Below are 114,366 nucleotides of genomic sequence, written 5' to 3'. Positions count from 1 at the left end.
GCCGCGCGGCGCCGCGATCAGGACCAGCAGCGGCAGCAGGGCCGGGTGGAGGATGGTGAGCACGCCGGCCGTGGAGATCAGGGAGATGACACCGTTCAGCGCGGCCACACAGGCGCTGATCATGCGGCGGGCGGACCCCGCGCCGTACTGGGCGACATCGATCAGCCGCCGGAACTCCGGGTCCTCGATGGCCTCAAGCTCGACCGACGCGGCGGCGGCCAGGTACTGGGTCGTGGCGATCCGCTCCACCAGCGGCTCCAGCCGGCCCGCCCGCGAGGTCGACCATCCGGCCAGGCCCGAGTTGACGACGGCGGCTCCGGCGGCGGCGAGCAGTCCGGGCAGGACGGCGTGCAGCCGCTGCTCGGGGGTGCCGGAGCCGAGCAGCGCGTGCATGACGGCGTTGACCGCGAGCAGCCCGACGGCCGCGGCGAGGCCCTGACCGATCTCGCTGACGGCGACCGTGAGCAGTGCGCGGCGGTCCGCCTGCCACGCCATCCGCAAGGTCGCCCCGACCAGCCGCGGCATGGAGCGCAGCGCCGACATCATCGTCAGATCGAGCCAGGCCCGCTCGTGTTCCGACCAGCCCGAGTCGTACCGCAGAGGACCGCCGAAAAGCTCCCGCTCGGCGTCGGAGACCTCCGGCTCCGCCATCCGCACGCGTCCGAAGAACCTCTTCACAGGGCGCCCCCCGGAGCGCCGGCGTGGGCAGCCACCGCGCCGGGACGACCGTGATCATCCGTATGTGCTGGTGCTTTGATCAAAATCAAGGTGTCCCCCTCGGCGAGTGCGTGGCTGCTCCTCGGGGTCAACGAACCTGCCGGGATTTCGAACACATGTGTTTCGGTCGTGTCGGCAACCCTGGGATTCAGGGCACGCCGAAGCGTGCGGGTTGCATCGACCCTTGCGGCCCCTGGGCCGGAACCTGGAACGTCGGTGGCCAAAACGCCGAGCCTGCCGCTGTGGGGGCGCCGGGCCCGGCGATCGCTTTCGCTCGGTCCCCGCTCTTACCGGGATTCCGGCCGGGGACCCCGGTGCGCGGTCACCCGGCGACGTGTCGCGCGCGCCGGGTGTGGCGGAGGCGGAGGCAGAGCGCGAGTACGGCCGCGGCGGCCGCTGCAACTGTGGCCGCAAGGAGAGCCGTTGAGCCGGTGGCAGTGGCAGTGGCGGCGCTGGTGGCAGCGTGGGTGCGGGGCGCGGGCGCGGACGTGCCGTCGTAGCCGCCGCCCTTGCCCGTGCGGTCGTAGGCGGAGCCGGGGAGCTTGTCGCCGTATTTCCGGTGGACCAGGTGCTGGTAGGCGGCGAGGGACACCCCGGCCTCGCCCACGGCGTGGCGCGCGTCGGGGTCGAGCGGGAGGACGCGGCCGTCGCGCACCACGTACCAGGCGTCGATCTGCGGCTCCTGGAAGACGGTTCCGCGGCCGTGCGCCTTGCCGGCGTAGTCGGTCTCGTCGCCGCCGGTCGCGATGTTGACGACCTTCCACCCCTTCGCCGTCCGCACGGTCCACAGGGAGGCGACCTGGCCGTCGGCGGAGACCGCCTTGCTCGCGACGAACCGCGGGGCGGCGACGGGAGCGCCGGGGTCCCCGGCGACGAAACCGGCGGTGAGGGAGTAGACGGTCACCGACGGCCCGGCCAGGCGCGGGCGGGCCGCGGCCGGCCTGACGGCGCCGCCGCGGGCGAAGAAGCGCGAGAGCGTCCGGAGGGTCGCGGGAGCCGTCGCCGCCGCGCGCGCCTCGGCGGTGGCCGTGGCCGTGAAGGGCGCCGGGAGGGCGGCCGGGCCGGAGGCCGCGTGGGCGGAGGCGGGGGTGAGTGCGCCGAAGGCCGCGGCGGCGGTGAGCAGGGCGGCGGCCGTGCGCGTGCGGGTCGAGGTCATCGGGGTCACGCTCCGATCCCGTAGAGCGAATGCGTCCACGTGAACGAGTCGTTGTCCACGTAGTAGTCGTAATCGGCCCAGTTGTAGCGGGAGTTGGAGGGCCACGGGTCGCCCCAGTAGACCTGGCCGGCGGTGGCGTCGTAGCCGTAGAGCACATGCATGTGACCGCCCCCGGAGCTCCACTCGATGCGTGTCTCGACCGGGCGGCCGGCGTCGATCTCCTTCTGCACGGTGGCGTAGCGCAGATAACCCCGCACGTACGTACCGGGGTTGATGCCCATCCAGTCGAGGGCGTCCTGCACATTGCCGAGCGACGCCTGCCAGTTGCCGCAGGGGCTGCCCTGGGGGCGGCCGAACGCGGCGTCGCAGAACTGGTTCTGGTTGTAGCCGCGCCCGAACCACGAGGCGATGGTGTTGCCGCTCGCCGCCCAGCACCAATTGCTGTTCTGCTGCGCCTGCATGGTGATGTTCAGGCGCTTGGCGGTGGCGAGCGCGGGGTGTGCGGCGGCCCGAGGCGCCGCCTGTCGCAGGGAGTCGGGTACGGCGTGCGCGGTGACCGCCGGCAGGAGTGCGGGCGTCAGGGCGGCGACGGCCGCAAGGGCCAGCGAAGCCAGCCGGATACGGCTCCGGTCGGTCAGCCGTATGCGGCCCCGGTTGGAAGTGGACATGGCAGTGCTCCCAGTCGGAGTGGGGGTGGCGGTGCGCGTCCGGACGCTGCCCCAGCAGTCTTGATGGCCCGTCAGGCCCCGGTCAACGGCCGTCTCCAGCGGATGGTGGTGAAGTAAACTCCGCGCGTACGGTTGTGAACGCCCCCGCGGTACCGGCAGGTGGCGGCCCACGGGCAGCACCCCGTGCCGGGACGGGGAAGTGAACGTTCACGGGAAGACGAGCACGGGGGCGGGAGAGGGAAGACCCCGATGGCAGCACGAGGCACCGACCCCCGCGTCACCCCGCGCCCGAGTGGCCCGTCCCGCCGCCCCGCCGCTCGCTCCGTCCCCGAGGCCGAACTCGCCGAAGCCCTGCGCACCGGCCCGTTCGCCGACGCCCTGCGGGCCGCTCTCGCCGCGCGCGGGCTGGCCCTGCACCGTGTGCAGCACCGGCTCGCGCAGCGGGGCATACGGGTCGGTGTGAGCAGTCTCAGCTACTGGCAGCGCGGTTTACGGCGGCCCGACCGGCCGGAATCGCTGCGCGCGGTCACCGTGCTGGAGGAGGTCCTGGAGCTGCCCCCGCACGCGCTCACCCGCCTGATCGGACCGCGTGCCAACGGCGAGCGTCCCCCGGCCCGCCCGTACCGCGCCCTCCTCGAACCCGCCGCCGCCCTCGAAGGGATGCTGGCGAGCCTCGCGGCGCCGCAGGACGGCGGGCTGCACACCGTGATCCACTACGAGCACGTGCACATCGGCGCCCGCAGGGAGCTGGCCGCGCGGGACTCGCACCATGTCGTACGGGCCCACCGCGACGGCGTCGACCGCTATCTCGCCATCCACCTCGGCGACGCGGGCTGCGACACCGAGCGGGTCCGGGTGCGTGGGCTCGTCAACTGCCGGGTCGGGCGGACCCGGCGGGACAGCGCCTCGGGCATGGTGGTGGTCGAGCTCCTCTTCGACGGACGGCTGCGGGCCGGGGAGACGGCCGTCCTCGGGTACCGCTTCGAGGACGGGACCGGCGCGCCCAGCGAGGAGTACGTGCGCGGCTTCACCTACGGCGGCGGCCAGTACGCGCTCCAGGTCGGCTTCGACCGCGCCGCCTTCCCCGTCCACTGCCGCCGCTTCACCCGCCCCTCCGCAACCGCCCCCCGCAAGGCGGGCACCAGCCTGACCCTCAACGCCCACGGCTCGGTCCACCTGGTGGAACAGCAGATACGGCCCGGCATCCTCGGCATCGCCTGGGAGTGGGACTGAGTCCCCTCGCCCGCGGACGTGCGGTGATCAGCGGTGACCGCGCACGCGACGTCCCCCGGTGTGTGACCGCCGTCATGTCCGGGAGATGTCACATCCGGGCCCCGCCGCCCTGTCCTCGCTACGGAAGCGAGAGAAGGGATCCTGAAGATGAAGTCCGTCATCGTGTGCGCCTCCGTGTCGCACGGCAATACGCGTCGCGTCGCCGACATCCTGGCCCCGGTGCTGGGCGCGAAGGTCGTCACTCCCGAGCAGGCCGACCCGGCGGAGCTGGCCGCCGCCGACCTCGCGGGGTTCGGCTCGGGCGTCTTCCACGGCAGGCTCCACCCCCGGCTGACCGACTTCGTCAGGGCGCTTCCCGCCGGGCGGGGCCGGGCGTTCGTGTTCGCCACCAGCGGGCTCCCCGAGTTCCCGCTGATGCCGTTCACCCGCCCCCTGGTCCGGCTCCTCGAAGGCAAGGGCTTCGAGGTGGACGGGTGCTTCTCCTGCCGGGCGTTCGACACATGGGCGCCCTTCAAGCTCCTCGGCGGCATCAACAAGCAGCGGCCGGACGCCGGGGACCTGGCCGCCGCGCGGGCGTTCGCCGGCCGGCTGCGGGACCGGCGAGGCCCGGCGTCCTGACAAGTCCCGCCGGGCCCGCCGGGGTTGGCGCCACCGAGCGGAACCGGTGGTCTCAGAGCCGTTTGAGCACGCGCAGGATGTACTCGTCCCGGTTCAGCGGGTCGGGTCCCTCGGGCCGCGGGCGCACGGGCGGTCGTCCGGCAGCGGGCCGGTAGCCCCGGTGCTCGGCGAGGAACACCCCCTCCCCCCGAGTCAGTGCGGGAACCTGCTGTCGCAAGCCCTGCACGAGGCGGGTCGGCATCGTGCCCTCCAGCCGGAAGACGTCACCCTCGGCCGCCGGTACGCCGGGAGTCGCGCCCAGCTCCGCGAGTTTCGCCAGCACCTGGCTGAGCCGGGCGGCGGGAACCTCCAGCTCGAAGGAGCTGACCGGTTCGTGCACCCGCGTACCGGCCTGCCGGAGGGCGTCCATCAGCACCAGCGGCGTGGCCCTGCGGAAGTCGTCGGCCGCGCTGACCGGGCTGGCGAACCCGGTGCGGGTCAGGGTGACCGCGCAGTCGGTGACCTGCCAGCCGTACAGACCGTGCCGCAGCGTGGTGTGCACCGCCTCCTCGATGGCCTTGTGGAAGGCGAGCGGGAGCGAGCCCAGGTCCACCGCCCGGCGGAAGGTGATGCCCGCGCCCGGTTCGGCGGGGCCGACACGCAGGCCCACGGTCGCCCAGAAGTAGACGTGTGCGCGCGGGTCCAGCTCGATCAGCGCCTCGCCCCGTCCCACGGGCTTCTCGACGCAGACCGTGCGCGTGGGGCCGAAGCGGACCCGTACGCCGAAGGACTGCGCGAGCGTGCTGCCGAGGATCTCCTTCTGCACCTCCCCGTACAGGCGCACCACCGCGCCGGCCGCGTTCTCCTCGTCCTGCCGCAGGTCGATCGAGGGGTCCTGCTCGTCCAGCATGCGCAGCGCGGCGTGCAGCCGCCCGGCGTCCGCCGGGCGTTCCGGCCTGACCACGGTCTCCAGGCTGGGCGGGGCGAAGAAGGCGCGCGGCGGGAGAGCGTCGGGGTGCCCGGCCCGGTCCCCGACCCGTACGTCCTTCAGCCCCCATGCCCGCGCGATGTCCCCGGCGCTCGCTCGGGTCTCGCGGGTGTCCGCGCCGTACTCGAAGACCCGTAGCGCGGTGATCCGCCCGGAGTGCTCGGTGACCCGGCCGGTGTGGTCGACGCGGCGCAGCGTGACCGAGTCGCGGGCGCCCAGCGTGCCGGAGACCAGCCGCAGATACGCCACGGCCTCCCCGCGCGCGCCGCGGTCCACCTTGAACACCGTGGCGTGCGGCGGTCCGTCCGCCGAATCCGGGGCGGGCGGCAGCAATTCCCGGATACCGGACACCAGTTGGTCAAGCCCCGCACCGGTCGTCGCAGAGCCGAAGAACACCGGGTGGACCAGCCCGCGCGCGGTCTGCGCGGCCAGTTCCGCCGCGTAGTCCTTCTCGGTCAGGACGCGTTCCTCGTCCAGGTAGGCGGCGAGGAACGCGTCGTCCTGGTCGGCGAGCAGTTCACCGACGCGAGCCGTGAACTCCGGGTCGGTGTCCGGTCCGAGCGGGGTCGCGCGGGCCTGCCGCGTGCCGGGGTCCGTCACGGCGGACAGCGCCACGGCGGCGGGGGACAGCCGGTCGCGGATCTCCCGCAGCACCCCGCCGGGGCGTGCGCCGCTCCGGTCGATCTTGTTGACGAAGACGAGCGTGGGGATGTCCAGCCTGCGCAGGGTCCGCATCAGGACGCGGGTCTGCGGCTGGACTCCCTCGACGGCGGACACCACCAGGACGGCGCCGTCGAGCACCCCGAGCGCCCGCTCGACCTCGGAGATGAAGTCGGAGTGTCCCGGTGTGTCGATGAGGTTGACCTTGAGATCGTCCAGGGTGAACGTGGCCACGGCGGACCGGATGGTGATGCCGCGCTGCCGCTCCAGCTCCAGCGAGTCGGTCTGCGTGGTGCCGGCGTCCACGCTGCCGGGCTCGTCGATCACCCCGGCGCGGTACAGCAGGCGCTCGGTGAGGCTGGTCTTGCCGGCGTCAACATGGGCCAGGATGCCCAGATTCAGCTTGTTCATGGGGAGAGTGCGGATTCCTGTGCGTCGTGATGCGGACCTTTCCTGCCGGATTCGTGGTCGCCTGCCGCATCGTTCCGCCCTCTCCGCGTCGCGTGGATCCGCCCGTGACGCACACCCACGGGCGTGATCACGGTAGCAAGGGCTGCCGCGCGGATCAGGACGTGACGGCGACTACCGGCCAGCCGCCGCCGGCCGGTCGACGGGAAGGCCGCCGACGCGCCGCCGCGTCGGCAGGACCCGCCACCACGGGAAAGGTGACAGGGGATGTCCGGTTTGCCGCCTAGTGTCGCGTTGCCCGCCAACGAAAGGACGCCAGGCCATGCGTATCGCGGTCACCACGCCCACCGGGAACGTCGGACGTCACGTCGTCGCCCAGCTGATCCGGGCCGGGCTCCGGCCCCTGGTCCTCGCCCGCGACCCCGGTCGGCTCGAACCCGCGGTGCGCCGCGAGGTCGACGCCGTCGCGGTCGACCAGCGGGACCCGGACGCGGTCGTCGCGGCCACCGCCGGGGCCGACGCCCTCTTCTGGGTCGACCCCCCGACGACGGGCCCGGACCCGCTCGCCGACTACGCGGCGGCCACGGAGAGCGTCGTGAGCGCCGTACGGGCCAACGGCATCGAGCGGACCGTCTTCCAGAGCAGCGTCGGCGCCGAACTGCGCCACGGAGCCGGTGAGATCGACGGCCTCGCCGGCACCGAGACCGCCCTCGACACGCTCGGCGCCACGGTCACCCACCTGCGCTGCGGCTACTTCTTCAGCAATCTGACGGCCTTCCGTGACGCCATCCGGGCCGGCACGATCCCGGTGATCCTGCCGCTGGACCAGCCCCTTGCCTGGGTCGCGCCGCGCGATATCGCCGAGGTCGCGGTGGCGCGCCTGCTGACGACCCACTGGTCCGGCCGCCATGTCCAGGCGGTCCACGGCCCGGCCGATCTCACCTGGCCGCAGGCCGCCGCCATCGTGTCCGCCGCCACCGGCCGCCCGCTGCGCGTCGAACGCGTCGACGACGACGCGATGCGGCACCTGCTGCGCGCCTCCGGCATGCCCGACGGCCAGGTCGAAGCGGTCATCGGCATGTCGACCGGGCTGCGCGACGGCTTCGTACCGGAACAGCCCCGCACGGTGCGCAGCACCACCCCCACCACCCTGGCGTCCTGGGCCTACGACGTGCTCCGGCCCCGGCTCTGACGCCCGCGGAGACCGCTTCGCGACGGCGCGTCCCGGCCGGGGGAGGGGCGGTGCGGCTTCCGCCTCAGGCGCCCTCGCGCCGGGCGTGCACCCGCCCCAGCCGCCGGCCCACCAGCAGGTAACCGATCAGCGCGCCGGAGGTGTTGAGGATGACGTCGTCCACGTCGAAGGCCCGCCCGGTGACCAGGGCGCCCTGCGCCAGTTCCACCAGCAGCATCACGGAGGCGGTCAGCACCAGCACCCGCCAGATGCCTCGGGCACCCGGCGCGAGCACCGGCACCAGGACGCCGAACGGAACGCCGAGCAGGATGTTGCCGCCGATCTGCTTGACGGCGTCCCGCAGTCCGGGCTCGTCCAGATAGGCCCTGATGGAGCGGCCGGGATGCAGGTTGCTGTGCGCGAGGGAGACCGAAGCCGGGGACGGCACCAGGGTGATCTTGGCCAGTACGACGGCGAAGGCCACCATGAGGACGAAGGCGACCAGCATCGCCAGGATCCGTACCGGCAGCGCAAGCACGTGCCGGCGGCGCACGGGGGCTGGCGTCGCCGCCCCGGCACGCTTCGCCATGGCGGCCCCACGGGCGTCGCCCCCGCGGGCCTTCGCTCCCGCTGTGCCCCGGCCGCGACGGGCGAACCGGGCGAGGGGACTCGTGCGGGGCGCGCGGCTGGAAGAGGCGGCGCGTGAGAACAGGGCGGTGCGGGCCATTCGGTCCTCCAGTCGTCGGCGTCCCCGAGGGGAAGAGGGGGTGGCGGTGCGGCAGGCGGGTGGCCGGGCGCGGGCCGGGGGCGGGTCAGGAGCCGTAGGAGACGTGCACCTCCTTGAACCCGAGGGAGTGCAGCAGACCCTCCAGCATGTCCGTGGTGTTGCTCTCGGCCCGTGCGGTCAGCCCGCTGGCCTTGGCGGCCTCGGCGATGTGGGATACGGCGAGCCTCTGCACGGCGTGCTCGCTGTCCGGGTTGTCCGAGAACAAGTCGCCCAGCCGGTCGAGCAGTCCGCGCTGCTTGGAGACGGCGTAGGAGTGGTCGGCGTCCAGGGCCGGCTTGCCCAGTCGTGCGTGCGGGAGCCGCAGCGTGGCCGACGTACGGTCCGCGTTCACCGTCACGTCCTTGTCGCCGAGCCCGCCGAGGTCCACGTAGGCGTCCACGGTGCCGGCGCCGACGTACAGGGTCCGGGTGCCGCGCAGGGCGGACGGCAGGTACTTGGTGTCCTTCTCCAGGTCGACGACGACCTGGAAGTCGCCCGAGGCGGCGTCGTAACGGCTCATGTCGTTGAGGGACTTGAGGAGCGCGGGACCGGAGCGGTCGTGGGTCCGTGTGCCGAACAGGTCCTTGACGCCCGGCAGTACGGCCAGTGCGATGCCGGCGAACAGCAGCGCGAGCACCAGCACGAAGGCGGTCACGGCCTTCGCCCAGCCGGGGACGCGGCTGGGCGGGGGCGCGGGGGGAGTCGTCATCCGGCAGCCCTCCTTTCTGCTGTCCGGATGCCCCCCGAACCCCGCTCCAGGCATGCGTGTTGGCGACGGGAGGCACGCTGCCGCCGTCCTCCGGCGGGCCCGCTGCCGCCGCCTCGCGGGAGATGGCTTACTCTCCCCTTTTCGGGATCACCGGGGGCATGATGCGGTTGAAGCGCGGGAGCAGACGGCTGGCGGCGGTCGTCCTGGCGGGCGTACTCGGTGCGGCCGCGGCGGGATGCGGACCCCGGCACCAGGCCGGCGGGGGCCGGCCCACCGGGAGCGGCACCGGGGGCGGAGGGCAGAGCCAGGCCGAGGCGGACTACTCCGGGCTGGCCGACGTGCCCGAGAAGGCGGAGGCGAACGGCGCGGACATCCTGGTGGGCGACCCCCGAGCACAGGTGACCGTGCACCTCTACGAGGACCCGCGCTGCCCGTACTGCGCACAGTTCGAGACCACGGGCGGCGGAACGGTCCTGACCGGATGGGTGCTGCGGCGCAAGGTCAAGGTCGAGTACACCATGGCGTCGTTCCTGGACCCGCGGCTGGGCGGGAGCGGGTCGAAGAAGGCGGTGAACGCGCTGCGCGCGGCGCTGGAGCAGGGGAAGTTCGCCGAGTACCACGCCGTCCTCTACCAGAACCAGCCCGCCGAGGAGGTGGACGGCTTCACCGACGCGCGGCTGCTGCAACTGGCGGGCAGGGTGCAGGGGTTGCGGGGGCCCGCCTTCGACACCGCGGTGCGCACCATGAAGTACCGGGGCTTCGTGAACTCCGCCGAGAAGGCGTTCGCCGCCGCCGGTCACTACAACGGGCACGTCGGGCCGGGCACACCGACCGCCGAGGTGAACGGGTACCGGATACCCGTCGAGTACGGCGAACTCCTCTACAAGCCGGACCTCTTCGACACCTATCTGACACGGGTGGCCGGAGAGACGGAGTAAGACGCCCGTCCGCCGGGCGCCTCGGAGTCGTGCGAGCCCGGCCCGGTCGCTACGGGACCGCTCCCGTCGATCCCGGCCCGGCCCGGTCGGCACCGGGCCGGGCCGGCCGTCACGGCACGGGCCTCACAGATCCGTCGCCTTCTTGACCGCGGTCTTGCCGGGGTTGGTGAGTCCCAGCCCCATCCGGTCGATCTGCACCAGCGGCTTGTTCCCCACATGCTCCTTCAGCGTCAGGAGGCCGAACGCCGCGTCGAACCGTTCTTCCGTCAGCCCCAGTTCCCTGAACCCCGCCGTGGCCCGCAGCGCCTCGATCACGTCCTGCTTCTGGCCCGGAATCCTGAACTTGGACTCGCTGGGGGCGGACTTGAGGGCCGCCATGACCGCCCGTGCGACCGGATCGGTCTTCCACGCCGGGCCCGCGTCCGCCATCGCCCGGCCGGACGGCTCACCCGCGGAGGCCGCTGGCCCGTTGACCGGACCGGGGACCGCGGGCGGCGCGAGCTTCAGCTCCTCGGTCTTCTTCCAGTACCGCGCCGACTCCTCCTCGTGGTTCTTGCGGAACCTGTCGAGCGTGTCGGCGATCAGCTGGGAGTAGTCCTGGCCCGTCGCCGGGTTGCGCGGCGCCTGGTGGGGGTCGTAGGCCACACCGAAGTTGGCCGCCATGTCCATCACGAAGTGGTAGCGGTGGATGTCGGTGAGATCGCGCCGGTAGTCCGTGTACCACAGGGCCAGCAGCGAGTAGGCGATGGCCTCCTTGACCGCCGGGTCCGCGCCGGTCGCGTCGGCCAGCTTCATCAGCTTCCCCGTGGTCCGCGACGGCCCGAGCGACACCGGGTAGCCGAGCCGGCCGGCGGTCCGCACCTGGTCGTTGAGCTGGTTCGGCGTCGCCATGGCCCCCCGGAACGTGGGGGCGACCGGGGTCCGCTCCAGATCGTCGATGCTCCCGCCCGCCTGGGCCGCCCCGCCGTCCAGCGCCCAGGCGGGCGAGTTCCGCGGGCCCGCGAGCTTCGCCTCGTCCTTGAACACGTAGCCCTTGAACTGTTCCGCGGACACCGTGACGTACTGTTCGAGCTCCTTGATGCCGTAAAGGATCTCGGCGATGTCATGGACGGCGCTGATGAGCGTGGCGAACCCCTGCGCCTCGGGGTTGCCGAGGATCGAGTCCAGGGTCTTCTCGCCGAAGTCGATGTACGGCAGGTAGAGCCGCCGTACCGACGCCAGCTCCGCGATGGTCTTGGAGAGCGCGTCGCCCAGTGCCGTCACCTGCGTGCGCTGCTCGGCGAGCCACGGCCGGAGGTTGTCCGCGACGTATCCGGCCAGCACCTCCTTGATCTTCGCGTCGACGGCCACGTCGTCGGAGATCGCCTTCTCCACCTCGGCGACGGGCAGGGCGTTGACCCGGTCCAGCACGGCGGAGGCGGCCTCGTCCATCGTGGCGTAGGAGCGCCCGAGAGCGTCCCGCGGCCCGCGCTTGCTTTTCGCGGTCGCCTGGGGCGTGGACTGCTTCGGAGCCTTGATCCACTCGTCGAGCACCTTCATGATCGCGGGCTTGAGCTTCGTGTCCTCCCAGGCGCTGATCAGGTCCGGGTCCGTCAGGCCCTCCCGGATGTCGGCGAACGCGGGCTCCGCCTCCTTCGCCTCGCCCTTGCCCCCGAGGACCAGCAGACGCTGGACCGCGGGCCGCCCGGACGGTGCCGCTCCGGACGATGCGGCCCCGGAGGCATCCGCCGGTACGCGTGCCCCCGTACCGGCCGGTGATCCGCGCATCACACGGCGTGCGGTCGCCTCCGCCTCCCGTTCGAAGCGGTCCGAGGGATCGGACACCTTCAGCCCGTCGCCCGTCTCCGTACCCGCGACCGGCCCCTGGCGCTGCTGGATGACATGCGTGAGTTCGTGCGCGAGGGTGTGGTCGTCCCCGCCGCCCGCGCCGATGACGATGTGGTTGCCCGAGGTGTAGGCACGCGCCCCCATGGCGGTCGCGGACGCTCTGGCCCTGGCGTCGCTGTGGACGCGCACGTCGGAGAAGTCCGCGCCGAGCCGCGCCTCCATGTCGGCCCGCACCCCCTCGGCGAGCGGCCGGCCCCCCGAGCGCAGGACCTCGTGGACGGCGGACCGCTGCACCGGCGACCGGTCGGCCCGGCGGAGCATGTGCACGACCGCCGCGTTGCCGACCGTGGTCTGGAGCCCGAGCAGTCCGCCGGGCTGGGCGGCGGGGGCGGGGTCGGTCCTGCGGGAAGAGACACGGTCCTTGCCGATCCCGGTGGCTTTGGCGTCCTGGTGATCGTGCAAGGGGTCTCCTCCGGAGCGGAAAATGATCAGCTTCTCCTGGATACGCGGCGGGGAGGCGCCCGCGCCAGGTACGCAGGGGCAGTGTCGGCGGCCCGGACGGGCAACGCGGCGGTGCCGCGGCGGCACATGCGGCCGGCCAGCGGCGGAGCGCCCGGCGTCCGGGGCCGGACCCCGGCGAGGCGTGGCGGACGCTTAGCACCGGGTCTGGTGGGAAGTCGGGGAGCACAGCTCGCCTCCGGGGGTAGGCCGGGGCGGGAGGGTTTCCGGGCGCGGCAGCCGGCGTTCGCCCGTCACCAAGGAGTGCGCGTGACCGTTCGTATCGGAGTGGAAGAAGAGTTCCACATCGTCGAAGTGGAGACGGGCCGGCTCGCGCCCCGAGCCGCCGCCGTGCTGGAGGGCCTCCCCGAGTACACCTTCACGACCGAGTTGCAGCAGGCAGCCGTCGAGACGAACAGTGGTGTGCATGAGTCCCTTGCCGACCTGTACGACGATGTGACCAGCGCGAGACGTCGGCTCGATGCCGCGGCGGGCGCGCACGGACTGGCCGTCGTGGCCGCCGGTACCGTGCCGCTGGCCCGCGCGGCGGACACCCGCCCCACCGCCGGGCGCCGCTACCGCCACATGGTCGACGAGTACCGCCTGGTCGCCGACGAGCAGCTGATCTGCGGGACCCATGTCCACGTCGACATCCCCGACCGGGACCTGGCCGTACGCGTCATGTGCGAGGTGGCGCCCTGGCTGCACACGCTGCTGGCCCTGTCCGCCAGTTCCCCCTTCTGGGCGGGCACCGACACCGGGTACGCGAGCTGGCGGACCATGGTGTGGCAGCGCTGGCCCACCGCCGGCCCGCCGGGCTGCTTCGCCGACGCCGCCCAGTACGACGCGGTCGTGCGCGCCCTGGTCGGCTCCGGCGTCATCAGCGACGCGGGAATGATCTACAACGACATCCGGCCCTCCGCCCACCAGCAGACCCTCGAACTGCGCATCTGCGACGCCTGTCCCCGCGCGGAGACGGTCGTACTGATCGCCGGCCTCTTCCGGGCCCTGGTGAACGACGCCCGCGCGCGGCTGGCGGAGACGGGCACACCGGGTTGCCAGGGCCGGCACGAGTGGCTGCGCGCCGCGTCGTGGCGGGCCGCGCGCTCGGGTCTGGAAGGCGCCCTGATCGACCCCGCCACCCGCCGCGAGGCGCCCGCGGCCCGCGTCGTGCGGGATCTGCTGCGCCGGGTGCGCCCGGCGCTGGAGGCGGCCGGGGACTGGGCCACCGTCCAGGACCTCGCCGAACGGGCACTCGCGAACGGCAGCGCCGCCCGCCGTCTGCGCCGTACCGCACACCAGGACGACCTGCTGGCCTGCACGGATCTGGCGATCGCGGAGACCCGCGGTGAGGAGCGCCCGCGCCCACGGCGGGCGGCTCCCGCGCACCGCGTCGCCTCCCCGCCGCAGGCCGCCGCGTAGCGAGAGGCGCGCGGGCGGAGCGAAGGGGCGCGGAGCAGCGAAAGAGGACAGCAGACGACGGCAGAGGACAGCAGGAGGAGGACACAGGCAAGAACGGCAGACGCAGGACCCCGATCCACCCGGACACCCTCTCGTCGCGAAGGAGAAGCATTCCCGTGTCGACCAGTCCCGGCCCGATGCCGGTGGGCGGCCTCCCGCACACCTCACCGCCGTACTCGCACTCGCCCCACTCGCCGCGCTCCCCGCGCGACCCGTACGCACGGCGGGGAGGTGGTTGCGCATGTGCGGCCTGAGCGGGGAGATGCGGTTCGACGGCACGCGGCCCGACCTCGCGGCCGTCGAGCGGATGGGCGACCGGCTCGCTCCCCGCGGCCCGGACGGGCGGGGGATCTGGACGCGCGGCGCCGTGGCCCTCGGGCACCGCCGACTGAAGATCATCGACCTCTCGGAGCGCGGGGCCCAGCCCCTGACCGACACCGGGGACGAGGTCACCGGCGTCTTCAACGGCTGCATCTACAACTACCGGGAGCTGCGGGCCGAGCTGGCCGCCCTCGGCCACCGGTTCCGGTCCACCTCCGACACCGAGGTCGTGCTCGCCGCCTACCGGCAGTGGGGCACCGCCTGCGTCGACCGCTTCCACGGCATGTTCGCGATCGCCATCGCCGAGCACCGGACCGGCCGGCTGATCCTGATCCGCGACCGGCTCGGCATCAAGCCCCTGTACCTGGCGCGGACCCCCGGCCGGCTGCGCTTCGCCTCCTCGCTGCCCGCCCTGCTCGCGGCCGGCGACGTCGACACCTCGCTGGACCCGGCCGCCCTGCACCAGTACCTCAGCTGGCACGCGACCGTCGCCGCACCCCGCACCGTGCTGAACGGGGTGCGCAAGCTCCCCCCGGCCACCGTGCGGGTCGTCGAGCCGGACGGCACCCACCGGGACCACCGCTACTGGCAGCCGTCGTACACGCGCCGCCCCGAGCACACCGGCATGGGCGCGGCCGAGTGGCGGGACGCGGTGCTGGACGCGCTGCGCACCGCCGTGCAGCGGCGCATGGTCGCCGATGTCCCGGTCGGCGTCCTGCTGTCCGGGGGACTGGACTCCAGCCTGATCGTGGCCCTGCTGGCCGACGAGGGGCAGCGGGACCTGGCGACGTTCAGTGTGGGGTTCGAGGCGGAGGCCGGTGACGAAGGGGACGAGTTCCGGTACTCCGACCTGGTCGCGCGGGAGTTCGCCACCGACCACCACCAGCTGGTGGTGCCCACGCGGGACGTGCCGTCGGCCCTGGACGCGGCGGTCGCGGCGATGAGCGAGCCCATGATGAGCCATGACGTGGTCGCCTTCCACCTGCTGTCCGAGCAGGTCTCCCGGCACGTCAAGGTCGTCCAGAGCGGGCAGGGCGCCGACGAGGTCTTCGCCGGCTACCACTGGTACCCGCGGCTCGCCTCCGCGCCCCGCGAGGAGGAGCCGCAGCGCTACGCCGAGACCTACTTCGACCGGCCGCACCAGGACCTCGCCGCCATACTGCGTCCGGACATGCTGCCGAAGGACGACGTCTCCGGCCGGTTCGTCCGGGAGCACATGGCGGCGCCGGGGGCCGAGACGGCGCTCGATGCCGCGCTGCGCCTGGACACGCATGTGATGCTGCCGGACGACCCGGTCAAGCGGGTCGACAACATGACCATGGACTGGGGCCTGGAGGCCCGCGTGCCGTTCCTCGACCACGAACTGGTGGAACTGGCGGCCGCGTGCCCGCCGGAGCTGAAGCTGGCCGACGGCGGCAAGGGCGTTCTGAAGGAGGCCGGCCGCAAACTCCTGCCGCCCGAGGTGGTGGACCGTCCCAAGGGCTACTTCCCGGTCCCGGCGATCACCCACATGGCCGGGCCCGTGCTGGAAAAGGTGCGCGACGCGCTGAGCGCCCCCGAGGCGAAACGGCGCGGCGTCTTCCAGGACTCCTACCTCGCCGCGCTCCTGGCGGCCCCCGACCGACACCGCACCAAGCGCGGGGCGAACGCGCTGTGGCAAGTGGCATTGCTGGAGATATGGCTGCAGACGCACGGAATCTGACCGCAGGGCACCGGACCGCACGGAACCCGGCCGCGGAGAGCGCGGCCGCGGGGAATCGGGTCGTGGAGGGCGCGGCCGCGGGGAATCCGGCCGCCGAGCCCGTCACGGAAGGCCCGTCCGGCGAGGCTACGGCCGGGGCCGGGCGGCCTTCCGCCCCGCGTCCGACCGCGCTGCCGGACGGGAACGCGCCCCCGGCCCGGCCGGAATCCGACGGCCGCACCGGCGCCTTCCCCGCGCCCGCCCGCATCCCGCTGCCGGACGCCTCCGGGCCCCGCGACGCGGCGACCCGGCTCATCGCGCACGGCTGCTGGTACCCCTCGGCCGATCCGGCCGGCACCCGGCTGGCCTTCATCTGCGACCGGGGCGGCGTACCGCAGCTGTGGACGGGTCCCGTCGACGGCGAGCCCGTACGACTGCTCGACGACGGTCCCGACCCCGTGCGGGAGGTCTCCTGGTCGCCCGACGGCCGCTGGATCGCCTACACCACGGCACCCGGCGGCGGCGAGCACACCCGCGTGCTGTGCGTCCGCCCCGACGGCAGCGACCGGCAGATCCTGGCCGGCGCCGAGCCCGGCAGCTCCGCCCACCTGGGCTGCTGGGCGCACGACGGCTCGGCGGTCACGGTCACCGTCGCGGTCCCCACCGCCCCCGCCGCCCCGCCTCCACCGGCCGCTCGGGACACCACGGGCGGCGCCGGTCCGCCCGGCCCCGGCTCCGTCCTCGGCCCTGCCGACGGCCGGCTGCCGGACCACTGGCAGGGCCGGGCGGGGGAGACCGGGCTGCTCGGCCCGGCCGCCCACACCGACCGCAGTCCGGCCCTGACCGCACCCGCCGTCACACTGGAGACCGCGACACCCGGCGCTCCGGGCGGCAGGGGCGGCCACCCCGCCACCGGCTTCGGCGACGGCCTCTCGGCCTACCTCGTGGACCCGGACGCGGTCGCCGCCCCCGTCCTGATCGCCGCCGTGCAGGACGCGGCGACGCTGCGCGTGTGCGACATCAGCCGGGACGGCAGGCTCGCGCTGCTGCGCCGGGGGCCCCGCGGCCGGCGCGAGGCGGTCGTCATGCGCACCGCCGACCATGTGACGACCTGCGTGATGCCGGTGGCCGACGGGGACCCCTGGATCGGCAGCTTCTCCCCCCGAGCGGACGTGCTGCGGCTGCGCAGCAACGCCTACCGGGAGTTCGCGGTCCTGCTGGTGGCCGACCTCGACCCGGACGGGCGGCCGCTGCGCTGGTCGACCGTCGCCGCGCGCGCGGGCAGCGACCTGGAACTGCTGCGCCACACCCGCGACGGCACCGCCGCCGTGCTGGCCTGGAACGTCCGGGGCATGAGCGACGTCGAGATCCTGGACACGGAGCGGGAGACGGACGCGGGGGCAGAGGACGACACGGGTACGGGCGGGAGCGCGGACCCGTCCGCCCGGCCGGAGACGAGGAGCAGCCCGCCGTCCCGGCACGTCCCGCTGCCCCACGAGGTGGTCACCCGCATCGCGGACGCCGGCCCGCGCCTCGCGCTGGCGCTGTCGGGGTCCCGCCGCCGCCCCGGCATCTGGTGGCTGCCCGACGGCGCGACACCGGTCCGCACCCTGTGGTCCTCCCGCGACGAGGACGCCGTACCACCGGGCCGCCCGCCCGTACGGCCCGTACCGCTGCGTCCCACCGCCCGCGACGGGCTGCCGCTGAACGGCTGGTACTACAGGGCGCCGGGGCGCGCGCCCGGCGAGCCCGCCCCCTGCGTCATCTACCTGCACGGCGGTCCCGAGGACCAGGAACGCCCCGTCCTCGATCCGCTCTACCACGAGATCCTCGGGCGGGGGCTGGACATCTTCGCACCCGATGTGCGCGGCTCCTCCGGCTACGGCAGGTCGTTCGTCGACGCGGACCTCGGCAGGGGCCGGTTCGCCGCCTTCGACGACGTGGCGGACTGCACCGCCCACGCGGTGCTGGCCGGCCCGGCCGATCCGGCCCGCCTCGCGGTGATGGGCCGCTCGTACGGCGGCTACCTCACGTTCGCCTCGCTGGTCTGGCATCCGGACCTCTTCCGCACCGGCGTGGCGGTGTGCGGCATGTCGGACCTCACGACGTTCTTCGAGGGCACCGAACCCTGGCTCGCCCAGTCCGCGGCCCACAAGTACGGCCACCCCGAACGCGACCGTGAACTGCTGCGGGAGCTGTCCCCGATGAGCCGTGTCGACGCGCTGCGGGCACCGGTGTTCGCGGTGCACGGGGAGCACGACACCAATGTGCCGCCCGCGGAGTCGGAGCAGTTCGTACGGGCGGCCCGCGAGCGGGGTGTGGCCGCCGAACTCCTCGTCCTGCGCGAGGAAGGACACGAGTTCCTGCGCGCCGACAACCGCCGGCTCTTTCGCCGCGCCGCCGCGGACTGGCTGCAACGGCACCTGGGCGGCTGACCCTTGGCCCCGGCCTCGGCCCCGGCCTCGTCCGCCACCGTGCTCAGCGTGCCGCGACTTCGCGCACCGACGGGTCTCGTGCTGTGACCGGAAGCGGTTCACCGTGAACGGAAGGCGGCTCGCGGGACGAGCGCACACGAAACGGCTGGTATTACTGGGGCATGCAGGAAGAGATTGCACGTTCCGCGATCGACACGTTCATCTCCGCGTTCAACGCCTCGGAGGACAGCTATGTGACCGCCCTGCTGTCCCAGGCTCTGACCTCGGACGTGGTCTTCTGGGGGCCGTTGGGCCGCAGCGAGGGAATCGCGGCGGTCGAGCGGTTCGTGCTGGACATCCGGCGCCACCCGGCGGGGACCGGCACGATGGTGCGCTGCTCGGGGGTGGACATGCCCGGCGAGTGGGCCCGGTACCAGTGGGTCTTCACCACGCCGGACGGAGGCCCCCACCTGGCGGGGACGGACGTCGTCCATCTGCGGCGGAGCCTCATCGACCAGATCATCGTCTTCGCGGGAGAGATCGAGCCGTCCGCGTCCTGAGTCGCCCTTTCCGGCGCTGTCCCTCTCCTGTCCGGACCCGTGCCGCTAGGCGGCCCTGTGCCGTCACGGCACTAACAGAGATCCCAGGGGCCCGGTCCGGTGCCCGCGCGCCATGCGTCGAGGTCGTGGCCGTCCATGCAGACGATCCCGCACTGCGCCGCGTATTCGAGGGCGGGAGTGGTGAACTCGCCGGTGGTGACGAGCGCCGCGACATCGGCCTCGTGGATGGTGAAGCAGGTGCCGCCGAAGCGCTGCATGTCCTGCGAGCCCACCTTGTGCGTGTCGCCGTACTGCTTGCACTGGATGACCACGCGCCGCCCCTCCGGCGTGACCGCGAGGACGTCCGCCCCCAGATCGCCGGCGCCGCCCACCACCTCCACCTCGCGGCAGCCCTCCCGGACGCACAGCTCGGCGATGGCCTGCTCGAAACCGTCCGGGTCCAACTCGGCATAGAGGTCGGGGGAGTCGAGGACGACCGTGGGCTCCTCGCCGTTCCCACCCGGCATGGCGATCGTGGTCCCCGGCAGGTCCGCGCGACTGAATTCCGCGTCGCCCCCGGCCGCCGGTACGACGGTTCCGTCCGCCGCCGGGGGGCCGAGGCTGCCGGACGCCGCCTCGGCTCCCACCTCCAGGGCGCGGGCGGCCCGCCGGGCGCCCCTGCGGGCGGACAGCCTCACCTGTCCCGGCCGGTACAGCAGGACCCCGGCGATGCCGAGCACGGCCAGGGCGGCGGCCCACAGCGGGCGGCGCTCCACGACATGGGCCGCGAGCCGCACCACGAGTGCCAGGAGGCAGAGGACGACCGCGAGCAGGACGAAGAACCAGGTGGTCGTCCGCAGATCGAACCGCCGCTCTCCGCGTATCGGCCGTCCGGGGCGCACCGGTATGGTCATCTGGCTCTCTTTCGGGCAGGGAACGAAGATCGGACACGTACGTGTGCCCTGGATCGCCGGGGGTCCTCCGCGGTATGTCAGGCGGCCAGGGCTCGCGACACCTCGGCGGCGCCGCGGTCCGCGCGGAACTGCTCCAGGAGCGCGTCGGCCGCCGCGAGCGCCTCATCCACCGTCCGGGTGCCGGTCATCACACACAGGGTGTAGGAGGTGTCCTCCAGCTCCCGGCTCGAATGTCCGGTCGGCTGGAGGTCATGGCGGAACCGGGCCTCGGCGAACCGGGCCAGCAGCGCACGCACTTCCTTCTCCGCGGGCAGCAACACAGCGACGTCCTCCCTGACATGACAGTCGGAAGGGGGCTCGACTCCCCCCCCCGGCATCCCGTCTGCCCCCGACGTGCCTGCGCATGCCTCACGCCTCGCGGTGGTCCGTACGTCACCGGTCCGTACGTCACCGGTCCGACCGGCCGGCGCCGGTGCGCACATCGCCGCCACGGGCCCGCAGCGGCACGCCCGCCTCACCGAGCAGGCGGTGCACGAAGCCGTACGAGCGGCCGTGCTCCTCGGCTATGGCACGGATCGACCGCCCCTGCCGGTACTCCCCGGCGAAGGCCTCGGCCAGCTTCTCGCGCGCGCCGCCTGTGATCCACTGTCCCTTGCGCACGGTGATCTCCTTCTCGCTCCGTCGAGACGTGATCACCGGTTGCCCGCGCCGCCGCCGCCCATGCATCCGGGGCCGTACGGCGACAAGGGGGGCAGGTGTGAGGGGGCAGGCGCAACGGGCAGGTCAGTCGGACGGGTTGAGTTCCGCGTACACCAACTCCACCAGTTCCTCAGCCTCCTGTCTGTGGGGATCGCGGGGGATCCGGTAATACCCGCCCAGCGTGGCGATCACGTCCCCCTGGGAATCGTCGTACTCGTGACCACCGTCCCCCCGCGCCCCGGCGCTCTCGGGCCCGGACGTCCGCCACCACCACAGCCGGCCGCGGATCTCCTCCTTCGACAGCCCTCCCTCCAGGGTGATGTCCCGGCCCTGGACCTTTCCCGTCATCCTCACGGAGTTCGCGTCGGCGGCCACTGTGTCTCCTCTCGCCACCGGGGGCGCCGACGGCGCCTTGTCCCGGTCGCGGCTGCGGATACCCACCGAAGCGCGTTTCCCACGGTTCGAGCCGGTGATTGGCGTCAACTGGGGGGATCGGCCGAGCGGGCTCGCTCAGCCGGCCAGTTCGCCGAGGAGGGCCCAGGTGCGGCGGCGGTCCGCCTCTCCCGCGAGCTCGGTGGTCGTGAACACCACCTCGGTGGCCCCGGCGTCACGGTAGCGCCGCACCTCGGCCGCGACGGTCTTCTCGTCACCGACCACGGCCACGTCGGCGGCCCGCCGGCCGCCGGAGAGCTCGATGATCCGTGCGTAGGACGGGATCTGCTCGTAGAAGGCGAGGCTGTCGGTCAGCTTCGCCCGCACCCCGGCCACGTCGTCGGTGACCACGCCGGGCACCAGGGCCACCACCCTGGGCGCCGGCCGGCCGGCGGCCTCGGCCGCGGCGGTCAGGGCGGGGACGATGTGCTCGGCCAGGGCGCGCGGCCCCGCCAGATACGGCAGGATCCCGTCCGCCAGCTCACCGCTGACCCGCAGCGCCTGCGGCCCCATCGCGGCGACCAGCAGGGGGACGCCGTCCTCCGCGCCCGCGACGCGGGCCGGGACCGGGGTGGTGGCGGTGAGCAGCTCACCGTGGAAGTCGGCCGTGCCGGTCTGTGTCAACTGCCGCAGTGCGGTGAGGAATTCGCGCAGCAGACCGATGGGGCGGGCGAAGGGCAGGCCGAAGCCGGTCTCCGTCAGCAGCTTGGTGCCGAGGGCCAGCCCCAGGTGGTAGCGGCCGTGCGTCGCGGCCTGGGCGGTCTGGGCCTGGCTGGAGACGACCAGGGGGTGCCGGCCGAAGACGGGGATCGCGGAGGTGCCCACCTGGAGTCCGGGCACCTCGCGCCCGACGATCGCGGCGAGCTGGGGCGAGTCCACGCCGAAGGTCTGGCCGAACCAGACGGACCGCAGCCCGGCGGCCGCGGCCTCCTGCGCCAGCCGCACGCCGGCGTCGACCTCGTTGTGCGCATCACGGGCGCTGAGTGCTACTCCGACAGTCATGCCCTCGCAACGGACACCGGCGGGGCGGGTATTCCGGTGCACGTGTGACGCGCCGCGGCGGCCCCGTGGCGAAGTGGCCGACGTCCAGCGTGGGTACGGCGTCGCCCCTCCTGCGCGGCGAGGCCGGGTGCGGCGGTTGCGGGCTGGGGTGGGTGCGCTGACGATGGAGCCGGGGAGTCGCATCAGGGGAGCCATCGCCACCGGCAGCGGCGGGTCCGTCCGGCCGGCGCGACCGGGGCGCTGCCGGTGCTGTTCTTCATCCATGGCGCCGGCTGGGTCTTCGGCGACGACAAGACCCACGACCGCCTCTTCCGTGAACTCACCGTCGGCGCGAACGCCGCGGGTGTCTTCCCCGCCTCGCGCGCCGCCGTCACCGGAGAGTCGGTCGGCGGCTGCATGTCGACGGTGTTCGCGCTGATGAACAAGGAGCACCGACCCCGCCCAGCGGGCCGAAGTGCACGCCTCTCCGCTCCAGGCACCTCTGGAACTGCTCCGGGGACCGCCCCCCACTCTCGTCATCACCGACGAGGTCGACGTGCTGCGTGACGAGGGCGAGCAGTACGCCAACAGGTTGCGCGAGGCCGGAGTCGACGTCACCTCGGTGCGCGTGGCCGGCATGGTCCACGACTTCCTCCTGCTGGACAGCCTGCGCGACACCCGCGCCGCCAACACCCGGCGACGGCGCCCGTCGCGCGGTTCTCGGCGCGATCGGGTACTCGGGAAAGGTGAACAAGGACGCGACCGACTCCTTCGTGCATGTCCGGGGCGCCGGTGAGAACAACCTGCGGAACGTCGACGTCGATGTCCCGCGGGACGCGATGGTCGCCTTCACCGGCGTCTCCGGTTCGGGCAAATCCTCACTCGCGTTCGGCACGCTCTACGCGGAGGCCCAGCGGCGCTACTTCGAGTCCGTGGCACCGTACGCCCGAAGACTGTTGCACCAGGTCGGCGCACCGCACGTGCAGGACATCACCGGACTGCCACCGGCCGTGGCCCTCCAGCAACGACGTGGGTCGCCCAGCTCGCGCTCGACGGTCGGCACCATCACCACGCTGTCGAATCTGCTGCGCATGCTGTACTCCCGCGCCGGAACCTATCCGCCCGGCACCGCACGGCTGGAAGCCGAGTCGTTCTCCCCCAACACCGCGGCCGGCGCCTGCCCGGAATGCCACGGACTGGGGGTCGTGCACGACGTCGCCGAGGACCTGCTCGTCCCCGATCCCTCGCTGAGTGTCCGCGAGGGGGCGATCGCCGCATGGCCCGGCGCCTGGCAGGGCGCCAACCTGCGCAGTGTCGTGAGCGGCCTGGGGATCGACATCGACCGACCCTGGCGCAGGCTCAGGAAGAAGGACCGGGACTGGCTGCTGTACACGGACGAGCAGCCCTCCGTGTACATCGAGCCGGAGGAGGGCCGCGTCGACTACGGCTACCAGGGCAAGTTCTGGAGCGCCCGCAAGCACGTCATGCACGTCCTCGCCGATTCCAAGAGCGAGAAGATGCGCGAACGGGCGCTCCGGTTCGTCAGGAGTGTGCCCTGCCCCGCCTGCCACGGCAGCGGACTGCGGCCCGAGGCGCTCGCCGTGACCTTCGCCGGACGTTCCATCGCCGAGATCAACGCGATGCCGCTCACCGAGGTCGTGGCGCTGCTGCGGCCCGTCGCGGGGCGTTCCGAGGCCGACGCCGCCACGGCGACCGCCCGATCCGGGGAGACGACCGAGGTCGCCGTCCGGATCTGCGGCGATCTGGTCGCGCGGATCGACGTGCTGCTCGATCTGGGCCTCGGCTATCTCAGCCTCGGACGCCGCTCGACGACCCTGTCGCCGGGCGAGGCGCAGCGCCTGCGGATCGCCACCCAACTGCGCTCGGGGCTGTTCGGCGTCGTCTACGTCCTGGACGAACCCTCCGCGGGCCTGCACCCGGCCGACGCGGAACCGCTGCTGGACGTGCTGGACCGCCTCAAGGCGGCGGGCAACTCACTGTTCGTCGTGGAGCACGACATGGACGTCGTACGGCGGGCCGACTGGGTGGTCGACATCGGTCCCGGTGCGGGCGAGGGCGGTGGACGCGTGCTGTACAGCGGCCCGGTCGCCGGTCTTGAGCGGGTGGGGGAGTCGGCCACCAGCCATTACCTGTTCGGGCGCGCCCGGCCGCTCGATCACGACCCGCGCACCCCGCACGGCTGGCTGCACCTTCGCGGCGTCTCCCGCCACAACCTGCACGACGTGTCCGTCGACGTACCGCTGTGCGTGCTGACGGCGGTGACGGGCGTGTCCGGTTCCGGAAAGTCGACGCTGGTGACGCAGGTGCTCGCCGAGGTCGTCCGCGGTCACCTCGGACTCGTACCCGAGGAACCCGACGAAGCGCGGCTGGAGGTCGACGTCCGGGACGCTTCGGGGGTCGAGTCGTTCGACCGGCTGGTCCGGGTCGACCAACGCCCCATCGGCCGGACCCCCCGGTCCAACCTGGCCACGTACACGGGCATGTTCGACGTGGTCCGCAAGCTGTACGCGGCGACGGACGAGGCCAGGGCGCGCGGCTACTCCGCTGGGCGGTTCTCCTTCAACGTGCCCGAAGGGCGGTGCGAGACCTGCCAGGGCGAAGGATTCGTCGCGGTGGAACTGCTGTTCCTGCCCGGCACCTACGCACCGTGCCCGACCTGCGAAGGCGCCCGGTACAACGCCGAGACCCTGGAAGTCACCCACCGCGGCAAGAACATCGCGGACGTACTGGCGCTGTCCGTCGACGCCGCCGCCGAGTTCCTGTCCGCCGTCCCGGCCGCATCCCGCAGCCTGGAGACGTTGCGCGAGGTGGGACTGGGGTACCTGCGGCTCGGCCAGCCCGCGACGGAACTCAGCGGCGGTGAGGCGCAGCGCATCAAACTGGCCACCGAACTGCAACGAGCCCGCCGCGGGCACGCGCTCTACCTGCTCGACGAGCCGACGGCCGGGCTGCACCCCTCGGACATCGCGCTGCTGCTGCGACAGCTGCACCGGCTCGTCGACGCCGGCAACACGGTCGTCCTCGTCGAGCACGACCTGGACACGATCGCCACCGCCGACTGGGTCGTCGACCTCGGTCCGGGCGGCGGCGACGCGGGCGGGCGGGTGGTCGCGGCGGGCACGCCGGCCAAGGTGGCGAGGGCCCGGCGCAGCGCCACCGCACCGTATCTCGCGGCACGGCTCGCGCGCCCCTGACGACAGAAGCGGGTTCGCGCGCCCCGAGCAGCTGCGGGCCGCGTCCGGCGGGTCAGGAATGTACCGGTCCAGTCCCCTCGCGAGCAGCGAGAGAAAGGGTCCGCACATCTCCGGTAGGCCGGCCCGTGAGCGGGTACGCGATATGCCGCTCGCTTCTCTGGAGGCTTCGAGGGACGGAGTGGTCCCATGGCCGGCCGTCGGGTGCACAGCCCGCACCACCGCTACTTCTGCCGACGCTCCTTCTACCGGAGGGGCGGCCTTGTGCGCGGCAGCGCCGGGCGGCACCCCACGGCCGCGCGCGGAGGGCCCCGCCCGCCCCCGCGCACCCCAGCCGACCATGCCCTCCACGAACTGTCCGCGCTCTGCCACGCTCTGTCCGGCACCACGGACGAAGCCGAGATCCTGCGCCTGGCCATGGACCACGTGGCCGCCGCGGGTCCGTACAGTGCCGAGGCCGGATACCTCAATGTGGGCGGCGACCTGGTCCCCAGTCCGAGGGACGGGCGGATGCCTGCCCTGGCCGTGAGCCGGAGGGTGCGGGAGCTGGCCGGGCGGGACGGCAACGTGACCGTACCCGGCAGGCCCTGGGGGCAGGCCCTGGGGCTGCGGGGATTCGAGGGACTCCACGGCTACCTCGTGGTGACGTCCCGCTCCCGGCCCACCGAGGCCGAGCGATCCCTGCTCGCCACGTTCGTCCGGCACACGGCCGCCGCACTGTCGCTCGCTTTCGCACAGCGCCGCCGACGCGAGGACGCGCGGGAACTGCACCGACTCAGGGAGGAACGCGCAGCCCTCCAGCGGCAGCTGATCTCCGTGGCGACTGAGCTGGGCTTCGAGCGGGCCGTTCACGCGTTCATCGCCGGCGTCGCCGCCTCGGGTGGCGGTGAGGAGGCCGTCACCCGCGCCCTGCACGGGCTCACCGGACTTCCCGCGCTGGTCGAGGACCGCTTCGGCCGGCTGAGGTCCTGGACCGGCCCCGGCCGTCCCGTCCCCTATCCCGAACCGGACCCCGTGCGCCAGGACGAGATGCTGCACACCGTCGCCCGTCAGGCCGGTCCGGTGCGGATAAGGGACCGGCTGATCACCCTGATCCGCCCGCACGGCGAGATCCTGGGCCTGCTGGCCCTGGTCGACGCACGGGACGAGGCCGACGAGCACACCGTGCTCGCGCTGGAACACGCCGCCGCGTCACTCGCCCCCGAGCTGACGCACCTGCGCGATCTCGCCGAAGTGGAGCTGAGGCTGCACCGCGAGCTGGTGGACGACCTCCTGGCGGGGACGGACGAGGCGAGCGCCTACGCCCGGTCCGAGGCAGCCGGATACGACCTGCACCGCGGCCACTACGTCGTCGTGGTGCAGTGGTCGAACCGGACCGCCGACGATTCCTTCGCACGGACCGTGGGGCGGGCGGCCTCCGCCGTGGGCATGCGCTCGCTGCTGACCCGGCGCTCCGACCACGTCGTCCTGGTCGCCGACGACCGGCCGCACGCCCGCGCGCTGTACGAGGCGCTCGTCCGGGAGACCGGCACGCGGTCCGGGACGATCGGTGTGAGCGCCCTTTCCGACTCCTTGAACGACATCCCCCACCACTACCGGGAGGCGCAGCGCGCCCTGGACGTGCGCCGCCACTCCCGCGAGCACTACGGCACGACGTTCTACGACGAACTCGGCCTGTACCGCATTCTGGGACCCGGCAACGACTACGGGGAACTGGAGACGTTCGTACAGGAGTGGCTCGGACAGCTCATCGATTACGACTCCCGGCACCACACGACCTTGGTGGAGACACTGTCCCGGTACTTCGACTGCGGCGGCAACTACGACGAGACCGCGGAATCCCTCGCCATCCACCGCAGCACGCTGCGCTACCGGCTGCAGCGCATCCGCGACGTCAGCGGCAACGACCTTGCGAACGTCGAGGACCGGCTGAACCTCCAAGTGGCGACCCGAGTGTGGAAGATCGTGCTGGGCGGCCCCGGCTGATGCCCCTGCTGCAAGACAGCAGCCGGGGATGCGGAGTCCCCGGCTTCCCCGCCGACAAGGACAGGCTGATCGACGCGGCGAGCCGGTCGGGCGCCGCGCCGGATGTCGTCAAGGCGCTGCGCGGCATCCCGGCCGAGCAGTACGCCAACCGCGAGGAGGGCCCGGTCGGTCCGTGTGGACCCCGCCTCCGACCTGGGGCTCAGCCCGGCTCAGCGGGCCGAGCAGGCCCACGAGGGCGGCAGGCCGGGACAGTCCCAGCACCTGCGCGAGGTTCCGAAACCGCCAGTCGAGGAGGAACTGGACAGCTGACAGCCGGGACACTCGACGCCGACGACAGGGCCCTGGAGAAGGAACCGGCGAAACCGCCGCCCGCTGGGGTGCGGGCGTGTCGCGGAATGGCCGTTTAGCATCGAGCGCGAAAGGCAAAGCATTCTCGGAATTCCCCCGCCCTCATTCCAGGTAAAGGCCGTGAACCATTCGCATGACACGGACAGAAGCCTCGAAAAGGCGGGGGAGAACCACGACCCGGCGGCGCCGCGCGGCGTGAGTATCGTCCGCCGCCGTCGGAGCCAGAAAGAGAATCGATGGTGCTGTCTGCCCTGTCAACAGCCGCCGACCCGCCACAACTGCTCCCCGCGCGTGAGCAGATGGCGTTCACCCTGGGCTTCCACATCATCCTGGTGCCCTTCGGCGTCGCCTTCACCTTCATGATGCTGGTCTGCCACTACCGGGCGCTGCGCCGCGGCGATCAGCAGGCGCTGGTCCTCGCGCAGCGATGGTCCAAGGTGGCCGCCGTGCTGTTCGCGGTGGGTGCCGTGTCCGGCACCGTGCTGACGTTCGAGCTGGGGCTGCTCTGGCCCGGACTCATGGGCAAGTACGGGCCGGCCTTCGGATTTCCGTTCGCCGTCGAGGGTCTCTTCTTCTTCCTCGAGGCAATCTTCGTGGCCATCTACATCTACGGCTGGAAGAGGCTGCCCCCGTGGCCGCACTTCTTCACCGGCGTCGTGGTCACCCTGGCGGGCGTCGGCGGCACGGCCTCCGTCATCGCGGCCAACAGCTGGATGAACCAGCCCGCCGGAATCGCGGTGCGGAACGGGCGTGTGGTGGGCGTCGTGCCGTCCCGAGTCTTCTTCAACGGCGCCTTCTGGTGGGAGATGGTGCACATGCTCCTCGCGGCGTACATCGTCGCGGGGTTCATGGTCGCGGGCGTGTACGCGTGGGGCCTGCTCAAGGGGCGCCGGGACCGCCACCACCGGCTGGGGTTCGCCGTCCCGTTCACGGTCGCCGCCCTCGCCATGCCGCTGCAGTTCCTCGTCGGGGACACGATCGCCCGCCAGGTGTACGACAGGGAGCCGGCGAAGTTCTCCGCCATCGAACTCCTGCCGACCACCGGTGACCACGTCGCGGAGGTCCTCGGCGGCGTCTTTGTCGACGGCAAGGTGCGCTACGGCCTCCGTCTTCCCGACGTGGCCTCCGTCCTCGCCGGTTTCACCCCGTCGACCACGATCAAGGGCTTCGACGCGATCCCCGCGCCGGTACGCCCCACCGACTCGGTCGTCAGTATCGTGCACCTCGCCTTCGACGTCATGGTCGCGACCGGATCGCTCCTGCTCCTGCTGGCGATCTGGTTCGCCTGGCTGTGGTGGCGGCGGCGCGAGGTGCCGACCAACCGCTGGTTCCTGCGAAGCTCCGCGGTCTCCGGGCTGGTCGCGCTCGTCTCCCTGGAGAGCGGCTGGGTGGTGACCGAGGTCGGCCGCCAGCCCTGGACCGTCGTGGGACTCCTGCTGACGGAGAACGCCGTCGCCACGCAGGGGAACCTGTGGCCCCTGTTCGCCACGGTCCTCGTGATCTACGCGTGCGTCGCCGTCGGCGCCCTGTACGTCCTGCGAACCTTGCGCCGCCGCTGGTCGGAGGAGGGCACGGAGGCCGTCGTGGTCCCGTACGGCCCCCGGCCGGCGCGGACGGCGGATGGGCACCCCCGCGGAGGAGACGAGGCATGAGCGATTTCGTCGCCGTGGTCCTGTTCATCGGAGTCATCGCCTACGCCCTCTTCGGCGGCGCCGACTACGGGGCCGGCTTCTGGGATCTGGCAGCCGGCGGCGCCGCGCGGGGACGACCCGTGAGGGAGCTGATCAATGTCTCCATCAGCCCGGTGTGGGAGGCCAACCACACATGGCTGATCTTCTGCTTCGTCACCATCTGGACGGCCTTCCCCCAAGCGTTCACCGCCATGACCACCACCCTGTACATCCCGCTGGGCCTGGCGGCGCTGGGGATCGTGGCCAGGGGCTCGGGCTTCGCCTTCCGGCACGCGCTGGCCCGAGGGCGGGCAGAGCTGGTCAGCGGTGTCGCCTTCGCCTGTTCGTCGGTGCTGACCCCGTTCTTCTTCGGCACCGTCGCGGGCGGGATCGCCTCGGGGCGCGTCCCCTCGGCCGGCCACGGCGATGCGCTGTCCAGCTGGCTCAACCCGACCTCCGTCCTCGGCGGCGTCCTCGCGGTCACCGTCTGCGCCTATCTCGCCGCCGTGTTCCTCACCGGACAGGCCCGGCACCGCGCGGACACCTCCCTGGAAAGGGCGTTCAGCCACCGGGCCCTCGGGGCGGGCATCGTTGCCGGACTGGTGGCGCTCGTGGGCGTGTTCGTCCTGCGTGCGGACTCCCCGCGCCTGTTCCACCAGCTCAGCACGGTGGGTGCACCGCTCCTGGCCGTCTCGGGCCTGTGCGGCCTGGCCGCGCTGCTCCTGTTGCGCAGGGGCGGCCTTCCCCTCGTGCGCACCCTGGCGGCCGTCGCGATCGCCACCGTCGTCGGGGGATGGGGAGTGGCCCAGTACCCGTACCTCCTGGGTACCCACCTGACGATTCATCAGGCGGCGGCCCCCACGGCCACCTTGTGGGTGCTGATCCTGGTGTCCTGCGTCGCGGTCGTCCTGATCGCCCCCTCGCTTCTTCTGCTGTACGGCCTGCAACTGCGACGCAAACTCGGCTGACGGGGAACTGCCGCCACCGGGACGCGTGCCACGGCCTCGTCCTCGCCGGCGGCCCGGTCACAAGGCGATGACGTGGAGGTCGACCAGTTCGAGCATCGCGCGCAGAGCCGAGCTGGGCCGCCGGGTCGACGACGTGCCGAGATGCATCCTCCAGCGGAGCTCGGCGCCGTCGATGTGCAGGACGTGCAGGCCGGGGGTCCGGGCGACGGCGAACGCGGGCAGGAAGGCGATGCCCAGACCGTGCCGGACCAGGGCCGCTCCCATGTCGATGTCGGGCACTTCCAGGGCCACCCGGCGTACGACGCCCGCGGCCGCGAACGCCCGGTCGACCACCTCGCGGTTGCCGTAGCCCGGCGGGAAGTCCACGAAGGGCTCCCCGGCGAGGTCCGCGAGCGCCACCCTTCCCCGCCGCGCGAGCGGATGGGCGGCGTTCACCACCAGGACGAGCGGCACGGTGGCCAGCTCCCGTGCGTCGATCCCGGCGGGCTTGCGTTCGGGCAGCGACAGGAAGGCCACGTCGAGGTCCCCGCCGAGCAGTGCGTGCGCCAGTCCCGCCGAGCCGGACGTCGCCAGCCGCAGCCGGACGTCGATCGCCGGATGCCGCGCGTGCAATTGCCCGAGGAGCGCGGGCAGGTCCACCACCTCGACCGAGGCCATCGCGCCCACGTTCACCGTGCCGCGCAGCGTGTCCTGCGCGGCGCGCACGGCGTCCTGGGCGGCCTGGGCGGCGTTCAGGGTGGCCCGAGCCTCCGGCAGCAGCGCGGCGCCCGCCCCGGTGAGCCGGACCTGCTGCGACGTGCGCTCGAACAGCGCGCAGCCGAGCTCGCGCTCCAGGGAGCGGATCGCTGCGGACACCCCCGACTGCACCACGTGCAGCCGACGGGCGGCACGCGTGAAACTCAGCTCCTCGGCGACCGCGAGGAAGTGCTCCAGCTGACGTAGCTCCACCAGGTAAGTATCACTCACATTGCTGGAGCTCAGCAAAAACATTCGTTGGCGCTGATCCTGCCTGGTGAGGAGTATGGAAAGCGCCATCCACTTTCGCCTGAGGAGGGGTACCCCTGCCTGCCGTACCGACACCGCTGAGCCGTCCCGCCATCGACGCTCCTGGCGATCCGACCCACCCCACCCCGGCACCCGCACCCGCCGGCCTGCCGCCCCGCGCCCCCGGCCGGCGCCGTGCCTCGCATGCGACCGGCTTCTGGTTCGTGGCGGTGGCCTTCACCGTGCTGATGGCCTTCGGCACCGCGCCGACCCCGCTGTGGCCGCTGTACGAGGCTCGGGACCACTTCGGCGCGACCACGGTCACGGTGGCGTACGCCTCGATGGTCGTCGGCGCGGCGGTCGCCTTCCTGGGGCTGGGACACCTGTCGGACCGGCTCGGCCGGCGGCGCATCATCGTCCCGGCGCTGCTCGTCGGTATCCTCGCGGCGGTCGTCCTGATGGTGTGGCGGGACCTGCCGGGGCTGATAGCGGGCAGGATCCTGAACGGTGCCGCACTGGGCCTGATGGCCTCGACCGCGACGACGTACCTGCACGACCTCCACCACGAGGCACGTCCGGAGCGGGCGGGGTCGGTGCTGCCCGGCATCGTGGCGACCGCCGCCAACCTCGGCGGCCTGGCCTCCGGGCCCCTGGTCGCCGGAGCCGTCGCGGAGTGGCTTCCCACGCCTCTGATCACCGCTCAGGTGATCTTCGTTCTCGCCATGGCGGTGTGCCTGGCCCTGGTGCTGTCCACCCCGGAGACCGTGGACCGGGAGCTGCCCGCGGCCGAACCGCCGAGCAGGTTCGTCCTGCGGCCCGGTGGCGGGCGGACGTTCGGCGCGGCCGGCGCGCTGGGCGCCTTCGCCTTCGCGATCCTCGGCCTGATCTCCTCCCTCGGGGCGAGCGTGCTCCACGGCACCCTGCACACCGACTCGCACCTCGTGGTCGGCCTGGCGGCCTTCCTCATGTTCGGTTCCGCGGCGGCCGCCCAGCTGGTGCTGGGCCGCCTCCCGCTGCCCCGAGTCCTGGCCGTGGGGGCAGTGGTCTTCCCGGTCGGCCTGGTCCTGTGCGCCGTCTCCCTCTACCACCCGGCGCTCTGGCTCTACCTGGTCGCCGTGTCCCTCTCGGGAGCCGGCTCCGGGCTGCTGTTCAAGGGAGGCGTCGAACGTGCCGTCTCGGTCGCCGAGCCCGCCTCGCGCGCGGGAGTCCTCGCCGTGTTCTTCGTCGTCGCGTACCTGGGAATGGGCCTTCCCTCCGTCCTGTTCAGCATCGCCCTGCGGCATTTCGCCGTGCAGACCGCGATGATCGGCTTCGCGGCGGTCCTCTCCTGCGGCGCCGTCCTGTCGGTCGCCGTCGCCCTGCGTGATCGCACACCCGGTCCCGGCGAACTCCCGGCGCGGTCCGCCCGCCGCTCCTGACCGCTCCGCGGCGCATCCGACACCACTGGTCTGGGAGGCGCGGAGGCGGGCACCCGATGCGGGCCGCGTGACGCGGATCGCGGCGGACGGGAGGCCCGAAATGGCTGCGGAATCGACCAGAACGATCGCACTCCCCTCCGGTGAGGAGATCGCGGCGCTCGGACAGGGCACCTGGTACCTGGGGGAGGACCCGGCCCGGCGAGAACAGGAGATCGCCGCGCTGCGGCTGGGCGTGGACCTGGGCATGACCGTCGTCGACACGGCGGAGATGTACGGCGACGGCGCAGCCGAGGAACTCGTCGGCGAGGCCCTCCGGGGACGCCGGGAAGAGGTCTTCCTCGTCAGCAAGGTGCTGCCCGGCCACGCCGACCGGAAGGGCACCGTCGCCGCCTGCGAGCGCAGCCTGCGGCGGCTCCGCACGGAACGGCTGGACCTGTACCTCCTGCACTGGCGGGGCCGGTGGCCACTGGAGGAGACCCTCGCGGGATTCGCCGACCTGATGGAGGCGGAGAAGATCCGCTACTGGGGCGTGAGCAATCTGGACGCGGCCGGCATGGCCGAGCTGACCGCTCTCCCCGGCGGCGACGCCGTGGCCGTCGACCAGGTGCTGTACAACCTCTCCCGGCGCGGCACCGAGTGGGATCTGCTCCCCTGGTGCCGCGAGGCCGGGGTGGCGGTCATGGCCTACTCCCCGATCGAGCAGGGGCGGCTCCTGAAGGCCGGGGCCCTGGATGCCGTGGCCCGTGACCTCGGAGCGACGCCGACCCAGGTGGCACTCGCCTGGGTGCTGCGACAGGGGCCGGCCGCGATCCCGCGTTCCGGATCAACCGACCACGTGCGGGAGAACCGCGGCGCGCTAGACCTCCGCCTTCCCACCGAGGCGCTCGACGCCCTCGACGAGGCGTTCCCGCCACCCGACGGGCCCACGCCCCTGGAGATGCTCTGAAGGAGCCGCCAGGACGACGCGCCCGCTCTCGCTGTGCTGCCAGGGCAGGAGGGGGTGCTCTCTTTGGGCCCGGGGTGCGGAGGCGCTTTGCAGGCGGGCTCTGCGAATCTCGACCGGTAGCAGCCGAGGGCGGCGCCTGCGGGAGCGAACGACGCCGTCCGGTTCCCGGTGAGGAGGCGAGAGGCATGGCCGTGATGGGTGTGTCGAAGTTCGAGAGGTTCTTCCGCGCCGCCGCGGGCCTCGACGTGGACAAGAACGACCTGAAGCGGTACGGCGACTTCGTCGACGCCAAGCTCTACGACCTCCTGGTCGTCGGCCAGGCGTCGGCCAAGGCCAACGGCCGGGATTCCGTCGAACCGTGGGACCTGCCGATCACCAAGGGCCTGCAGGAGAGCATTCACCGGTTCCGGCGGCTCGACGAGGAGATCGAGCTGAAGCCGATCCTGGAACAGCTCGCCGCGCATCCTCCACTCGACAGGACACCCACCCAGGAGACCGAAGACCGCTACCCCGAGGTCATCGGCGGTCTCAGCGTCGCCCTCGCCGAGACGTTCAAAATCGTGTACCCGGATGTCAAGAACCCGCAGACCAGCCACTGGGAGGGCGTGACCGCGGTGTTCGAGCGGCTGCTGTAGCAGTCGCGCCCCGGTGCATGCGCGGGCGCCGCCTGACGTCCTGGCCCAGCATCCGCACCGATCTGCGCAACGCCGGCGCGGAGGTCGTCGCCGATCAGGAGGTGGTCGTCGACGGGCAGTTGGTCATCAGCCGCAGCCCCTCCGACCTGCCTGCCTTCCGCGCCGCCGTCGTGGAGCGGTTCGCTCGGGCGCGGCCTCCGGTCCTGGGCGCCGCGCGGCCGCGTCGAATGTCGCCACGCCCACCGACCCCTGAGGTATCGGGGTATCACCGCGAGCCGCGAGCCGGCTCGCCGTCCCGCCTCCTGTCCTCGCAGACCGACCGGCGGTGCCACATTTCGACCCGCTGGGCGCAGGCGGGGCGACCGGGTGAACAGCCACTCTAGGCCTGTCGGGACCGCTCGGCGGTCCGTCCGCGGAAGGAGAGGCCATGACCGAGGGGCCCCCGGACTTCGCGTCGGTCCGCTCGCAAGGGGCGGCCGCCTCCGCAGTGGCCCCGCCAGCTGAACGCGTCTGGAAGCCGGGCGGGACACGGCCCGGAGGATGAACGGTCGCCGACGGACGTCGACCACCGCGGAAGGAGTTCGTCATGGCCAAGGCAGTGGGCATCGACCTGGGCACCACCAACTCGGTGATCGCCGTGTGGGAGGGCGGGGAGCCGTCCGTCGTACCCAACAGCGAGGGCAACCGCACGACACCATCCGTCGTGGCCTTCACCGACACCGGCGAGCGCCTGGTGGGCCAGCTGGCACGCCGCCAGGCGATCCTCAATCCCAAGGGCACCATCTACTCGGCCAAGCGGTTCATCGGCCGGCACTTCGACGAGATCCCCGACGAGGCCAAGGCCGTCGCCTACGACGTCGTTCCGGGCGAGAACGGCGAGGCCCGCTTCAAGGTGCGGGACAAGCTGTACGCGCCCGAGGAGATCAGTGCACTGGTGTTGCGCAAACTCGCCGACGACGCCTCCAAGCAGCTGGGGGAACGGGTCACGGAGGCGGTCGTCACGGTGCCCGCCTACTTCAACGACGCCCAGCGCACCGCGACCCGTGACGCCGGACGGATCGCGGGACTGGAAGTGCTGCGGATCATCAACGAGCCGACGGCCGCCGCCCTCGCCTACGGCATGGACAAGAAGCAGCACGAGACGGTGCTCGTCTTCGACCTGGGCGGCGGCACCTTCGACGTGAGCATCCTCGATGTCGGCGACGGCGTGGTGGAGGTGCGTTCCACGGCGGGTGACAGCCATCTGGGCGGCGACGACTTCGACCGCCGGCTGGTCGACCACCTCGCGGACGACTTCCAGAAGGAGAACGGCATCGACCTGCGCAAGGACCCGCAGGCGCTGCAACGCCTGTTCGAGGCGGCGGAGAAGGCCAAGACCGAGCTGAGCTCCGTCACCCAGACCCAGGTCAGTCTGCCGTTCATCACCGCCGACGCCTCCGGGCCCAAGCATCTCACCGACTCGATCATGCGGTCCACGTTCGAGCAGATCACCGGCGACCTCGTGGAGCGCTGCCTCGGTCCCGTCCAGCAGGCCATGGCCGACGCCAAGGTCGGCGAGAGCGACATCGACGAGGTCATCCTCGTCGGCGGCTCCACCCGCATCCCCGCCGTCCAGGCCCTGGTGCGGAGGCTGACCGGCGGCAAGGAACCCAACATGAGCGTCAACCCCGACGAGGTCGTGGCCATGGGCGCCGCGATCCAGGCGGGGGTCCTCAAGGGCGAGGTCAAGGACGTCCTGCTGCTCGACGTCACCCCCCTGTCCCTGGGCGTGGAGACGCGCGGCGGAGTCATGACGAAGATCATCGAGCGGAACACCACCATCCCGGTGCGCCGCAGCGAGACCTTCTCCACCGCCGAGGACAACCAGCCGGCCGTCGACATCGTCGTCCTCCAGGGCGAGCGCGAACGGGCCGCCGACAACCGGGTCCTCGGCCGGTTCCAGCTCACCGACATCCGGCCGGCGCCGCGGGGCGAACCGCAGATCGAGGTCACCTTCGACATCGACGCCAACGGCATCCTCAACGTCAGCGCACGCGACAAGGACACCGGCAAGGAACAGGGCATCACCATCAGCGAGAGCTCCAACCTGGACCGGAGCGAGGTCGACCGCATGGTCCAGGAAGCCGAGAGCAACCGGGGCGAGGACCAGGCGCTCCGCGAGGCCGTCGACGCCCGCAACGAACTCGACGCAGTCGCCTACCAGGTCGAGAAGCGCCTGAACGAACTGGCCGACGCCGCGCCCGCGCACGAGAAGGCACGCGCCGAGATGCTGGTGGCCGAGGCACGCGACGCGGTCAAGAACGAGGCCGCGGTGGACAAGACCAGGCCGCTGATCTCCGAACTCCAGCAGGTCTACGCCGGGCTCGCCGCCCACCAGGGCGACGCCGGGGCGGCGAGCGGCCCGTCGGACACCACCGGGCCGGACGGCTCCGGGCAGGGCGGAGCCGGCGCCGACGAAGACGTGATCGACGCCGAGTTCGACAAGGGCTGAGGTGCCCGCCATGCCGACCCCTCCCCACGACCGGTCGTCCGGCCTACCGCCCGAAGGCGCCGCACAACCGCCGCAGGGCCACCTGCCCGAGCCCGCGCCGCCCGCCACGGAGCCCGAACCTGGCCCCGACGCGGCCACCGGTCCGACCGGGGCCGAAGGCGAGTACGCGGCCGCGCTGAAGGAAGTCGAGGACCGCTGGCGGCGTGCCCTCGCCGACCTGGACAACCTGCGCAAGCGACACGCAAGGGAACTGGGCCGGGAGCGCGCGCTCGAACGCGCCCGCACGGCCGCGGCCTTCCTCCCCGTCGTCGACAACCTCGAGCTGGCCCTGAACCACGCGGGCTCCGACTCCGGGCCGATCGTCGAGGGCGTTCGCGCCGTGCGCGACCAGGCCGTGTCCATCCTTGAACGCCTGGGCTACAAGCGGGATGCCGAGACCGGCGTCCCGTTCGACCCCTCCCGGCACGAGGTCGTCGGCGTGGTCCAGGACCCCGACGCCGAACCGAACACCGTGGCGCAGGTGCTGCGCCCCGGCTACGGCGAGGCCGAGCGGCAGCTGCGGCCGGCCGCCGTGACCGTCGCCAAGCGGGAGTGAGCGGCCATGGCACGCGACTTCTACGAGGTTCTCGGGGTCCGGCGGGACGCCGACAAGGACGAGATCCAGCAGGCCTACCGCAAGCTGGCCCGCAGGTACCACCCGGACGTCAACAAGGACCCCGCGGCGGAGGAGCGGTTCAAGGAGATCAACGAGGCATTCAGCGTCCTGTCCGACCCCGACCAGCGGGCCCGATACGACCGCTTCGGCGAGGACTTCCGGAAGGTCCCCGAGGACTGGGAGGAACGGGTCGGTGCCGGCGCGGGCCCCGGTGGCGGCTTCCGCTGGTCCACCGGGGGCGGCCCGCGGGGCCGGTACACCACCAGCGGCTTCGGCGCGCAGGGCGTCGACGTCGACGACCTGTTCGGCTCGATCTTCGGGGGCGCCGGACGGGTGCGTGTCCCCGGAGCGGACCAGGAGGCCGAACTGCCGCTCACCGTCGAGGAGGCCTACCGCGGCGGCCATCGCACCGTCACGCTCGCCGGTCCCGCCGGGCAGCCGCGGCGGTACGAGGTCGACGTGCCACCGGGTGTCACCGACGGGCAGCGTATCCGGCTGGCGGGCGAGGGCGGCCGGGGCAACGGTGACGCCCCCGCGGGGGACCTGTACCTGCGGGTGCGGATCCAGCCGCATCCCCGGTTCCGCCTCGACGGCCGGGACGTGCACGTACAGCTTCCGGTCACCCCCTGGGAGGCCGCGCTGGGCGCGACGGTTGCGGTGCCGACGCCGAGCGGGGCGGCGGCGAAGGTCGGCGTGCCCGCGGGCTCGTCCAGCGGCCGGCGGCTGCGGCTGCGCGGTGAGGGCATGCCCAACCCGCGCGGCACGAACGGCAATCTCTACGCCGAGCTCCGGATCATGGTGCCGCCCCGGCTCGGCGACCGGGAGCGCGCACTCTTCGAGGAGCTCGCCGCCGTCTCCTCGTTCGACCCCAGGAGGACCCGATGAGTGACCCACGCGCCGGGGCGCGCCAGGTGTCCCAGCCGACAGCCCCCGCGCCGGCACACGTCCGGTACGCGATCGTGCCGGTGCCCAGGCTCTCCCTGCAGACCGTGGCCCGCCGGTCCGGGGTCCATCCCGACCTCGTCCGCCGGTTCGTCGCCCTGGGGCTGGTCGAGGCCGAGCGCGACGCCTTCGGAGGGCTGGTGTTCGAAGCCACGGCACCGGCCGCCCTCGCCCGCGTCCAGCGGCTGCGCACCGGGCTGTGCCTCAACTACGCATCCATCGGCCTGGTGCTCGACCTGCTGGACCGCATCAGCATGCTCGAAGCCGCCCTGCGCCGCGCCGGCACGAGGAGTGAAACACCCCCATGGACATGAACCGTCTCACCCAGAAGTCCCAGGAAGCCCTCCAGGAGGCCCAGACCGCGGCCGTCCGCATGGGGCAGACCGAGGTCGACGGGGAACACCTGCTGCTCGCGCTCCTCGATCAGGAGGACGGTCTGATCCCCCGGTTGCTGCAACAGGCAGGCACCGAACCCAAGGAGCTGCGCGCGGCCGTGCGCGAGGAACTCTCCCGCCGCCCGAAGGTCACCGGTCCGGGCGCGGCACCCGGCCAGGTCTTCGTCACCCAGCGCCTGTCCCGCCTGCTCGATGCCGCCGAACAGGAGGCCGGACGCCTCAAGGACGAGTACGTGTCCGTGGAGCACCTCCTGCTCGCCCTGGCCGAGGAGGGCTCGGCGACCGCCGCCGGACGCCTGCTCAAGGAGCACGGCGTGAACCGGGATTCCTTCCTGAGCGCGCTCACCCGGGTCCGCGGCAACCAGCGGGTCACCTCCGCCAACCCCGAAGTGGCCTATGAGGCGCTGGAGAAGTACGGCCGTGATCTCGTCCTCGAGGCTCGGTCCGGGCGGCTCGACCCGGTCATCGGCCGGGATGCGGAGATCCGCCGCGTCACCCAGATCCTCAGCCGCAAGACCAAGAACAACCCCGTCCTCATCGGCGACCCCGGCGTCGGCAAGACCGCCATCGTCGAGGGTCTCGCCCAGCGCATCGTCCGCGGCGACGTGCCCGAAGGACTGCGCGACAAGACGGTGTTCGCCCTCGACATGGGTTCCCTGGTCGCCGGCGCCAAGTACCGCGGCGAATTCGAGGAGCGCCTCAAGGCCGTGCTGTCCGAGGTGAAGGCCGCCCAGGGACGCATCCTGCTGTTCGTCGACGAACTCCACACCGTCGTCGGCGCGGGCGCCGCCGAAGGGGCCATGGACGCGGGCAACATGCTCAAGCCGATGCTCGCCCGCGGCGAACTCCACATGATCGGGGCCACCACCCTCGACGAGTACCGCAAGCACATCGAGAAGGACGCCGCCCTCGAACGCCGCTTCCAGCAGGTGCTGGTCGACGAGCCGAGTGTGGAGGACACCATCTCCATCCTGCGCGGACTGCGCGAACGCCTGGAGGTTTTCCACGGCGTGAAGATCCAGGACACCGCACTGGTCTCCGCGGCCACCCTCAGCCACCGCTACATCACCGACCGGTTCCTGCCCGACAAGGCCATCGACCTCGTCGACGAGGCATGCGCCCGGCTGCGTACCGAGATCGACTCGATGCCCGCCGAACTGGACGAGATCACCCGCCGCGTCACCCGTCTGGAGATCGAGGAGGCGGCCCTGTCCAAGGAGACCGACGACGCGAGCAGAGCCCGCCTGGAGGAACTGCGCAAGGAGCTGGCCGACCTGCGCGGCGAGGCCGACGCCAAACACGCCCAGTGGGAGGCCGAACGGCAGGCCATCCGCCGCGTGCAGGAACTGCGCCAGGAACTGGAGCAGGTCCGTCACGAGGCGGAGGAGGCCGAACGCGCCTACGACCTCAACCGCGCTGCGGAACTCCGCTACGGCCGCCTCCAGGACCTGGAGCGCCGGCTGAAGGCCGAGGAGGAGCAACTGGCCGCCAAACAAGGGCAGAACCGGCTGCTGCGCGAGGTCGTCACCGAGGAGGAGATCGCCGAGATCGTCGCCGCCTGGACCGGCATCCCCGTCGCCCGTCTCCAGGAGGGCGAACGCGAGAAGCTGCTGCGCCTCGACGAGATCCTGCGCGAGCGCGTCATCGGCCAGGACGAGGCCGTCAAGCTCGTCGCCGACGCCGTCATCCGCGCCCGTTCCGGCATCCGCGACCCGCGCCGCCCCATCGGCTCGTTCATCTTCCTCGGCCCCACCGGTGTCGGGAAGACGGAGTTGGCCAAGACGCTCGCCGCGGCCCTGTTCGACTCCGAGGAGAACATGGTCCGCCTCGACATGAGCGAGTACCAGGAGCGGCACACCGTCAGCCGGCTCATGGGCGCACCACCCGGATACGTCGGCTACGAGGAAGGCGGCCAGCTCACCGAGGCCGTACGCCGCAAGCCGTACTCCGTCGTGCTGTTCGACGAGATCGAGAAGGCGCACACCGATGTCTTCAACACCCTGCTGCAGATCCTCGACGACGGCCGCATCACCGATGCCCAGGGCCGCACCGTCGACTTCCGCAACACGGTGATCATCATGACGTCGAACATCGGCTCCGAGCACCTCCTCGACGGCGCCACCGCCGAGGGCGAGATCAAGCCGGACGCCCGCGCCCTGGTGATGGGCGAGCTGCGCGGGCACTTCCGCCCCGAGTTCCTCAACCGCGTCGACGACATCGTGCTGTTCAAGCCGCTCGGCGAGCGGCAGATCGAGCGGATCGTGGAGCTGCAGTTCGACGAGCTGCGCCGGCGGCTCGCCGAACGCCGCATCACTGTCGAACTCACCGAAAAGGCGCGGGAGTTGATCGCCCACCAGGGCTACGACCCGGTGTACGGGGCCCGGCCGCTGCGCCGCTACATCTCCCACGAGGTCGAGACGATGGTCGGGCGCGCCCTGCTGCGCGGTGACGTCCAGGACGGTGCGACGGTCCGCGTCGACGCCGAACACGGAGAGCTGGTGGTCACCTACGACCAGCCCGAGGACGTGAGGGGAGCGCGGGCGGCATGAGCACGATACAGGCGACGACCGTCAGGTGCCCCCACTGCGGGCGCACCAACCGGGTGCCCGTGGCCGCGGAGGGCCACCCCAAGTGCGGCCACTGCAAGCACCCCCTACCGTGGATGGTGGACGCGGGCGACGACGACTTCACCGAGGTCGCCGAGCGGGCCGGCGTCCCTGTCGTGGTCGACCTGTGGGCGACCTGGTGCGGCCCCTGCCGCATGGTCAGCCCCGCGCTGGAGAAGGTCGCCACCGATCTCGCCGGCCGCATCAAACTCGTCAAGGTCGACGTCGACAAGAACCCGCGACTGTCGCAGCGTTTCGAGGTCCAGGCCGTACCGACGCTGCTGATCCTCGACCGGGGCGAGACGGTCGCCCGGCAGGCGGGAGCGGCCCCCGCCCCCGCTCTGCGCCGGTGGGTGGAACAGTCGATCAGCGCCCGGAAAGGGTGATCCGGATGACCCTGCACGCAGACCCCCACCTCGCGCTTGTCCGGCCGGTCCAGCCGCTGACCCCGGAAGGGTGTCAGGAGTGCCTGATGCTCGGCTCCCCGTGGGTCCATCTGAGGCTCTGCCTGACCTGCGGGCACGTCGGCTGCTGCGACTCCTCGCCGAACAAGCACGCGCGCAAGCACGCGGCTGCCGTCGACCATCCGATCGTGCAGTCCTTCCAGCCCGGCGAGGAATGGCGCTGGTGCTACGTTCACGAGGCGTTCGTCTGATGTCCGGCGACCAGCCGCCGCCGGGCGGAGAACCGGTGCCGGAGAAGTCGGACGAGGCCGCCTCCTGGGAGACCCCGGACATCTACGGCGCGTATCCGCGCCTCACGGAGGACCAGATAGCACGGCTGGCGGAGCACGGGCAACGCCGGACCATGGCTCCCAATGACGTGCTGATCCGGGAGGGGGAGCGCTGCGAGACGTTCTACGTCGTCCTCAGCGGTACCGTCGCCGTCGTCGAGGACCACGGCACTCCCGAGGAACACGTGCTGCGCGTCCACGGCCCCGGTCGCTTCATCGGCGAACTCGGGCTGCTGTACGGACAAGTGGCCTTCTACACCGCTGTCGCCAGGGAGCCCGGCGAGGTCCTCGTGGTCTCCTTGGACCAGTTGCGCCACCTGGTGTCCCGGGACTCCGGCATCGGGGACGTCGTACTGCGCGCCTGTCTGTGCCGTCGCGCGCTGCTCGTCGGACAGGGCGCCGGCTTCCGCATCATCGGCTCACGCTACTCGCCCGACACCAGACGGCTGCGCGAGTTCGCGGTCCGCAACCGGCTGCCGCACCGCTGGATCGACCTGGAGACCGACAAGGAGGCAGAGGAACTGCTGCGCCGCTTCGGCGTCGGCCCGGCGGAGACACCACTCGTCATCTGGCGGGAAGCCACACTGCTGCGCAACCCCAGCAACGCGGAACTGGCCCGGCTCATCGGCCTGCCGTCACTGCCCGCCGGAAACCGTCACGACGATGTCCTGATCGTGGGCTCCGGACCCGCCGGCCTCGCCGCCGCGGTGTACGCCGCCTCCGAGGGCCTGAGCACCACGGTGGTGGAGGCGATGGCCACCGGCGGCCAGGCCGGCACGTCGTCCCGCATCGAGAATCTGCTCGGCTTCCCCTCCGGCATCTCCGGCGCCGAACTCACCGAACGCGCCGTGCTCCAGGCCGAGAAGTTCGGCGCCGGGATCAGCCTTCCGCTGGAGGCGACCGGCCTCCATGCCAAGGACGAGGACCACTACGTGGTGGCGTTCGCCGACGGCAGCGAGATCGCCGCCCGCGCCGTCGTCCTGGCCACGGGCGCCCGCTACCGCCGACTCCAGGTGCCCGGCATCGAACGCCTGGAGGGGACGAGCGTGCACTACTCGGCGACCGTCTACGAGGCCCAGCAGTGCCGCACCGACCCGGTGGCCGTCGTCGGCGGAGGCAACTCGGCGGGCCAGGCGGTCCTGTTCCTCGCCGGGTACGCGCCGAAGGTGTACCTGCTGGTCCGTGGAGCCGGCCTCGAGGCCAACATGTCCCGCTACCTGGTCGACCAGGTAGAGCGCCATCCGCGGGTGGAGGTCATGCTGCACACCGAGGTCACCGAGGTCATCGGCCGGGAAGTGCTGGAGGAGCTCGACGTGGTCGACAACCGCACGGGCGGGCACCGCCGGCTCGCGGTGCGGAGCCTGTTCGTCTTCACCGGAGCCGAGCCCCACACCGATTGGCTCGCCGGCACCATCGCCCTCGACTCCCGCGGCTTCGTCCTCACCGGGCCGGAGGCCCAGGAAGCCTGCGCCTCCCCCGAGGTGTGGCACGGCCGCGGGCGCTCGTGCATGACCCTGGAGGCCAGCCTGCCCGGCGTCTTCGCGGTCGGGGACGTCCGCAGCGGCTCGGTGAAACGGGTGGCCTCCGCGGCCGGCGAGGGCGCGATGGCCATCCACTTCGTACACCGCCACCTGGGGCACTCGGCCGTTCCCGGCACGACCGGCACGTCAACTGTCGCGGGCCACTCGGACGTCTCCCCGCGCATTCGTCACAAGGAGTCCGCGTGGCTCGCATGAGGAATGGCGGACGATGAGATCACGGCTGAAGCGATGTTCCTCATCCACATCCAGGATTCCGCTGCGGCGGTCCCCAGGGCGAGCATGGCCAGGGTGATGTGCCGGTGCAGGCGGTCCAGTGGCGGACGAGCAGCTCTGACAGCAGCGTCCGCTTTGGGTACCAGCACAGGTAGAAGGCGAGTTCGCCGCTGCTCGGGTGGCGGCGGAACAGCAGGTGCCGGTGGCCGTCGGTGCTGATCTCGATCCAGGCCCAGTCGTAGTAGCGCGGCCGCGATCATCTGCCCTGTCAGCGTGGGCTTGGTCGCGAACTCCACTTGGTCGGGTATTACGGCACGGGTGCGGCGCTCGGCGTCCCGCGACCAGGACGTGTCGGGCAGGTGGAGCCGACGATCAGCACGTCGTTGTCGGCACCGAGGTGCTGGGCGTGGCCGGCCTGCTCGGCCCGCCGCCAGCAGTTCTTCCGCTCGACGCCGGAAAGCAACCCGAGCACGAACGCACGGGCCGTGGCGTGCGGCTCAACCCGCCGACTCGGTGTCTTGCGTGCGAGAGGGTGGGCCGCCGACGCGGGGCGGGGCGGTCGGCGCTGACGGGGCGGCGCCGAGGTGCGTGGGGGCGGGGAAGGTCGCATGGCGCGTGAGCCAGCGAATATGCCCCGTCCGGCGTCGATGTAACTCCCGCTAGGTGGGCATGTCGACCTGAGGTGAGGGCACAGGGTGGCCAGGAGGTTGATAACGATGGTTCCCCTGCTTCTGGTTCTTCTGCTGGCTCTGATCCTCTTCGGTGCGGGTTTCGCACTGAAGGCGCTGTGGTGGATCGCGGTGATCGTGCTCGTCGTGTGGCTGCTCGGCTTCGTCGTCCGCACCGCGGACAGCGGCGGTCGCAAGGGCCGCTGGTACCGCTGGTAGAGCGGACACACCCGGCGCAAGGAACGCGCCGCGCGCGCGAGGTGAGTGGGGCCCGACCGTATCCGGCCGGGCCCCACTAGGTCTCTTCCCACTCGCAGCCGCAGGCGTGGGCCGGGTAATTGCGGCCAGGATTGACCGTTGACCACTCCCTGGGCAACTGCATCGAGCCGGAGAGGCGGCTGGTCCACACAGATTGATCACTCACCGTCCCGGCCGACGAGCGGAGCCTGACCGTCTCCGTGGACGAGTAGCGCCGCCTGCACCCGGTTCTCCAGGCCGAGGCGGGTGAGGATGCGGTTGACGCGGCTTTTCACGGTGGCCTCGCTCAGGCCCAGGGCGGCGGCGATCCGCGCGTTGGACAGACCACGCCCGATCAGTACCAGGACCTCCAGTTCGCGGGCGGTCAGCAGGCGCGACAGCTCCGTCCGGTCCGGCCGGGCGGCCGGGGGCGGCCCGGGCAGCAGTCCGGCGGGCAGGGCGGTGACCGTCTCGATCAGGCGGCGGGTGACGTCCGGGGCGAGCACGGCCTCTCCGGCAGCGACCGCACGTACGGCCTCGGCCAGCCGGTCGGGCGGGCTGTTCTTCAGCAGGAACCCGGCGGCGCCCGCCCGCAGCGCGGCATGCACGTACTCGTCCAGGTCAAACGTGGTGAGGACCAGGACCCGCGGGGCCGGCCCCGGCCCGGGCCAGCAGCCGGTGATGCGCCGGGTGGCCTCCACACCGGTCGTGCCGGGCATGCGGATATCCATCAGCACGACGTCGGGCCGCAGTTCGGCCGCCTGGGCGACCGCCTGCTCCCCGTCGCCCGCCTCGCCGACGACCATCAGCCCCTCGCGGCGGTCGATGACCAGCCGCAGCGCGGTCCGTACCATCTCTTGGTCGTCGGCCACGAGCACCCGTACCGTCATACGGCCACCTCAGCGGCTCGCGGCGCCCGCGCCCGCAGGACGGCGTACAGCCGCCAGCCGCCGCCCTCGCACACCCCGGCCGTCAGCTCGCCGTCGAACGCCGCCACGCGTTCCCGCATGCCCACCAGCCCGCGCCCGCTGCCGGGCACGGGCTGGTGACCCGGGGCGGCCGGACCGTTCACCACCTCGACGGTGAGCCGGGAGGCGTCCCCGCGCACGGTGACGTGGACGCCCACGGGACCGGCATGCTTGACGACATTCGTCAGCGCCTCCTGGACGATCCGGTAGGCCGACACCCGCATCCCCGGGGACGGCGCGCTCTCCGCCCCCGGCTCCACCCGGCTCGTCACCCGGCAGCCCACCGCGGTGGCCGTGTCCAGGAGCGGGCCGAGGTGGTCGAGGGACGGTTCGGGTGCGAGCCACTGGTCACGGAAGGACAGCAGCCCGAGCAGTCGCCGCATCTCGACGAGCGCGGTGTCGGCGCTCCGCGCGATGAGTCCGACGCCCTCCACCACCGCCGTGTCGGGGAGCGGCCCAGTGGCCAGGACGTCCTCGGCGGCCCGCGCCTGCACGGCGATGGCGCTCACATGGTGGGCCACCACGTCGTGCAGGTCACGGGCGATGCGGGATCGTTCGGCGGCCACCGCCTGGAGGGCGTTGCGCTCCTGCTCGGCGGCCAGCCGCCGGTTGAGATCGCGCAGCCGCTCGGCGTCGGCCCCGATCCTGCGTCTGCCGTACCCCAACGTCCAGGCCAGACCGAAGAAGAAGACGAACGTCGTGGCGCTGATCGGCTCCAGCGAACCGAGGCTCGGCGGCTGCTGCCAGTGCCCTGTGAGGGCATCGGCGGTGAGCGCCGAGACGAGGCACAGCACCGCCCCCGGCAGGCTCACGCGGGCACGGTCGTGTCCGGCCAGGGCGTACACGCCGAGCATGAGCAGGAACGGGCCCGGCACCTTCCCGGCGATCGGGGAGGTCGCCTGGAAGACCGCGTACAGACAGGTCATCGCCGCCAGCGCGAGGCACGGATGCGTCCGCCGCCACAGCAGGGGCACGGTCTGCGCCCCCCACAGGGCCACGCCCCAGGCGGCGGGTTCCGGGGCGCGGTGTACCACGGTGGCCACGTTGAACAACGTCAGCCCAGCGCCGAGCGCGGCGTCCGCGGCCCGCGGTCGGCAGGCGATCCAGCGCCGCGCGGCTCGTGGCGCGGCCTTCAAGTCAGTGAGCATCTTGGTCGGTCAGGCTAGACGACCCGGGAGGGCGGCGGATCATCCTCCGGTCGGGCACCGAAAGTTCCGCGCCCGCGAACGGAATTCGCCACATCGGCCGAGGCGTGCTGACACCCCCTCTCCCTAGCGTCGTCCCCTGTGAAGAATCATCCGATACTGAAGAATCACCTGACACGGCAGTACAGCCTGCTGGTTCTCGGCGCGGGGGCGATGCTGTTCGCGGTGGGCGGCCGGTGGGACATCGCGGCGGCGGCCTGGCTCTACCCCGTGCTCCTGCTGCGGTTCGCACGACTTGGCCGCGCCTGGTCAGGGCCGCTGTGGCTCTGGGCGGCGCATGCCGCCGCGGCCGTCTTCTGGGTACAGGAGTCGAAGATCGGCTTCAACTCCGTGGTCGTCGCGGGCGCCACCGCGCTCGCCGCCCTGCAGACGCTGCCGTACCTGGCCGACCGGCTCCTGGTGGGCCGCCTGCACCCCGCGCTCGCCGCCCTGGCCTTCCCCGCCGGTGTGGCGGCCACCGAGTACCTGATCACCGTAGTCTCCCCGTTCGGCACGGCCTACGGCTCCTTGGCCGTCACCCAGCACGGCGACCTGCCTCTTCTCCAACTCGTCTCGGTGACGGGCCCATGGGGGATCGGGTTCCTGATCGGATACGCCGCCGCCGCGGTCAACGGAATCTGGGAACGCCGGGAACGCCCTTCGTGGCGCGCCGGCCTGCTGTACGCAGCCCTCCTGCCGGCCCTCGTCCTCGCCGCCGGCGGCGTCCGGCTCGCGCTCGCCCCGCCCACGAGCCTGACCGTACGCATCGCGGGCGTGAGCCCCACCCCGGCCGTGACGCAGCACCTCAAGACGGTACTGAGCCGGTACGCCGACACCCCGGCCGGCGTCGCCACCGCCCCCGCCGCACAGGTGCAGCCCGCGATGACGGCCGTCGAGGACGACCTGCTGACCGCCACCCGGCGCGAGGCCGCCGCCGGGGCGAAGATCGTCGTCTGGCCCGAGGAGGCCGTCCGCACCCAGGAGTCACATGAGGCCGCCACCGTGGCCGCCGCACAGGCCGAGGCCCGCCGCTCGGGCATTTACCTGGAGATCGGCGTCCGCGTCCACACCGCCACCGCACCCGCGTACGGCCGCAACGAGGCGATCCTCATCGACCCGCAGGGCAAGGTGCTGTGGACCTTCCAGAAGGCGCACCCCATCCCGGGCTCCGAGAAGTACACGCCAGGCGACGGCCGCGTCCCCGTCGTGAAGACCCCGTACGGCCGGCTGGCGAACGTCATCTGCTACGACGCCGACTTCCCCGCCATGATGCGGGTCCGCGCCGACATCATGCTCGTCCCCTCCCACGACTGGCGCGAATTCGGCGCCCCGCACACCGCCAAGGCGGCTCTGCGCGCCGTCGAGTCCGGCTACGCCCTGGTCCGCCAGGACGCCGAGGGCGTCTCCGCCGCCTACGACGACCAGGGCCACGTCCTCGCCACGGCGGACTACTTCACCGCCGACGGCCGCCAGACCATGGTCGCCTACATCCCGACCCACGGCACCACCACGCTCTACGACCGCATCGGCGACACTTTCGCCTGGCTGTGCCTGACGCTCTTGGCCGCCTTGACAGCACTGGCCGCCCGGCGCTCGCGATGGTCTCGCGCCCGTCCAGCCTGGCGGTGATCCGGTCGTGGTCCTGCTGGGCGTGCAGGTCTGGGTGTACGGGCCGAGGCGCAGCAGGATGAAACCGGGTCGTCGCCGGGCCTGATGTGCGTGCTCGGTGAACGGGCCGACGCGCACGGCGACGCCCTGGGCGCTGCCGGGTTTCCAGGGCTCGGGGTTGCGGGTTGCGAAGGGCGGCGAGCGCCGGACGCGGATGCCACGGATCTAGTCGCCCCGCGGGAGACGGTGCTCTTCGTCCGGCAGCGGCTGACCCGCTTTCCGTCCGCCGCGGAGCGCTGGCCCGCGGTAGGGACCGTGGCCGAGTTCGAGGTCTGGTGGGCCGATGATCGGCCGCAGGTGCGACTCAAGCCCGTAGAGCGCCAGTTCTTGCGCGAGGACTTCGACCAGTGGCTGGCTCAGTGGCGGCCGGGCTGGCCCGAGAACGTACCCGTGGATCAGGCATGGGTTGAGGCGGAGGCGGCGGCTCGGCGGGATGCCGGTGAGGTTGAGGAGACGCTGCGTGCGGCCGGATGGCAGCCGGGGCGGCGCGTCCCGGTTCAGCGGTGGCGCGAGATGCTGGAGGCAACTGGGCTGGTCCGGATGCATGAGGCCGCCGAACGCTTCTTGACTGAGTTCGGAGGCTTGGACGTACAGATCAGCGGGCCGGGCCTCACCTGCGCAAGGGCGCCCTTCAACTTTGATCCCGAACTCGCGGTGGGCGAGGAGGATCGATTCGCAGACTGGAGCTCGACGGTCGGGCGGGACATCTTTCCCATCGGTGAGTTCGACGAGGGCCGTTTCTTTCTCGGTATCGACGAGACCGGCGAGATCTATCTGATCGAGACCTGGGTGGCGACGTTCGGCCCGGCCCAGGAGGCACTGGAGAAGCTCGTCCTGGGCATATCTCCAGGGCGTTTCGGTTGAGGTGAGTCGTCAATCGCATGTCGCGCAACAGCAGTGTTGCTCTGAGCCGGGTGTCTTCCGGTGCTTGTCAGGGCATGTGCCAAGACTGCCGCGGCATGCTTAGGACCGTGGCCGCGCCAGCGTCTCGGCCTCCTCGAAGGCGTCCGTAGGGATGCTGTTCACGTATGCGTGGCCCCTCGCTCGTGGTTGCTGATGATCGGTTTAGGGCGGTCGAATTCGCGTCGCTCGGGGATCATCCATGGTTCCGCGGAGCTGGCAGGCTGCTGTGGCGGGGTTGAGGACGCATTTCCTTCCTTCGCCATGTGGATCTGCAAAGAGGGAGGCGGAAGCGGCTGCTGGGGGACGCTCCCCGGACATGCGACTCGTTGTAAGGTGTGGAAACAGCCCTTGACCTGCACAAAGCAGGCAGGGAGCCGTCTTACGGGAGTCCGACATGCTGCGCACCATGTTCAAGTCCAAGATCCACCGTGCCACCGTCACCCAGGCCGACCTGCACTACGTGGGATCGGTGACGATCGATGCGGAGTTGCTTGAGGCGGCGGATCTGCTGCCCGGGGAGCTTGTGCACATCGTGGACATCACGAATGGTGCCCGGCTGGAGACGTACGTCATCGAGGGGGAGCGGGGATCGGGCGTCGTCGGGATCAACGGGGCGGCCGCTCATCTCGTGCACCCTGGTGACCTGGTGATCATCATCAGTTATGCGCAGGTCAGCGATGCCGAGGCGCGGGAGCTGACGCCGCGGGTGGTGCATGTCGACGCCGACAACCGGATCGTGGCCCTCGGTGCCGATCCGGCCGAGCCGGTCCCCGGTACCGAGCAGCGGCGCAGCCCGCGGTCCGTGCCGGCCTGAACCCCGCTGAACCCGGTCGGCCCGCTCGGCCGGCGTCTTCGGGTGAGTGGCCTCGCGGTGGTCGGGTAGGCGGGGGAGTAGTCCAGAGGCGACGTCCAGTGACATCGACGACTGCGCGGAGAACGCGATGACCAACCCGCACCCCGACCCCGCCCCACCGGCCCCCGGTCCCACGCCGACCCCGGACCCGTACCCCACCCCGGTGCCACCCCCGGAACCCGGCCCCGGCCCTGAGCCGGCGCCGACTCCGCAACCGCCCGGTCCGGGCCCGCAGCCGACCCCTCAGCCGCCGGGCCCCGGCCCGACCCCACCGGCCCCCGGCCCTCCGGAGCCCTCCCCCTCCCCGATCCCGCCGGGCCCTGAACCCGTACCAAGCCCCGAACCGGGCCCACCCCTGACCACCTGACAAGGCCCGCCGCCCAAAATGCGTGCCAAGGGGGCGGAGGACTGCGCGACCAGCCGCCCCGCCCCCTACGGCCTCACACGTCCCTACGGCCTCACAGGTCCGTACGGCCTCAGAGGTCTCCGCCCCCCGGCGGACTCCCTACGCGGAAACCTCGCTCCGATCCCCGCCCCACAGCGTGTGGAACGACCCCTCCCGGTCCACCCTCCGATACGTGTGCGCCCCGAAGAAGTCCCGCTGCCCCTGTGTGAGGGCCGCGGGCAGCCGCGGGGCGCGCAGTCCGTCGTAGTAGGACAGCGCCGCCGCGAAGCCCGGCGTCGGGACCCCCTGCCGGACCGCCGTGGCCAGCACCTCGCGCCAGTCGTCCTGGGCCGCCGCGATCTCGCGGGCGAACGTGTCGTCGGACAGCAGGCTCGGCAGGTCGGGACGGGCGTCGTACGCGGCGCGGATCCGGTCGAGGAACGCCGCCCGGATGATGCAGCCGGCGCGCCAGATCGCGGAGACGGCGCCCTGGTCGATGTCCCAGCCGTACTCCTCGCCGCCCGCCGCGATCTCGTGGAAGCCCTGCGTGTACGAGACGATCTTGGAGGCGTACAGCGCCTGTTCCACCCGGTCCGCGAAGGCCGCCGCCTCCGCCCCGCTCAGCGGCGCCGGCTGCGGACCGGCGAGGTGGCGGGAGGCCGCCCGCAGCGCGGCGTGGCCGGACAGGGAGCGGGCGAAGACGGCCTCCGCGATGCCGGAGACCGGTACCCCGAGGTCCAGCGCGATCTGGACGGTCCAGCGGCCGGTGCCCTTCTGCTCGGCCTGGTCCACCACCACGTCCACGAACGGCTTGCCGGTCGCCGCGTCCACATGGGACAGCACCTCGGCGGTGATCTCGATCAGGTACGAGTCGAGCCGCCCGGTGTTCCAGGTGCGGAAGATGTCCGCGATCTCCGCCGGCGCGTAGCCGGCCACGTCCCGCAGCAACTGGTACGCCTCGCCGATGAGCTGCATGTCGGCGTACTCGATGCCGTTGTGCACCATCTTCACGAAGTGCCCGGCGCCGTCCGCCCCCACATGGGTCACGCAGGGCGCGCCGTCCTTGGCCTTCGCGGAGATCTTCTCCAGCATCGGGCCGAGCGAGGCGTAGGACTCCTTCGAGCCGCCCGGCATGATGCTCGGCCCGTGCAGCGCGCCCTCCTCGCCGCCGGAGATGCCGGTTCCGACGAAGTGGATGCCCTGCTCGCGCAGCTCGCGTTCCCGGCGCCGGGTGTCCGCGAAGTGCGCGTTGCCGCCGTCGATGATCATGTCGCCGGGCTCCAGGAGCGGCGCGAACTCCTTGATCACCGCGTCCGTGGGGTCACCGGCCTTGACCATGATCATCAGGCGGCGCGGGCGTTCCAGGGCGGCCACGAACTCCTCGGCGCTCTCGGTCGGGATGAAGTCGCCCTCCTGCCCGAACTCCTTCACCAGATCCCGTGTCCGCGACGCCGTGCGGTTGTGCAACGCGACCGTGTAGCCGTTGCGCGCGAAGTTCCGGGCGAGATTGCGGCCCATGACCGCGAGGCCGGTGACGCCGATCTGCGCTGAAGTGCTCATACCGCCTGCTCCCTGATCGCCTGGTGAGTACGTCCCCCGTCGGGTACGGGTCCCCGCCCATCCTGACCTGACCCCTGGGCGAGCGCACATCAGACTCGCCATCCTCGGTTCCGGGGAGCGGAACCCGGCCGGGCCGCCCCGCCGGGCGGTGGGCCAACAGCCGCCCGATCATGGCTGGTTGACGTTCTCCGACGGCCGAAACGCCGTCTTGTCATGGCGTGTTCGCGGCGCATAGCTTTGCCCCTCCTGACGCATGAGGGGACCTCGCGCATGGCCCTAAGCGGCCGGCACCGCCGGTATCAGCCGAACAGGATCAACCGCGCCTCGCTCACGGTCACGGCGGGTGGCGCGGGCCTCGCGCTCCCGTTGATCGCCGCGGGAACGGCCGCGGGAACCCCCAGCGGGGCGACCACTCACACCGGCCCCCACACCCGCACCGAGACCGGTTCCCACAGCGGCACCGAGACCGGCTCCCGCGCGGGTCTCCGGGACGGCACCCGCGACGCCGACCCCGGAACGGCGCTCGACGCCCCCGCCCGTGACGTGCGCCCGCAGACCACTCCCCAGTCACGGGCCGGCCGGACCACGATGTACACGGTGGTCCAAGGCGACACCCTCTCGGGCATCGCCGCCGAGCACCACGTCCGGGGCGGCTGGCACGCGCTCTACGCGGGCAACCGCGCCACCGTCGGCGACGACCCGGACCTGATCCTGCCGGGCGAGCGGCTCGCCCTGCACCCCGCGAAGGCGCCCGCCGGACCCGCCAACTCCGGTAGAGGGAAGCCGGTTTCCCACCCGGCGAAGCCGAAGGTCCACCACCGGACCAAGACCACCACGAGCACCAAGAACGGCGAGAGCGTCAAGAACACCGAGACCGGGACGATTGCTCACGGGGTCGTCGCCCCCGTCCACGCGGCCATCGGCACCGGCTACCGCGCGGCCGGCTCCTCCTGGTCGAAGGGCTACCACACCGGCGTCGACTTCCTCGTGCCGACCGGCACCGCCGTGCACGCGGCCGAGGCAGGGGAGGTGGTGGCGGCGGGCTGGGGCGGCTCGTACGGCTACCAGGTGGTGCTCCGGCACGCCGACGGGTACTACACCCAGTACGGCCACCTGTCGGCCATCTCCGTGCGGATCGGTCAGCATGTCGCCGCCGGCGGGCGCATCGCCCGCTCCGGGGCCACCGGCAATGTCACCGGCCCCCATCTGCACTTCGAGGTGCGCACGGGGCCCGGTTTCGGCACGGATGTCGACCCGCTCGGCTATCTGCGGGCCCACGGCGTCAGGATCTGACCCGCGGCCGCCTCCGGTGGTGGATCGTCTCCCTCAGGTCCGGTTCGACGAGCGGTCCCTCCGCGTCGGAGCGGCCCCGTACGTCCCCGTCCGCGGCGCCCGGTACGTCCTCGCCGCCGAGCCGCTGGTGCGGTACCGGGGCGGTCACCGTGCCGGCGACCGGCGGCTCCGGAGCCGCCGCCGTCCCCGTCCCCGTCGCCTCCATCCGCTCCGTCGTCAGCATGATCAGCCCGCCCGCCGCCAGCACCCCGCAGCCCAGGGCGAGCAGGGTGCCCGTCGTGCCGTGGCGGAAGGTCTCGCCGAACAGGAGGATGCCGATCGCGGCGGCCAGCACCGGGTTGACGACGGTCAGGGTGGCGAGCGGCGCGGCCAGGCCACCGCCCCCGTAGGAGGCCTGGGAGAGCAGGACGCCGGCGGCCGAGAAGACGGCGATCAGCGCCAGCGAGAACAGCGTGCCGGAGGAGCCGAGGCCGCCGTCCCAGCCGACCGCGGCGGACTTGGTGAACACCGAGGACATGCCGAACGCGATGCCGGAGGCCGCGGCGAGCAGCACGCTGCGCACCGCGGGGTGCCGGTGGGCCGCCCGGCCCGCGCACATCAACGCCCCCACCGCGCCGCCCGTGACCACCGCGGCGGCCAGCCGCTGCGGGGCGTCGAGCGCGTGGTCGTGGGCGGAGCCGACCACGGACAGCAGCCCCGCGAGCCCGACGGTGGCCATCACGGCACCCCGCCAGGCGGTCGCCCCGGCCCGGCGGCCGACGCACAGCGCGGCCAGCGGCAGGGCGAAGACGATGGTCAGTGCGCCGAGCGGCTGGACGATGCTCAGCGGTCCGCAGGCCAGCGCCACCACGTGCAGCAGTCCGCCGAGGCCGTTGAGCGCGAGCGCGCCCCACCAACCGGGCCTGCGCAGCGGCAGATACGCGCTGCCGGGGGAGGACAGGGCGACCCGCTCCTGCACGATCGCGCCGCCCGCGTAGCCCAGCGCGGAGACGAGCGACAGCAGCACGGACACCGCGAGAGCGCTCACCGGCGTCTTCCGCTCATCGGTGTCTCCCGCTCATCTGCGTCTCCTGTGCCTGCGGCACAGGGCGCGGGCCCGGCGCTGCCTACGGTCGGCTTCCATGGTTCACACTCTGCCCGCCCGCGCCGTTTCCGTCGTCGTCCCTGAGCACGCGATGCGTCCTACTACCGATGGAGTACACCGGTGCGATGATCATCCCTGAGGTGGGTTACCCCGAGGGGCGCCCCGGCCGTCCGGGGCGCGAACCGGCCTGGTACGAGTGTCCTCGTGGACCTCGACCCCGAACTCGCCGCCCTGCGCCCGCCGGGTCCCTTCTTCGCCCTGCGCACGGTCCCTGAGGGGGACCCCTCCGGGCTGCCGACCCTCGCGGCGGCCTACGCGCCGGACGGCCCCGGCGGCCCCCTGACCGCGCGCGTGGCCCTCGTCGGCCGCCGCCTGCGCACCCCCGAGCCCCGCGTCGCCGCCTCCCTCGCCCAGCAGGGCCTGGCCGCCCGGCTCTGGTCGGTCGCGCTCGGCTGCGCCGTCCTGTACGGCCGGCTGCCCGACCTGCGCCCGAGCCTGCTGCGCTGGGACATCGAGGCGTCCGCGCCCGACGACCTGTGGCTCACCGAGGTCCGGCCGGGGCCCGGCGACGCGGGCGCGCTCGCCGGCGCCGTGCTGGACGGCCATCTGGAGCCCCTGGGAAAGACCCTGAGAGACCATTACGGGATCGCGGCCGGGCTGCTGCGGGGCAACGCGGGCTCCGCGCTCGCCGGAGCCGCACGGGAACTGGAGCGCTGGGCCCGCGCCCGCGGCCGTACCGACGCGGTGGCCCGCACCCGCGCGCTCACCGGTGAACTCTTCGGCCACCCCCTGCTGGGGGCCACCGGCACCCGCAGCGGCACCGCGTTCCGCCGCCGCAGTTGCTGCCTGTACTACCGAGTCCCCGGCGGCGGCGTGTGCGGCGACTGCTGCTTCCCCCAGCCTCCGGCCGCACCGTGCTCCCCAACTGCCGTACGCGACAAGGGAGAAGAGTCCGCTCGCTGAGACACCCGCACCGGGGCACCGGCCCCGCCGCGCCCGCGTTCCTCACGCACCGTCAAATCACCCTCTCCCGCGACGCGTTTACCCCCTCCCGTCGCGCAATGCCCGGTTTCCCGGCATTCGCCCGCCACGATGCAGGCAACGATGTCGAACCTCCGGAGGTCATCCGACATGAGAGGGACCCGGCGCACACGGCTGTGCCTGGCCTGGGTGATGGCAGCGTCCGCGCTGATCGCCACCCCCGCCGCGGGAGCCGCCGAGCGGACCGACGGCCACCTCACCGACCTGGTGAACCCCTTCATCGGGAGCCAGGACGAGGGCAACACCTTCCCCGGCGCCGCCGTGCCCTTCGGCATGGTGCAGTTCTCGCCCGACACCGGGCACAACACCGGTTACGACTACACCCAGAGCCGGATCCGCGGCTTCTCACTGGTCCACCTGTCGGGCGTGGGCTGCCGGATCGGCGGCGACCTGCCGGTACTGCCCACCACCGGCGAGATCACACGTACCGACGACGCCGCGTACGCGACCGCGTTCTCGCACGCCGACGAGGCGGCGAGCCCCGGCTACTACCGCGTCGGCCTCGCCTCCGGCATCCGCGCCGAACTGACCGCCTCCGCCCGCACCGGGGTGCAGCGCTACACCTTCCCCGCCACCACCAAGGCCAACGTCCTGCTGAACGCGGCCCAGTCGCTGCACAAGACCAGCGGCAGCAAGGTGGAGATCCTGGACGACCGCACCGTGCGCACCGAGATCACCGGGCACGGCTTCTGCCGGGACACCGGTCCCTACACGGTCTACACGATCACCCGTTTCAGCCGGCCCTTCACCGCCTACGGCACCTGGGACGGCGCCACCGTCACCGCGGGCTCGCGCAGCGGACGCGGCGGCGCCTACGTGCGCTTCGACACCACCGGGAACCGTACGGTCGAGGCGACCACCGCGCTGTCGTACGTCGGCCCGGCCGGCGCGGCGGGCAATCTGCGGGCCGAGGGCGGCCGGTCGTTCGACGCAGTGCGCCGGGCGGCCCGCGAGCGGTGGGAGGCGCGCCTCGCGGCGGTGCGGGTGCGCGGCGGCGGCGACACCCTGCGCCGTACGTTCTACTCCTCGCTGTACCGGTCCTTCCTCGCGCCCAACATCGGCGGCGACGCCGACGGCCGCTACTTCGGCTGGGACCGGCGGGTCCACCGGGCGCGCGGGTTCACGTACTACCAGAACTGGTCGCTGTGGGACACCTACCGCACCCAGGCCCAGCTGCTCGCCCTGCTCGCGCCGCGCGAGGCGCGGGACATGGCCCGCTCGGTGGTGGCGATCGACGAGGACGGCGGCTGGCTGCCCAAGTGGGGCTACGGGCCGGTCGAGACGAACGTGATGAGCGGCGACCCGGTCACCCCGTTCCTGACCACCGCCTACCAGATGGGCCTGCTGAAGGGGTTCGAGGAGCGGGCCTACCGGGCGCTGCGCAAGAACGCGGACGGAGTGCCGCCCGCCGCCAATCCGGGCATCGGGCGGGAGGCCAACGCCGAGTACATCAAGAACGGCTTCGCCCCGTTCGACAAGGACCGGCCGCTCGCCAAGATGGGCGACTCCGACTACCACCACGGCGCCTCCGTCACCCTGGAGTACGCCCTCGCGGACGCCATGCTCGCCCAGATGGCCCGTGGGCTCGGACATGACGCGGACGCCGCCCGGTACGCGGCCCGCTCGCGCGACTACCGGACCATCTTCGACCCCTCGACCGGCTTCTTCCGGGCCCGCGACTTCTCCGGCGCGTTCACCGGCTCCCCCGACCCGGCGCTCGGCACCGGCTTCCACGAGGGCACGGCCTGGCAGTACCAGTGGCTGGTCCCGCAGGACCTGGCCGGCATGGTCCGGCTGATCGGCGGCAAGCGCGCCGCCAACGCCCGGCTCGACTCCTTCTTCGCCTACGACCGGCTGCTCGCCGACCCGGCTCGCACGGCCCGCGAGGTGTGGGTGCACGGCGACGCGTACGCCTACTACAACGCGGCCGTCTACAACCCGATGAACGAGCCCGACCTCATCGCGCCCTACACCTACCTCGCCACCGGTCAGCCCTGGAAGACCACCGACGTCGTGCACGCGGCCCTGACCCTGTTCACCGACGGCCCCACCGGCATGACCGGCAACGACGACCTCGGCACCATGTCCGCCTGGAACGTGCTGTCGTCCATCGGGCTGTTCCCGATCCAGCCCGGCTACGACACCTGGGGCCTGTCCACGCCGGTCTTCGACCGCGTCGACCTCGCCCTGGACCGCCGCTACTGGCCGGCCGGGGCACTGACCGTCACCGCGCCGGGCACCTCGGCCGCCGACCGCTATGTGCAGGGCGTGCGCGTCGACGGCAGAGCCCATGGGCGGACGTATCTGACGACGCGTGCGCTGCGCTCCCTGCGCTCGCTGGCGTTCACGGTCGGCCCGCGCCCGTCAGGGTGGGGTACGTCGGCCCAGGCGGCACCCCCGGTACTGAAGTGACCTCAGCTGTCTCCTGAGTCCCGCCCCGTTCGGCGGGGCGGGACTTTATCCTTTGTTAACTGAGCGTATATCGATCGAACTTGACCGTAATCGGCCCACGGGGATTGACTGAGGTTCCCTTCCGCCGAGACGCGCGAGGCAAGCCCGTGACCTCCGATCTGCTCGCTCCCCTCGACCTGGCCTTCTGGAACATCGAGTCCGACCGGCACCCGATGCACCTGGGCGCGCTCGGTGTCTTCGCCGCGCACTCGCCCACCGCCGGCGCCCACGCCGCCGACCTGCTCGCGGCCCGCGCCGCCGCCGTCCCCGGACTCCGCCTGCGCATCCGCGACGTCTGGGGACCGCTCGCCTTCGGCGGCGCCGCCCGCGAGGCGGACCCGGACTTCGACCCGCTGAACCACGTACGGCTGCACGCCCCGACCGGCGACTTCCACGCGGCCGCCGGACGGCTGATGGAGCGTCCGCTGGAGCGCGACCGGCCGCCCTGGGAGGCGCATGTGCTGCCCGGCGAGGACGGAGTCTCCTTCGCCGTGCTGTTCAAGTTCCACCACGCCCTCGCCGACGGGCTGCGCGCGCTCAAGCTCGCCGCGGGCGTCCTCGACCCGATGGACATGCCCGAGCGGCCGCCGCGCCCCGCCGAGCCGCCCCGCAGCGCCCTGCCGGACGTACGCGAGCTGCCCGGACTGCTCCCCGGCCTGGTCAGGGGCGCCTTCTCGGAGGTGGGCCGGGCCCTGGACATCGGCGCCTCGCTCGCCCTGTCCACCCTGCGGATGCGCCCCAGCACCGCGCTCGCCTCCCCGCCCAGCGGTACCCGCCGCACCGCCGGTGTCGTCCTGGACATCGACGATGTGCACCGGGTGCGCAAGACGGCCGGCGGCACCGTCAACGACGTCCTCATCGCGGTCGTCGCCGGGGCGCTGCGCCGCTGGCTCGACGAACGCGGGGACGGCAGCACGGGGGTCGCGCCGCGCGCCCTGATCCCCGTCTCCCGGCGCCGCCCGCGCACCGCCCAGCCACCCGGCAACCGGCTCTCCGGCTATCTGATACGGCTCCCCGTGGACGAGCCCGATCCGCTCGGCCGGCTCGCCGCCGTGCGCACCGCGATGGTCCGCAACAAGGACGCGGGCCCCGACCGGGGCGCCGGCGCGGTCGCACTGCTCGCCGACCATGTGCCCGCGCTGGGCCACCGGCTCGGCGGACCGCTCGTCGGGCAGGCCGCGCGGCTGTGGTTCGACATCCTGGTCACCAGCGTGCCGCTGCCCGGCGTAGGGCTGCGGCTCGGCGGCCACCAGCTGACCGAGGTCTATCCGCTGGCCCCGCTCGCGCCCGGCCAGTCGCTGGCGGTCGCGATCTCGACGTACCGCGGGCGGGTGCACTACGGCCTGGTCGCGGACGCGGCGGCGGTCCCGGACCTCGACCGGTTCGCGCACGCGGTGTCGGCGGAGGTGGCGGCGCTGCTGGCGGCCTGCGTGTGCTGACCGTCACGGCGCGGGAGCCGTTTTCATGGGACTGGCGGTACCCGTGGGGCATCCGGGGTCACGGCGGGCCGTACGTGATCCACTCGGGTTTGGCTCACGGGGCCGCCGCTCCGTAAAATTCCGCGTTCGAAAGGTGGCGCGAATCGGAGCGCTGCGCGGGATCAGGGAAACGGCAGCGCGATGACGGTGACAGAAGACGGCCCCAGGGCCACCGAACCCATGGCCGCGGAAGAGGTCGTCCACGGTCCGGGGATCGATCCCGAGCGCCTGGCCGTCTGCCTCAGCGTGCTGGAGGAGCTCGACACCATCGATGTCGACCACCCCGACGCGATCCGGGTGCGCCGGGCCACCTCGCACATCTACCGGACGGTCAAGCAGCGCCGCCGCCAGGAGCGCCGGGCCGCCAAGACCGCGCACGACCGGGCGGTCACCGAGGCCACGGCCACCGGTTCCGCCGAGCGCATCGACGACGAGACCGAGGGCATCCTGCCCTCCTCGAAGGTCGAGCCCGGCCGTATTGCGGGCATACTCCAGCGCCCGCGCTCCTGCTACACCTGCAAGAGCCGCTACGTCGAGGTCGACTACTTCTACCACCAGCTCTGCCCCCAGTGCGCCGCCCTGAACCGGGCCAAGCGGGACGCCCGCGCCGACCTCACCGGCAAGCGCGCCCTGCTCACCGGCGGCCGCGCCAAGATCGGCATGTACATCGCGCTGCGGCTGCTGCGGGACGGCGCGCACACGACCATCACCACCCGGTTCCCCAAGGACGCCATCCGCCGCTTCAAGGCGATGGAGGACTCCGCGGACTGGCTGCACCGCCTGGAGGTCGTCGGCATCGACCTGCGCGACCCGGCGCAGGCGGTGGCCCTGGCCGAGCGGGTCGCCGAGGCGGGCCCGCTCGACATCCTGATCAACAACGCGACGCAGACGGTGCGCCGGCTGCCCTCGGCGTACGCCGCGCTGGTCGAGGGCGAGAGCGCTCCGCTGCCCGCCGGTGAGCTGCCCGCCCACGAGGTGATCGGCGCCTTCAACTCCGGTGCCGTGGACGGCATCGCCGCGCTGCCCACCGGCGCCGGCGCGCTGGAGGCGCGGCCGGGCCTGGACGCGCAGCAGGTCGCCGACCTCGCGCTGGTCGCGGGCAACGCCAGTGTCGCCCGGCACCTGGACGGCACCGCGATCGACGCGGGCGGCCTCGTCCCGGACGTCGTGGACACCAACACCTGGGTGCAGTCCATCGAGCAGATCTCCCCGGTGGAGCTGCTGGAGACCCAGCTGTGCAACTACACGGCGCCCTTCATCCTGATCAGCAAGCTCCGCCCGGCGATGGCCGACGCGGCCCGCAAGGCGGCGCGCGGACGGTCGTACGTCGTCAACGTCTCGGCGATGGAAGGGGTGTTCAGCCGCGGTTACAAGGGCGCCGGGCACCCGAACACCAACGCGGCGAAGGCGGCCATGAACATGGTGACGCGGACCAGCGCCCAGGAGATGTTCGACACCGACGGCATCCTGATGACCTCCGTGGACACCGGCTGGATCACCGACGAGCGCCCGCACTACGACAAGCTGCGCCTGGCCGAGGCAGGCTTTCACGCGCCCCTCGACCTGGTCGACGGCGCGGCCCGCGTCTACGACCCGATCGTGCGCGGCGAGGAGGGCGACGACGTGTACGGCGTCTTCCTCAAGGACTACGCGCCCGGCAAGTGGTGACCCGCGTCCCGCGCTGACCTCCGGGGCCCGCCCCGCAGGTCAGTCGACCGCGTCGAGCCGGCAGTGGCGGGCGGCGACCAGTTCCAGGACCGTGCGCCAGTCCTCCAGCACCCCGGCGTCGAAGCCCGCGGCGCGGCCCTCCTCACGGGCCAGGCGCAGCCGCGGGCCGTCGTCCCCGGCGTCCGCGTCCCCGCGCACCAGCCGGTACACCCGTTCCCAGAGCAGCGGCCGCACCGCCGCGGCGGCGCGGTGGGCCGCGTCCGCCTCGTCGCCCGGCGCGAGCAGCGGTCCGATCCCCTGGACCAGCCCCGCCACCTGGAGTTCCTTGTCGGCCGGGCGGCCGCGGCGCAGCAGTGCGGCGGTCCGCAGCGCGTGCTGGGGCCGCGCGGCGTGCAGCAGGTCCATCAGCTCCTCGACGCTGCGCAGCTCCATGCGTCCGTCCTTCCCCGTCCGGGCCGTGTCGGGCGCCAAGCAGACCATGGGGAGCTTGCGGCCCGGCCAACGGCATCTGAACTGCGCCGTGGCCTGCGCGGCATAGACCGAACGGGTGATATCCACCGGCTGTCGACCGGCGTCTCCGCGAGGCGGTTTGTTATGTATAGCTGCATATTGGACGGTGTTGGGTTGCTCATCGAAACGCGATAGTTACCCCTTGTTTGCACTACCTATCGAGCGGCAGTCCGCTCATTTGGTTAATCTGGAGTGGACGGACAGCGAAAAGGGGCCCTACCCACACCCGTTTCGTCCCGTTCGGGGCGTGCCGGCGATCATCGGCCCGCTCCATTCGAAGTACCGGCGCCACCGCGCCCGAACTGGCCTTCCATCCAGACCCGAGCGGGCGGCGAGCGCCGGAGCGCAGATTGTCCGGTACGCCCCGAGGGTGACCCGACACATAAGGAGTGCGCGGTGACACCGGAGAAGACGAAACGCGAGCAACGCCCCGAAGAGTACCCGGAGCGTCCGGGCCGCCGGCCCGGAGAACTCGGCAGCCTCGACGTGTGGGCCCGCTCCGCCCCCATCCGCCTCGCGGGCTACGAGGAGGACCTCGCCGAACCCCACATCCTGCCGAGCGTGGACTGACCCCCGCTCCCGAGAGCGGACGGCGGTGCCCGCGCCGGGCACCGCCGTGGTGCGTCAGGCGCCCAGCGGTGCCGTACGGCGCCAGGGGAGCGAGCGCTCCAGTTCCTCCGCCAGTTCCAGCAGCACGGCCTCCGTGCCGGGCCGGCCCACCAGCTGCACGGCGGCGGGGGCGCCCGAGGGGAGGGTGCCGACGGGAACGGACATCGCGGGCCAGCCGGTCAGGTTCCAGGGCGGGGTGAAGGGCGAGTACGCCGCGTTGGCGAGGACGTTGCGCAGCCAGCCGCGTTCGTGCCAGGGCCCGGCGGCGGGGGAGCGGCGGGCCAGCGCGGGGGTGAGCAGCACGTCGTGCTCGGTGAGGAAGGGGGTCAGCCGGGCCCGCAGCCGCTCCCGTTCGGCGCCGGTGCGGACCGGCCCGACGAAGCGCCGTCCGATCGCCGCGTGCACACGGGTGCGCCGGGCCAGCCGCGCCGCGTCCAGGCCCTCGGCGTCCACCGCCGTACCCGCCGTCCAGTGCTTGAGCGCGCTCACACCCATCGTCAGGGGGTACGGCGGTTCCGCCCGGCGCACCCGGTGGCCCGCCCGCGCCAGCGCCCCCGCCGCCAGCCGGACCGCGCCCGCATACGGCCGGCCGACGCCCGCCACGGGCAGCGGATTGCGCAGGGCCACGGCGATCGTGTGCCGCGCGGGCTCGGCGGCGGGCGCGAAGCCCCGGCCGGCCAGGACGCCCAGCATCAGCCGCAGATCCCCGACGGTGGTGGCCAGCGGGCCGTTCTCCGACATGCCGAACCAGTCCCCGTTGCCGATCCCCGCCGGCACCACCCCGGACCCCGGCTTCAGGGTGACCAGGCCGCAGTTGGCCGCCGGGATGCGCAGCGAGCCCATGCCGTCGTTGCCGAGCGCGAGCGGCACGAACCCCGCGGCCACGGCGGCGGCGCTGCCCCCGGAGGAACCGCCCGCCGTGCGCGTGGTGTCCCAGGGGTTGCGCGAGGCGCCGTACGGACCCTCGGTGGTGCCGAAGACGCACAGTTCGGGCACGTTCGTCAGGCCCACGACCACCGCGCCCGCCGCCCGCAGCCGCGCCACCGTGACATGGTCCTCGGCCGCCGGGGCGTCCGGGGTCGCGGTGGAGCCGTCGCGGTGGGCCTCACCGCGCACCGCGAGGTTGTCCTTCACCGCCACCGGCACGCCCGCGAGCGGCAGTCCGCCCGACTCGGCGCGCGAGCCCACCTCGTCCGCCTCGGCGAGCGCCGCTCGCGCCCGGACGGTGCGGAACGCCTCGATCCGCCCGTCGTACCGCTCGATCCGCGCCAGGTGCTCCGCCACCACCTCCCGTGGCGTCACCCGCTTCTCCCGCACGGCGGCGGCTATGTCGGCGGCGCTCCGCCCGGCCCAGTTCCCCACGGCACTCCTTCGGTCACTCGTCGGCTACTCGCCGGTACGCACAAGGGGCAGGGAGAACTGTGCCCCGCCGAGCCCGCTACGTCGAGGGTCCGGCGGCCGTCGGCCGGGCCCGGCCCACCCTGACGGCCGGCTTCCCCTCAACTCTTCGCCGACGCCGCCAGCCGGGTCGGCGGCAGGTACTCGCGCACGAACGTCCGGTCCCAGCACGCCCCCGTCTCCCGCAGCTCCCGCCAGCTGGTGTAGCGGTAGCGGAAGAGGCGGGCGCGCACGTAGCGGGGCGGGGTCTCGGGCGGGAAGGGGGAGCGGCGCAGCAGGCGCAGGGTGGCGCGGTCGTTCTCCAGGAGGCGTTCCACCAGGCCGCCGAACCACTCCCCGGCGTACGCGGGCGACAGCGCGGCGAACCACATCAGCCAGTCCAGGCGCAGATGGTACGGCGCGAACTGGCGCGGCCAGCGGCGGGGTTGTCCCGGCTTCCCCTTGAACTCGTACTCCCGCCAGTCCGAGTCCTCCCGCGCCACCTCGTCCAAGGTGCCCTCCACGACCACCTCGTAGCGCACCCGGCTGACACTGCCGAACGCGCCGTAGGTGTTGACCAGATGGAGCGGATCGAAGGAGCGGTTCATCACCTGGCGCCGGGAGACCATGTTCACCACCGGGCGGTAGCTGAGGAACAGCAGCAGCGCGGCCAGCGCGAACACCGCGATCTCGTACCACAGGGGCGCCGACGGCAGGGACGGCGCCGCCGCCGGGAGCCGCAGCGCGGAGACCGCCAGCACGATGGTGATCCAGTTCAGCCAGGAGAAGTTGCCGGAGAGCACCAACCACAGCTGGGTCACGATCATCAGCGCGGCGGCCGCCGAGGCGATCGGCTGCGGGGTGAACAGCAGGAACGGCACCACGAGTTGGGTGACATGGTTGGCGGCGACCTCCACCCGGTGCAGCGGCTTGGGCAGATGGTGGAAGAACCAGCTCAGCGGGCCCGGCATCGGCTGGGTCTCGTGGTGGTAGTAGAGGCAGGTCAGCTTGCGCCAGCACGCGTCGCCGCGCAGCTTGATCAGCCCGGCGCCGAACTCCACCCGGAACAGGATCCAGCGCAGCAGGAACAGCACCAGCACCGGCGGCGCCACCTCGTCGTTGCCGAGGAAGGCGGCGAGGAAACCGGTCTCCAGCAACAGCGACTCCCAGCCGAACGCGTACCAGCTCTGGCCCACGTTCACGATCGACAGGTACAGCGCCCACGGCACCAGCCACAGCACGATCGCCGCCCACAGCGGCAGCAGCGCGTCCGCCCCGGCGAGCAGCGCCACCGAGACCGCGCACCCCGTCCACGCCATGGCCGAGAAGAACCGGTCGGAGTAGTGCAGCTGGAACAGGCTCGGCGCCCGCCGGAAGCGGACCCGCGCCAGGTAACGCGGGATCGGCAGCATGCCGCGCTCGCCCAGCAGCGCCCGGAACTGGAGGGCGGCCGCGAGGAACGCCACGAGGTACACGGCGGCCAGCGCCCGCTGGAGGACCAGCCGGCTCAGCCAGTAGTCGGGTGCGGTGAACCAGTCCACGACCGCTCGTCTCCCTCGTGCCGATCCCCCCGAGTTGCCAGCGAAACGGGGGCAACGCAAATAATAGGGATAATTCACCCACAGTGATGCGGAGTGCACGGTGCGCATACCCACCGGATCCATGGTCATGGCCTGCGTGCTGCTGTCGGTGGCGCTGCTCCTCACCGGGTGTGCGGGCGCCGCCGTCAAAGAAGCCCAACTGGGCGAGGAGGTCTTCCTCCAGCCCGCCGCCGAGCAGGGACCCAGCCCCTTCACCGCCTCCACGGCGACCGGCCGCACGGGCATCGGCACGCCCCGGCCGTCCGGCACCGTGCGCACCGCCGACGTCAGCGCGCCGCCCGCGGGTCTCGCCGTGGCCCCCCTGTCGGCGGCCCGCGTCCTGTCCGGCGGCATCCCCGGCCTGTACGGCGGCCGGGTCCGCGTCGCCGACTGCGATGTCGAACGGCAGATCGGCGGGCTGACCGGGGACCCCGCCCGCGGGGAGGCGTTCGCCCGTGTGGCCGATGCCCCCCGGACGGATCTGCCCGGCTATCTGCGCTCCCTGACGCCGGTCCTGCTGCGCGCCGACACCCGCGTCACCACCTACGGCTACCGCGACGGGCGGACGAACGGGTACCAGGCCGTGCTCCAGGCCGGCACCGCGGTGCTGGTCGACAACCGGGGCGTGCCGCGGGTGCGGTGCGCCTGCGGCAACCCGCTGCGCCCGCCCGAGGAGGCCCGCGGCGGGGTCGGCGCGCGCGGCACCGGCTGGTCGGGCTACCGGCCGGCGCAGGTCATCGTGGTGACCCCGGCGCCGCGGGCGATGTCCAGCCTCACTCTGCTGGACGCCGGGACGAACACCTGGATCCAGCGCCGGATCGGGCCCGACGTCCGCCGCGACCGCCTTGTGGCCCCGCCGCCCGTCTCCGCCACCTCGCCCCCCGATCCGGGACACGCCGGCCTGCCGCCCTCGCCCCGGCCGGACACCGGGGGCCCCAGCCCACGGGCAAGCCAGTCGGGCACGGCGACGGGCCAGATCGGGGGAGCGCTCATCGACACCGGGCGTGCGGCACCGCGGCGGGGGCGCGACGACGGGCGGGAGGCAGGACACGGGGACCGGGCGGACGACCGTCGTACGCGCGCCGACGGGACCGGCACGGGACAGCGGGAGCGCGGCCCACGGACCGCGCAACGGAGCACGGCCGCCCACCCCGGCGACAAACCGGACGCCGGCCCGCACCCCGCCACCGCCGAACACGGGGCACACGTGCCGGACGGAGGGGCGCCCCCGGCGCCCGACGCGAGGACCGGGACCGGCAACCGGGCAGCCGATCCACCCACCACTGCGGGCACTTCCACCGAGGGCCACAGGGTGTCCGCCGCGCCCGCGACCTCGGGTACGCCGGGTACGGGCGGGCGCGGGTCCGGGAGGCTCGGGGCGTCCGCGGCTCCGGGTACGGCCGTGGGCCGGACCGGGGTGGCCGCCGCGTCCAGTGCTCCCGGTGCGGCCGTCCACGGCACCCGTACGGCCCCCGTGTCCGCCTCTCCGCGTGCGGCCGGGGCCGGGCCTCGGACGGCGGATGCGTCCGGTGCACCGCGTGGGACCGGGACCCGGACCGCCGACGCGTCCCGCACGCCCCGCGCGGCCACGCGCGGCACCCGCGCGGCCGCCGTGTCCAGCGCCCCGGCCACGTCCGCCCACAGCACCCGGACGGCCAGTGCGCGCGGCACGACCGCGGCCCCCGACCGGAGCACGGCCGTCCCCGCCTCCTCCGCGCCCCGGGCCGTGCTCCCCGCGGCCCCGCCGGACTCCTCGGCCCCCACCGCCTCACCTCCCATGCCCACCCCCTCCACCGCCCCCTCCCTCCGCGACCCCCTCGCCCAGCCCCCCGACGCGTCCCTCTGGGACCCGCCCCTGCTCGTCGCGCCCCCCGCGCCCCAGGCCCCCGACGAGATCGGCGCGCCCGACGTCACGGACACCCCCGCGGCCCGCCGTACCGCCGACCAAGCCGCCCCCGCCCCCGTCGACATGCTCGGCGGCTGACCGGGGGCGGGCCGTGGTCCCGACCGGTCGAAGAATCCGGCGAATCCTGGCAAGGTGGCTCCATGGCTGATCGGGGAGCGAGTGCCCTGTCACTCCCGGAGGACTGGCCCGCCCAGCCGGACCCGATCCTGGCGCTCAACCACATGGGCACCTTCGACTGGGACCTGGACAAGGGCCTGCTCCACCTGGACGCCCGGGCGCACAAGGTGTTCGACCTGCTGCCCGAGGAGTTCGACGGACGCCCCGAATCCCTGGTCCTGCGGATGTCCCGGACCGAGGCGGCCCGGCTCGACGCGCTGGTGGCCCGGGTCATCAAGGACGGCGGCGAGAACTTCGGCGCGTACTTCCGCATCCGCTGCCGCGACGGCACCCCCCGCTGGACCCACGCCCAGGGCTACATCCACCGCGACGACTCCGGCCGGCCCCGCCGGGTCGTCGGCCTCGTGCGCGACGCCACCGAGGAACTCGCCGACAGCACCTCCCGCGGCATGCGCGCGGCGCAGGAGCTGGCCTTCCGGCAGCAGACCAACATCGTCCAGGTCGTCTCCGCGGCCCTCGCCCACGCCCGCACCGTGCAGGACGTCATCGACGTGCTCAAGGACACCCACGGCATCCGCCGCCTGGGCGCGGCCAGCTTCGTGATGGCCCTGGTGGAGGCCGGCCGCATCCGGCTCGTCGCGGAGGCGCCGCCCGGCAGCTTCGTACCCGCCAGCCAGGTGAACCGGATCGACGAGCCGTACCCCATGAGCGAGGTGGTGCGGACGCTGAGCCCGAGGTTCGTGGAGACGCCGGAGGAGTTCGCCGAGGAGTATCCGCTCCTGTGGGCGCAGATCACCCATCTGGACATCGCCTCGGCCGCCTATCTGCCGCTCATCGCCCAGGGCCGCCCGATCGGCGCGATGGGCCTGCTCTACAGCGACCGGCGCGGCTTCTCCGACGAGGAGCGCGGCGTCCTCGTCGCGCTCGGCGGCAGCATCGCGCAGAGCCTCCAGCGGGCGATGTTCTACGAGCAGCAGAAGGACCTGGCCCAGGGACTCCAGCAGGCCATGCTGCCGCGCACCATCCCCAGCGTGCCGGGTGCCGACATCGCCGTGCGCTACCGTTCGGCCGCACTCGGCCGGGACATCGGCGGCGACTGGTACGACGTGATCCCGCTGCCCGGCGGCCGGGTCGGCGCGGTGATCGGCGACGTCCAGGGCCATGACACCCACGCGGCGGCCGTGATGGGCCAGCTGCGGATCGTGCTGCGCGCCTACGCCGCCGAGGGGCACACCCCGGCCGCCGTGATGGCCCGCGCCTCGGTCTTCCTGCACGAACTGGACACCGACCGCTTCGCCACCTGCCTGTACGCCGAGGCCGACCTGTCCACGGGGGTGATGCAGATGGTGCGGGCCGGGCACATCGACCCGCTGCTGCGCGAACCCGGAGGCTGCCGGCGCGTCCAGGTGGAGGGCGGCCTGCCACTCGGGCTCTCGGCCGAGTTCGGCGACCTGGAGTATCCCGTCTCCACCCTCGAACTCGATCCGGGCGACACCCTGTTGCTGTGCACCGACGGCCTGGTCGAGCAGCCCGGCGCCGATCTGGACGACGGCATGCGCGGTCTCGTGGATCAGGTCTGCGGCGCCCCCGAGGACGTGGACGACCTCGCCGACCGGCTGATCCGGATGGCCGAGGAGCGCGGCGGCGAGGACGACGTGGCCCTGCTCCTGCTGCGCCGCCGGGAGCCGGAGACCGCGCGGGCCTGCGGCCGGCTCCAGCAGCATGTGGCGCCCGGTGATCCGGAGGCCCTCGTCCAGGCGCGGCACATGATCCGCGCGGCGGTGCGGGCGTGGGGCGCGGGCGAGCGTGCCGACGAGATCGAGCTGGCCGCCGACGAGCTGATGACCAATGTCCTGGTGCACACCGAGGGCGCGGCGATCGTCACCCTGCGGTCCCTCGTCGGTGCCGGGCGCCGGCTGCGGATCGAGGTGGAGGACTCCTCCAGCGCCCTGCCCCGGCGCCGGGACGCGGGGGAGGAGGTGGTGTCCGGGCGGGGCCTGCTGCTGGTGGACATGCTGGCCGACGACTGGGGCGTGGAGGCGCGCGGCGGCGGCAAGGCGGTGTGGTGCGAGTTCCGGCTGGACGGCGGCTGAGCGGGCACGGACCGGCGTGGGTGCGGGCCGCACGGGTGAGCCGGGGGGCGCTGTCGGTGCCGGGTGGCACTCTGGACGTATGCCGGAACTGCCCGAGGTGGAAGCGCTGACCGATTTCCTCACCGAGCACCTGGTGGGCCTGCGGGTGGCGCGGGTGCTGCCGGTCGCCGTCAGCGTGCTGAAGACGTACGACCCTCCCGTCACCGCCCTCGAAGGCGCCCGCTTCACCGGCGTGCGCAGGCACGGCAAGTTCCTCGACCTCGCGGCGGACGGCGGGCTGCACCTGGTGACGCATCTGGCGCGCGGCGGCTGGCTCCAGTGGAGGGACCGGCTGCCGGACGGGCCGCCCAAGCCGGGCAAGGGCCCGCTCGCGCTGCGGGTGGCGCTGGAGACCGGCGAGGGCTTCGACCTCACCGAGGCCGGCACGCAAAAGCGCCTCGCGGTGTACGTGGTCCGCGATCCGGCGCAGGTGCCCGGCATCGCCCGCCTCGGCCCCGACCCGCTGGCCGCCGACTTCGACGAGGCACGCTTCGCCGCGCTTCTCAAGGGCGAGCGACGGCAGCTCAAGGGCGCCCTGCGGGACCAGTCCCTGATCGCGGGCGTCGGCAACGCCTACAGCGACGAGATCCTGCACGCGGCGAAGATGTCCCCCTTCAAGCTCGCCGCCTCCCTCACCCCGGAGGAGACCCACCACCTGTACGAGGCGCTGCGCGGCACGCTGACCGAGGCGGTCGAGCGGTCGCGGGGCGTGGCGGCGGGGCGCCTGAAGTCCGAGAAGAAGAGTGGCCTGCGCGTCCATGGCCGCACCGGCGAACCCTGCCCGGTCTGCGGCGACACCATCCGCGAGGTCTCCTTCAGCGACTCCTCGCTTCAGTACTGCCCCACCTGCCAGACCGGCGGCAAGCCCCTCGCGGACCGCAGACTGTCCCGCCTGCTGAAGTGAGGGGCCGGGCGGCCGGTCCCGAAAGCAGCGGCCGCGCCCCCGGCCTCAGAACAGATGGATCGCCAAGTGGCCGAGCGGAAGACCCAGTTGCCACGCCGGGGTCCACACCTTCGGGCCGTCCTCCTCCTCGGACGGCGCGATGCGGCCCGGTACCGCGTCCAGGTCGGTGGCCAGCAGTTCGGTCTCCTCCAGCCAGCGCCAGGCATCCTGGGCGAGGGCCAGATCGGGTGACGGAACACCGGCGGCCCGCGCGGTCAGGTCGGCCATGCGGGCGCGTACCCAGTCCTGCCACGGATGGTCGCAGGCGGTCAGCGACAGCCAGTTGTCCAGCTGGGAGATCACCCGGATGCCGGACAGTTCCCCCTCGCTGTCGGACAGGAAGACGGTCAGCGCCAGCGCGTCCCGGCCCGCCCGGAACTCGAAGGACGTCGGCGGCATCAGATCGCCGGTGCGCAGCAGCTCGTCGGCGATGTACTCGGCGTACAACCACGCCATGGGGACGACCAGTTCACCACCGCCGACGCCGTCCGCGCCGTCGGTGCCCTCGTGACCTGTGTGCGGCATTTCCTTCCTGCCCTTCCTCCGGTGCGTACGGTCGCCCGATCCCCGGTGACCCGCCCTCGCCCGGAACACGGATGAGGACAGCCCATTGCCCAACGAGGCCCACAGCAAGGCGCTTTGCCGAGGTTTGACCTGGCCCTCGGTTTCGATCCAGGTCGGCCGCGTCATCCGGCGGCTCTCGGCCGGGGGCGCGGAGCGCGTCGTACGCCCGGAGACCTCACGGTACCGGCCGGAATGGCCAGGCCGCGCGCCGCTCGTGCCCCACCGGCCCCGCGGGTGTACGCGAGGACCAGCGCGTCACGGTGGCGGGGCGTGAGAGTCTTCACAGCCGCCCGCGCGGGAGGGCGATCCGGCCGCACCGGTGACCCGTCGGGTGCACCGGATGGGTCAATGAGAGGACCCGCACCGTTTGGACGGAGAGTCGGCTTCATACCCATAGGCCCGTCACGGCAAGGTCGGTAAATACGACAGCCGTACTGACGTACCGACGCAGATCCCGAGGGGTGAGCCGATGATCGGACGCAGACACCAGGTGGCCCTGGCCCTGACCGCCGTCCTCACGGCGGCGGCCGCCTGCGCCCAGCAGGTCCGCGAGGACCCCGTCCGCGGCGGCGCCGCCGGGCCGCCCGCGGCGCGCGGCTTCACCCTCGTCGCCACCGGCGACATCCTCACCCACCCGGCCGTCCTCGAACGCGCCTCCTCGGACGCCTCTGGCGGCGGTTACGACTTCCGGCCCATGCTCTTTGGCGTCGAACCCCTCGTGCACGGCGCGGATCTGGCGCTGTGCCACCTGGAGGACGGCGCCGGCGGAGCGGCCCCGCTGTTCCCGCCGCAGCTCGCCCAGGACCTCGCCCTGACCGGCTACGACGGCTGCGCCACCGCCTCCGAACACGCCCTGGACAACGGCGCCGACGGCATCCGGGGAACTCTGGACACCCTGGACGCGGCCGGACTCAGGCATACCGGCACCGCCCGCAGCGCGGACGAGTCCCGGCGCCCGGCCCTGTACTGGGCCGGTTCCGCCGAGGTCGCGCAGCTGTCGTACACCCTCGGCACCGAACAGCCGCTGCCGGACGGGCAGCCCTGGGCGCTCGCGCCGGTCGACGCCGGCCGGATCACCGCCGACGCCCGCGCCGCCCGCAAGGCCGGCGCCGACGTGGTCGTCGTCTCCCTGCACTGGGGCGCGGGCGGCGACGACGCCCCCACCGAGGACCAGACCGACCTCGCCCGCAGGCTGACCGCCTCCGCCGATGGCCGGCGCCCGGACATCGACCTGATCCTCGGCTCCCACACCCATGTCCCGCAGCCGTACGAGAAGGTCAACGGCACCTGGGTGGTCTACGGCCTCGGCGACCAGATCTCCGGTGAACTGGACGGCGGCGACGGCTCCCGCGACCCGCGCGGCAACGAGTCCACCCTCGCCCGCTTCACCTTCGCCCCGCCCGCGCGCCCCGGCGAGCGCTGGCGGGTGACGCGGGCCGAGTTCGTGCCGCAGATGTACGACCTCGACGCCGGACGCGTCGTCGACGTGGACCGGGCCGTCGCCGGCGGGGCCGACCTCGCCGGGGTCCGCGACCGGATCCGGGAGGTGGTGCTCAGCCGGGGCGCCGCGAACGACGGCCTGGTCATGGGGGAGTGATCAGCCGGTGGGCCGCTCGGCCAGCGCCGAACGCTTGTAGGAGTAGGTGAAGTAGACCAGGCAGCCGAGCGCGAACCACACCGCGAACCGCACCCAGGTCTGCCACTGGAGGAAGGTGATCAGCCAGACCGAGAAGACGACACCCAGCGCGGGCACGAACGGCACCCACGGCGTGCGGAAGGCGCGCGGCAGGTCCGGGCGCCGCCTGCGCAGCACGATCACCGCCACGCAGACCACCACGAACGCCAGCAGGATCCCGATGTTGGTCAGCTCGGCGGCCTCGCCGATCGGCAGGAACCCGGCGATGAGCGCGGAGGCCGCCCCGACGATCCAGGTCACCCGGGTCGGCACGTGCCGCGTCGGATGCGTTTTGGCGAACCAGCGGGGCAGCAGTCCGTCCCGCGACATCGAGAACCACACACGGGTCACGCCCAGCATGAACGTGAACATCACGGTGAGGATGCCGATGATGGCGCCCACCGCGATCACGTCCGCGAGAGCGTCGAGGCCCACCGACTTGAACGCCGTGCTGAACCCGCTCTCCTTGTCGATGTCCTTGTAGTTCTGCATGCCGGTCAGCACCAGGCAGGCCGCCACGTACAGCACCATGGCGATGATCAGCGAGTAGATGATCGCCCTCGGCATGTGCCGCTGCGCGTCCTTCGACTCCTCGGCGGCCGTCGACATCGCGTCGTAGCCGAACACCGCGAAGAACACCGTGGCCGCGCCCGTGAAGGCGCCGCCGATCCCGTAGGGGAAGAACGGGTGGTAGTTCGCCTTGTCGATGTGGAACACACCCACCCCGATGACCAGCAGCACCACCAGCACCTTCACCGCGACCACGATCGTCTCGAAGCGGGCCGCGCTGCGGATGCCGAGGTTGAGCAGCCAGGCGATCAGCAGGCACAGCAGCACCGCGAACAGGTCCACCCGGTGCCCGGCGCCGGTGCCGGGCGCGCCCATCATCCAGTGCGGCAGCTTCGCGCCCATCTGTTCGACCAGGAAGCCGAAGTAGCCGGAGATGCCGATCGCGACCACCGCCACGATCGCCGTGTACTCCAGGAGCAGGTCCCAGCCGATGAACCAGCCCGCGAACTCGCCGAGCACCGCGTAGCCGTAGGTGTACGCCGAGCCCGCCTTCGGGATCAGCCCCGCGAACTCGGCGTACGACAGCGCCGCGCACGCGCTCGCCGCCCCCGCGATCAGGAAGGACACCAGCACCGCGGGCCCGGCCGTGCCGTTGGCGACCGTACCGGCGAGGGTGAAGATCCCGGCGCCGATGATGCCGCCGACGCCGATCGCGGTGAGCTGCCACAGCCCGAGGGACCGCTCCAGCCGGGGCCCCTCGCCGACCTCCGTGTCCTCGATGTGCTCGATGGGTTTGCGGCGGAGAATGCCCTCACCCGCGCGGAGTCTTGCCATACGCCTCACCTCTTCGCCGACGGCAAACGGCTGACGGCGGATCATGATGGCTCAGGGGCGCCGTGCTGGGAAGGCGCCACGCACGGCCCAGGCCGGGGTCCACGCACGCGAGGACGGGCGGGTGAGCGGCCGCTCGGCGAGATGGGCGCGCAGCGCCGCGAGCCCCGGATGCGCGTTCGCCGCCTGCCACACCAGGGAGTGCGGATAGACCGGCGTCGGGTCGGTGAGCGGGATCCGCCGCAGATCGTGGCCCTGCGGCCAGACCAGCCGGATGCCCTCGGCGACCAGGGTGGCCAGCGACGCGGAGTCCGCGATGGTGTCGAGCAGCGCCTCCGAGCCGAAGTCGGGGCCCACCGAGTCGATGCTGAGCCCGAACTCTGCGGCCAGCGCCGCGTAATAGGCGGCCCACTCGGTGCCGGCCACCAGGCCCGGCATCCAGATCCGGTGCCCCGCCAGCCGCGCCGGGGTCACCGAGCGGGCCCCGGCGAGCGGATGCCGCGGGCCGGTCAGCAGCTGCACCGGCTCGTCGAAGACCCGCGCCGCCCGCAACCCCTCGGGCAGCCGGGTGCCGACCGCGCGGAAGGTCGCGTCGATGGTGCCCGCGCGGACGGCGGCCACGGCCGTGTCCGCGTCGAACAGGGTGACCACGTCCAGGGCCGTCTCCGGATGCGCCCGGTGGAAATCGCGCAGCAGTCCCGCCGGGCCGAGCCGGGCCCCGACCACGTCGACGCGCAGCGCCCGCCGGCCAGGACGCACCGAGGCCGCGGCACGCTCCTCGGCCAGCAGCAGCTTACGGGCGTGCGGCAGGAACGCCTGCCCGTCGATGGTCGGCCGCGCCCCGCGCGCCGTCCGCGCGAACAGCCGTACCCCCAGCTCCTTCTCCAGCGCCGCGATCCGCTTGGACACGGCCTGCTGGGTGATGCCGAGGACGGCCGACGCCTCCTGGAACTGCCCGGTGTCGGCCACGGCGACGAAGGTGCGTACGGCCTTGAGGTCCACCCCGTCATCGTAGCCACCGCCCGACGCCGTACAACCTCTGGTTGTGACGTGCATCGCCGCGGTTGTTTGCTACGCGGCCCACCTGGTGGTTTTCATGTCCCCCGGTCAACGGGAGGTTGTGCATGAAGCTGGGTCGGCGGTTCGGGTGGCTGTGGGCCGCGTACACGGTGAGCGCGCTCGGCACCTATCTCGCCTTCGACGCGTTCTCGGTGATCGCCGTCATCGCGCTGCACGCCGGGCCCGCCGAGGTGGCCCTGCTCGCCGCGACCGGGCCCGCCGTGGGCGCCGTACTGGCGGTGCCGCTCGGCCCCTGGGTGGAGTTCCGGCGCAAGCGGCCGGTGATGATCACCATGGATCTCGTCCGCTGCGCCGCGCTGCTGACCCTCCCCGCCGCCTACGCCCTCGGCGGACTCGGCCTCGGCCAGCTGCTCGCCGTCTCCGTGATCGTCGCCGCCGCCGACATCACCTTCAACGCTGCCTCGGGTGCCTTCCTCAAGACGCTCCTGCCCGCCGGCCGGCTGCTCACCGCGAACGCCCGGTTCGAGTCCACGAACTGGACCGCCCTCGTCCTCGGACCGCCGCTGGGCGGCGCCGCGATCGGCCTGTTCGGACCCGTGACGACCGTCCTGGCGAACGCCGTGAGCTTCCTGCTGTCCGCCCTCGGCCTGCGCGCCGTCGGCGACGGCGAGCCGCGCCCCGCACGCGCCGGCACCGGAAGGCTGCGCGCCGCCGATCTCGTCGAGGGCTGGCGGCACATCCTCACCAGCCCCGCCCTGCGGCCCCTGTTCCTGAACAACCTCGCCGCCAACGCCCTGATCATGGTCGCCGCACCCCAGCTGGCCGTCCTGATGCTCGGCCCGCTCGGCTTCACCCCCTGGCAGTACGGCCTCGCCTTCGCCGTGCCCTGCCTCGGCGGGCTCCTCGGCGCACGACTGGCGCGCCCCCTGGTCGCCAGATACGGACAGCAGGCCGTGCTGCGCGCCGCGAGCGCCCTGCGCGTCGTCTGGCCCGTGGGGCTGGCCTTCGTCCGGCCCGGACCGCCCGGTCTGCTGCTGGTGATGGTCCTGGAATTCGGGGTGATCACCTGCTCGGCCGTCTACAGCCCGGTGTACGCCACCCGCCGCCTGGAGCGCACCCCCGACGACCGGGTCGCCCGCACCCTGTCCGCCTGGTCGGTCTCCGGCAAGGCCACCACGGCCGCGCTGACCGCCCTGTGGGGGGTGCTGGCGAGCCTCACCGGCCCGCGCACCGCCATCGCCGCCGCCGGCATCCTGCTGCTCGCCACCCCGCTGCTGCTCCTGCGCGAGCCGCGCGAGGCTACGGAACGACCGTCACCGGCCAGCGTCCCGCCTTCACCAGCCGCACCGCCACCGACCCGATGATCCGGTGCCCGGCCTGCTCCGAGGCGCCCACCACCACGGCGTCCGCCTTCAGCTGCTCGGCGGCCTTCACCAGTCCGGCGTAGGGGTCGCCGCGGAAGGTGTGGAACTCCCAGCGCACCTCGAATATCCCGCGGACCCGCTCGGCCGCCTCCCGGATCTGCGTCACCAGATCCTCGGCGATCTCGTCGGCGGTCTCCATCACCGGCGCCCCGAGCGCCGCCCCGGCCGCCAGCACCGGCTGCACGTACACCACCGCGAGCAGCGCGTGCTGCCGCCGCGCCAGGCCGCCGGCGTACGCGGCGGCCCGCATCGAGGAGTCGGAGCCGTCCACCCCGACCAGGATCACCTTCGGGCCGTCCGTGCCCCGCTCGAACTGCTGGGCGTACTCTTCGTGCTGCTCCGTCACCCCCCGAGGCTATCGGAACGGCCGCTTCCTGTGGACCGGCAGGACGCGTGGGGACCGCGGCTCGACGCGCGCACCCCCCGCTCCCCTCCCTACAGTCGGAACCATGACCGCCACCGCGGAGCCCGCCGCGCGCAGGGACGGTACGGGGGCGCACCCCCCGGACGGCGGTGGGCGGCTTGGATGGATGCCCGAGGCCTTCGGAGGACTGTTCGCCGGGCTGGGACTGCTGTGCGCGGCGATCGCCCTGATCGAGCCGTTGCGGCGGGCGCTGCGTCCGCTCGTCCGGGGCATCGACCTGCTGCTGGTCCCCATCAGCGCCAACCTCGCCTACGCGGTCTTCCTGTTCCTGCTGGCCGGGGCCACCGCCGCCCGCAAGAGGATCGCCTGGTGGCTGGTCGTCGTCTATCTGGGCCTGCTCGTCCTCACCGACGCGCTCGGCCTCGCCCTCGGCCTGTACGCCCAATCGCTGCCCTCCCTGATCCTGTGCGGCCTGCTGCTGGTCCTGCTGCTCGCCGCCCGCCGCGAGTTCTACGCCGCCTCCCGCCGCGGCGCCGTGTGGCGGGCCCTCGCCGTCCTGCTCGCCGGGCTCGCCGTGGCCATCCTGCTCGGCTGGGGCCTGGTCCTGCTGTTTCCGGGCACCCTGCCGGCCGACGAGCACCTGGCCTGGGCCGCCGACCGGGTCTGCGGCGGCCTGGTCTCCAGCAGCTCCTTCTCCGGGCGCCCGCCCCGCGAGGTCACCTTCGTGCTCGGTCTGCTCGGCGCCCTCGCCCTGCTCAACGCCGCCGCCGCGCTGTTCCGTTCGCAGCGCCTGGAGGCCGCCCTGCACGGCGACGAGGAGGCCCGCATCCGCGCCCTGCTCAAGGCGTACGGCGACCGCGACTCGCTCGGCTACTTCGCCACCCGCCGCGACAAGGCCGTCGTCTTCTCGCCCAGCGGCAAGGCCGCCGTCACCTACCGCGTCGAGGCCGGGGTGTGCCTGGCCAGCGGCGATCCGGTCGGCGACCCGGAGGCCTGGCCGCACGCCATCGCCGCCTGGCTGGACCTGGCCCGCCGCTACGCCTGGGCGCCCGCCGTGATGGGCGCCTCGGAGGACGGCGCCCGCGCCTACGCCCGCGCCGGGCTCGGCGCCCTCCAACTCGGCGACGAGGCGATCCTGCACGTCGCCGGGTTCGACCTGGACGGCCGGGACATGCGGGTCACCCGGCAGGCCGTGCACCGGGTCCGCCGCACCGGCGCCACCTGCCGCGTCCGCCGCCACGCCTCGCTCGGCGAACGGGAGATGGAGGAGATCGTCGACAAGGCGGACGCCTGGCGCGACACCGAGACCGAGCGCGGCTTCTCCATGGCCCTGGACCGGCTCGGCGACCCCGCCGACGGCGACTGCCTGCTCGTCGAGGCCTGCGGCGAGGACCGCAGGCTCCTCGCGCTGCTCTCCTTCGTGCCCTGGGGCACCGACGGCGTCTCCCTGGACCTGATGCGCCGCGACCGCGCCGCGCCCAACGGCGTGGTGGAGTTCATGGTCGCCGAACTGTGCGCCGTCGCACCCAAGCTGGGTATCCGCAGGATCTCCCTGAACTTCGCCGTCTTCCGCTCGGTCTTCGAGGAGGGCGCCCGTATCGGCGCCGGGCCCGTCCTGCGGCTGTGGCGCCGGCTGCTGCTGTTCTTCTCCCGCTGGTGGCAGCTGGAGGCCCTGTACCGCTCCAACGCCAAGTACCACCCCGAGTGGTACCCGCGCTTCATCTGCTACGGCGAGACCGCCTCCCTCGCCCGTATCGGCCTGGCCTCCGGCATCGCCGAGGGCTTCGTCTCCGTACCGTCCCTGCGCACCCTGTGGGGGAAGGGGCACCGCGCGAGCGGCCCGCCGCCTGCGTCCCCGGCCCCGCAGCTCGCGCCCGCGACCGCCCCCGCCGCGCCCGCCGCCCCGGACGCGGGCCTGCCCGACCAGGTCCGCGTCCGCCGCCGGACGCTGGACCGGCTGCGCGCCGAGGGCACCGACCCCTACCCCGTCGGCGTCCGCCCGCCGACCCACGCCCTCGCCGACGTCCCGCCCGGCGAGCAGGTCACCGTCGCCGGGCGGATCATGCTGGTCCGAAACCTCGGCGGCATCGTCTTCGCCGTGCTGCGCGACTGGTCCGGCGACCACCAGATCGCCCTCACCCGCGACCGCTGCGGCCCCGCGCTGCGCCGCTTCACCGCCGACGCCGACATCGGCGACCACATCACCGTCACCGGTGAGAGCGGCCTCAGCGACCGGGGCGAGCCCACCGTCTTCGCCACCGCCTGGCAGCTCACCGGCAAGTGCCTGCGCCCGCTGCCCGACAAGCGCCGGGGCCTGACCGACCCCGAGGCCAGGGTCCGGCTGCGCCACCTCGACCTGGTCACCCGGCCCGCCGCCCGCGCCGTGCTGCGCGCCCGCTCCGCCGCCGTGGGAGCCCTGCGCCAGGGGCTGCTGAGCCGCGGCTACGTCGAGGTCGAGACCCCGGTGCTCCAGCAGATCCACGGCGGGGCCAACGCCCGCCCCTTCACCACCCACAGCAACGCCTACGACCTCGACCTGTATCTGCGCATCGCCCCCGAGCTGTACCTCAAGCGCCTGTGCGTCGGCGGCCTGGAGAAGGTCTTCGAACTCGGCCGCACCTTCCGCAACGAGGGCGCCTCGCCCAAGCACAACCCCGAGTTCACCATGCTGGAGGCGTACCAGGCGTACGCCGACTACGACGTGATGCTCGACCTCGCCCGCGAACTGATCCAGGGCGCCGCCGTCGCCGCCCACGGCGCCCCGGTGGCCCGCAGAGGCACCGAGGAGTACGACATCTCCGGGCGCTGGCCGGTGAAGACCGTGTACGGCGCCCTGTCCGAGGCCCTCGGCGAGGAGATCGGCCCCGGCACCGAACTGCTGCGCCTGCACCGGCTGTGCGACCGCGCCTCGGTGCCGTACACGGCGGACGACGAACCCGCCGACGTCGTCCTGGAGATGTACGAGCGGCTGGTCGAGGCGCGCACCCGAATGCCCACCTTCTACAAGGACTTCCCGACCGCCGTCTCCCCGCTGACCCGGCAGCACCGCGCCGACCCCCGGCTCGCCGAACGCTGGGACCTCGTCGCCTTCGGCATGGAACTGGGCACCGCCTACTCCGAGTTGACCGACCCGGTCGAACAACGCCGCAGGCTCACCGAGCAGTCGCTGCGGGCGGCCGGCGGGGACCCGGAGGCCATGGAGCTGGACGAGGACTTCCTCCGGGCCCTCGACTACGCGATGCCCCCGACCGGCGGCCTCGGCCTCGGCGTCGACCGGCTCGTCATGTTCCTCACCGGCCTCCCGATCCGGGAGACCCTGCCGTTCCCGCTGGTGCGCCACCGCTGAGCCCCGGATCCGTACCCGGCCGTCCGCGCCCCGGCCGCCGGCGCCGGGGTGGGCGGGGCCGCCGCGCCAACTCGGCGTGCCGCCCTGTCCGTTGCCGGGCCGGCCGATGGGCCGCCGGAGCCGCCGCCGGGAGGTTCCACGGAAGTGCCCCCGCTGGTCCGACCGGGTGGAAATACCGCCCGCACCCCGCGCCGTTGCGGTGCGCCGACGCCTTGTGGGGCGACTGATGAGTCATGCAGAAAGATCAGTTGTTCACACGCCGTCGTCTGCTCCTCGCCGGTGCCGCCGCACTGGGCGCCGCCGGAACGGCGGGACTCGTCGTGGCGCAGGACGGCGAGGAGGCCGTACAGGCCGCCGCCCCCGCCCTCGCGCCCGCCCCCGGCCCCCAGGCCCGTCAGGCGCCCCTGAAGTCCTCCGCCTTCCGGCTCCGGCCGCTCACCGGGGGCGGCCCGCCGCGCAGCGCGCCGCGCAAGCTGAAGGTGCGCACCGAACCGATTTTCCGGATCTCCGAACGCGGCCGGCAGATGATGCTGACCTTCGACGACGGCCCCAACCCCGATTACACCCCGCACATCCTGGACACCCTCGCCAAGCACGGCGTACGCGCGATGTTCTTCCTGTGCGGCGAATGCGTCGAGGCCAACCCGCACCTGGTGGCCCGGATGGCGGAGGAGGGCCATGTCGTCGGCAATCACACCTGGACGCACCCCCTGCTGACCACTCTCGACCGCTCGGAGATCAAGTCCGAGATGGAACGCACCAGCCACGTCATCGAGAAGACCTACGGCGAGCTGCCGCAATGGTTCCGTGCCCCCTACGGTGCCTGGAACAAGGCCGCCTTCCAGCTCGGCGCCGAGATGGGCATGGAGCCGATGGCCTGGACGATCGACACCACCGACTGGGACACGCCCGGCACCGACGTCATCATCGACCGGGTGGAGAGCGGCGCCGCGCCGGGCGTGGTGATCCTCTCGCACGACGCCGGGGGCGACCGTTCGCAGACCGTGGAGGCCATCCAGGAATGGCTGCCCTATCTGCTCGACAACGGATACCGCCTCACGGTGCCGAACCGGCGCGTCTGAACCCCGCCCGACCGCCCGCCGGGCCGCGGTGGTTCAGGCGACCGCGACCAGGCGGGCGAAGACGACGACATTGCCGTCGTAGCCGTTCTGCTTGGAGAAACCGCCCCCGCAGGTGATCACCCGCAGCTCCGGAGCGCCCTTGGAGCCGTACACCCGGTCGCCGGGGAACTGGGCCTTGGAGAAGACCTCGACGCCGTAGACCTCGAACACCGCCGTCCTGCCGTCCTTGCGCAGGACCTCGACGCGGTTGCCCTTCTTCAGGGCCCCGAGGCCGTAGAACACGGCGGGCCCCTGCTGGTTGTCGACATGGCCGACGATGACCGAGGTGCCCTTCTCGCCGGGGGAGACCGCGCCGGTGAACCAGCCCGCCAGATCCGGGTCTTCGGGCGGCGGCGCGCTCACCGCGCCGGTCGGGTCGAGGCCCACGGGCGTGACCGGCGCGTCCACATGGATCGCCGGGATGCGCACCCGGTCCGCCGCGGAGAACGTCAGCGGCACGGGCGCGGTGGGCAGCGGGCTCTGCGGGGCGCGGGTGTCCGGGGCCGCCGCCGAGGCGGGCTGCGGCGGACCGACGTCGAACTCGCCCGAACCGTTGCGGATGAGGGCCAGCCCGGAGAGCAGCAGCAGCGCCATCACGCCCCAGGGGGCGCGCCGCCGCCGTCGTTCGGCGTCGTCCTCGTCCTCCTCGGCGAGCCGGGGCGGCTGGTACAGCCGGGGCGCGGACATGCGCCGTCCCCTCTCGAACCGTCGGTCGTCCGCTGCGTTGCGCATGGGAAAAAGCTAAGTCCCGCACGCACGAGCGGCGACGGGCCGAGTGGCGAACGGGTGGCCCCGCACCCCCGTGGTGCGCCATCCGAGTTGCCGTTCCCAGGAATTTTCTGACGGTCCGTGACCTGCGGCTATATCGGATTGTCAGGTTGTCGTTCGGAGTGTTGCATCACCAGGACGGAGCATTCTCGACATGCGGGCGTGTTCCGTTCACCCGAGGGTCTTAGCTGGGAGGTGCTTTCTCGCCGATCGACCGGGGACGGGCCCCGGGGTGCCTTCCGCGGAGGATCACATGCGAAACCAACGCGCCCTGGCGGCCGCGTGCACCGCGCTGGCCGTGCTCGGGCTCGCCGCTCCCGTGGCCGTCGCGGACGGCATGGGCAACGGGGCCGGCAGCACGGGAGGCACGGGCACCGGCTCGGGCACCATCGTCGGACCGGGCACCGGCGTCGGCAACTTCGGGAACGGCACCGTCGGAATCGGCGGCGTGGGAGGGAATGCCGGAATCGGTGGCGGGGGCGGCGGGGGCGGGAACCCCGGTATCGGCGGTGGGGGCGGCGGAGGCGGGAACTTCGGCAATGGTGGCGGAGGCGGCGGGGGCGGCGGGGGCGGCGGGGGCGGCAACTTCGGGAACGGGAACGGGGGCGGCAACAGAGGAGGGAACGTCGGGAACGGGAACGGGGGCGGGAACAGAGGAGGGGACTTCGGGAACGGGAACGGCAACTTCGGGAACGGCAACGGGAATGCCGGCGGAAACGGCGGCTTCAGCGGGAACGGCCGTTTCGAGGGCCACTTCAACGGCACCATCAGCGGCAACGGCCGGATCAGCAGCAACGGCAGGGGCGACGACTTCGGCAGAGGGGACGACTTCGGCCGGGGCGACGACTTCGGACCCGGCGGCAACGGGCCCGGCGGTGACAACGGGCTGCGCGGCATCGTCGTCTCCCCGAGCGTGGTCGCGGCCGGGGGCCGGCTGACGGTCACCGTGCAGGGCTGCCGGCGCGGTGGCGAGATGGCTTCCCGCGCCTTCCGCACCGCCCCGCTGACGCCGTTCCGCGACGACACCGCGCGCGGTGTCGTCTACGTCAACCGCAACACCCGCGCGGGCCGGTACGACCTCTCCGTGCACTGCGACGGCCGCACCATCGACCGGCCCCGTGCCTTCACGGTGATCGGCGGGGTCAACGGCGGGCTCGGCGGCAGCAGGACGAGCGGCGCGACGACCGCCGACATGGCCATCGGCGGCGGCCTGGTCGGCGTGGCCCTGATCGGCTGCGGAGCCTACTGGCTGCGCCGCAGGGGCGAGCGGCGCGCCTGAGCCTCGCGAACCCGTAGGGCGAGACCCGGACGGGAGAACCCGGAGAACGCCCGGACCGGCGGCCACTGTGCGCGGGCCGCCGGTCCGGGGCTGCACACGCGAAGCAGCCGGCTGTCCGGACCGCTCAGCCCGTGATGCCCGGAAACAGATTCAGGAACGGTTCCGCAGTCACCGCGATGCCCCGGCTGTAGGGGGCGTCCAGGTCCCAGATCAGGAACAGCATGAAGGCGATGGTCGCGGAGAACAGCCCGGCCAGGATCAACTCCCGCCTGGTGCGCCGGATCTGGAGCGCGAACACCATGCCGACGGTGATCACCGCACCGGTGAGCAGCCCCCACCACACCACGGACGGCATGGTGGCGCCCGTGGAGTCCGCGCGCGCGTTGCGCGCCTGGTCCGCGGCGGCCATCTGGTCCAGCAGCGGCTGGTACGTCTGAGCCTCGAAGTCGTTCTTCGGCTGGTAGTCGGTGACGTCCGCCCGGACCTTCTGGAGCAGCGCGGCCCCGTGGTCGGTGACGCGCTCCTGGTGCGCCATCGTGTGCCACTCGGTGTGCACGACATAGCTGACATAGGAGTTGACATCGGCCCGGATGAGGTCCCGTGTCTGGGGCGGGTAGACCCGCACCCGCTCGGAGATCTCGTGCAGCGCCTGTGCCTCGGACTGCGCGTAGTTCTGGGCCGAGTCACGCGCCTCCCACACGCCCGCGATGGCCAGGCCCAGAACGATCGCGTAGACGACGCCGATCCACATCGTCATGTACTCGATGACGTCCGGGGTCTCGCTGGGGTCCTCGTCCTCGGGTGCCCGCCGGTGCCGTACGAAGGTCACGAGGACCACCACGACACAGGCCCCGAGCATCCCGAGGACGAGAACAAGCCAATCCGACAACGGTTTACCTCCAGAGGTGAGCGACCCGGCGGGTCAGCGCGGGCGCAGGGCCACGACGGCGACGATCGCGGGTACGGCGATGAGCAGGACGTAGGTGACGGGCGCCGTGTGGCCCGGTGCGGGCCGGGTGGCCGGATGCGGGTGGTACGCCGGGAAGCTCACCGGTGCCAGGGCCGGCCGCGGCGCGGGTTTCGGCTTCGCCGCGGGCTTCGGTGCCGGTACGGGCTTCGGCGCGGGCGGGGGAGTGGGGGTGGGCGCCGGCCGGGGCGCGCGGACCGGCGGCGCGGGCTTCGGCGTGGGCCGCGGCCTGGGCGCAGGCGGTGGAGTCGGGGTCGGCGTCGGCGTGGGTGTAGGGGTGGGTGTGGGGCTCGGGGGCGGTGTCGGCGGCGGGGTGGGCGGGCACGTCGGCGGGGGCGGCGGCGGTGGGCAGTGCCGGTGCGGCGGCCGGTGGTGGCGCGGGGGAGCGGGCCAGTGGTGACGGCCGCCGGAGAGGGTCACCGAGACGCCCCCCGCGGTGACCGAGGCGCCGTCCGCCGGGGCCGGGGAACCGTCGGCGGAGCCCGGTCCGGCGGCGGCGAACGCCCCCTGCGTGCCGCTCTGGAAGGCGTAGGCACCGCCCGTGAAGGCCGGCGTGCCACCCCCCGAGACCGAAACCGAGACATCGCCCGCCGAGGCCACCGCCACCGTGCCGCCCGGCCCCGTGGAGGCGTACGCGCAGGCGTCGGCCGACGCGTGGCCGACCGGGCAGCCCGTCAGCGCGCAGGCCAGCGCGAGCAGGGCCAACACCCGTGGAGCGGGCGCGCGTCGGGTCACGTGGAGTCCATGCACCCGCAAATCATGGGCTGCGCGGAGCGGCCGGAACCCGGACTGGGGCGGTATTGGTCCGAAGGAGGGATAAAGCCGATCGGCGGTTTGACGATCGGATGAGTCCGATTTGGCCGAAAAGGCACTGCCGTTCGACCCGTGGACCGCGCGAGGGCGCCACCGGCGCCACCGTGCCGTCAAATGAACGGCCCCTTGGCATGTCACTCGTCCCGACGGTGCGCGGTGGACGGCGGTCGACGCGATCCGCGGCCCCAAAGGATCACCGAACGGGGTCGGTTGGGCACTTCCCGCAGGCAGTGACCGGGAACGGATGGTCGATTTCCGGTTCAGGTCGCTCCTTTGGCGGGCGATCAGTAGCCTCAGCTCGAACACCGGATCGCCTACGTCCACATCCCCGCCTTGGAGCGATAATGGAGCGTCCCGCCTGGGCCCCACGCAGCATCGACATCTCGGTGCCGAGCGTCTCGCGCATCTACGACTACTACCTGGGCGGTTCGCACAACTTCGAGGTCGACCGGCAGGCCGCCCGCAAGGCCATGGACTTCATTCCGGGGCTGCCCAAGACGATGCAGGCCAACCGGGCTTTCCTGCGCCGGGCCGTACGCTTCGCCGGCCGGGAGGGCATCACGCAGTTCCTGGACATCGGCTCCGGCATCCCGACGTACGGCAATGTCCACGAGGTGGCCCAGGCCGCCGTCCCCGGCGCGCATGTCGTGTACGTCGACCACGACCCGGTCGCCGTCGCGCACAGCCAGGCCGTGCTCGCGGACAACGAGCACGCGGACGTGGCCGCGGCGGATCTGCGCAAGCCGCAGGAGATCCTCGCCAGCCCGGAAGTCGAGCGGCTGATCGACCTGAATCGGCCAGTCGCCCTCCTCCTCGTTGCCATACTGCATTTCGTGGAAGACGCGGACGACCCCTACGGTGCGGTTGCCGAGCTGCGCGAGGCGCTCGCGCCCGGCAGCATGCTGATCCTCACCCATGCCTCGTACGAGGGAATCCCCGTGTCCGCGGAGCGGGCCGAGGGCGCGGTGGACGTATACAAGGACATTCGCAACCCGCTGATCATGCGCTCGCGCGACGAGGTCGCGCGGTTCTTCGAGGGGTACGACATGGTGGAACCCGGACTGGTGCCGATGCCGCTCTGGCGCCCGGAATCCGCGCCGGAGGACGAGGATCCGTTCGCCTTCGCCGGATACGCCGGCGTGGGGCGTACGGCGTGAACGCGGAACCGGACGGCCCGGAGGGCAGACTGCGCCGGCTGACGACGATCTGGAGCCGGGCGCTGTACCCGGTGACCTCGACGTCGCTCACCCGCGCCGAGTTCGAGGAACAACTCCTGCCGCACGCGCGCCGGTTGAGCGAACTGCTGCGGGCCCGCAGCTTCGACGCGGAGGCGGCGAAGGCGGTGGGCGCCGCCCTGGTCGAGGCGCACTGCACCGACCCCGAGGCGCTCGCGCGCACGCTGGACTGCGTGGACGCCTACCTGGTGCTCTACTGCGGCGGGGACGGCCCGCAGGACGAACTGCGCATGCGTTCCTCGCGGTTGCAGCACGCGATGGCCGCGGGCTACGCGCACGCGCTGCGCCGCCGTACCCTCGCCGAGCAAGAGGCCATCGCCCAGGCCGCGTTGCGCGCCCAGGGCGTGGTGGCGCAGGCGCTGCACGCGAGCGAGGCCAGGTTCCGCGCGGTCTTCGAAGGCGCCGCCATAGGGATCGGCATCGCCGACCTCGACGGCCACGTCCTCCAGGTCAACGAGGCGCTGCTGCGCATGTTCGGGCTCACCCAGCAGTCGATGCGCGGGCGCCGGGTGCAGGACTGGACGCACCCCGACGACGCCCCGCAGACCTGGCGGCTCTACGACGAACTGGTCCGCGGCGATCGCGAGCACTACCACCTGGAGAAGGCCTTCAACCGGCCCGACGGCACGGTGCTGTGGACCAATCTGACGGTCTCCCTGCTGCGCGACGCCGACGGCGAACCGCAGTACCAGCTCGCGCTCATGGAGGACACCACCGAGCGCCGGCTGCTCAATCTGCGGCTGCGGTACGAGGCGACGCACGACGCGCTCACCGGCCTGCCCAACCGCACGCTGTTCTTCGAGCGGTTGGAGAAGGTCCTCGCCGCCGGGGACGGCCAGCGCTTCGGGCTGTGCTACCTCGACCTGGACGGCTTCAAGACGATCAACGACAGCCTCGGCCACGCGGCCGGCGACCGGCTCCTGGTGGAGGTCGCCGACCGCCTCCAGTCCTGTGCGACCGCGCCCGGTGAGATGGTCGCCCGGCTCGGCGGCGACGAGTTCGTGGCGCTGACCACCGGACCCGGCACCGAGCGCACCGTGGACGAGCTGGCCGAGCGCATCATGAGCGCGCTGGTCACCCCGATCAGCATCGACGGCCGGGACCTGCTGGTGCGGGGCAGCCTCGGCATCGTGGAGGGCCCGGCGGGCGAACGCACGGCCGCCGAGGTGCTGCGCAGCGCGGACATCACCATGTACCGGGCCAAGTCGGCGGGCGGCAACCGCTTCGAGCTGGCCGACCCGGAGGCGGACGCCCGCGCCATCACCCGGCACGGCCTGACCACGGCCCTGCCCGCGGCCCTGGAGCGCGGCGAGTTCTTCATCGAGTACCAGCCGCTGGTGCATCTCGGCGACGGCAGTGTGCGCGGCGCCGAGGCGCTGGTGCGCTGGCTGCACCCGCAGCACGGCGTGCTCGGCCCGGACCGCTTCATCCCGCTCGCCGAGCACACCGGGCTGATCGTGCCGCTCGGCCGCTGGGTCCTGGAGGAGTCGATCCGGCAGGCCCGCGCCTGGCGGGAGCGGCACGGCGGCCAGGACGCCGGGCCGCTGCGGATCAACGTCAACCTGTCGCCGTGCCAGCTCAGCCACCCCGGCCTGGTCCAGGACACGGTGGACATCCTCGAACGCGCGGGCGTCACCCCCGACGCGCTGTGCCTGGAGGTCACGGAGTCCGCGCTCATCGGCGCGGACGACGATCTGCTCAAACCCCTGCGCAGACTCGCCGAGATGGGCGTGGACATCGCTCTGGACGACTTCGGCACCGGCTACTCCAACCTGGCCAACCTGCGCCGCCTCCCGGTGAGCGTCCTCAAACTGGACCGCTCCTTCACCCAGGGCATGCAGCAGTTCCCCGCCGATCCCGTGGACCTGAAGATCGTCGAGGGCATCGTCACCCTCGCCCACAGCCTCGACCTCGCCGTCACCGTCGAGGGCGTGGAAACCGGCGCCCAGGCCGAACAACTCCGCGTCCTGGGCTGCGACACGGCCCAGGGCTGGTACTACGCGCGGCCGGGCCCGCCGGAGCGGCTGCATGATCTGGCGTTGGCGGACGCGAAGGGGTGATCGCGGGGGTGTGGTGGGGGCGCAGTGTGGTGGGGGCGCAGCCCCACCAGGGCGTGGGGAGCCGCGCGCCGAGCCACAGCGCCACCCGCACCCGGCAAGGGCGCTAGAGGGGCAGGCGCCCTCCCGCACCGCACGCCCTCACCGCTCGACCAGCATCCGCTGCAGCTCCCGCGCGGCCCGCGGCGGCGCCACGTCGCTGCGGTGCGCCAGCGCGATCACCCGGTCGAGCCCCGGCCGTGCGAGCGGGGTGACCCGCAGCCCCAGCCCCACCCGCGTCGCCACCATCCGCGGCACCACCGCCACCCCGAGTCCCGCCCGCACGAATCCCAGCACCGCGTCCATCTCGCCCCCCTCGACCGCGAACTCCGGCTCGAAACCGGCGGAGCGGCACGCGGCGACGGTCAGCTCCCGCAGGTCGTAGCCGTGCCGGAACATCACCAGACGCTCCCGCTCCAGATCCGCGATGTGCACGACCCGCCCGCCCCGGCCGGGCGCCGGCGCGTCCGGGGAGGAGACGACGACCAGGTCCTCGCGCAGCACCTCCCGCGTGGTCAGCGCGGGCGACGGCGTCGGCAGCGGCAGCACGATCAGCGCGAGGTCCAGCGCACCGCGGGCCAGCTCCCGCACCAGGTCGTGGGAGCCGCCCTCCTCGATCATCAGCCGGATGCCCGGATAGCGATCGTGGAAGGCGCGCAGCACGTCCGGCAGCAGGCCCGTGCACAGGCTCGGCGTCGCACCGAGCCGCACCCGGCCGCGTCGTAGCTGCACCAGCTCCTGCACCTCCTGCCGCGCGGTGTCCGCGTCCGCGAGGATCCGCCGGGCCAGCGGCAGCAGCGCCTCGCCCGCGTCGGTGAGCGTGATGTTGCCCCGCGCGCGCAGGAACAGATCCGCGCCCAGCTCCCGCTCCAGCGCCTTGATCTGCTGCGACAGCGACGGCTGGGCCACGTGCACCAGCTCGGCGGCATGGGTGAAGTGCCGGGTCTCGGCGACGGCCACGAAATACTGGAGCTGCTGGAGCTGCATACAGCCACGATAGCCTCAGCCTATGGAAACGAGCCATAGCATGTCTTGGACCGATCGGGACCTTCGGCCCTAGCGTGCTGTTCCATGGCTCTGGCAACGCGGACGGACCGACGGCCGTCCATGGCGCGCACGATGTGGGACTCCTCCGTCGGCAAGAAGACGGTGATGGCCGTCAGCGGTCTGATCATGCTGCTCTACCTGGTGGCGCACATGATCGGAAACCTGAAGATCTACTTCGGGGCGGGCGAGTACAACCACTACGCCCACTGGCTGCGCACCATCGGCGAACCCTTCATGCACTACGAGTGGACGCTCTGGCTCATCCGGGTCGTCCTGGTCGTCGCCGTGGTCGCCCACGCCACCTCCGCGTACCAGCTCAGTCGCCGCGACATCAGGGCGCGGCCCAGCAAGTACGTCCACTCCAGGCCCCGAGCGAGCTACGCCACCCGCACCATGCGCTGGGGCGGGATCATCCTCGGCCTGTTCATCGTCTGGCACATCCTGGACCTGACCACCGGCACCGTGCACTCCGGCGGCTTCCAGCCCGGCCACCCGTACCAGAACGTCGTGGACACCTTCTCCACCTGGTACGGCGACGTGATCTACATCGTCGCGATGCTCGCGCTCGGCCTGCACATCCGGCACGGCTTCTGGAGCGCCGCCCAGACCCTCGGCGTCGGCAGCCGCGCCCGCGACCGCGCCCTGAAGACCGCCGCCGACGTCCTCGCGCTGCTGCTCACGGCCGGCTTCATCGCCGTACCCGTGGGCGTCATGACCGGAGTGGTGAGCTGAGATGACCGACTACGTGAACTACACGACCGGCGAACCCGTCGCCGACACCAAGGCCCCCTCCGGCCCGATCCACGAGCGCTGGGACACCCGCCGCTTCGAGGCCAAGCTGGTCAACCCCGCCAACCGGCGCAAGCACACGGTCATCGTGGTCGGCACCGGCCTCGCCGGCGGCTCCGCGGGCGCCACCCTGGCCGAACAGGGCTACCACGTCGTCCAGTTCTGCTACCAGGACTCCCCGCGCCGCGCCCACTCCATCGCCGCGCAGGGCGGCATCAACGCCGCGAAGAACTACCGCAACGACGGCGACTCGGTCCACCGGCTGTTCTACGACACCGTCAAGGGCGGCGACTTCCGCGCCCGCGAGTCCAACGTCGCCCGCCTGGCACAGATCTCGGTGCAGATCATCGACCAGTGCGTGGCGCAGGGCGTGCCCTTCGCCCGCGAGTACGGCGGCCTGCTCGACACCCGCTCCTTCGGCGGCGTCCAGGTCTCCCGCACCTTCTACGCCCGTGGCCAGACGGGCCAGCAACTGCTGCTCGGCGCCTACCAGGCCCTCAGCCGGCAGATCGCCGCGGGCAACGTGGAGATGCACCCGCGCACCGAGATGCTGGACCTGATCGTCGTGGCCGGGCGGGCGCGCGGCATCGTGGCCCGCGACCTGATCACCGGCCGTATCGACACGTACTTCGCGGACGCGGTGGTGCTCGCCTCCGGCGGCTACGGCAACGTCTTCTACCTGTCGACCAACGCCATGAACTCCAACGCGACCGCGATCTGGCGGGCGCACCGGCGCGGCGCCTACTTCGCCAACCCCTGCTTCACCCAGATCCACCCGACGTGCATCCCGCGCACCGGCGAGCACCAGTCCAAGCTCACCCTGATGAGCGAGTCGCTGCGCAACGACGGCCGGATCTGGGTGCCCAAGGCCAAGGGCGACGACCGTCCGCCGAACCGGATCCCCGAGGAGGAGCGCGACTACTACCTGGAGCGCATCTACCCCTCCTTCGGCAACCTGGTCCCGCGCGACATCGCCTCCCGCGCCGCCAAGAACGTCTGCGACGAGGGCCGGGGCGTCGGCCCCGGCGGCCAGGGCGTCTACCTGGACTTCGCCGACGCGATCCGGCGGATGGGCCGGGCGGCCGTGGAAGCCAAGTACGGCAACCTCTTCGACATGTACCAGCGGATCACCGACGAGGATCCGTACGAGGTGCCGATGCGCATCTACCCCGCCGTGCACTACACGATGGGCGGACTGTGGGTCGACTACGACCTCCAGACCACCATCCCCGGCCTGTTCGCCATCGGCGAGGCCAACTTCTCCGACCACGGCGCGAACCGCCTCGGCGCCTCCGCCCTGATGCAGGGCCTCGCCGACGGCTACTTCGTGCTCCCGGCCACCATCAACGACTACCTGGCCCGCAACCCCCGCCAGGACCCGGTCACCCCCGAACACCCTGTCGTACAAGAGGCTTTGGCGGAGACCGAGGACCGGCTCAACCTGCTGCTCGCCGTCGGCGGGGACCGCACCCCGGACTCCTTCCACCGCGAACTGGGCGAAGTCATGTGGGAGTTCTGCGGCATGGCCCGCAGCGACGAGGGCCTGCGCAAGGCCCTGGAACGCATCCCGCAGATCCGGGAGGAGTTCTGGCGGCGCATCAAGGTCCCCGGCACCGGCGAGGAGTTCAACCAGTCCCTGGAGAAGGCCAACCGCATCGTCGACTACCTGGAACTCGCCGAACTCATGTGCCTCGACGCGCTGCATCGCGCCGAGTCCTGCGGCGGCCACTTCCGCGAGGAGTCCCAGACCCCGGACGGCGAAGCCGCCCGCCGGGACGAGGAGTTCGCCTACGCGGCCGCCTGGGAGTTCGCCGGTACGGGCTCCGCCCCCGTCCTGCACAAGGAAGACCTGGTCTTCGAGTACGTCCACCCCACTCAGCGGAGCTACGCATGAAGCTCACCCTGCGCGTCTGGCGGCAGCAGAACGCCGACGCCGACGGCACGATGTCCACGTACGTGGTGGACGGTATCTCGCCCGACATGTCCTTCCTGGAGATGCTGGACGTCCTCAACGAGCAGCTCATCCTGTCCGGCGAGGACCCGGTCGCCTTCGACCACGACTGCCGCGAGGGCATCTGCGGCGCCTGCTCCCTGGTGATCAACGGCGACGCACACGGGCCCGAACGGACCACCACCTGCCAACTGCACATGCGGTCCTTCGAGGACGGCGACACCATCGACATCGAGCCGTGGCGGGCCGCCGCGTTCCCGGTGATCAAGGACCTGGTGGTCGACCGGTCCGCCTTCGACCGGATCATCCAGGCCGGCGGCTACGTCACCGCGCCGACCGGGTCCGCGCCCGAGGCGCATGCCACGCCGGTGCCGAAGGCGGACGCCGACTTCGCGTTCGAGCACGCCGAGTGCATCGGCTGCGGGGCCTGCGTGGCGGCGTGCCCCAACGGCGCGGCGATGCTGTTCACTTCGGCCAAGATCAACCACCTGAACGTGCTGCCGCAGGGCGCGCCCGAGCGGGAGACGCGGGTCCTGAACATGGTGGCGCAGATGGACGACGAAGGCTTCGGCGGCTGCACGCTGACCGGGGAGTGCGCCACCGCCTGCCCCAAGGGCATTCCGCTGATGTCCATCACCGGCATGAACCGGGAGTGGCTGCGGGCCACCCGGAAGGCGGGCAAGCGGTAGCCACCGCACAGGGACGCCGCGGCGCCGTGCCGGAGTGCCGCGCCGCGGTGGCCGCTCGCGCAGTGCCCCGCGCCCCCGCGGGGCACGTCACAGACCGTTCGCCGGCGAAGGCGGGCGGGCGGGGCCGGGAGCTGGTGCTCACCCGGCCCCGTCTCCGTTCCCGGCCGTTCAGCATCCCCACATCCGCTCTCCCGGCATCCGTCACGCGCCGGCCAACCGGCGTCGGAAGAACAGGAACGGCGGGCCGCGGACCACCCGCCCGCCGCCGCTGCCGCCGAACCGGCCCCGTGACCAGGAGAGAGCCATGACCGGCGTTCCCACCCTCGACCGTCCTCCGGGGCCGTTGGCACCCGTCCGCTACACCGTCGCGCTCGCCCGCGACGAGGACGACGTGCGGGCCGCGCAGCGGCTGCGGCACGACGTCTTCGCCGGGGAGATGGGCGCCGCACTCGCCACCCCGAGGCCGGGCCACGACATCGACGCCTTCGACGCCCACTGCGACCACCTGCTGGTCCGCGACACCGCGACCGGACAGGCCGTCGGCACCTACCGGCTGCTGCCGCCCGAGCGGGCCGCGGCGGCCGGACGCCTGTACTCCGAGGGCGAGTTCACCATCGACGCGCTCGACCCGATCCGGTCCGGCCTGGTCGAGGTCGGCCGCTCCTGTGTGCACCCCGACCACCGCGACGGCACGGTCATCGGCCTGATCTGGGCCGGCATAGCCCGCTACATGACCGACCGCGGCCACGAGTGGCTGGCCGGCTGCTGCTCGATACCGCTCGCCGACGGGGGCACCCTCGCCACCGCCACCTGGGACCGGGTGCGCGCCAGACACCTGGCGCCCGAGGAGTTCCGGGTACGACCGCTCGCACCCTGGACGCCGAACCCCGAGCCCCCCGCCGGGCGCACCGAACTGCCCGCCCTGCTCCGCGGCTACCTGCGCCTGGGCGCCTGGGTGTGCGGGGAGCCCGCGCACGACCCGGACTTCGGGGTCGCCGACCTGTACGTGCTGCTGTCGATGCGCCGGATCAACCCGCGCTACCTGCGGCACTTCCTCTCCCTCGTGCCGGCCTGATGAGCGTCTGGCTGCCCACCGCGCCCTGCACCCCGGACGCCTGTGTGGAACCGGCGCCCGCCACCGTCGCCGTACCGCGGGCCGTGCTGCGGCTGGCCGCCGTCGCCGCCCTGCTGCTCGCCGGGAGCGCACTGTCCCCGTTCGGCCGGCGGATCCCGGCCGGGTGGATCGGGCGCTGGTGCCGGGCCCTCGTACGGGCCATCGGGGTACGGGCCCGCATCACCGGCCCGGCCGCACCGGGCGGTGGGCTGCTGCTGGTCGCCAACCATGTGTCGTGGCTGGACATCCCGCTGCTGGCCGCCGTACGGCCGGCCAGGATGCTCGGCAAGACGGAGATACGGCGCTGGCCGCTGGCGGGCGCGCTGGCCGCGCGGGGCGGCACGCTGTTCATCGAACGCGACCGGCTGCGAGCCCTGCCCGGCACGGTGGCGGTGATCGCCGGCGTCCTGCGCGCCGGCTCCGCCGTGGCCGCCTTCCCGGAGGGCAGCACCTGGTGCGGGCGCGCCCACGGCGGCTTCCACCGGGCCGTCTTCCAGGCGGCGCTGGACGCGGGCGTGCCCGTGCAGCCGGTCTGCCTGCGGTACCGGCTCCGGGACGGGGGTACGGGCACCGCCGCGGCCTTCGTCGGGGAGGACACCCTGCTCGCCTCCCTGTGGCGGGTGGCGCGCACCCGCGGCCTGGTCGCCGAGGCCGAGGTGCGCCCGCTGATCCCTCCGCACACCCACCCCGACCGGCGGGCCCTCGCCACCGCGGCCCAGCCGCTCACCCCCGCCCCCACCTGGACCCACGCGGCCCTGGCCCACGACCACCGCAGACCTCGCCGGCCGCCGGTGGGAGGGATGATCCGGAGGGGTTTGACCGGTGGGGATGGTCCGGTCCGGGATGACCCGGCCAGCAGGGTACGACCCGGAGGGAGCGCCCCCTAGGGCATCATCCGGGCCAGGTACGGCGCCGTCGCGCTGCCCTCCGTGCGGGCCACCAGCTGCGGCGGCCCCGCGGCGACGATACGGCCGCCCTGGTCGCCGCCGCCCGGCCCGAGGTCGATGACCCAGTCGGCACCCGCGACCACCGTCATGTCGTGCTCGACCACGACGACCGTGTGCCCGGCGTCGACCAGTCCGTGCAGCCGGTCCATCAGGACCTCCACGTCGGCCGGGTGCAATCCGGTGGTCGGCTCGTCCAGCAGGTACAGAGTGTGACCGCGGCGGCCACGCTGGAGTTCGCTCGCCAGCTTGATCCGCTGGGCCTCACCGCCGGACAGCTCGGTCGCGGGCTGGCCGAGGCGCAGATAACCGAGGCCCACGTCGAGCAGCGTGCCCAGGCTGCGGGCGGCGGCCGGGACGTCCGCGAAGAACCCGGCCGCCGCCTCCACCGTCAGGTCCAGCACCTCGGCGATGTTCCGCCCCCGGTACGCCACCTGGAGCGTCTCGGGGTTGTAGCGGGCGCCGCCGCAGTCCGGGCAGGGCGCGTACGTGCTCGGCAGGAACAGCAGTTCGACGCTGACGAACCCCTCGCCCTGGCAGGTCTCGCAGCGGCCCCCGGCGACATTGAAGGAGAACCGCCCGACGCCGTACCCACGGCGGTGCGCCTCGTCGGTCGCCGCGAAGATCTTCCGTACGACGTCGAACAGCCCGGTGTACGTGGCCAGGTTGGAGCGCGGGGTACGGCCGATCGGCTTCTGGTCGACCCGTACCAGCCGGTCGACGCCCGCCAGCTCCTGCGTCAACTCCCCGATCAGCGTGGACTTTCCGGACCCGGAGACCCCGGTGACGGCGGTGAACGCGCCCAGCGGGAACGCCGCCGTCACCTCCCGCAGGTTGTGCCTGCTCACCGGGCCGACCTTCAACCAGCCGCGCGGCTCACGGACTTCACGCGGCGGTCCCGGCGCCTCGTCGAAGAGGAACGCGGCCGTCGCCGACTCCTCGACCGACGCCAGCTCGGCCGGCGGCCCGCTGTACAGCACCCGCCCCCCGTGTTCGCCCGCGCCCGGACCCACGTCCACCAGCCAGTCGGCGCCGCGCACCACCTCCAGATGGTGCTCCACCACGAACACCGAGTTTCCCGCCGCCTTCAGCCTGGCCAGCACGCCGAGCAGCGCCTCCGTGTCCGCCGGGTGCAGTCCCGCGGACGGCTCGTCCAGCACGTACACCACACCGAACAGCCCCGACCGCAACTGCGTGGCCAGACGCAGCCGTTGCAGCTCGCCCGTGGAGAGGGTGGGTGTCGCACGGTCCAGGCTCACGTAGCCGAGGCCGAGTTCGACCACCGGGGCGATCCGGGACTTCAGGTCCTCCGTGAGGACGCGGGCCGCCCCGGTGCCGCCGTCCAGCAGCCCGGCGAGGTCGGTCAGGGGCAGCGCCGCGAGCTCGGCGATGGTGCGCCCGCCGAAGGTCACCGCCAGCGCCTCGGGCCGCAGTCGGCCGCCCCCGCACTCCGGGCAGGGCGCGCTGGTCAGAAAGCGCTCCGCCTTGGCGCGCAGGGCCGGCGACTTGGTGTCCGAGAACGTCTTGAGCACATACCGGCGGGCGCTCATGTACGTGCCCTGGTAGGGGCGTTGGATCCGGTCCGCGTCCCGTACCGGATGCACCGTGACGACCGGCTGCTCGTCCGTGAACAGGATCCAGTGCCGCTGTCCGGCGGGCAGTTCCCGCCAGGGCCGGTCCACGTCGTAGCCGAGCGCGTCCAGGATGTCCCGCAGGTTCTTGCCCTGCCAGGCGCCCGGCCACGCGGCGATCGCGCCCTCGCGCACCGACAGCGAGGGATCCGGCACCAGCAACTCCTCGCTGGTGTCGTGCACCTGCCCCAGACCGTGGCACCGCGGGCAGGCGCCCGCCGCCGTGTTCGGCGAGAACGCGTCGGAATCCAGGCGCTCCGCGCCCGGCGGATACTCCCCGGCACGCGAGAACAGCATGCGCAGGGAGTTGGAGAGATTGGTGACCGTGCCCACCGAGGAGCGCGAGCTGGGTGCCGCCCGGCGCTGCTGGAGCGAGACCGCGGGCGGCAGCCCGGTGATCTCACCGACCTTGGGCGCGCCGACCTGGTGGATCAGCCGACGCGCGTACGGCGCGACCGACTCGAAGTAACGGCGCTGCGCCTCGGCGTAGATCGTGCCGAACGCCAGGGACGACTTCCCCGAGCCGGACACGCCGGTGAACACGGCCAGTACGTCACGCGGGACGTCCACGTCGACGCCCTGGAGATTGTGCTCACGGGCGCCGCGGACGCGGACATAGGGATCATGGGGGCTGGGGTGCATGGAAGACACACCTTATCCGCCCCCGCGTACTAGGACCGCGGAGGGCCGCCCGGATCCTGCCGGGTGCCGAACTCGTCCCGCGCCTTGTCCTGGGCGGTGTCGACCTGCTTCTGGTACTTGTTGCCGGTGCGATGGTCGATGTAGTCGCCGCCCTTGTCGATGCCCTTGTCGGCCTGGCTTTCGTGGCCCTTGATCATGCCCTTGAGCTTGTCCATGAAGGACATGGCGGTCCTCCTCCTCGCTTGCGTCCTTGCCCTCCCAGGGTCACCGGCACGGGCCCGGCTCGCATCTCGGGGCCGTGCGGGTGGTCAGGGGGCGAACAGTGTGGCCAGCAGGCGGTAGGAGTCCAGCAGTGCCGTACGGTCGAAGCCGCTGGTCGTGACCAGGACCTCGGCCGCGCCGGTCTCCTTCAGTACCGCTTCCAGCTCGTCCGCGACCTGGTCCGGCGTGCCCGCGAGCTGACCGGCGAGCTGGGCGTCGTACGCCTGCCGCTCCCGCGCGCTCAGCACACGGGCCTCGATCTCCCCGGCCGGGGCGAGCGGCGGGAAGGTGCCGTGCGTGCGCGCGTACGCCATCGACCACGCCTCCGGGACCAGCAGCCGCCGCGCCGCCTCCTCGGTCCGGGCGACGGCGACCGCCCCGGAGACCACCACGTAGGGGTCGGCGGCCCAGGGTGAGGGGCGGAAGGCGGCGCGGTAGCGCTCGACACCGCGCAGCAGCCGGTCCCGGTCGCGCAGGTCCCCGATGACCAGGGGCAGCCCGGCCCGCGCCGCGATCTGCGCGCCCTCGCCCAGGGCCAGCACGAACGGCGGTACCCGCAGGCCGTCCGCGGGCCGGGCGCGCACCCCCGCGGGGGACGGCCCGGAGAACCAGTCGAGCAGTTCGCCGAGCTGGGCGCCGAAGTCCGCCGCGTCCTCCTTGTCCCGGCCGAGCGCCCGGCGCACCCCGTCCGTGAAGCCCACCGAACGCCCGAGGCCCATGTCGATCCGCCCCGGAAACAGCGACTCCAGCACCCCGAACTGCTCGGCGACGACGAACGGCCGGTGATTGGGCAGCATGACCCCGCCGGTGCCCACCCGGATCGTCCGGGTGGCGGCCGCCACGGCGGCGGCCAGCACCGTCGGCGCGGAACCGGCGACACCGGGCACCCCGTGGTGCTCGGACACCCAGAACCGGTGGTAGCCGAGCGCCTCCGCCTCCCCGGCCAGCGCCACGGTGTCCCGCAGCGCCTCGGCGGGCGGGTGGCCCTGGCGGACGCGGGAGCGGTCGAGGACGGAGAACCTGGTCCGGGAGATCACTGAACTGCGCACGCAGGGTTCAACGCACTGGCGGCCCGCGGATTCCCGCGGGTGGCTAAGGTTCTGCCGTGAGCGACAACAGCGCCCGGCCGATCGCCGTGTTCGACCTCGACAACACCCTGGCGGACACCGCCCACCGGCAGCACTTCCTCCAGCGGCGGCCCAAGGACTGGGACGGGTTCTTCGCCGCCGCGCCCGCGGACCCGCCCCTCGCCGAGGGTGTCGGGCTGGCCCGCGAGAGCGCGCGGGACTGCGAGATCGTCTACCTGACCGGCCGCCCGGAGCGCTACCGCCGCGACACCCTGGACTGGCTCGCCGCGCACGAACTGCCCGAAGGGGACCTGTACATGCGGGGCGACGAGGACCGCAGGCCGGCCCGGTCCACCAAGCTCGCGACCCTGCGCCGGCTCGCACGGGACCGCGAGGTGCGCTTCCTCGTGGACGACGACGCGGTGGTCTGCGACGACGCCGAGCGCGCCGGGTTCACCGTGGTGCGGGCCGGCTGGGCCGAGGAGTCCGCGGTGCTGCGGGAGGCCCAGGAGAAGGAGGGACGCACCTGAGGTGGTGCGGTCAGTCGCCGTCCTCGATGCGGAAGCCCACCTTCAGGCCCACCTGGTAGTGCTCGATCCGGCCGTCCTCGATCTGGCCGCGGACCTGCGTCACCTCGAACCAGTCCAGGTTGCGCAGGGTCTGGCCGGCCCGCGTGATGCCGTTGCGGATGGCCTGGTCGAGACCCTCGTGCGAAGTGCCGACGATCTCGGTGACCCGGTAGGTGTGGTTCGTCATCGGGGGCTCCTTGGGCCGGGGGACACGCCGTAGTCCACGGTGCCCCATCCCGGCCCGCTCCGCACGGCGTAGCAGTCGTCACTCCGCGTAGCAGCCCTTGACCTCGGCATTGGTCCATACCAAAATCCAGCCACACCCGTACGAGCACGCGTGCTCGTCCCCCCACGTCGGGCTCCCATCCCTGTGCGCATCCGCCATGCCAGACAGAACAGGACCCCTCGTGAGACGTCGTCTGCTCGCCCTCAGCTGTGTCACCGGCTGCCTCGTCAGCGGCTGCGGGATGCTCCCCGGCGCCCATCAGCGTGAGACCGTCACCGTCTGGCTGATGAAGGACAGTGCCTCGGCGGACTTCCTCGACCGCTTCACCAAGGACTTCGAGGACACCCACCCGGACCTGCGCCTGGACATCCGGATCCAGGACTGGACCGGCATCGTGGCGAAGGTCCGCAAGGCGCTCGCGCAGACCTCCGGCGACGCCCCGGACGTGATCGAGGTCGGCAACACCCAGGTGCCGCTGTACGCCGACGGCGGCCGGCTCGCCGACCTGACCCTGGAGTCGATGCGCGACTGGGGCAAGGACAAGTGGCTGCCCGGTCTCGCCGAACCCGGCAAGGACGGCAACTCGCAGTACGGCATCCCCTGGTACGCCGCCAACCGCGTCGTCATCTACCGCAAGGACCTGTTCGCCCAGGCCGGCATCGCCCGCCCGCCGCGCACCCGCGCCGAATGGCTCGCCGACACCGAGAAGCTCGACTCCGGCCCGGACCAGGGCATCTACCTCGCCGGACAGGACTGGTACACACTCTCCGGATTCATCTGGGACGAGGGCGGCGACCTCGCCCGCAAGGTCGACGACTACGACTGGAAGGGCGCTCTGGATTCCCCCGCCGCACTGCGCGGCATGGACTTCTACCGGCGGCTCCAGTCGCTGGGCGACGGGCCCAAGGGCGCCGACGAGGAACACCCGCCGCAGGCCGGGGTGTTCGCGCGCGGCAAGGTGGCGCAGATCGTCGCCGTACCGGGACTCGCGCAGGACATCGTGCGGCGGAACCCGCAACTGAAGGGAAAACTGGGCTACTTCCCGGTACCGGGACCGACCGCGGCCCGGCCCGGTGCCGTGTTCACCGGCGGGTCCGACCTCGTCATCCCGCAGAACACCAAGGACCAGTTCGCGGCGACCGCCGTCGTCGGGGCGCTCACCGGCGCCAAGTGGGACACGGAACTGGCCCGCACCATGAACTACGTGCCGAACAAGACCACGCTGGCCGCCGCCGTCTCCGGCGAGCAGGGGGTCGCCGCCATGGCCGCGGGCGCGGCGCACGGCAGGGCGACCCCCAACACGCCTCAGTGGGCGGACGTGGAGGCCGACAACCCGATCAAGCAGTACATGACCAGGGTGCTGAACGGGGCCGACCCGGCGACGGAGGCCCGCCGGGCGTCACAGAGGATCACCGAGGAACTCACCCCGGACGTCTGAGCCGTTCACCGCGCCACGCTCAGCGACAGCGCGAACCGGTCCTCCGCGTCGGTCCACCAGTGGGCCAAGTCGAGTCCGGCGACGGCGAGTTCCCGGCTCACGCCGTCCTTGCGGAACTTCGCCGACACCTCGGTGCGCAGCTCCTCGCCCGCCGCGAACTCGACCGCGAGGTCCAGCGCGGGCACCTTCACGGTCTGCGCGCTGCGCGCGCGCAGCCGCATCTCGATCCACTCCCGGCGGGCATCCCACACGGCCACGTGCTCGAAGGCGTCCGGGTCGAAGTCGGCGCCCAGTTCGCGGTTGACGACGTTCAGCACGTTCTTGTCGAACGCGGCCGTCACCCCGGCCGCGTCGTCGTACGCCCGCACCAGCACCTGCTCGTGCTTGACCAGATCGGTGCCGAGCAGCAGCCCGTCGCCGGGTTCGAGCAGGGCGCGCACCGAGGCCAGGAACGCGGCGCGTTCGGCGGGCAGCAGATTGCCGATGGTGCCGCCGAGGAACGCCACCAGCCGCGGGCCCGGCGTCGCGGGCAGCTCGAGCGGCGCGGTGAAGTCGGCGATCAGCGCGTGCACCTCCAGGTCCGGGCGCTCCGCGACGAGCGCCCGCCCTGCCTGGACGAGGGCGCTCTCGCTGACGTCCACCGGGACGTACGCGGCGAGCGAGGTGAGCGCGTCGAGCAGGTAGCGGGTCTTCTCCGAGGAGCCCGAGCCCAGCTCGATCAGTGTCCGCGCTCCGCTAGCGGCGGCGATCTCACCGGACCGGGCGACCAGGATCTCCCGCTCGGCGCGGGTCGGGTAGTACTCGGGCAACTCGGTGATCTTGTCGAAGAGTTCGCTGCCCCGCGCGTCGTAGAACCACTTCGGCGGCAGCCACTTGGGGTCGTCGGTCAGGCCGCGCTCGACATCGGCGCGCAGCGCGGCCTCCGTCGCGTCCTCGGGGAGGGTGCGGGTGACATGCAGAGGGCTCACGTGCAGGGCTCCTTCGATGGTACGGCGGCCGGTCCCGCCGCCGGGGCGAGCAGCACACCGGTGCTGTCCGCGGTGAGCACGGTGCGGTCGGGGACCTCCCGCCACAGCGGGTCGTCGTCGTAGGGCTCGGAGGCGACGACCGTGCCGCGGCCGGGCTCCGTGCGGTACCAGAGGCTGTCGCCCCAGGCGGTGGCGGCGATGGTGGTGCCGTCCGTCAGCAGCAGGTTCAGCCGCGAGGCGGGGGCCGCCCGCGCGACCTCGCGCGCCGTCTCCGCGAGGGCCAGGTCCGGGGCGGCACCGGTGCGCAGCCGGTGCAGCACCAGGGCCCAGACGAACGCCGAGTCGGTGCGGGCGGGCAGCGACAGCAGGTCGACCGGGGGCAGCGCGGCCACCAGGGGCGCCGCCGCGTCCGGCCAGCCCGCGACCGCCCCGTTGTGGCTGAACAGCCAGCGCCCCGCGGCGAACGGCGCCGCCGCGGCCTCCGCGTCCGCCCCCGCGAGGGTGGCGTCCCGCACGGCGGCGAGCACCGCGCCGGAGCGCACCACCCGGACCAGGTCGGTGAAGGACAGGTCCGCCCAGATCGGCCCGGCCCGCCGGTACCGGGCGGGCTCGGGGTCGCCGGGCGCGTACCAGCCCACCCCGAAACCGTCGGCGTTGACCGTGCCGTACCGCTGCCGCCGCGGCGCCCACGACTGCCGGAACAGGCTGTGCGGGGGCTCCGTCAGCAACTGCCCGAGCGGCAACTCGGGGCCGGTATAGGCAAGGTGGCGGCACATCAGTCGGACTCCGAGCGGGCGGTTCGGAACCCGGAGAAGATCTGCCGCCGGATCGGATAGTCCCAGTTGCGGAAGGTGCCCCGGCAGGCCACCGGGTCCACGGCGAACGAACCGCCGCGCAGCACCTTGTACTCGGGGCCGAAGAACACCTCCGAGTACTGCTTGTACGGGAACGCCCGGAATCCCGGATACGGCAGGAAGTCGCTCGCCGTCCACTCCCACACGTCACCGATCAACTGCCTTACTCCGAGCGGCGATTCGCCCGCCGGATAGCTCCCGGCCGGTGCGGGGCCCAGGTGCCGCTGGCCGAGGTTGGCGTGCTCCGGCGCCGGGTCGGCGTCGCCCCAGGGGTAGCGCCGGGAGCGGCCGGTGGCGGGGTCGTGCCGGGCGGCCTTCTCCCACTCCGCCTCGGTGGGCAGCCGGCGCCCGGCCCAGCGGGCGTAGGCGTCCGCCTCGTACCAGGACACGTGCAGCACCGGCTCGTCCGGCGGCACCACCTCCGTGGTGCCGAAGCGGCGGCGCAGCCAGCGGTCGCCCTCCCGGTGCCAGAACAGCGGCGCCGCGATGCCGTGCCGCCGGATGTGCGCCCAGCCCTGCGGCGCCCACCAGCGCTCGGTGTCGTAACCGCCGTCCTCGATGAACGCCTGGTACGCAGCGTTCGTCACCGGGATGGTGTCGATCCAGAACGGTGCCACCTGACGCGGGTGCGCCGGGCGTTCGTTGTCCAGCGCCCACGGCTCATCGGAGGTGCCCATGGTGAACGGGCCGCCGGGCACGAGGACTTCGGCCGGACCCGTGAACGGCGGGCCGGGCTCCGGGTCCGGCGCGGTCAGGACCGGCGGGCCGGTCCGCAGCTGATGGGTGATCAGCATCGTTTCGTCGTGCTGCTGTTCGTGCTGTGCGATCATCCCGAAGGCGAAGCCGGCCTCGGTCAGCCGGGTGCCTCGCAGATCCGCGGACTCCAGCACGTCCAGCACCCGCCCGCGCACCTCGGCCACATAGTGCCGGGCCTCCGCGGGTGGCAGCAGCGGCAGCGAGGGCCGTTCCGCGCGCGGATGCTCGAAGGCGTCGTACAGGCCGTCGATCTCCGGGCGGAGCGCCTCCCGCCCGCCGACCGCCCGCAGCAGCCACAGCTCCTCCTGGTTGCCGATGTGCGCGAGGTCCCACACCAGCGGGGACATCAACGGCGAATGCTGCGCGGTCAGTTCGGGTTCGTCCACGCACGTGGTGAGCGAGGTGGTGCGGTCGCGGGCGGTGGTGAGCGAGGCCAGCGCGCGCTCGCGCAGGGCCTCGGTGTCCGGCTCCGCGGCCGTGGTGTCGGCCTTGGCGGCGGTCATGAGGGGATGTCCTTCCTGCCATGGGCGGCGGGGCCGCTCCCGGTGCCGGGGGGTGCGTCCAGCAGATCGTCGGCCGGGCAGCGGCCACGGGCGACATAGCGCTCCAGGTACCCCGCCACGGCACCCGTCACCTCGGTGCCGGCGCCGAGCCGGGGCAGCGCGTCGAGCGCCGCCGCGAAACAGGCGGCGGCCACCTCCCGCAGCTCCGGGTCGGCGAGCCCGAGCCGTGCCGCGTCGGACCACAGCGGGTTGTGCGGGGCCGGCCGGTTCAGCGCCCGCTCGGCCAGCGGCTTCACCAACCGGTAGGCGGTCTCGGCCGCCTGGGGATCGTCGAACAGCGCCGCCGTCACCGCGAGCGGCACGATCCAGCCGTCGTCGCCCGGCTGCGCGTCGATCATCCGCAGTTCCAGATGGCCGCGCGGCCTCACCGGAGGGAAGAGGGTGGTGAGGTGGTAGTCGAGATCCGACCGGGTGGGCGGCCGGGGCCCGTGTCCGCGCGTCCACTCCCGGAAGGTCAGCCGCTCGGGTACCTCCCAGGGGCCGCCGTCCCGGCGCACGCACATCACCGGGGAGTCCAGCACGTGCCGGGCCCACGCCGCGCGCGGCTCCTCGTCCAGCGGGGGCGCGCCCGCCCGGCCCGCGCCGATCTCCGCCCACATCAGTTGCCGGGTGGACAGCCAGCCGGTGGGGAGCCGGCCGATCAGCGGGGAGTTGGCGAACGCGGCGACCAGGACCGCGCCCAGCTGGTGCGCCAGCCACCAGCGCCGCCCGTACCCCAGCGGGCCCGGCTCCTCGTGGCCCGCGTCCACGCAGACCTGCACGGAGGCGGAGGCGCGCATCATGTGCCGGCCGGCCGGTCCGGCGCGGTCCAGGCAGGTCTCCATCGCGTCGTAGCGCGGCTCGCGCAGGAACCTGTCGGGGAGGCGGAAGGGGTCGTGGCCGAGGCCGGCGAGCACGAGCCCGTGCCCGTCGAGAACGGCACGGACGGCCGCGAGGTCGGCGGAGACGGTGCCGACGCACTCCGTCAGACAGGCGGCCGGCGGCGAGCTCAGCTCCAGCTGGCCGCCGGGTTCGACGGTGAGCGCCGAACCGAGGGGTACGGCGCGCACGGCGGCGTAGGCCGCGCGGAGCCGTTCGGGTGGCACGGGACGCTGGGGCAGGTCCCGGTCCTGGACGAGCCACTCCAGCTCCACACCGAGGGTGCGCGGTGGCCCGGTCTTGAAGCAGATGCCCTGGACCAGGGCCTCCACCTCGGCCTCGGTGACGGCCGTACGGCGCTCCGTACAGTCGCCACCCTCGTCTGTCGCATCGGACATGTCGGGATCCTCCTGAGATTCCACCATGTCTTCGGCCCGGCGTCCGGTGGGCCGGGCAGTCACTCGTCCCAGCCAAAACCCTCGTGCCGCATCGCACAAGAGTGCCCTCCCGGACGTCTCCGACACGTCACCGTCGCGTTCGCGCGTGTTCGCACGCGTCCGCGGCAGGTGCCGGGCGGTTCCGGGTGGTACCGGGACCGGTTGCGGGGCCGGTTCCGGGGCCGGGAAATTCCATTGCACCGCCCCACCAGCATCACTCAGGATGACCGCGTGAGCACAACGGGGGAGACCGCGCGGGCCGTGGTCATGGCGTCCACGGGGGTGGCGCCATGAGCGCGCGCCTGCGCGGGATCGCCGCGGAGACGGAACAGATCGTCGCCGCGGGCCGCTACCGGGCGCCGGGCGGCACGGAGGTGTCCCTCGCGGACGCGATAGCCGCCGCCCGGACCGGCACCCGGATGTACGGCCCCGGCCCGGTCCCGGTGCCGCCGGCACCCGGCCTGGACACGGCCGTCGAGGTGACCGGCGAGAGCAGCACGGAGGCCGCCCGCCGGCTGTGTGGCGCCCCGGTCGCCGTCCTGGACTTCGCCTCGGCGAGAAATCCGGGCGGTGGCTACCTGAACGGCGCCCAGGCCCAGGAAGAGGCCCTGTGCCGCGCCTCCGCGCTGTACACCTGCCTGCTGCGGGTCCGGGAGTTCTACGACCACCATCGCGCCGACCGGGACCCGCTCTACTCCGACCGGGTGATCCACAGCCCCGGCGTCCCCGTCTTCCGCGACGACCGCGGACGGCTCCTCGCCGAGCCCTACCGTGTGGGCTTCCTGACCGCCGCCGCCCCGAACGCGGGCGTCCTGCGGCGTACGGCCCCCGACCGCGCCGCCGCGATCCCGGCCGCCCTCGCGACCCGCGCCGAGCGGGTCCTGGAGACCGCCGCGGCCCATGGATACCGGCGGTTGGTGCTGGGCGCCTGGGGCTGCGGCGTCTTCCAGAACGATCCGGCGCAGGTCGCCGCCGCCTTCCGCGACCTGCTCGGCGCCGGTGGCCGCTTCGAGCGGACCTTCGAGCAGGTGGTGTTCGCCGTCCTGGACCGCACGCCCGGCGCGACGGTACGGGCGGCATTCGTACGGGCGTTCGCGCGCGTCGGGGTGTGAGTGAGGCGGGGCGGCCCTTGCGGGACGGAGGCCGCCGGTGCCGCGCCCCGATGTCCGGGGCCGGTGGACCGGCCCCGGTCGTCCTGGCGCCCCGCCCCGCCGCCGGCCGTCAGGTCCAGCCGTACCGCTCGTGCAGCCGCTGCCGGACCAGGTTGAAGCGCATCCGGTCCAGGGCGCAGGCCTCGCGGCGCATGCCGTCCTCGTGCAGGCGCAGCACCCGGTCCACGTCCACCCAGGAGTCCCGGCCCGAGCGGTCCCAGGGACCGCTGCCGATGGCCACCCACTCGCGGTCGCCGTCGTGCCGCTTGCTGGAGAGCTGCACCGCCAGGAAGGTGCCCGCCGCCTCGCGGGCGACGACCAGCACCGGGCGGTCCTTGCCCCGGCCGTCGTCCTCCTCGAACGGGACCCAGGTCCACACGATCTCTCCGGGGTCCGGGTCGCCGTCGTGGGCCGGGGAGTACTCGGTGCGCACCCGGCCGACCTCGCGCGGGTCCGCCGCGGTGGTCGCGTGCGGGCCGTTACGGCCGGGGACGTTCTCATCGGTGTCGGTAAACGTGCTCACGGGGGAACCCTAGTGCCGCGCCGCGGAAGCCGGGCAGGGGCCAGGACTCGGGCGGGTTCTTCTTCCGCGAGCGGTTCACGGGCGGTGGCTCCGGCCTCTGCTCTCAGGGCCGGCCGCTGCCGCCCGCCGCGCGCAGATCCTCGATGAATTCCACGGCCGCCCGTGCGTTCAACAGCCCGAGCCGGATCGGAGCTTGGCCCGCCACCTTGATCTCCAGCTCGCCGTGGCCCGACGCCTTCACGGACCGTACCTGCGACCACGCGAACTCCCCGCCCTGTCCGTACGGCGGCGTGTGCACCAGCCCGGCGGGCGTGACGGTGAGCCGACCCCGATCGAACCGCACGCTCCCCTCGGTACGCAGCGTCTCCTCGAGGTCGACCTGGATGGCCGGAATGATCCGGTCGTCGATCTCTTCGAACAGCCGGGCCATGCGCCGCACGTGCAGCAGAGTGATCGGCCCGGCGGCCGCCGCGATCCAGATCGTGCCCCGCTCGTAGGTGCGGGTGGTCCGGGTCTGGGCGGCACCCAGTCGCTCGTCCCGGTAGCTCTCCGGGGTGTATTCGGTGGCCCGGATGTCGTCCCAGCGGATGGTGCGATCGGGCCCGGCCTGGGCGGCGAGGAGCAGACCGCCCTGATACACCAGCACGGCCTGCAGGCCCTGGACCGGTGCCAGGCGCCCGTACGCGATCCCGGCCGCTATCGCCACGACGAGGGCAGCCGCCAAGGGCCACCACGTGCCGGCGGCCACACCGGCGCCCATGCCGATGGCCAGGGCCGCACCGCCGATCCACGCCTGCATCGCCAGCGTCACCGGTCGGTACCGCGGGTGCACCGCGACCATTTCTCCCAGGCCGGCCTTCGCGGCCGTCGCCTCGTATTCGTCCGGGTCGATCATGCCAACTCCCCTTGTCGCACAGGCGATCGCGACCATAGCCGACCTGGAGCCGGTCATGTCCAAGGGTCTGCCGAACAGTGGCGCCAACAGGCGGGGCTGGGGGAGTTTCTGCCTGCGCGGTCCGCGGCTCAGCGTGCCAACAGCCGCCGGAGCCAGTCGAGTCGGGCGGCGTGTGCCGTCCGGGACAGGGCCGCATTGGGGGCGAGCGCCTCGAAGCCGTGGAACGCGCCGGGCCAGACGTGGAGTTCGGCCGCCGCACCGGCCTGCCAGAGGCGGGAGGCGTAGGTGACGGTCTCGTCCCGGAAGGTCTCCGCCGAGCCGACGTCGAGGTACGCGGGCGGCAGTGCGGACAGATCGGCGGCGCGGGCCGGGGCGGCGTACGGGGAGACGTCCGGGCCGCCCCGGCGCGCGCCCAGCAGGGCCGTCCAGGCGGTCTCGTTGGCGCTGCGGTCCCACAGGCCGAGTCCCGCCATCTGGTGGCTGGAGACGGTGTCGTTGCGGTCGTCCAGCATCGGGCTCATCAGCAACTGGCCGAGGAGAACGGGTCCTTGCCGGTCGCGGGCGAGCAGCGCCGCGGCCGCCGCGAGTCCGCCGCCCGCGCTGGCCCCCGTGAGGACGACGCGTCGCGGGGCACCGCCGATCTCCGCCGTGTGCGCGGCGGTCCAGACGAGTCCCGCGTAGACGTCCTCGACCGGCGCCGGGTGCGGGTGTTCGGGAGCGAGCCGGTAGTCCACCGACACCACCACCGCGCCCAGCTCCCGCGCCCAGCTCAGGGGGATTTCCACCCCGGCCCGGTCGGTGCCGGCCATCATGCCGCCGCCGTGTACGTGGTAGAGCACCGGCAGCGGGGCCGTCGTACCCGCCGGGCGGCAGACCAGCAGCGGGACTCCGGGGGCGCCCGGCGGTCCCGGCACGGCGTGCTCGCTCACCTCGAAGGCGCCGCCCAGGGTGAGGTCCGGTGCCGCCAGACAGGTGCCGCGCCGGACGGCGCCGAGATCCTCCAGCCGGAAGCCGGGCGCGGCCGCGTCCCCGAGCGACTCCAGGCACGCGGCCAGCTCCGGGTCGAACGGCGGCGGGACCAGGGACACGGCTTCCTCCTCGGACGGGCTGACGCGATCACGGCCGTACGGCCATCGTCCGCATACCCGCGATGCCGCGCACCAGCAGTACCGCGCAGGCGGAAGGTGCGGCTCCTGCGCGCTCGCAGGGCTCGAAAGGCCCGTAGGGACCGGAAGCCGCTCGGTTCCGGTCCCTACGGGTGGTGCGGGGGCCGGCTCAGGCGGCCGCGGCCTGCGTCGCGGTGCTGTGCAGGCGCGCCACGACCTCGGTCAGCTGGGCGGCGACCTCGGCGTCGTCGGCCGGGTGGGTCTCGGCGAAGCGGGTCACCGAGCCGGGGATCGAGAGCTTGATGTCCTCGACGACCTTGCCACCGGCGATACCGGCGGCCTTGCGGGTGTCGTCCTGGGCCCACACGCCGCCGTACTGGCCGAAGGCGGTGCCGATCACGGCGACGGGCTTGCCGCCGAAGGCGCCTGCGCCGTACGGGCGGGACAGCCAGTCGATGGCGTTCTTCAGGACGGCCGGCATGGTGCCGTTGTACTCGGGCGAGAACAGCAGGAACGCGTCGGCGCCCTGAGCGGCCTCGCGCAGCGCCGCGGCGGCGGCCGGGACGCTGCCCTCGACGTCGACGTCCTCGTTGTAGAAGGGCACGTCGGCCAGGCCCTCGAAGATCACGACCTCGGCGCCCTCGGGGGCGAGCTTGGCGGCCGCCTCGGCCAGCTGACGGTTGTGCGAACCGGCACGCAGGCTGCCGACGAGCGCGAGGATACGAACAGACATGGGAAGACTCCAGGGGCTGAAACATCGCCGTTACGATCCGGACCAAGGTCCGTTTAAATTTCTATCACCCTAAACGGACCGGGGTCCAGTTCTGTTCCCGGTGCTTTACGCTGTCTTCATGTCCAGCGCGCCGCAGCCCTTCCCCACGCCGCAGGAGCCCTCCGACGCGCCACCCCTGCTGGAGCTCGGCACCGCTCCCGAGGAACCCTGTCTGCGCGCCGACGCGGCCCGCAACCGCGCCCGGCTGCTGGAGGCCGCCGCCCGGCTGATCGCGGAGCACGGCGTGGCCGGCGTCACCATGGAGGCCGTCGCCGCGGCGGCCAAGGTCGGCAAGGGCACGGTCTTCCGGCGCTTCGGCGACCGCACCGGGCTGCTGACGGCGCTGCTCGACCACTCGGGCCGGCAGCTCCAGGCCGACTTCCTCGGCGGCCCCCCGCCGCTCGGTCCCGGCGCCCCGCCCCTGGAGCGGCTGCGGGCGTTCGGCATCGCGGTGCTCTACCGCTCGGCCGAGCAACTGGAACTGCAGCTCGCCGCCCAGCCGGAGGCCTGCCGCCGCTTCTCCCACCCCGCGACGCAGGCGCTGCGCACCCACGTCGTCATGCTGCTGCGCCAGATCGTGCCGGACGCGGACTGCGAACTGCTCGCCCACACCCTGCTGGCCTCGCTCGACCCGGCCCTCATCCACCATCTGACCCGGCAGCGCGGGCTGCCCATGGCCCGTCTGGAGGCGGCCTGGGTGGACCTGGTCGCACGGGTGACGGGCACCGAGCCGCCTGCCTGACCTTGCCCGCCCTCCCGCAAGGGGCGGACGGCCCTGTCCGGTTTGCCGAACGGCCCTACTGAGCAAGCGAGTTGGTCAAAACACGAACCACGGTCCCCCGCCCGCCACGTCCCCGGACCGCTCTGCCAGGATGCGGTCTGTCATGGTGCAGATACCGAACACTCCCACGAGTGCCGATGTGGCCCGCCTGGCCGGCGTCTCGCGCGCGACCGTGTCCTACGTCCTCAACAACACCGACGCCGTGCGGATCAGCGAACCCACGCGGCGGCGCGTCCACGAGGCCGCGCGGGAACTCGGGTACGTCCCCCACGCCGCCGCCCGCAGCCTGCGCGCCGGCCGCAGCCGTCTGGTCCTCATGCCGGCCCCGGCGGTCCCGGTCGGACCTCTGTACAGCGCGTTCCTCAACGACGTCCACAGCGCCCTGGGGCGGCTCGACTACACCGTCGTCCAGTACGGCTCCGTCGGCCTCCAGGGCGACGAAGCCGCCCGCGCCTGGGCGGAGTTGCGGCCCGTGGCCGTCCTGGTGCCCGGCACCGGGCTCGGACCGCAGGGCGTGGCCCTCCTCAAACGCTCCGGCGTCCGCGCGGTCGTCACCCTCGGTCCCGAACGCGTCGAGGGCGCGCACGCCCTGCTGATGGACCATGACGCCGTGGGCCGCTGCGCGGCGGCCCACCTGTACGAGCGCGGCAGACGGCGGATCGGGGTCGTCGTGCCTCGGGAACCGGGCCTGGAGGCCTGTTCGGGGCCCCGGCTCGCCGGCGCCCGCCGGGCGCTGCGCGGCACCGGGGCGAGCGTCACCGCCGTACCGCTCGCCTACACGGAGCGGGCCGCCGCCGAACTCGTGGACCACTGGCCCGATGTGGACGCGGTGTTCGCCTACAACGACGAGTACGCCATGCTGCTGATGCGCGCCCTCCAGGACGCGGGGCGGCGCATCCCCGAGGACGTGGCCGTGATCGGTGCCGACGACCTGATGCTCGGCCGGCTGCTGCGACCCCGGCTGAGCACCGTGCGCATCGAACTGCCCTCGGGTCTGGACCTCGCGGCCCTGGTCGACCGCGCGGTCCGCGATCCGGGCGGCGAACCGGAGGTGCACCGGGTCCTGGGCTCCTCGGTCGTACGCCGCGAGTCCACCTGAACCCGGCCCGCCACCCCCGGCACCGCTACTCCGCCTGGCTCTCCCGGTCCGCGATGCTCTTGCGGACCTCGTCCATGTCCAGCCCGCGCGCCTGGCCGATGACGTCCGTCAGGGCCGCCTCGGGCAGCGCACCCGGCTGGGCGAACACGGCCACCCGGTCCCGCACGATCATCAGCGTCGGGATCGACTGGATGCCGAAGGACTGCGCCAGCTCCGGCTGGGCCTCGGTGTCCACCTTGCCGAACACCAGGTCCGGGTTGTCCTCGGCGGCCTTCTCGTACACCGGCGCGAACTGCCGGCACGGCCCGCACCAGGACGCCCAGAAGTCGATGAGTACGAAGTCGTTCTCCGTGACCGTCTGGTCGAAGTTGTCCTTGGTCAGCTCCACGGTGCTGCTCATGGCCTGGTTCCCTCTTCCTGGTGTGGGGTGTGCCGATGGCGCAAACACGGCCGTCGGACCGGCTATTCCGGGCAGTGTCCCCGCCGGTGCGGGCACGGCGCACGCGCACCGCAGGGCCCTCGCGCGGCCGGGCGCCCGTGTGCGCGCTCGTACCCATGTGGCCACAGCGCACACCACCCACCAGACTGACCCCATGACGGAAACGACGGAATCGGAAACCATCGCGTACGACGTCGTGGTGCTCGGGGCCGGGCCCGTGGGGGAGAACGTCGCCGACCGCACCCGAGCGGCCGGCCTCACCACCGCGATCGTGGAGAGCGAACTGGTCGGCGGCGAGTGCTCCTACTGGGCGTGTATGCCCAGCAAGGCGCTGCTCAGGCCGGTCATCGCCCGTGCGGACGCCCGCCGGCTGCCCGGCCTCGCCGCGGCGGTCCAGGGCCCCCTCGACGCCCCGGCCGTACTGAAGCGCCGCGACGACTTCACTTCGCACTGGCAGGACGACGGGCAGGTGGACTGGCTGGAGGGCATCGGCGCCGACCTCTACCGCGGCCACGGCCGCCTCGCGGGCCCGCGCAGGGTCACGGTCACCGTGTCCGACGGCGGCGTCACCACCCTCACCGCCCGGCACGCGGTCGTCGTCTGCACCGGCACCCGCGCCCAGCTGCCCGATCTGCCGGGACTCGCCGAGGCGCGACCGTGGACCAGCCGCGAGGCCACCAGCGCGGACACGGCACCCGGCCGGCTGATCGTCGTCGGCGGCGGTGTCGTCGCCGCCGAGATGGCCACCGCCTGGGCGGCGCTCGGCAGCCGGGTCACCCTGCTGGTGCGCGGCAAGGGCCTGCTCGGCCGGATGGAGCCGTTCGCCGGGGAACTGGTCGCCGAGGCGCTCACCGAGGCCGGCGTGGACGTGCGCACCGGGGTCTCCGTCACGTCCGTCACGCGGGAGGACGGCACCGTCGTGGCCGCCACTCGTACGGGTGAGCGGTTCGAGGCCGACGAGATCCTCTTCGCCACCGGCCGCGTCCCCCAGACCGACGACATCGGCCTCGACACCGTCGGCCTGGAACCCGGCTCCTGGCTGGAGGTCGACGACACCCTCCGGGTCACCGGGACCGACTGGCTGTACGCCGCCGGTGACGTCAACCACCGCGCGCTCCTCACCCACCAGGGCAAGTACCAGGCCCGGATCGCGGGCGCGGCCATCGGCGCCCGCGCGGCCGGCACCCCGCTGCTCGACAGCCCCTGGGGTCCGCACGCGGCCACCGCCGACCACGGGGCCGTGCCCCAGGTCGTGTTCACCGACCCGGAGGCCGCCGCGGTCGGCCTCTCCCTCGCCGAGGCGGAGGAGGCCGGATACCGGGTCCGCGCGGTGGACGTCGAGTTCTCCTCCGTCGCCGGGGCGGCCCTGTACGGCGACGGCTACAAGGGCCGCGCCCGCATGGTCGTGGACCTGGAGGAGGAGGTCCTGCGGGGCGTCACCTTCGTCGGCCCCGGCGTCGGCGAACTCATCCACTCGGCCACGATCGCCGTCGCGGGCCACGTCCCGGTCAGCCGCCTGTGGCACGTGGTCCCGTCGTACCCGACGCTCAGCGAGGTGTGGCTGCGGCTGCTGGAGGCGTACCGGGACAACTGACGGAAGCCTTACGGCAGTTCGAAGCCGAGGGCGGTCGCCGCCGTGGCCGGGGTCGGCTGGGACCACAGGGCGGCGACCGCCTCGTTGGTGGACAGCGAGCGCGGCTCGGCGCGGTCGAGGTAGAGCGTGCCGTCGAGGTGGTCCGTCTCGTGCTGCACGATACGGGCGGGCCACCCGGTGAACACCTCGTCCACCGGGCGTCCCCGCTCGTCCTCGGCGCGCAGCCGCACCTCGGCGTGCCGGGCGACCACCGCCTGCCAGCCGGGCACGCTCAGGCAGCCCTCGAAGAACGCGGCGCGCGCGGTGCCGACGGGTTCGTACACGGGGTTGACCAGCACCCGGAAGGGCTGCGGGCGCCGCCCCCGGACCGCGGCGATCTCCTCCGGCACCGGCGCCGGGTCCTCCAGGACCGCGATCCGCAGTTCCACGCCGACCTGGGGCGCGGCGAGGCCCACGCCCGGCGCGGCGTGCATGGTCAGGCGCAGCGCCTCGACGAAGCGGGCCAGCAGGGCGGGGCCGAGCTGGCCGTCGTACGGCTCGGTGGGGCGGCGCAGCACCGGCCGGCCGGCGGCGACGATGGGCAGGGGGCCGCCGGCGGCGAGGAGTTCCTCGACCCGTTCGGCGAGCGGCGCGTGATCACGGTCGGGTGCCATCGCGCCAGGATGCCACGGTGGCCCGCTCGGGGACGAGGCGCGCGGGCCGGTGCCGGGGCATGCCGCGCAGCGGGGCGGCGAGTCGCCTCCGGGCCGTGGCAGGGCGCCTCAGTGCTGCGGGAAGTCGCCCGCCAGCGCGGCGGCGATGCGCAGGTGCTGCTCCGCCTCCTCGTGCCGCGCCTGCCGTTGGAGGGTGCGGCCCAGCATCAGCCGGGCGTAGTGCTCCACCGGGTCGCGCTCCACGATCAGCCGCAGCTGGTCCTCGGCCCGCCGCAGCTGCGCGGAGTGATAGTAGGCGCGGGCCAGCAGCAGCCGGGGCCCGGTCTGCTCCGGCACTTCCTCCGCCAGGGCGGCCAGCACGCGCGCCGCGCCCGCGTAGTCCTTGGCCGCGAAGAACGCC

The 114,366-nt window shown here is 72.9% G+C and carries 98 protein-coding genes and 3 pseudogenes (2 of these 101 running past the window's edge); 57 read left to right on the top strand and 44 right to left on the bottom strand.

Translation table 11 applies throughout. From position 1 onward, the window contains the following. The 3 genes from ACZ7EC_RS03230 to ACZ7EC_RS03220 form a co-directional block, all read right to left on the bottom strand. On the bottom strand, positions 1-651 hold the 5' end (the start) of the coding sequence (locus ACZ7EC_RS03230; protein ID WP_471057097.1) for an ABC transporter ATP-binding protein. It extends 1,320 nt beyond the left edge of the window; 651 of the gene's 1,971 nt are visible here — the first part of the coding sequence; it begins with the start codon at positions 649-651; the stop codon falls past the left edge of the window. Between the two features lie 388 nt (positions 652-1,039). Further along, complete coding sequence (locus ACZ7EC_RS03225) at positions 1,040-1,873, bottom strand: hypothetical protein (protein WP_471057094.1); 834 nt, start codon at positions 1,871-1,873, stop codon at positions 1,040-1,042. Positions 1,874-1,878: 5 nt separating this feature from the next. Next, on the bottom strand, positions 1,879-2,541 hold the full coding sequence (locus ACZ7EC_RS03220; RefSeq protein WP_471057091.1) for a papain-like cysteine protease family protein: 663 nt from the start codon (positions 2,539-2,541) through the stop codon (positions 1,879-1,881). 249 nt (positions 2,542-2,790) lie between these two features. On the opposite strand from ACZ7EC_RS03220, the gene ACZ7EC_RS03215 reads away from it, so the two are divergent. Next, the gene (locus ACZ7EC_RS03215; RefSeq protein ID WP_471057088.1) at positions 2,791-3,774 is read left to right on the top strand and encodes a hypothetical protein; all 984 of its coding nucleotides are present in this window, start codon (positions 2,791-2,793) and stop codon (positions 3,772-3,774) included. A 147-nt stretch (positions 3,775-3,921) separates the two neighbouring features. Further along, entirely contained in the window at positions 3,922-4,392 is a 471-nt protein-coding gene (locus ACZ7EC_RS03210) for a flavodoxin family protein (RefSeq protein ID WP_471057085.1), read from the top strand. Between the two features lie 52 nt (positions 4,393-4,444). Here ACZ7EC_RS03210 and otr(A) read toward each other — a convergent pair whose 3' ends face one another. Beyond that, positions 4,445-6,430: a tetracycline resistance ribosomal protection protein Otr(A) gene (otr(A), locus tag ACZ7EC_RS03205; protein ID WP_471057082.1), complete on the bottom strand. Its 1,986-nt coding sequence runs from the start codon at positions 6,428-6,430 to the stop codon at positions 4,445-4,447. 319 nt (positions 6,431-6,749) lie between these two features. Between otr(A) and ACZ7EC_RS03200 the strand changes: the two genes are divergently transcribed. Then, positions 6,750-7,619 (top strand): NmrA family NAD(P)-binding protein, encoded by an 870-nt coding sequence (locus ACZ7EC_RS03200; protein ID WP_471057079.1) that lies wholly within the window; start codon positions 6,750-6,752, stop codon positions 7,617-7,619. 64 nt (positions 7,620-7,683) lie between these two features. Here ACZ7EC_RS03200 and ACZ7EC_RS03195 read toward each other — a convergent pair whose 3' ends face one another. Then, positions 7,684-8,187, bottom strand: coding sequence for a VanZ family protein (locus ACZ7EC_RS03195; RefSeq protein WP_471057076.1), 504 nt, complete (start codon positions 8,185-8,187; stop codon positions 7,684-7,686). Between the two features lie 223 nt (positions 8,188-8,410). Continuing rightward, positions 8,411-9,073: a DUF4230 domain-containing protein gene (locus ACZ7EC_RS03190; protein WP_471057073.1), complete on the bottom strand. Its 663-nt coding sequence runs from the start codon at positions 9,071-9,073 to the stop codon at positions 8,411-8,413. Between the two features lie 158 nt (positions 9,074-9,231). Here ACZ7EC_RS03190 and ACZ7EC_RS03185 point away from each other — a divergent pair, with 158 nt between their 5' ends. Next, the gene (locus ACZ7EC_RS03185) at positions 9,232-10,011 is read left to right on the top strand and encodes a DsbA family protein (RefSeq protein WP_471057070.1); all 780 of its coding nucleotides are present in this window, start codon (positions 9,232-9,234) and stop codon (positions 10,009-10,011) included. 123 nt (positions 10,012-10,134) lie between these two features. On the opposite strand, the gene ACZ7EC_RS03180 is transcribed toward ACZ7EC_RS03185, so the two are convergent. Then, positions 10,135-12,300 carry an eCIS core domain-containing protein gene (locus tag ACZ7EC_RS03180; RefSeq protein ID WP_471057067.1) on the bottom strand — a complete coding sequence of 722 codons (2,166 nt, stop codon included), beginning with the start codon at positions 12,298-12,300 and terminating at the stop codon, positions 10,135-10,137. A gap of 306 nt (positions 12,301-12,606) precedes the next feature. On the opposite strand from ACZ7EC_RS03180, the gene ACZ7EC_RS03175 reads away from it, so the two are divergent. The 4 genes from ACZ7EC_RS03175 to ACZ7EC_RS03160 all read left to right on the top strand — a co-directional run bounded on the left by ACZ7EC_RS03175 (position 12,607) and on the right by ACZ7EC_RS03160 (position 18,773). Further along, positions 12,607-13,758 (top strand): carboxylate-amine ligase, encoded by a 1,152-nt coding sequence (locus ACZ7EC_RS03175; protein ID WP_471057064.1) that lies wholly within the window; start codon positions 12,607-12,609, stop codon positions 13,756-13,758. Between the two features lie 280 nt (positions 13,759-14,038). Then, complete coding sequence (locus tag ACZ7EC_RS03170; RefSeq protein WP_471057062.1) at positions 14,039-15,820, top strand: N-acetylglutaminylglutamine amidotransferase; 1,782 nt, start codon at positions 14,039-14,041, stop codon at positions 15,818-15,820. Further along, positions 15,796-18,234, top strand: coding sequence for a prolyl oligopeptidase family serine peptidase (locus tag ACZ7EC_RS03165; protein ID WP_471057059.1), 2,439 nt, complete (start codon positions 15,796-15,798; stop codon positions 18,232-18,234). Before ACZ7EC_RS03170 ends, ACZ7EC_RS03165 begins: the two co-directional genes overlap by 25 nt. 161 nt (positions 18,235-18,395) lie before the next feature. Next, the gene (locus ACZ7EC_RS03160; protein WP_471057056.1) at positions 18,396-18,773 is read left to right on the top strand and encodes a nuclear transport factor 2 family protein; all 378 of its coding nucleotides are present in this window, start codon (positions 18,396-18,398) and stop codon (positions 18,771-18,773) included. 71 nt (positions 18,774-18,844) lie between these two features. Here the strand turns inward: ACZ7EC_RS03160 and ACZ7EC_RS03155 are convergent, their stop codons facing one another. The 5 genes from ACZ7EC_RS03155 to ACZ7EC_RS03135 all read right to left on the bottom strand — a co-directional run bounded on the left by ACZ7EC_RS03155 (position 18,845) and on the right by ACZ7EC_RS03135 (position 21,799). Further along, positions 18,845-19,666 (bottom strand): restriction endonuclease, encoded by an 822-nt coding sequence (locus ACZ7EC_RS03155; RefSeq protein ID WP_471057053.1) that lies wholly within the window; start codon positions 19,664-19,666, stop codon positions 18,845-18,847. Positions 19,667-19,743: 77 nt separating this feature from the next. After that, positions 19,744-19,986, bottom strand: coding sequence for a DUF5133 domain-containing protein (locus tag ACZ7EC_RS03150; protein ID WP_471057050.1), 243 nt, complete (start codon positions 19,984-19,986; stop codon positions 19,744-19,746). 127 nt (positions 19,987-20,113) lie between these two features. Further along, positions 20,114-20,326 (bottom strand): helix-turn-helix domain-containing protein, encoded by a 213-nt coding sequence (locus tag ACZ7EC_RS03145; RefSeq protein ID WP_471057047.1) that lies wholly within the window; start codon positions 20,324-20,326, stop codon positions 20,114-20,116. A 123-nt stretch (positions 20,327-20,449) separates the two neighbouring features. Beyond that, positions 20,450-20,713, bottom strand: a complete 264-nt coding sequence (locus ACZ7EC_RS03140) for a hypothetical protein (protein ID WP_471057044.1) — start codon at positions 20,711-20,713, stop codon at positions 20,450-20,452. Positions 20,714-20,875: 162 nt separating this feature from the next. Then, on the bottom strand, positions 20,876-21,799 hold the full coding sequence (locus ACZ7EC_RS03135; protein WP_471057041.1) for an LLM class F420-dependent oxidoreductase: 924 nt from the start codon (positions 21,797-21,799) through the stop codon (positions 20,876-20,878). Positions 21,800-22,000: 201 nt separating this feature from the next. On the opposite strand from ACZ7EC_RS03135, the pseudogene ACZ7EC_RS03130 reads away from it, so the two are divergent. The 6 genes and pseudogenes from ACZ7EC_RS03130 to ACZ7EC_RS03105 form a co-directional block, all read left to right on the top strand. Beyond that, a pseudogene (locus ACZ7EC_RS03130) lies at positions 22,001-22,574 on the top strand (alpha/beta hydrolase); the annotation flags it as partial. Next, positions 22,525-24,993: an excinuclease ABC subunit UvrA gene (gene uvrA / locus ACZ7EC_RS03125; protein ID WP_471057038.1), complete on the top strand. Its 2,469-nt coding sequence runs from the start codon at positions 22,525-22,527 to the stop codon at positions 24,991-24,993. The pseudogene ACZ7EC_RS03130 and the gene uvrA, both read left to right, overlap by 50 nt. A 186-nt stretch (positions 24,994-25,179) precedes the next feature. Further along, positions 25,180-26,976 (top strand): PucR family transcriptional regulator, encoded by a 1,797-nt coding sequence (locus ACZ7EC_RS03120; RefSeq protein WP_471057035.1) that lies wholly within the window; start codon positions 25,180-25,182, stop codon positions 26,974-26,976. Next, entirely contained in the window at positions 26,976-27,383 is a 408-nt protein-coding gene (locus tag ACZ7EC_RS03115; RefSeq protein ID WP_471057033.1) for a DUF2795 domain-containing protein, read from the top strand. Before ACZ7EC_RS03120 ends, ACZ7EC_RS03115 begins: the two co-directional genes overlap by 1 nt. Positions 27,384-27,560: 177 nt before the next feature. Beyond that, positions 27,561-28,976 carry a cytochrome ubiquinol oxidase subunit I gene (locus ACZ7EC_RS03110; protein WP_471057030.1) on the top strand — a complete coding sequence of 472 codons (1,416 nt, stop codon included), beginning with the start codon at positions 27,561-27,563 and terminating at the stop codon, positions 28,974-28,976. Further along, positions 28,973-29,962: a cytochrome d ubiquinol oxidase subunit II gene (locus ACZ7EC_RS03105; protein ID WP_471057027.1), complete on the top strand. Its 990-nt coding sequence runs from the start codon at positions 28,973-28,975 to the stop codon at positions 29,960-29,962. Before ACZ7EC_RS03110 ends, ACZ7EC_RS03105 begins: the two co-directional genes overlap by 4 nt. Positions 29,963-30,019: 57 nt before the next feature. Here ACZ7EC_RS03105 and ACZ7EC_RS03100 read toward each other — a convergent pair whose 3' ends face one another. Next, positions 30,020-30,910 carry a LysR family transcriptional regulator gene (locus ACZ7EC_RS03100; protein ID WP_471057025.1) on the bottom strand — a complete coding sequence of 297 codons (891 nt, stop codon included), beginning with the start codon at positions 30,908-30,910 and terminating at the stop codon, positions 30,020-30,022. A 266-nt stretch (positions 30,911-31,176) separates the two neighbouring features. On the opposite strand from ACZ7EC_RS03100, the gene ACZ7EC_RS03095 reads away from it, so the two are divergent. From ACZ7EC_RS03095 to ACZ7EC_RS03040, 12 genes and pseudogenes are all read left to right on the top strand, one after another. Beyond that, positions 31,177-32,364 (top strand): MFS transporter, encoded by a 1,188-nt coding sequence (locus tag ACZ7EC_RS03095; protein ID WP_471057022.1) that lies wholly within the window; start codon positions 31,177-31,179, stop codon positions 32,362-32,364. Positions 32,365-32,464: 100 nt separating this feature from the next. Beyond that, positions 32,465-33,310, top strand: coding sequence for an aldo/keto reductase (locus ACZ7EC_RS03090; RefSeq protein ID WP_471057019.1), 846 nt, complete (start codon positions 32,465-32,467; stop codon positions 33,308-33,310). 185 nt (positions 33,311-33,495) lie between these two features. Next, positions 33,496-33,945, top strand: coding sequence for a DUF1931 family protein (locus ACZ7EC_RS03085; RefSeq protein WP_471057016.1), 450 nt, complete (start codon positions 33,496-33,498; stop codon positions 33,943-33,945). Further along, positions 33,906-34,154, top strand: a pseudogene (locus ACZ7EC_RS03080) (DJ-1/PfpI family protein); the annotation flags it as partial. The gene ACZ7EC_RS03085 and the pseudogene ACZ7EC_RS03080, both read left to right, overlap by 40 nt. Positions 34,155-34,531: 377 nt before the next feature. Continuing rightward, positions 34,532-36,436: a molecular chaperone DnaK gene (gene dnaK / locus ACZ7EC_RS03075; protein WP_471057013.1), complete on the top strand. Its 1,905-nt coding sequence runs from the start codon at positions 34,532-34,534 to the stop codon at positions 36,434-36,436. A 10-nt stretch (positions 36,437-36,446) separates the two neighbouring features. Beyond that, complete coding sequence (locus tag ACZ7EC_RS03070) at positions 36,447-37,031, top strand: nucleotide exchange factor GrpE (RefSeq protein ID WP_471057010.1); 585 nt, start codon at positions 36,447-36,449, stop codon at positions 37,029-37,031. 6 nt (positions 37,032-37,037) lie between these two features. Next, the gene (locus tag ACZ7EC_RS03065) at positions 37,038-37,976 is read left to right on the top strand and encodes a DnaJ C-terminal domain-containing protein (protein ID WP_471057007.1); all 939 of its coding nucleotides are present in this window, start codon (positions 37,038-37,040) and stop codon (positions 37,974-37,976) included. Beyond that, positions 37,973-38,347 carry a chaperone modulator CbpM gene (locus ACZ7EC_RS03060; protein WP_471057004.1) on the top strand — a complete coding sequence of 125 codons (375 nt, stop codon included), beginning with the start codon at positions 37,973-37,975 and terminating at the stop codon, positions 38,345-38,347. The genes ACZ7EC_RS03065 and ACZ7EC_RS03060 overlap by 4 nt, the downstream gene beginning before the upstream one ends. Beyond that, complete coding sequence (gene clpB / locus ACZ7EC_RS03055) at positions 38,338-40,977, top strand: ATP-dependent chaperone ClpB (RefSeq protein WP_471057001.1); 2,640 nt, start codon at positions 38,338-38,340, stop codon at positions 40,975-40,977. The genes ACZ7EC_RS03060 and clpB overlap by 10 nt, the downstream gene beginning before the upstream one ends. Then, on the top strand, positions 40,974-41,420 hold the full coding sequence (gene trxA, locus ACZ7EC_RS03050) for a thioredoxin (RefSeq protein ID WP_471056999.1): 447 nt from the start codon (positions 40,974-40,976) through the stop codon (positions 41,418-41,420). The genes clpB and trxA (ACZ7EC_RS03050) overlap by 4 nt, the downstream gene beginning before the upstream one ends. 5 nt (positions 41,421-41,425) lie before the next feature. Further along, positions 41,426-41,689 (top strand): UBP-type zinc finger domain-containing protein, encoded by a 264-nt coding sequence (locus tag ACZ7EC_RS03045; protein ID WP_471056996.1) that lies wholly within the window; start codon positions 41,426-41,428, stop codon positions 41,687-41,689. After that, on the top strand, positions 41,689-43,503 hold the full coding sequence (locus tag ACZ7EC_RS03040; protein WP_471056993.1) for an FAD-dependent oxidoreductase: 1,815 nt from the start codon (positions 41,689-41,691) through the stop codon (positions 43,501-43,503). The genes ACZ7EC_RS03045 and ACZ7EC_RS03040 overlap by 1 nt, the downstream gene beginning before the upstream one ends. Before the next feature lie 74 nt (positions 43,504-43,577). Here ACZ7EC_RS03040 and ACZ7EC_RS03035 read toward each other — a convergent pair. Then, positions 43,578-43,993 (bottom strand): annotated as a pseudogene (locus ACZ7EC_RS03035) (hypothetical protein); the annotation flags it as partial. Between the two features lie 244 nt (positions 43,994-44,237). On the opposite strand from ACZ7EC_RS03035, the gene ACZ7EC_RS03030 reads away from it, so the two are divergent. Then, positions 44,238-44,408: a DUF5670 family protein gene (locus ACZ7EC_RS03030; RefSeq protein ID WP_011113206.1), complete on the top strand. Its 171-nt coding sequence runs from the start codon at positions 44,238-44,240 to the stop codon at positions 44,406-44,408. A 197-nt stretch (positions 44,409-44,605) separates the two neighbouring features. On the opposite strand, the gene ACZ7EC_RS03025 is transcribed toward ACZ7EC_RS03030, so the two are convergent. Together ACZ7EC_RS03025 and ACZ7EC_RS03020 are read right to left on the bottom strand one after the other, a co-directional pair. Further along, positions 44,606-45,316: a response regulator transcription factor gene (locus tag ACZ7EC_RS03025; RefSeq protein WP_471056990.1), complete on the bottom strand. Its 711-nt coding sequence runs from the start codon at positions 45,314-45,316 to the stop codon at positions 44,606-44,608. Further along, positions 45,313-46,542: a sensor histidine kinase gene (locus ACZ7EC_RS03020; protein ID WP_471056987.1), complete on the bottom strand. Its 1,230-nt coding sequence runs from the start codon at positions 46,540-46,542 to the stop codon at positions 45,313-45,315. The genes ACZ7EC_RS03025 and ACZ7EC_RS03020 overlap by 4 nt, the downstream gene beginning before the upstream one ends. Before the next feature lie 138 nt (positions 46,543-46,680). Here ACZ7EC_RS03020 and ACZ7EC_RS03015 point away from each other — a divergent pair, with 138 nt between their 5' ends. The 3 genes from ACZ7EC_RS03015 (at position 46,681) to panD (ending at position 49,963) form a co-directional block, all read left to right on the top strand. Then, on the top strand, positions 46,681-48,207 hold the full coding sequence (locus ACZ7EC_RS03015) for a nitrilase-related carbon-nitrogen hydrolase (RefSeq protein WP_471056984.1): 1,527 nt from the start codon (positions 46,681-46,683) through the stop codon (positions 48,205-48,207). 294 nt (positions 48,208-48,501) lie between these two features. Beyond that, positions 48,502-49,110, top strand: a complete 609-nt coding sequence (locus ACZ7EC_RS03010) for an SUKH-3 domain-containing protein (RefSeq protein WP_471056981.1) — start codon at positions 48,502-48,504, stop codon at positions 49,108-49,110. Between the two features lie 433 nt (positions 49,111-49,543). Continuing rightward, positions 49,544-49,963, top strand: a complete 420-nt coding sequence (gene panD, locus ACZ7EC_RS03005; RefSeq protein WP_471056979.1) for an aspartate 1-decarboxylase — start codon at positions 49,544-49,546, stop codon at positions 49,961-49,963. 544 nt (positions 49,964-50,507) lie between these two features. On the opposite strand, the gene gndA is transcribed toward panD, so the two are convergent. Beyond that, positions 50,508-51,947, bottom strand: coding sequence for an NADP-dependent phosphogluconate dehydrogenase (gene gndA, locus ACZ7EC_RS03000; protein ID WP_471056976.1), 1,440 nt, complete (start codon positions 51,945-51,947; stop codon positions 50,508-50,510). A 270-nt stretch (positions 51,948-52,217) separates the two neighbouring features. On the opposite strand from gndA, the gene ACZ7EC_RS02995 reads away from it, so the two are divergent. Continuing rightward, the gene (locus tag ACZ7EC_RS02995) at positions 52,218-53,240 is read left to right on the top strand and encodes a M23 family metallopeptidase (RefSeq protein WP_471056973.1); all 1,023 of its coding nucleotides are present in this window, start codon (positions 52,218-52,220) and stop codon (positions 53,238-53,240) included. Here ACZ7EC_RS02995 and ACZ7EC_RS02990 read toward each other — a convergent pair. Then, a complete protein-coding gene (locus ACZ7EC_RS02990) occupies positions 53,230-54,267 on the bottom strand; it encodes a DMT family transporter (RefSeq protein ID WP_471056970.1) in 1,038 nt (345 codons plus the stop codon). The two genes, ACZ7EC_RS02995 and ACZ7EC_RS02990, sit on opposite strands and share 11 nt — an antisense overlap. A gap of 261 nt (positions 54,268-54,528) precedes the next feature. Here ACZ7EC_RS02990 and ACZ7EC_RS02985 point away from each other — a divergent pair, with 261 nt between their 5' ends. The 4 genes from ACZ7EC_RS02985 to ACZ7EC_RS02970 all read left to right on the top strand — a co-directional run bounded on the left by ACZ7EC_RS02985 (position 54,529) and on the right by ACZ7EC_RS02970 (position 60,962). Next, a complete protein-coding gene (locus tag ACZ7EC_RS02985; protein WP_471056967.1) occupies positions 54,529-55,287 on the top strand; it encodes a (2Fe-2S)-binding protein in 759 nt (252 codons plus the stop codon). A 168-nt stretch (positions 55,288-55,455) separates the two neighbouring features. Continuing rightward, a complete protein-coding gene (locus tag ACZ7EC_RS02980) occupies positions 55,456-57,777 on the top strand; it encodes a GH92 family glycosyl hydrolase (RefSeq protein ID WP_471056964.1) in 2,322 nt (773 codons plus the stop codon). Positions 57,778-57,923: 146 nt separating this feature from the next. After that, positions 57,924-59,255, top strand: a complete 1,332-nt coding sequence (locus ACZ7EC_RS02975; RefSeq protein ID WP_471056961.1) for a wax ester/triacylglycerol synthase family O-acyltransferase — start codon at positions 57,924-57,926, stop codon at positions 59,253-59,255. Positions 59,256-59,435: 180 nt separating this feature from the next. Continuing rightward, positions 59,436-60,962 carry an SDR family NAD(P)-dependent oxidoreductase gene (locus tag ACZ7EC_RS02970; protein ID WP_471056958.1) on the top strand — a complete coding sequence of 509 codons (1,527 nt, stop codon included), beginning with the start codon at positions 59,436-59,438 and terminating at the stop codon, positions 60,960-60,962. Positions 60,963-61,001: 39 nt separating this feature from the next. On the opposite strand, the gene ACZ7EC_RS02965 is transcribed toward ACZ7EC_RS02970, so the two are convergent. Continuing rightward, complete coding sequence (locus ACZ7EC_RS02965) at positions 61,002-61,394, bottom strand: hypothetical protein (protein WP_471056954.1); 393 nt, start codon at positions 61,392-61,394, stop codon at positions 61,002-61,004. 474 nt (positions 61,395-61,868) lie between these two features. Between ACZ7EC_RS02965 and ACZ7EC_RS02960 the strand changes: the two genes are divergently transcribed. Then, a complete protein-coding gene (locus ACZ7EC_RS02960; protein WP_471056951.1) occupies positions 61,869-62,042 on the top strand; it encodes a hypothetical protein in 174 nt (57 codons plus the stop codon). A gap of 54 nt (positions 62,043-62,096) precedes the next feature. On the opposite strand, the gene ACZ7EC_RS02955 is transcribed toward ACZ7EC_RS02960, so the two are convergent. Together ACZ7EC_RS02955 and ACZ7EC_RS02950 are read right to left on the bottom strand one after the other, a co-directional pair. Next, complete coding sequence (locus ACZ7EC_RS02955) at positions 62,097-63,443, bottom strand: amidase (protein WP_471056948.1); 1,347 nt, start codon at positions 63,441-63,443, stop codon at positions 62,097-62,099. Positions 63,444-63,580: 137 nt separating this feature from the next. Then, positions 63,581-64,999 carry a lipase maturation factor family protein gene (locus ACZ7EC_RS02950; protein WP_471056945.1) on the bottom strand — a complete coding sequence of 473 codons (1,419 nt, stop codon included), beginning with the start codon at positions 64,997-64,999 and terminating at the stop codon, positions 63,581-63,583. Positions 65,000-65,099: 100 nt separating this feature from the next. Here ACZ7EC_RS02950 and ACZ7EC_RS02945 point away from each other — a divergent pair, with 100 nt between their 5' ends. The 3 genes from ACZ7EC_RS02945 (at position 65,100) to ACZ7EC_RS02935 (ending at position 70,097) form a co-directional block, all read left to right on the top strand. Continuing rightward, positions 65,100-67,022, top strand: coding sequence for a DUF6777 domain-containing protein (locus ACZ7EC_RS02945; RefSeq protein ID WP_471056942.1), 1,923 nt, complete (start codon positions 65,100-65,102; stop codon positions 67,020-67,022). 62 nt (positions 67,023-67,084) lie between these two features. Continuing rightward, complete coding sequence (locus ACZ7EC_RS02940; protein ID WP_471056939.1) at positions 67,085-69,154, top strand: SpoIIE family protein phosphatase; 2,070 nt, start codon at positions 67,085-67,087, stop codon at positions 69,152-69,154. A gap of 79 nt (positions 69,155-69,233) precedes the next feature. After that, positions 69,234-70,097, top strand: a complete 864-nt coding sequence (locus tag ACZ7EC_RS02935; protein WP_471056936.1) for an Fpg/Nei family DNA glycosylase — start codon at positions 69,234-69,236, stop codon at positions 70,095-70,097. 45 nt (positions 70,098-70,142) lie between these two features. Here the strand turns inward: ACZ7EC_RS02935 and ACZ7EC_RS02930 are convergent, their stop codons facing one another. Beyond that, positions 70,143-70,661, bottom strand: coding sequence for a hypothetical protein (locus tag ACZ7EC_RS02930; protein WP_471056933.1), 519 nt, complete (start codon positions 70,659-70,661; stop codon positions 70,143-70,145). 508 nt (positions 70,662-71,169) lie between these two features. Between ACZ7EC_RS02930 and ACZ7EC_RS02925 the strand changes: the two genes are divergently transcribed. After that, positions 71,170-72,297, top strand: coding sequence for a CapA family protein (locus ACZ7EC_RS02925; RefSeq protein ID WP_471056930.1), 1,128 nt, complete (start codon positions 71,170-71,172; stop codon positions 72,295-72,297). On the opposite strand, the gene ACZ7EC_RS02920 is transcribed toward ACZ7EC_RS02925, so the two are convergent. Then, positions 72,298-73,719, bottom strand: coding sequence for an amino acid permease (locus ACZ7EC_RS02920; RefSeq protein WP_471056927.1), 1,422 nt, complete (start codon positions 73,717-73,719; stop codon positions 72,298-72,300). A 51-nt stretch (positions 73,720-73,770) separates the two neighbouring features. Continuing rightward, positions 73,771-74,718: a LysR family transcriptional regulator gene (locus ACZ7EC_RS02915; protein WP_471056924.1), complete on the bottom strand. Its 948-nt coding sequence runs from the start codon at positions 74,716-74,718 to the stop codon at positions 73,771-73,773. 122 nt (positions 74,719-74,840) lie between these two features. Here ACZ7EC_RS02915 and ACZ7EC_RS02910 point away from each other — a divergent pair, with 122 nt between their 5' ends. Beyond that, on the top strand, positions 74,841-76,100 hold the full coding sequence (locus ACZ7EC_RS02910; protein WP_471056921.1) for an MFS transporter: 1,260 nt from the start codon (positions 74,841-74,843) through the stop codon (positions 76,098-76,100). Here the strand turns inward: ACZ7EC_RS02910 and ACZ7EC_RS02905 are convergent. After that, the gene (locus ACZ7EC_RS02905; protein ID WP_471056918.1) at positions 76,036-76,506 is read right to left on the bottom strand and encodes a universal stress protein; all 471 of its coding nucleotides are present in this window, start codon (positions 76,504-76,506) and stop codon (positions 76,036-76,038) included. The two genes, ACZ7EC_RS02910 and ACZ7EC_RS02905, sit on opposite strands and share 65 nt — an antisense overlap. A 103-nt stretch (positions 76,507-76,609) precedes the next feature. On the opposite strand from ACZ7EC_RS02905, the gene lysX reads away from it, so the two are divergent. Together lysX and ACZ7EC_RS02895 are read left to right on the top strand one after the other, a co-directional pair. Continuing rightward, positions 76,610-79,870, top strand: a complete 3,261-nt coding sequence (gene lysX / locus ACZ7EC_RS02900) for a bifunctional lysylphosphatidylglycerol synthetase/lysine--tRNA ligase LysX (RefSeq protein ID WP_471056914.1) — start codon at positions 76,610-76,612, stop codon at positions 79,868-79,870. 233 nt (positions 79,871-80,103) lie between these two features. Next, positions 80,104-80,952, top strand: coding sequence for a polysaccharide deacetylase family protein (locus tag ACZ7EC_RS02895; protein ID WP_471056911.1), 849 nt, complete (start codon positions 80,104-80,106; stop codon positions 80,950-80,952). Between the two features lie 33 nt (positions 80,953-80,985). Here ACZ7EC_RS02895 and ACZ7EC_RS02890 read toward each other — a convergent pair whose 3' ends face one another. After that, positions 80,986-81,678 carry a class F sortase gene (locus tag ACZ7EC_RS02890; protein ID WP_471057834.1) on the bottom strand — a complete coding sequence of 231 codons (693 nt, stop codon included), beginning with the start codon at positions 81,676-81,678 and terminating at the stop codon, positions 80,986-80,988. A 334-nt stretch (positions 81,679-82,012) separates the two neighbouring features. Between ACZ7EC_RS02890 and ACZ7EC_RS02885 the strand changes: the two genes are divergently transcribed. Then, positions 82,013-83,038: a hypothetical protein gene (locus ACZ7EC_RS02885; RefSeq protein WP_471056908.1), complete on the top strand. Its 1,026-nt coding sequence runs from the start codon at positions 82,013-82,015 to the stop codon at positions 83,036-83,038. Between the two features lie 124 nt (positions 83,039-83,162). Here ACZ7EC_RS02885 and ACZ7EC_RS02880 read toward each other — a convergent pair whose 3' ends face one another. Together ACZ7EC_RS02880 and ACZ7EC_RS02875 are read right to left on the bottom strand one after the other, a co-directional pair. Next, complete coding sequence (locus ACZ7EC_RS02880; protein ID WP_471056905.1) at positions 83,163-83,927, bottom strand: bestrophin-like domain; 765 nt, start codon at positions 83,925-83,927, stop codon at positions 83,163-83,165. Between the two features lie 33 nt (positions 83,928-83,960). Then, positions 83,961-84,089, bottom strand: a complete 129-nt coding sequence (locus ACZ7EC_RS02875; RefSeq protein ID WP_471056902.1) for a hypothetical protein — start codon at positions 84,087-84,089, stop codon at positions 83,961-83,963. Positions 84,090-85,162: 1,073 nt separating this feature from the next. On the opposite strand from ACZ7EC_RS02875, the gene ACZ7EC_RS02870 reads away from it, so the two are divergent. Both ACZ7EC_RS02870 and ACZ7EC_RS02865 read left to right on the top strand, forming a co-directional pair. Beyond that, entirely contained in the window at positions 85,163-85,975 is an 813-nt protein-coding gene (locus ACZ7EC_RS02870) for an SAM-dependent methyltransferase (protein ID WP_471056899.1), read from the top strand. Continuing rightward, positions 85,972-88,113 carry a putative bifunctional diguanylate cyclase/phosphodiesterase gene (locus tag ACZ7EC_RS02865; protein WP_471056896.1) on the top strand — a complete coding sequence of 714 codons (2,142 nt, stop codon included), beginning with the start codon at positions 85,972-85,974 and terminating at the stop codon, positions 88,111-88,113. The genes ACZ7EC_RS02870 and ACZ7EC_RS02865 overlap by 4 nt, the downstream gene beginning before the upstream one ends. 138 nt (positions 88,114-88,251) lie before the next feature. Here the strand turns inward: ACZ7EC_RS02865 and ACZ7EC_RS02860 are convergent, their stop codons facing one another. Further along, a complete protein-coding gene (locus ACZ7EC_RS02860; protein WP_471056893.1) occupies positions 88,252-89,136 on the bottom strand; it encodes a LysR family transcriptional regulator in 885 nt (294 codons plus the stop codon). A 120-nt stretch (positions 89,137-89,256) separates the two neighbouring features. On the opposite strand from ACZ7EC_RS02860, the gene ACZ7EC_RS02855 reads away from it, so the two are divergent. The 5 genes from ACZ7EC_RS02855 (at position 89,257) to ACZ7EC_RS02835 (ending at position 94,626) form a co-directional block, all read left to right on the top strand. Continuing rightward, the gene (locus tag ACZ7EC_RS02855) at positions 89,257-89,928 is read left to right on the top strand and encodes a succinate dehydrogenase (RefSeq protein WP_471057831.1); all 672 of its coding nucleotides are present in this window, start codon (positions 89,257-89,259) and stop codon (positions 89,926-89,928) included. A 1-nt stretch (position 89,929) separates the two neighbouring features. Then, positions 89,930-91,879: a fumarate reductase/succinate dehydrogenase flavoprotein subunit gene (locus tag ACZ7EC_RS02850; protein WP_471056890.1), complete on the top strand. Its 1,950-nt coding sequence runs from the start codon at positions 89,930-89,932 to the stop codon at positions 91,877-91,879. Beyond that, positions 91,876-92,625: a succinate dehydrogenase/fumarate reductase iron-sulfur subunit gene (locus ACZ7EC_RS02845; RefSeq protein ID WP_471056887.1), complete on the top strand. Its 750-nt coding sequence runs from the start codon at positions 91,876-91,878 to the stop codon at positions 92,623-92,625. Before ACZ7EC_RS02850 ends, ACZ7EC_RS02845 begins: the two co-directional genes overlap by 4 nt. A gap of 304 nt (positions 92,626-92,929) precedes the next feature. Further along, entirely contained in the window at positions 92,930-93,700 is a 771-nt protein-coding gene (locus ACZ7EC_RS02840) for a GNAT family N-acetyltransferase (RefSeq protein ID WP_471056884.1), read from the top strand. Then, positions 93,700-94,626, top strand: coding sequence for a lysophospholipid acyltransferase family protein (locus tag ACZ7EC_RS02835; protein ID WP_471056881.1), 927 nt, complete (start codon positions 93,700-93,702; stop codon positions 94,624-94,626). Before ACZ7EC_RS02840 ends, ACZ7EC_RS02835 begins: the two co-directional genes overlap by 1 nt. Here the strand turns inward: ACZ7EC_RS02835 and ACZ7EC_RS02830 are convergent. From ACZ7EC_RS02830 to ACZ7EC_RS02820, 3 genes are all read right to left on the bottom strand, one after another. Beyond that, positions 94,623-96,956 carry an excinuclease ABC subunit UvrA gene (locus ACZ7EC_RS02830; RefSeq protein WP_471056878.1) on the bottom strand — a complete coding sequence of 778 codons (2,334 nt, stop codon included), beginning with the start codon at positions 96,954-96,956 and terminating at the stop codon, positions 94,623-94,625. The two genes, ACZ7EC_RS02835 and ACZ7EC_RS02830, sit on opposite strands and share 4 nt — an antisense overlap. Positions 96,957-96,985: 29 nt before the next feature. Continuing rightward, positions 96,986-97,180: an antitoxin gene (locus tag ACZ7EC_RS02825; protein ID WP_471056875.1), complete on the bottom strand. Its 195-nt coding sequence runs from the start codon at positions 97,178-97,180 to the stop codon at positions 96,986-96,988. An 84-nt stretch (positions 97,181-97,264) separates the two neighbouring features. After that, on the bottom strand, positions 97,265-98,266 hold the full coding sequence (locus ACZ7EC_RS02820) for an MsnO8 family LLM class oxidoreductase (RefSeq protein WP_471056872.1): 1,002 nt from the start codon (positions 98,264-98,266) through the stop codon (positions 97,265-97,267). A gap of 56 nt (positions 98,267-98,322) precedes the next feature. Between ACZ7EC_RS02820 and ACZ7EC_RS02815 the strand changes: the two genes are divergently transcribed. Continuing rightward, positions 98,323-98,814 (top strand): phosphatase domain-containing protein, encoded by a 492-nt coding sequence (locus tag ACZ7EC_RS02815; RefSeq protein ID WP_471056867.1) that lies wholly within the window; start codon positions 98,323-98,325, stop codon positions 98,812-98,814. A 10-nt stretch (positions 98,815-98,824) separates the two neighbouring features. Here the strand turns inward: ACZ7EC_RS02815 and ACZ7EC_RS02810 are convergent, their stop codons facing one another. Then, positions 98,825-99,040, bottom strand: a complete 216-nt coding sequence (locus ACZ7EC_RS02810) for a dodecin (protein ID WP_397982656.1) — start codon at positions 99,038-99,040, stop codon at positions 98,825-98,827. A 220-nt stretch (positions 99,041-99,260) separates the two neighbouring features. Here ACZ7EC_RS02810 and ACZ7EC_RS02805 point away from each other — a divergent pair, with 220 nt between their 5' ends. Continuing rightward, positions 99,261-100,517 carry an extracellular solute-binding protein gene (locus ACZ7EC_RS02805; protein WP_471056863.1) on the top strand — a complete coding sequence of 419 codons (1,257 nt, stop codon included), beginning with the start codon at positions 99,261-99,263 and terminating at the stop codon, positions 100,515-100,517. Positions 100,518-100,522: 5 nt separating this feature from the next. Here ACZ7EC_RS02805 and egtD read toward each other — a convergent pair whose 3' ends face one another. Genes egtD through egtA form a run of 4 tightly spaced genes read right to left on the bottom strand, consistent with a single transcriptional unit; the run spans position 100,523 to position 104,914 of the window. After that, complete coding sequence (gene egtD, locus ACZ7EC_RS02800) at positions 100,523-101,485, bottom strand: L-histidine N(alpha)-methyltransferase (RefSeq protein ID WP_471056860.1); 963 nt, start codon at positions 101,483-101,485, stop codon at positions 100,523-100,525. After that, positions 101,482-102,261: an ergothioneine biosynthesis protein EgtC gene (gene egtC, locus ACZ7EC_RS02795; protein WP_471056858.1), complete on the bottom strand. Its 780-nt coding sequence runs from the start codon at positions 102,259-102,261 to the stop codon at positions 101,482-101,484. Before egtC ends, egtD begins: the two co-directional genes overlap by 4 nt. Continuing rightward, entirely contained in the window at positions 102,261-103,598 is a 1,338-nt protein-coding gene (gene egtB / locus ACZ7EC_RS02790; protein WP_471056856.1) for an ergothioneine biosynthesis protein EgtB, read from the bottom strand. The genes egtC and egtB overlap by 1 nt, the downstream gene beginning before the upstream one ends. After that, a complete protein-coding gene (egtA, locus tag ACZ7EC_RS02785; RefSeq protein WP_471056854.1) occupies positions 103,595-104,914 on the bottom strand; it encodes an ergothioneine biosynthesis glutamate--cysteine ligase EgtA in 1,320 nt (439 codons plus the stop codon). Before egtA ends, egtB begins: the two co-directional genes overlap by 4 nt. Positions 104,915-105,243: 329 nt before the next feature. Here egtA and ACZ7EC_RS02780 point away from each other — a divergent pair, with 329 nt between their 5' ends. Next, positions 105,244-106,065 (top strand): TIGR02452 family protein, encoded by an 822-nt coding sequence (locus tag ACZ7EC_RS02780; protein WP_471056852.1) that lies wholly within the window; start codon positions 105,244-105,246, stop codon positions 106,063-106,065. Between the two features lie 109 nt (positions 106,066-106,174). On the opposite strand, the gene ACZ7EC_RS02775 is transcribed toward ACZ7EC_RS02780, so the two are convergent. The 4 genes from ACZ7EC_RS02775 to ACZ7EC_RS02760 all read right to left on the bottom strand — a co-directional run bounded on the left by ACZ7EC_RS02775 (position 106,175) and on the right by ACZ7EC_RS02760 (position 109,361). After that, the gene (locus ACZ7EC_RS02775) at positions 106,175-106,627 is read right to left on the bottom strand and encodes a type II toxin-antitoxin system PemK/MazF family toxin (protein WP_471056850.1); all 453 of its coding nucleotides are present in this window, start codon (positions 106,625-106,627) and stop codon (positions 106,175-106,177) included. A 103-nt stretch (positions 106,628-106,730) separates the two neighbouring features. After that, the gene (locus ACZ7EC_RS02770) at positions 106,731-107,558 is read right to left on the bottom strand and encodes a hypothetical protein (protein ID WP_471056848.1); all 828 of its coding nucleotides are present in this window, start codon (positions 107,556-107,558) and stop codon (positions 106,731-106,733) included. A 92-nt stretch (positions 107,559-107,650) separates the two neighbouring features. Continuing rightward, positions 107,651-108,610 (bottom strand): alpha/beta hydrolase, encoded by a 960-nt coding sequence (locus ACZ7EC_RS02765; protein WP_471056846.1) that lies wholly within the window; start codon positions 108,608-108,610, stop codon positions 107,651-107,653. Positions 108,611-108,797: 187 nt separating this feature from the next. Beyond that, positions 108,798-109,361: an NAD(P)H-dependent oxidoreductase gene (locus ACZ7EC_RS02760; RefSeq protein ID WP_471056844.1), complete on the bottom strand. Its 564-nt coding sequence runs from the start codon at positions 109,359-109,361 to the stop codon at positions 108,798-108,800. A gap of 100 nt (positions 109,362-109,461) precedes the next feature. On the opposite strand from ACZ7EC_RS02760, the gene ACZ7EC_RS02755 reads away from it, so the two are divergent. Beyond that, positions 109,462-110,142, top strand: coding sequence for a TetR family transcriptional regulator (locus ACZ7EC_RS02755; protein WP_471056841.1), 681 nt, complete (start codon positions 109,462-109,464; stop codon positions 110,140-110,142). 142 nt (positions 110,143-110,284) lie between these two features. Continuing rightward, complete coding sequence (locus tag ACZ7EC_RS02750) at positions 110,285-111,280, top strand: LacI family DNA-binding transcriptional regulator (RefSeq protein WP_471056838.1); 996 nt, start codon at positions 110,285-110,287, stop codon at positions 111,278-111,280. Positions 111,281-111,305: 25 nt separating this feature from the next. Here ACZ7EC_RS02750 and trxA (ACZ7EC_RS02745) read toward each other — a convergent pair whose 3' ends face one another. Continuing rightward, on the bottom strand, positions 111,306-111,680 hold the full coding sequence (trxA, locus tag ACZ7EC_RS02745) for a thioredoxin (protein ID WP_471056835.1): 375 nt from the start codon (positions 111,678-111,680) through the stop codon (positions 111,306-111,308). A 193-nt stretch (positions 111,681-111,873) separates the two neighbouring features. Here trxA (ACZ7EC_RS02745) and ACZ7EC_RS02740 point away from each other — a divergent pair, with 193 nt between their 5' ends. After that, positions 111,874-113,313, top strand: coding sequence for a dihydrolipoyl dehydrogenase family protein (locus ACZ7EC_RS02740; protein WP_471056832.1), 1,440 nt, complete (start codon positions 111,874-111,876; stop codon positions 113,311-113,313). Positions 113,314-113,321: 8 nt separating this feature from the next. Here ACZ7EC_RS02740 and ACZ7EC_RS02735 read toward each other — a convergent pair whose 3' ends face one another. After that, positions 113,322-113,966: a peptide deformylase gene (locus ACZ7EC_RS02735; RefSeq protein WP_471056829.1), complete on the bottom strand. Its 645-nt coding sequence runs from the start codon at positions 113,964-113,966 to the stop codon at positions 113,322-113,324. Positions 113,967-114,074: 108 nt separating this feature from the next. Further along, positions 114,075-114,366, bottom strand: partial view of a tetratricopeptide repeat protein gene (locus ACZ7EC_RS02730; protein WP_471056826.1) — the 3' portion only. Its footprint extends 77 nt past the window's final position; the window shows 292 of its 369 coding nt (coding positions 78-369); its start codon lies off the right edge, out of view — the gene reads right to left on this strand; it ends in the stop codon at positions 114,075-114,077.

It is taken from the genome of Streptomyces sp. NPDC037203 (assembly GCF_055605065.1).
This window is presented reverse-complemented; position numbering and strand designations above follow the sequence as displayed.

Coding starts and splice junctions, on each gene's coding strand:
- ACZ7EC_RS03225 (WP_471057094.1), bottom strand. CDS start 1,873: ATGACCTCGACCCGCACGCGCACGGCCGCCGCCCTGCTCACCGCCGCC.
- ACZ7EC_RS03220 (WP_471057091.1), bottom strand. CDS start 2,541: ATGTCCACTTCCAACCGGGGCCGCATACGGCTGACCGACCGGAGCCGT.
- ACZ7EC_RS03215 (WP_471057088.1), top strand. CDS start 2,791: ATGGCAGCACGAGGCACCGACCCCCGCGTCACCCCGCGCCCGAGTGGC.
- ACZ7EC_RS03210 (WP_471057085.1), top strand. CDS start 3,922: ATGAAGTCCGTCATCGTGTGCGCCTCCGTGTCGCACGGCAATACGCGT.
- ACZ7EC_RS03200 (WP_471057079.1), top strand. CDS start 6,750: ATGCGTATCGCGGTCACCACGCCCACCGGGAACGTCGGACGTCACGTC.
- ACZ7EC_RS03195 (WP_471057076.1), bottom strand. CDS start 8,187: ATGGCGAAGCGTGCCGGGGCGGCGACGCCAGCCCCCGTGCGCCGCCGG.
- ACZ7EC_RS03190 (WP_471057073.1), bottom strand. CDS start 9,073: ATGACGACTCCCCCCGCGCCCCCGCCCAGCCGCGTCCCCGGCTGGGCG.
- ACZ7EC_RS03185 (WP_471057070.1), top strand. CDS start 9,232: ATGATGCGGTTGAAGCGCGGGAGCAGACGGCTGGCGGCGGTCGTCCTG.
- ACZ7EC_RS03170 (WP_471057062.1), top strand. CDS start 14,039: ATGTGCGGCCTGAGCGGGGAGATGCGGTTCGACGGCACGCGGCCCGAC.
- ACZ7EC_RS03165 (WP_471057059.1), top strand. CDS start 15,796: ATGGCTGCAGACGCACGGAATCTGACCGCAGGGCACCGGACCGCACGG.
- ACZ7EC_RS03160 (WP_471057056.1), top strand. CDS start 18,396: ATGCAGGAAGAGATTGCACGTTCCGCGATCGACACGTTCATCTCCGCG.
- ACZ7EC_RS03155 (WP_471057053.1), bottom strand. CDS start 19,666: ATGACCATACCGGTGCGCCCCGGACGGCCGATACGCGGAGAGCGGCGG.
- ACZ7EC_RS03140 (WP_471057044.1), bottom strand. CDS start 20,713: ATGACGGGAAAGGTCCAGGGCCGGGACATCACCCTGGAGGGAGGGCTG.
- ACZ7EC_RS03135 (WP_471057041.1), bottom strand. CDS start 21,799: ATGACTGTCGGAGTAGCACTCAGCGCCCGTGATGCGCACAACGAGGTC.
- ACZ7EC_RS03120 (WP_471057035.1), top strand. CDS start 25,180: ATGGCCGGCCGTCGGGTGCACAGCCCGCACCACCGCTACTTCTGCCGA.
- ACZ7EC_RS03115 (WP_471057033.1), top strand. CDS start 26,976: ATGCCCCTGCTGCAAGACAGCAGCCGGGGATGCGGAGTCCCCGGCTTC.
- ACZ7EC_RS03110 (WP_471057030.1), top strand. CDS start 27,561: ATGGTGCTGTCTGCCCTGTCAACAGCCGCCGACCCGCCACAACTGCTC.
- ACZ7EC_RS03105 (WP_471057027.1), top strand. CDS start 28,973: ATGAGCGATTTCGTCGCCGTGGTCCTGTTCATCGGAGTCATCGCCTAC.
- ACZ7EC_RS03090 (WP_471057019.1), top strand. CDS start 32,465: ATGGCTGCGGAATCGACCAGAACGATCGCACTCCCCTCCGGTGAGGAG.
- ACZ7EC_RS03085 (WP_471057016.1), top strand. CDS start 33,496: ATGGCCGTGATGGGTGTGTCGAAGTTCGAGAGGTTCTTCCGCGCCGCC.
- dnaK (WP_471057013.1), top strand. CDS start 34,532: ATGGCCAAGGCAGTGGGCATCGACCTGGGCACCACCAACTCGGTGATC.
- ACZ7EC_RS03070 (WP_471057010.1), top strand. CDS start 36,447: ATGCCGACCCCTCCCCACGACCGGTCGTCCGGCCTACCGCCCGAAGGC.
- ACZ7EC_RS03065 (WP_471057007.1), top strand. CDS start 37,038: ATGGCACGCGACTTCTACGAGGTTCTCGGGGTCCGGCGGGACGCCGAC.
- ACZ7EC_RS03060 (WP_471057004.1), top strand. CDS start 37,973: ATGAGTGACCCACGCGCCGGGGCGCGCCAGGTGTCCCAGCCGACAGCC.
- clpB (WP_471057001.1), top strand. CDS start 38,338: ATGGACATGAACCGTCTCACCCAGAAGTCCCAGGAAGCCCTCCAGGAG.
- trxA (WP_471056999.1), top strand. CDS start 40,974: ATGAGCACGATACAGGCGACGACCGTCAGGTGCCCCCACTGCGGGCGC.
- ACZ7EC_RS03045 (WP_471056996.1), top strand. CDS start 41,426: ATGACCCTGCACGCAGACCCCCACCTCGCGCTTGTCCGGCCGGTCCAG.
- ACZ7EC_RS03040 (WP_471056993.1), top strand. CDS start 41,689: ATGTCCGGCGACCAGCCGCCGCCGGGCGGAGAACCGGTGCCGGAGAAG.
- ACZ7EC_RS03030 (WP_011113206.1), top strand. CDS start 44,238: ATGGTTCCCCTGCTTCTGGTTCTTCTGCTGGCTCTGATCCTCTTCGGT.
- ACZ7EC_RS03025 (WP_471056990.1), bottom strand. CDS start 45,316: ATGACGGTACGGGTGCTCGTGGCCGACGACCAAGAGATGGTACGGACC.
- ACZ7EC_RS03020 (WP_471056987.1), bottom strand. CDS start 46,542: ATGCTCACTGACTTGAAGGCCGCGCCACGAGCCGCGCGGCGCTGGATC.
- panD (WP_471056979.1), top strand. CDS start 49,544: ATGCTGCGCACCATGTTCAAGTCCAAGATCCACCGTGCCACCGTCACC.
- gndA (WP_471056976.1), bottom strand. CDS start 51,947: ATGAGCACTTCAGCGCAGATCGGCGTCACCGGCCTCGCGGTCATGGGC.
- ACZ7EC_RS02995 (WP_471056973.1), top strand. CDS start 52,218: ATGGCCCTAAGCGGCCGGCACCGCCGGTATCAGCCGAACAGGATCAAC.
- ACZ7EC_RS02980 (WP_471056964.1), top strand. CDS start 55,456: ATGAGAGGGACCCGGCGCACACGGCTGTGCCTGGCCTGGGTGATGGCA.
- ACZ7EC_RS02970 (WP_471056958.1), top strand. CDS start 59,436: ATGACGGTGACAGAAGACGGCCCCAGGGCCACCGAACCCATGGCCGCG.
- ACZ7EC_RS02965 (WP_471056954.1), bottom strand. CDS start 61,394: ATGGAGCTGCGCAGCGTCGAGGAGCTGATGGACCTGCTGCACGCCGCG.
- ACZ7EC_RS02940 (WP_471056939.1), top strand. CDS start 67,085: ATGGCTGATCGGGGAGCGAGTGCCCTGTCACTCCCGGAGGACTGGCCC.
- ACZ7EC_RS02935 (WP_471056936.1), top strand. CDS start 69,234: ATGCCGGAACTGCCCGAGGTGGAAGCGCTGACCGATTTCCTCACCGAG.
- ACZ7EC_RS02930 (WP_471056933.1), bottom strand. CDS start 70,661: ATGCCGCACACAGGTCACGAGGGCACCGACGGCGCGGACGGCGTCGGC.
- ACZ7EC_RS02925 (WP_471056930.1), top strand. CDS start 71,170: ATGATCGGACGCAGACACCAGGTGGCCCTGGCCCTGACCGCCGTCCTC.
- ACZ7EC_RS02920 (WP_471056927.1), bottom strand. CDS start 73,719: ATGGCAAGACTCCGCGCGGGTGAGGGCATTCTCCGCCGCAAACCCATC.
- ACZ7EC_RS02910 (WP_471056921.1), top strand. CDS start 74,841: ATGAAGCTGGGTCGGCGGTTCGGGTGGCTGTGGGCCGCGTACACGGTG.
- lysX (WP_471056914.1), top strand. CDS start 76,610: ATGACCGCCACCGCGGAGCCCGCCGCGCGCAGGGACGGTACGGGGGCG.
- ACZ7EC_RS02895 (WP_471056911.1), top strand. CDS start 80,104: ATGCAGAAAGATCAGTTGTTCACACGCCGTCGTCTGCTCCTCGCCGGT.
- ACZ7EC_RS02890 (WP_471057834.1), bottom strand. CDS start 81,678: ATGTCCGCGCCCCGGCTGTACCAGCCGCCCCGGCTCGCCGAGGAGGAC.
- ACZ7EC_RS02885 (WP_471056908.1), top strand. CDS start 82,013: ATGCGAAACCAACGCGCCCTGGCGGCCGCGTGCACCGCGCTGGCCGTG.
- ACZ7EC_RS02870 (WP_471056899.1), top strand. CDS start 85,163: ATGGAGCGTCCCGCCTGGGCCCCACGCAGCATCGACATCTCGGTGCCG.
- ACZ7EC_RS02860 (WP_471056893.1), bottom strand. CDS start 89,136: ATGCAGCTCCAGCAGCTCCAGTATTTCGTGGCCGTCGCCGAGACCCGG.
- ACZ7EC_RS02855 (WP_471057831.1), top strand. CDS start 89,257: ATGGCGCGCACGATGTGGGACTCCTCCGTCGGCAAGAAGACGGTGATG.
- ACZ7EC_RS02850 (WP_471056890.1), top strand. CDS start 89,930: ATGACCGACTACGTGAACTACACGACCGGCGAACCCGTCGCCGACACC.
- ACZ7EC_RS02845 (WP_471056887.1), top strand. CDS start 91,876: ATGAAGCTCACCCTGCGCGTCTGGCGGCAGCAGAACGCCGACGCCGAC.
- ACZ7EC_RS02840 (WP_471056884.1), top strand. CDS start 92,930: ATGACCGGCGTTCCCACCCTCGACCGTCCTCCGGGGCCGTTGGCACCC.
- ACZ7EC_RS02835 (WP_471056881.1), top strand. CDS start 93,700: ATGAGCGTCTGGCTGCCCACCGCGCCCTGCACCCCGGACGCCTGTGTG.
- ACZ7EC_RS02830 (WP_471056878.1), bottom strand. CDS start 96,956: ATGCACCCCAGCCCCCATGATCCCTATGTCCGCGTCCGCGGCGCCCGT.
- ACZ7EC_RS02825 (WP_471056875.1), bottom strand. CDS start 97,180: ATGTCCTTCATGGACAAGCTCAAGGGCATGATCAAGGGCCACGAAAGC.
- ACZ7EC_RS02810 (WP_397982656.1), bottom strand. CDS start 99,040: ATGACGAACCACACCTACCGGGTCACCGAGATCGTCGGCACTTCGCAC.
- egtC (WP_471056858.1), bottom strand. CDS start 102,261: ATGTGCCGCCACCTTGCCTATACCGGCCCCGAGTTGCCGCTCGGGCAG.
- egtB (WP_471056856.1), bottom strand. CDS start 103,598: ATGACCGCCGCCAAGGCCGACACCACGGCCGCGGAGCCGGACACCGAG.
- egtA (WP_471056854.1), bottom strand. CDS start 104,914: ATGTCCGATGCGACAGACGAGGGTGGCGACTGTACGGAGCGCCGTACG.
- ACZ7EC_RS02780 (WP_471056852.1), top strand. CDS start 105,244: ATGAGCGCGCGCCTGCGCGGGATCGCCGCGGAGACGGAACAGATCGTC.
- ACZ7EC_RS02770 (WP_471056848.1), bottom strand. CDS start 107,558: ATGGTCGCGATCGCCTGTGCGACAAGGGGAGTTGGCATGATCGACCCG.
- ACZ7EC_RS02760 (WP_471056844.1), bottom strand. CDS start 109,361: ATGTCTGTTCGTATCCTCGCGCTCGTCGGCAGCCTGCGTGCCGGTTCG.
- ACZ7EC_RS02750 (WP_471056838.1), top strand. CDS start 110,285: ATGGTGCAGATACCGAACACTCCCACGAGTGCCGATGTGGCCCGCCTG.
- trxA (WP_471056835.1), bottom strand. CDS start 111,680: ATGAGCAGCACCGTGGAGCTGACCAAGGACAACTTCGACCAGACGGTC.
- ACZ7EC_RS02740 (WP_471056832.1), top strand. CDS start 111,874: ATGACGGAAACGACGGAATCGGAAACCATCGCGTACGACGTCGTGGTG.
- ACZ7EC_RS02735 (WP_471056829.1), bottom strand. CDS start 113,966: ATGGCACCCGACCGTGATCACGCGCCGCTCGCCGAACGGGTCGAGGAA.